Genomic DNA, 115,343 nt, shown 5'->3' with positions numbered 1-115,343 from the left:
CGATTAAAGCCGCAATTTTAATCGGTTCTTCCCGCTGCTTCAGCAACTCATAGAAAAGAGCCAACGCTTTCTCTAATCGCAAATTAGCGAGTTCCTCCACTAGCGAAAATACATTCTGCTCTGTACTACGGGCAACCAGTGACTCGATATCAGCACGCTTGATTGTCCCCCCATTACCCGCAAACAAACATAACTTGTCTACTTCAGCAGACAGGGTCTGAAGACCTGTTCCTGCATAGCTGATCAACGTTTCCGCCGCTCCCGTCTCCAAGGAAACATCCCGCTGCTTCGCCAGTTTCACTATCCAATTCAACAGCTCATCTCCACTGAGTGGAGCAAAAGCAAGAACTACTGCCTGTTTTTTGACAGCCTTCACCAGTTTCTTACGCTCATCCAGCTTATCCCCTTGGGCCAGGAAAACAATCGTACTGTAATCTGCCGGATTTTCCATATATGTAAGCAGACGATCAACCTGATGTTCAATTTTGGATTCTTTACCTGCGGTGAACAGGCTCGCGTCCCTTACAATAATTAATTTGCGTGGAACCAGAAAAGGTACCGTCTCTGCTTCTTCAATAACGACCTCCACAGCCGTTTCAGACAAATCATATGGAATAATGGCAAAATCACGATGTTCTTCTTCAATAACCTGTTCTTTTAACATATCCGTAAATTGCTGTATCTGGTACTTCTCCGTTCCGTACAGCACATAGATCGGTGCCGTTTCTCCATTACGTATTGCCTTTGTTGCACTTTTTACATCCATTCACGGCGCCTCCCTATCCCTCTTATCCTACCAGAAAAAATGCAAGACAACAAAGGGACCTTACATCCAGTTATGGATGAAGGTCCCCTGTCCTACATCTATATAAACGCAGACACCAGCCATTCTAGAAAAAGCCAGCGCGCGGTCATACGACGTCAGTTGTTTGAACTGAGATAGGACGTTTTGTTACTTCCATTATATGCTTGTCATACTGAAAATGTTCTTTCGTTTGAGGAGCGAACTTCCCAATCTTAATTATTTCGCAGAAGCTCCACCTGAAACGGCAGGTACATTAAACGAATTCTTCGCCGTTGTTCCGTCCTTGTCCGTTTCGTAATTAAATAGGGTACCATCCTTAGACCAACTCGCTGACTTCAGTGTCCCCTCTATACTGCGTTGTTCAACCAAATTTAGAACATCCGGTTCGCTCACAGGTTTGGAGTATATGCTGATTTGATCACCAATAAGCATAACTACATAAGAGCCGTCAGGGGATTTCCATTCTTTTGGTGCTGCCGTTGTTGTCATTTCCTGATCCTGTCCTGCTGCAAAACCTTTGTTTCCTCCAGAGGCGTCTGCACCTGCACTGGAATCAGGTACAGTGTTACCTTCAACCGGAACATCTTCAGTCATATTAGGTGTTGTATCCTGAGAAGTGAAGGATTGCGCATCTCCATTTTCTGTTTCTGTTACTCCACTCTCTTCCCCATCTGCAGAAGATTTAGGAGAATCTCCTGATCCCTGAATTCTCTGTTCAGAATCTTGGTTCTGAACCGGATTCTTCTGATTATCGGTCGAAGGAGTTCTGGACGAATTATCCTGCGGTCCTTTATTCGGAGCAGGCGTTGATTCGGTAGCCGGTTGTTTAGGTGTCGGATCTGACTGAACTTCAGGCTCCTGTACCCCATCTCCACCGTTCTCTTCAGGAATTGTTTCTACGTCTTGGTTATCTGGTTTAGTTGGTGAAACATTCGATTGATCCACAAACACATCGTTGCTGCTTGGTTGGGACGAAGTGGCAGGATCATAATTTTCAATATTCTTGCTTAATGGATTCTCGTCCACATTGCCGCTCTCTTGAGAAGCTCCAGAGCTCATCAGCATGGAATCGGCATTCTCAATCTGTTCAGGCGGATTTCCCCAGATGGCGAATCCCAATATAACTGCCGCAGCCGCTGCACCCATGGACATACGTCCTGCCATCGAGTTAAGCCATTTTTGCTTCGTTTTCCGCTCACTTGAACGTTGTAAATTCTCAAATGTAGCGGGGACAGGATTCATTTCCTGTATGGTGCTACTTTGTTCCTTCCGCGCTTCGTCAATGGCATCAAGTTGTGGCATAATCGCATCCACCAGACTAAATTTCGGGCTTACTTGCGGTAATTCTTCCAGTTCTCTGGAAAGAGCTCTGAGTAAACTAAAATTCTCGGCGCACTCCGGACACTTTGCCACATGCTGTAGCATCTGCGCGGTTTCCGCCTCGCCCAGATCATGATCCAGATAGCGGTGCATCCATTCCACCACCTCTTCGCATTTCATCCTGTCACACCACCTTTCTGATATTCCTGTAGTAGATTCTGTAATTGCTGCCTGGCTCTAAATAAATAAGATTTCACCGTATTCAACGGAAGATCGAGACAATCCGCAATTTCATTGTAGGATAAGTCCTGCAAATATCTTAGAACAATAACGGTACGATGATGCTCGGGAAGCTTGTTGATCGCATCCTGAATGTCTTGGGCCACATATGTAGACATGACCTCGTACTCCACATCCTGATTATCCTGAAAAACCATGTCATGTTCGTCAATGGAGACGGACGGCTTGGTTCTTCTGAATTTATCAATACAGATGTTCGTGACGATGCGTTGTACCCATGTTTTGAATTGGGCCTTTTCTTCGTATGAGTTGATTTTGGTGTAAATTCGGATCAACGCTTCCTGCGCAGCATCCAAAGCGTCCTGTTCATTATTTAGAATGTAATATGCGGTCCGATAGACATGTTGTTCAATCTCCCGCAATAGGGTAATTAGAGCGTCGCGATCGCCCGATTGAGCGGCTCTGATGAGTTCCGGCTCTACCACAAAGGATCCCCCTCTCCCTGCAACCTTACAGACGTGATCATCAATAAAATTGTTGCAAAGTTAAGTATTTTTTTAATTTGCCATAACAAAATAACGGCGTATGTATTAGGGCCGCTGAAATCTTCTCTTAGAATAACAGAAATTGCATAACGAGTCACCAAACGTATCCAAAAACGATTCCATTACTTACACGACTCAATTCAAATGCAATGGCATACATTATAGATAAGCACTTTTTTGGTTCCTAAAATAAAAAAAGTCGAAATTTGTCCAAATTTAAGCTGATTTTAATGCAATTTTCATGAAAATAGTGTATTGTAAATTTACATTCATAAACACGAGGTGATGAGCATGCCAGCTCTTGCGAAAATTCAAGCTTTAAAAGAACAAATGCCCAAAGAATACCAAAGTATTTCCCACTTTGTGGAACATGCATTGGAGTCCATTGATACTCTGGTCGAGGAACATCGGAAGTACGTAGCTGCACAGGCATTATACGGCGATAAAATCGTTGGATCGGAAGAACGCTTGTACAGAGAAACCGTACTTGATGTCAGAGCACAGCTGTTGATGACTCTTGAGAAAACCGTAGAAGATCTGTTGCACAAGGGAGATAAACACTGGAACAAACACTTTAAGGACGGCGTTGAATAGTTCTTATATCTCTTCTACAATATGAAAAAATGGCCCGTTTTCCGATATTCTCCCTCGTGGAGTGTAACGGAAAGCGGGCTTTTTTGTGCTGTGACTTGCAATCAAATGATATGATTAATTGGTATCATTTCGATCAGCATAAAATCGTTTTACTTCTTTTTTCTCAGCCTGTGTATGCTAAAATATAGTAATTCCATTAGTCTTTCTCTTGTTGAATATAGTTATTTAAGATGGAGGTTAATATTCGAATGACAAACACCTATAGAATCAATAGGCCGCGCGGAAAAATACTTGCAGCTGTATTAACTGCGGTGTTCATTTCACTTGCAATGGGGATACATCACTATGTCCCTATAGATGAAAGATTAGAGAATACTTACTATTATTCATTCGGGTATACATTTGCGGTTGGATTATTGATTAACCTCGCTATTTTAATTTTCTTAATTACGCCACTTTCCATATTGGTGGATGGATTAATTTTATACAGAAAAAAAGATAATACGCATATGAGATTGCTCGTTACTATTGCCGCATATGCTCTATCAGGGTGCATAGGTGGGATCATCTACTCGATATTTACACGTAACTTCAATACTTTTTCTCCTCAAACTATCCACATTGTTGTATGTTCTCTTGTCTTTTTAACCTTCCAGTTGGTATTAAATCGGAGTTTTCTTCACTCATCTTCACACCGATAAATAGATTGCGTACGACTTAACCAATAAGGTTTCCATTTGATAAACTTATGTTTCCAATAGTGATGGCACTTCAGTATGATCTTTGGTATCATCACAAACAAATGGATAACTCAACGAAAAATTAAGAGCAGTCTAGAAAACTAAAGACTGCTCTTAATTTTTCAACTAACGTTTCCCGTTAGCTAAATTTTACTAATTCATCATTCCAATGATTATCGGTATACCCACGGTTGTTGTTCCATTCTGCTAACATTTTTCTTTGTCTCAATTCTAAATCTCTGTAAGGGGCTGCAACAAATTCGATGTCGTGGAACAGATCATTATAAATAGGTAATTCGCTATTTAATTCCTTGAATTTTTTAAATGCACCTATATCCTTATCATTTGCAGCCCAAACTACTTTTTTAATCAAAGACAACACGATTGTACCTGTGCACATGGGACAAGGCTCACAGGTAGTATATAAGGTAAGTTCATTCTTAGGAATAAATTTCCTGCTCTCAAGATGAAGTATCACATTTCCAGCTTTTCTTATAGCATCCACTTCGGCGTGAGCTGTAGAATCACAGCTTGAAAAAACTCTATTCCTACCTCGGCTTACAACTGAACCATCTGCATCAACAATAATTGCACCGATAGGAAAAGTCCCCTCATCTCTAGCCTTTTCTGCTTCTTCAAAAGCTAACAGAAGGTTTTCGTAATGCTTGTCCATCTTATACACATCCCATCTCAGTAATTCCCAATAATAATATATTCCAGAAATATACTGCTACTCCTTCTCCCATATGCTAATTTTTTTCTTGTACCGCTACGCTAACCTGCCCATTAGTTAAATGAAAAGTCGTCATAATGGGGACAAATGGCAACTTTATGCTTCCAATTTCGACTCATGGCAAACTTATGCTTCCCAATACATTTAAATTATCACGAAACACCAAAATTCTAAGCATTTTCTGACATACTTATGGGTAAATATCTGATCCTTTTATGGGTTAAGTCTCACTAAACTAGTCTATTTTTTCCTGATACAGATTGATAAACGCCACGTCATATGCTCAATTTGAAAAAAATATATGAATGATTGGAATACGCATCCTGTCACCTTCGCTTTCGAATATTCATCCTTCCTCCCCAAATAGTTTGTACCGGATATCAATGTTCCCATCTTTCACTCTCATCTGAATCTCACCCATCTGATCTGTCCGATAAATATCTGACCCGGTAGCCTCCAGACGTTCCATCACTCCCGGATTGGGATGTCCATATGTATTATTAACACCGGCTGATATCACAGCGGTTTTGGCATTCCAGTATTGGAGCCAGGCTTCGGTGGACGACGTTTTGCTACCATGATGAGCGACCTTTAAGACGTCAATGGAGACAGATGATGATGCTGAATAATCATTTGAATTGTCCCGCAACAGGCCTGTAAGTACCCTTTGTACACCCCCCTCTGTAACTCCAATATCTGCACCTTTCTGTTCAAACTGGGCAGCCAATGAGCCATCTTGAATCATATAGAGCAGGTCCTGCTCGGCCGCAGCATCCATATCCCCGGTGAACAACATGGATGCCCCGGCCATTTCCAGCAAAAAGACAACGGAATCATGATTTTGGTGTTCAGATACAGGCACATTGCCTGATTCATTTACATCCATATGTGCCAGATCCGGAGCTATAAAATGTAAACTCGTCTGCTTGTCAGCCTTATAGGACATGCCCTGCTGAATGGCGTACAGAGGAATTTTCCGTTCCATGGCTGTGTCCAGCAACTTATCAAAGTTATCCTTACCACTGGTTGTGCCATTAAACATGAAACGTTTAACCGGAATCTGTTCCAGCACAGCCTGTAGTCCTCCGGCATGATCCTGGTCAGCATGCGTTACAATGACAGCGTCCAGTTGATGGATACCTCTCTTTTTCAATAAAGGAACAACCACCTTGGCACCTACCTCATACGGATCACGTCTTGTTTTCCACGATTGTTCGGTGTTCCCAAAACTAACCGTTCCCCCGCCATCCACCAGAATGTGTTTGCCTTCCGGGGTTGTAATCAATGTACTGTCTCCCTGACCAATATCCAAAAATTGTACGATGCCGGTTCCAGCAGGCTTGGGAGTCTGATATGCCCACCACAATCCAGCAATAAAGCTGATAGCGAGCAACCCGCACAACCATTGCTGAGTTCTACTCATTCGTTCACTTGAATAATAACCTGCACCTCGTGCGGTAAATGCACTTGTATATTCCGGCCAGGCAATGCTGGCTCCTAATGTCGTTAATGAAGATTCTTTTCCATCTACACGGTTCTTACCTTGATCCTGTACCACGGTAGACATCGAAGAGCGAATGCCCATCTTCGCCATTGAAACTGAAGGTTGTCCCCTCACAAGAGGAGCCGTCTCTTCCTCAACAAACGCTGTTTCTTGCTGCTCACCATTGCCACGATGCAACAGGTAGAGTAAGGCATACAACACAGCATAATATGCGGCGATCCATAACAAGTGCGGTGTTGCCCAGATCAATACAAAACCTGGCAGGCTGTTCATCCACTCCACGCTTACAAATGTCAGTTGATTCAATTGCATCGCTATCCATGCGAGGGGTTTCGCCAAAGGAACCCATATGAATGACAATAACATGGCGACCGTCCCCAGAGGTAATACAATAGCACTGATCAACGAAACCAGCAGAAAGTTGGCTACAAATGAGAGTAAAGAGAACTGGTTGAAGTACAGAATGGTTACTGGAAAAGAAATCAGCTGAGCGGTTACCGTTACGGATGCTGTTGCGGCAAGAGATTTCGGCCAGCTGCTGAACAGCCGGTTAATCAATGGCATGTAGATCATCAAACCTGCGGTCACAAGAAAGGATAACTGGAAACTCACGCTTAGCAAAAAGTACGGGTCCCACCACATCATCAGCAACGCTGCTGCACTGATCATCTGAAGGCCGTCTCTGGCGAGACCACGACGTGCCATATACAACCCAATCATGGACATAATGCCTGCTCGAATCACTGAAGGTGAACCACCGGATAATAGTACATATGCAGGCACCAGGATCAGAACAATTGTAAGTGCCGTCTCTCTGGTAAGCCTTAGCCAAGATAGAATAAGAAGCAAAGAAGCAACATACACAGCGACATGGGTTCCGGAGATTGCCAGGATATGGGTTAGACCGAGTTGTGAAAACTGACCATAGGTACCTGGATCGATATCAGTAGCCATCCCGATAATAAGACCCTTCATATATCCAGCATGAGGCTCTGGAAATAACTGCTCAACCGCCGAGCCCAACTTATGCCTAGTCCAATCCGTCCACCGTAGTACGTTATATTGTCCAAGTCCCTCAGGAGCAACTACTGTGACCGAACTAGCTCCCTTCACTTTGAACAACCAGTGGATATGCAGGGTGCGCAAGTAACTGCGATAATCAAACCCGCCAAAGTTCCTGGCTTCACCAGGAAGGACAAAAGAACCATTAAGCGTGATCAAATCGCCCCTCTTCCAGCTCGCTGCTACCTGTTGTTCTTCTTCCTCCAACAGTCTGACTTGTACCATCAATTGTTCGTCTATGTTGAATGCAGATGATGCTACAAGATCTGTATCTGCTGACGAATCCGATATTGGTAATATTGAAGACATCTGAATCTTAAAGTCAGCCCGATCTCCATCAATGCGTACATCTGACACCAGCTCACCCTGAATTTCAACTGACCATCCGTCCAACTCATAAGCTGCGATATGCAGGGTCTCCGGCAGACTGCTATGATTGCGTGCGTCATTCCACTCCCAATGTACAGCGCCTCCAATAAAGGCAGCGAGTAAAAATAAAACAGACCATCCACGCACATCTATAAAACGAAGTAAAAGTGGCAGACATGCCAGAGCTCCAATTAACCCCCAGATTAACGTCCAGCCTGTTAACGCACATGCTATCCCGCTCCCGCACAACCAACAAATCGCAAAACTTAATAATGGTCTGCCTTTCATTTCTACCCCTCCTTCATTTCACCCGTTGAACGCAGAAAAACCCCCGGAAAGCCAATTCAGGCTTGCCGGAGGTTCTCCCTCTCGCGTATTCGACCATATTCACATTAATTGCTCACAGTCATCATTGTTTCCCGCGGGGGCTGGTAATTCTCCAGCCTGCGGAACGTTATTCCCTTCTGTTCCATCATATTTGTAACCTTGCCGGTATCTTTAGGATAAGAACGATGAAACACGATTTCTGTTATCCCACTATTAGCCAGCATATTGGCACATGTCCAGCACGGTTCGTCAGTCACATACACGGACGAGCCTTCGCGGTCGATTCGGTCTGTGAATAAAAGCAAGTTTTGCTCCGCATGGATTGTGCGAATGCATCGTTGCTTTTTCACCATTTCTTCTTGCCCATCGGTCACGACCAACTCATACTCTTCCGATATCATACAACCTGCTTCAGAACAATCCGGGACGCCGGTGGGTGCACCATTATAGGCTGTTCCCAGCAGTTTCTTTCCCTGAACAAGAACGGCACCCACATGACGACGCGAACAGCGGGAACGGGTGGAAACCATATACGCGATGTCCATAAAATACGTATCCCAGTCCTTGCGTACCTCTGTACTCATGCTGCTTTCCTCCCGCTTAATACAATTTATATTTTAATTTTACCGGATCTGCACATACGGCGCCATCTTCTCCAGCATCTTCATCCCGATTCCTTTGACCTTTGTCAGATCACTGACTTTTGCAAAAGGACCATGTGCATTCCGATAGTCCACAATAGCCTGAGCTTTCTTCTCCCCAATTCCGGGAAGCTCCGTAAGCTTGGAGACAGATGCAGTATTCACATCAATCTTACCATTGTCGCTAGCTTCCTCATCAACTACAGGTGGATTACTGTTCGAGCCCATCTCGGAGGGAAGCGAAGGATTTGAATTCGTACTTTGCGTAACTGGTTCAATCGAAGTAGCAGCATCTGAAGGATTATCGTTCGTCTGATTTGGAGTTTGAACTCCCGAATCACCTTCAACCCCAATGCTCGAAAACTCTTTAGACTCTCCTGCCTTTGCATCATTTCCAGTCTGCAGCCCACTTACTTCCGTTCCCAAAGATGTTCCTGTATTGCCCTGAACCGAAGTAGCCGACTGTACAGCAGGGAGTTCCTGCTCTATCGTCGGCTTCTCGGTGCCGAGCTGCAAGGGTTCCCAGCCACTAGGTGGTTGTTCACTTTTGCCCGACCATAATATAAGTATACTTCCAACCACCGCAGCAGCAATGGTCATCCCTTTGTTCCATCTCATTCTTCCACACCTCTCCCTGAATTCAAAATCATTCATTTCGAACACGGGCGGTGCTTCCGAACCGTTGAACTTTCCTGATGAAACAAGTTGTGCATTTTTCATGTCATGTGAAACAGGTCCTCACGCATAGAATAGAGGGAATGAACTGCGCCAGTACCGTAAAGCATGAAAGGAGGCCTGAAACAATGAAGGTTGGATTTATCGGAACCGGCAGCATGGGCAGCCTGCTAATCTATGCCCTGATCCAATCGGGTGCACTTGAGCCCCGGCAGATCGCGGCCAGCAATCGAACCCCGTCCAAAGTACGTCAGTTATCCCTCCGTTACCCCGGTCTGCATGAATCCCAGAGCAACCGGGAAACGGTGATCCGAAGCAACATCATCTTCCTGTGCGTGAAGCCGCTTGAATTCAAACATGTTATTGACGACATCCTGCCTGTCGTGAATCCCAATCATATAATTGTCTCGATCACCAGTCCCGTGCAGCTGCGACATCTGGAATCTTCACTTCCTTGCAAAGTCTCCAAGGTAATTCCCAGCGTCACACACCAAGTCGGCAGTGGAGCATCCCTCTGCATACATGGCGAACGAATGACCAGTGAAGACCGCGCTGTGTTGGAAAGTCTGCTCAGTCATATAGGCAGGCCGTACCAAGTGGATGAAGCCTGTACACGAATTACATCCGACTTCTCCAGTTGCGGACCTGCATTCATTTCGTTCTTTTTGGAACAGTGGATCGAAAGTGCCGTGAAACTGACTGGCATCAAAAGGGCAGATGCCTGCGCTCTGGCTGGCGAAATGCTCCTGGGAACAGGCAAGCTGCTCACCGAAGGAGGATACACCCCGCAAGAGCTTCAGGCTCGTGTCGCTGTACCTGGCGGTATTACCGCTCAGGCACTGGCACTGCTGAAGGTAAGTCTCGACGGTGTTTTCGACAGCCTGATCCACACGACACATGACAAATATGATGAAGATTTGTTAAAGCTGGATGAACTATTCCGAGCCGGTGAGATTAACCGGCAACAATATTAACGAGTTTGCCTGGAACGGCAATGACCTTGCGAATGGTCTTGCCTTCCAGCGCCTGCTTAACAGGTGCCAGCTCCATCGTAAAGTCCTGCATACCCTGTGCATCCAGATCCTTCGCGATTGTAGCACGAGTTACGATTTTACCGTTTACCTGAACAACGATTTCTACTTCCGCATCTACTGTCATGGACTCATCATATTCAGGCCAAGCCACGTAAGAGATTCCACCTTCATGACCCAAACGACTCCACAGTTCCTCTGCCATATGCGGTGCCAGTGGTGACAACAGCTGCACAAAGTTCTCCATCGCTTCACGAGGCAGTGTGTCCGCTTTGTATGCATCGTTGATGAAAATCATCAGCTGGCTGATGGATGTGTTGAAGCGCAGATGTTCCAGATCTTCCGTAACTTTTTTGATCGTTTTGTGAGCAGTCCGTTTGAACTCATCCGTTCCACCGTCCACCGTAATTTTGTCATTGATGGCTCCTGTGTCTTCGTTAATGAAGAGACGCCATACACGTGAAAGGAAGCGGTGCATGCCTTCAACCCCGTTTGCATTCCACGGTTTTGTCGCTTCCAATGGTCCCATGAACATCTCGTACAGACGCAATGTATCTGCGCCGAATTCATTCACGATTTCATCCGGGTTAATGACATTACCACGGGATTTACTCATTTTCTCATTATTGGTACCCAGGATCATACCTTGGTTCACCAGTTTGTGGAAAGGTTCTTTGGTCTCCACAACACCCAGATCATACAGCACTTTGTGCCAGAAACGAGCGTAAAGCAAGTGAAGCACCGCGTGCTCTGCTCCGCCAATGTACAGATCAACTGGCAGCCACTGCTGCTGTTTCTCCTTGGAGATCAGTTCCTTGTCATTGTGCGGATCGATAAAGCGCAGGTAATACCAGCAGCTACCCGCCCATTGTGGCATGGTGTTGGTCTCACGACGTGCCTTCATTCCCGTTTCCGGATCTACCGTATTCACCCACTCCGTAACATTCGCCAGTGGTGATTCTCCTGTACCCGAAGGTTTGATCTGGTCGATATCAGGCAGCAGCAGTGGAAGTTGATCCTCCGGTACTGTCTTCATCGTTCCGTCTTCCAGATGCAGAATCGGGATTGGCTCACCCCAGTAACGCTGACGGCTGAACAGCCAATCACGCAGACGATAGGTTACTTTCCCTTGTCCTTTGCCGTTCTCTTCCAGCCAAGCAATCATCTTGGCAACCGCTTCTTCATTGTTCAGTCCGTTCAGGAAATCGGAATTCACATGCGCGCCATCACCCGAATATGCCTCTTGTGTAACGTCGCCACCTTGAATAACCTCGATGATATCCAGACCGAACTGCTTCGCAAATTCCCAGTCACGTGCATCATGACCCGGAACAGCCATAACCGCGCCTGTACCGTAACCTGCAAGAACGTAATCAGCAATCCAGATCGGCAGTTTTGCACCATTAACGGGATTGATTGCATAAGCGCCAGTGAAAACACCTGTTTTGTCTTTGGCCAAATCCGTACGTTCCAGATCACTCTTACGAGAAGCCTGCTCCTGATAAGCCTGAATCGCTTCACGTTGGTCATCAGTTGTAATTGCTTCTACCAATTCATGTTCCGGAGCAAGTACTGCAAAGCTCGCACCAAACAATGTGTCCGCACGGGTGGTGAACACCTTGATAACTTCCTCGCGACCTTCAATGGCAAATACAACTTCTGCACCTGTCGATTTACCGATCCAGTTACGCTGCATATCCTTGATGCTTTCAGACCAATCCAGCTCTTCCAGGTCTTCCAACAGACGCTCTGCATACTCGGTAATTCTCAGAACCCATTGACGCATCGGTTTGCGTACAACCGGATGACCACCACGTTCACTCTTGCCATCAATAACCTCTTCATTAGCAAGTACCGTTCCAAGGGCTTCACACCAGTTAACTGCAACTTCATCCACATAAGCCAGGCCTTTATTGTACAGCTGGATAAAGATCCATTGTGTCCATTTATAATATTCAGGGTCCGTTGTGCTGATCTCACGATCCCAGTCATAAGAGAAACCGAGCGATTTGATCTGGCGACGGAAATTGTCAATATTACGGAATGTAATATCTCGTGGATGTTCACCTGTATCCAGTGCATGCTGCTCAGCAGGCAGACCGAAAGCGTCCCAACCCATTGGGTGCAATACATTGTAACCGCGCATACGTTTGTAACGGGAAACGATATCAGTTGCCGTATATCCTTCCGGGTGACCTACGTGCAGACCTGAACCGGATGGATAAGGGAACATATCCAGTGCATAAAATTTCGGTTTAGCAGGGTCCTCACCCGTTTTAAACGTTTTATTTGCATCCCAGTATTGCTGCCAACTTTTTTCCATGACTTGTGGCTGATAGCCGTGTTTCGGCTGGTTATTCTCACTCATCTATTGTTCCTCCTTCAGGTTATTCGCTTTAGCTTTAATTGCAACAAAAAAACCTCAGCATCCCGTAGCGTTTGCAGCGCTAGGGACGAGAGGTTGAATTCCCGTGGTACCACCCTAGTTAGCGGACGAACGTGCTTCGTCATCCACTCCCTTTGGACCTGTAACGGCGGTTAACCGATGCGGATTTCCATTCCTGAACCCCAGCTTTATACAAGCAGGTTAAACAGAATGGTGTAATCACCGCATTTCTCCAAGGCGAGTTCGCAAATCACTGTCAACCGGCTTGCACCAACCGCCGGCTCTCTGTTATGTACAGGAATTACTACTGATCCTTATCATCGAAATATGTATACAATATCGGGACCATTATATAAAAAAGCAAGCCCAAAGTCAATATTACACGTTATAATCGCCATCTTGAAGTCTACGGTTCGTACCGTTCATAACGCTGGTTGCTGTTCAGGATAACCGAAAACGCTCAATGCCTTCCTCCAGATTATGAATGGTCCAATTCACATGTTCCTGATTATCATATTGACGATAAGCGCACTCAATGCGTAGCACCAGATCAAAGTACAAGTCATAGAGGCTTCTTCTTTTCAGCTCACTTTCAGTCGTAATCGCATGCCCATACCCTTTCACAAAACCAGGCGTATAGTTAAAATGACTGAAATAATGCTCCATCAGAGGATCTGCCCACAGTGAACGTTCAAAATCAATAATCGCTGTGATACGACCTGCGTCTACTAGAACATTGCCATCCCACAGATCCCAACTCACAAGCACAGGTTCTTTGACATCATCCAGCACATTCGATTTTTCTTCAATCAAACGTCTCAATTCAGGGTAATCGATCGAAAATGTAATTCCGGCTTCTTCACCATCGGTAAGAATGTCATCCATCAAATTCATAAATGCTTCTTTCCATGTGGAATAACGCTGTTTTTGCTCCGAGAAATATCCAAACTTCTCACCCTTGATTTCATTAATTCGACGATTGTACCGACCGAGTTGTTGTTCAATGGCCTCCTGCTCTTCCGCAGAATACTGATCCTTGACCTGATTATAGGGTGTTCCAGACATGTACTCCATGATAAAATAACGCGCTGAAGCCATGGTTAACGAATCATCATAAGCCAGCACTTGGGGTACGGGAACATCCTGTAGCTCCGTGATGAGGCGTAGTGCCTCAACCTCGGCAATCATGAGATCCTGCTCACAGCGCATCAGATTTGTCGAAGCCGACGGTGCAATCTTGAGTACCACTCGCTGTGCGTCACTAAGTGTAATGAGATATGCATGATTGGCCCAGCCATCTACCATTTCCTTGTAGTCCTGTATACTTGCAGAGAAATGCTGCTCTATTATGGCATTCAATTGTTCTGACGTAAGTCTTGTTTTATATGTACTTTCCATTTTTACACCTCACCTCGACTATTGAATTCCTTGGAAAACGCTTACTATCCAACCATTATCGCCTCGTTTATTATAACAGGCAATACTTTTTGTCACGTCGTTATGTCTTTTCTTGCATTCCTTTACCCTATTTAAGAATGTATTGCTATTCATTCTCCCATAAAAAATCAAACAAAAAAAACTGCCCTTATGCACCATACATAAGGACAGTTCTCATTATTCGCTCTTACTTCACAGCCACGTAGAACAAGCGCTGTGCGTTGTCTCCGGCCTCTTTCCATTCAAAATCCGCATATACCTTCACGTCTCTAAAACCTGCCTTGGACAACTCCAGCTTCATCCAGTCCGGATTATATGCACGCTGGACATGAACTTCTTCAAACCGCTGGTACATATCCTTGTTACCATCATCCACACGCGAAAAAATACTGAGATGATGCTCGATCTCACAGCGATCCTGATCCAGATCACAAGTCCAAATATACGACACGGAGCGCTCATCCAGTACAAAAGGCTGCTCCTCATCATAACGAATAAGGGTATTGGGATGATGCACATCAAACAGGAACGTTCCATCAGGCTTCAGCATCTCATATGTGCGCTGGAATGTACGAATGACATCTTCTTGTTCAAGCAAATAATTGACACAATCACAGAAGGATATCACCGAATCCACAGGTTCCGGAACTCGCCATTCCCGCATATCCTGCTGCACCCAACGGACACTGCCTTCCCGATACAAACGATGACCTTGAGGCGTAGCCTCCATCTTGCTGCGTGCAACCGACAGCATATCTGCTGAGAGATCAATGCCTGTAACTTCGAAACCGGAGTTCACGAGCGGGATCGTAATGGAGCCCGTTCCACAGCCAAGTTCAGCGACACTTTTGGGCATTCCATGCTTTTCCCATGCTGTTCTTGCAAACCTTATCCAGTCCGGATAAGGCATATCTTCCATTAATTCATCATACACATAGGCAAATTTCCGGTAAGACATGTCAGGCACCGCACTTTCAATTTCATTTTCTAATCCTGTTAACAAAAGAAAAAGCAGGGGCATCCGGTGTTTACCCAGCCTATCCCTGCCTTATCCGAGTTCCATATTACAACTATTTAATCAAGAAGATTATTTGTTTTCACTTTGATCCGCAGGAGCAGATTCGGACAGATACGTCCAGCTTTCCTTTTGGACCACCAGTCCGTCCTTCATCAATTTGCCCAAGGCACGCTTGAAAGCAGATTTACTGATGCCAAAGCGTTGCTTGATAATATCCGGCGGAGTTGCATCCGAGTAAGGCATGCCACCCATAGGGCGTTCTTTCATGAAAGCGAGCAGTTTGTCTGCATCTTCGTTACGTCCAACTTGTTTGAGTTGAGTCATGGCCAGATTCACACGTCCGTCTTCACGTACCAGTGTCACCCGACATTTAACTTTCTCACCAAGACGCAGCATATGACTGCGTTCGGATGAATGAATCATGCCAATTGCGCCAAAGCCCAGTACACCGCCTTCTACAAGTACAAAAGTACCCATCTGCAGTGGCTTGTATACCGTCGCTTCAACCCACTCGTTTAACCATGAAGTTGGCGCATGGAAAGACAATGGTGAAAGCTCACGTTCCCCGGCCAATTTGGCACGCAGACGTCCCTGCTTGTCATGTTCCATGATTACAAAGACTTCATCCCCCACTTGAGGACGCAGTTCTTCCAGTTCAGGCAATTCACGAATAGGAAGCAGCAATTGCCGTCCAAGTCCCATTTCCAGGAAACAACCCAGTCGTGGGTGAACATCAGCCACAACCAGTCGTGCCATTTCGCCGAGCATGAGATAAGGCTTCTTCATCGTTACGGCCAGACGATCTTCCGTATCAAAGAATACAAATACTTCAAGCGTCTCGCCAATCTTAATATCCCGCGTTAACTCGGTGTAGTGAAGAAGTACATCTTCCGATCCTGTCGTCAAAAAGAAGCCAAACGGAGACACTTCACGTGAAACCGGCAAAGAGACGACTGTTCCAGCAATCAAACTCATACAGTTTCCACCACTTTGGCATCAGACCATAGACGCTCAATGTTGTAGTATTCACGCTCGTCGCGGTGGAAGATATGAACAACAACATCGCCCATGTCCATCAGTACCCAACGTGCAGAATCCATACCTTCGATACCTTTGATCGTCGCTCCGGCTGCATGAGCCTGTTTGCGAATTTCAGTGGCAATGGCTTGTACCTGTGTATCGGAATTCCCGTGACAAATAACAAAATAATCCGCCACCAGGGAAACATTAATCAGATCCAATGCTACAATATTGGATGCCTTTTTGTCGTCAGCGGCAGCAACCGCCATATTCATAAGTTCTTTCGATGATACTGTCATGAACCAACCTCCATAATCTATAATTGTGTGTTCAAAAAGATCCTTCGTAATCAAAAGTGGACTTTTTGAACAACCTCTATAATTGTGCAATTAAGTCATTCCGCGACAGCATGGTCAAAGGATAAATGACACGTCGTTGCGAGATCAGCAAGCTGATCGTCGAATCGAATCCGGCAATTAAACCTTCCTCCAGACTACGTTCAGCCTGTTCGCGAATGTGATCCACTCCCGGGAAATCTCGTCCCGGTTCAATGTAATCGGCAAGACATACCACTTTGTCCAGCAAGCTCATGCCTACCCGACCCGAGGTATGCCACCGGATGGCATTAATAACTTCGGAATCCACTACACCGTAATCACGCTCGGCTACAAAAGCACCGACTTCGGAATGCCAGAGTTGCTTGTCATGCTGCAGTAGTTCCTGATTTAATCCGTTGTCACGGATGACCGATTCCATCTCCGCAACGGGCCAGTACTTCGCCACATCATGCAATATCGCTGCCAGATCTGCTTTCACAGGATCAGCACCGTATTTTTCAGCCAACATCACTGACGATTCCATTACACCCAGTGTATGCTTCCAGCGTTTTTCCGGCATTTGTCCGGATACGGCTTGAATCAGTTCATCACGGCTTAGTGCCATATAAACCGCTCCTTACAATGTATTGGTGCACTTCATCAGGAATCATGAAGCGTACCGAATGTCCTTTGGCCAGACGTCTGCGTACGGCTGTCGATGAAATATCGACCAAGGGCATCTCGGCCAGCAGGACCCGATCCTGTAACTCGTCTGGTAAATCATCCAGATGTAACTGGAAGCCCGGCCGACCAACTCCGATAAAGGTTAAGCGTTCTGCAAGCTCTTCAATCTGCTCCCATTTGGGAAGATAGTTCACCATATCCGCCCCGATAATGAAATAAAATTCATGTTCAGGATGGCGACGCCACAGTTCCTTCATCGTATCGATGGTATAAGACACTCCGCCCAATTCCATCTCGATACCCAGCACCTCATATTGCTGCACACCCTTCACAGCCGCTTCCGTCATATCGAGACGTTGCTGTCCCGAAGCTCCGGCTCCGCGTTTGTGAGGTGGAACATGGGAAGGCATGAACCAGATCTCATCCAGTGCATGTGAGTCCCTTGCCGCTTCAGCTGCCAGGAGGTGTCCCATGTGGATCGGATCAAACGTACCACCCATGATACCGATCTTCACCCGCGTCACGCTCCCTTATCTAGGTAGTTCGATTTGTTTGTTATCGCGAGATTCTTTGTACAGGATGATTGTGTTACCGATAAGTTGTACAAGCTCACTTCCCGTTTCACGGGCAACTTCTTCTGCAATCTCTTTTCTGTCCTCGTCATTGTTGTTCAACACTTGCACTTTCATCAATTCGCGCTTCTCAATCGCATCTTCGATGTGACGGAACAGGTGCTCGTTGGTTCCACCTTTACCAATCTGAAATACAGGGGTCAGGTGATGTGCCTGTGACCGCAAAAAGCGCTTTTGTTTACCGTTTAACATGAATACTCCATACTCCTTATGTTGAGCAGGCCCTGATCAACAGCGCAAAAACTGTCCGGACCTGACCATTCAATTATTATTTTTCAATGGTGAATATGATCACTGAGTACACAAGGTGACTCCGAGTGCATGTACTCTTGATATCATTTCACACTTCAAAACTGTTTAGTACAGCTCGTCTCATCGTTTCCACAGGAGCCGGGATGCCGAGCCAATGTTCAAAAGCTACGGCGCCCTGGTATACAAACATACCCAGACCACCGTGCACTGTGCATCCACGTAACCGAGACTCTCGAAGCAGACGGGTCTCCAGCGGATTGTAGATCAGATCACTCACCGCTGCTCCTTCACGGATCAGTTCAGGATCAACTGGCACGTCATCAACATGAGGATGCATTCCGGCAGCCGTTGTGTTAATCACGATATCAGCCGTAGCCAGTACCGTTGCAGCGTCTTCCATGCCACTGCCCGAGATTTCTCCCAAGCCATGGCCCCGTAAATCCGAAGCAAGTGCAACAGCCCTGTCCGCTGTACGATTCAGAATGTGGATCTGCTCAGGCTTCTCCAATGCAAGTGCGTATATAACGCCTCTCGCTGCTCCACCTGCTCCCAGAACAGCGATACGTTTGCCCGCAAGCTCAGGCACAGCCTCTTCCTTCAGCGATCGGACATAACCAATACCATCGGTATTGTACCCTGTCAGTGTTCCACCTTCATTAACGATGGTATTCACCGCACCAATCAGGCGAGCACTTTCATCGATCACATCCAGATACTGCATCACCTGCTCTTTGTGCGGGATGGTGACATTAACACCACGATAGCCCAGTGCCACAATTCCCCGAACGGCCGCTTCCAGTTGATCCGGATGAACATGCAGTGGCATATATATTCCATTCACTTCTGCAGCCTGCAGAGCCGCATTGTGCATTACCGGAGACTTGGAGTGAGCAATAGGATCACCCATGACACCAAGCAACACGGGAAGTGAAGAGTTGAACTTTTTCTGCTCAGACATAGTGTTCCGCCTCCGATCCATCTGATGTACAGCTTCTGAGATTACTAGATCAAGGATGGGCGGATCTGTACACGAATGCCTTTTGGAGCATGAACAGCAACAAGCGCTCCAATATCGCCATTGACCTTAATCCAGCCCAAGCCAGAGATGAACACATCAGATTGACTGCCGCGTTTGATGCGGAATTCATGTCTGGTCCATTCAGCCATCTCTGCTGCATCCTCACGGGTTGGCGGAGACAACAATTCTCCCAGATGGTCACGGTACAGGTCATCTGCACGCTCCAGCTTCGTCCGGTGAATATCAAGCGCAGTGCTGATAAAACAAGTGAACGACTGGCGATCACCTTCCACAAAGTCAAATCGAGCCATGCCGCCGAAGAACAGCGTCTGACCAGAGTTCAACTGATACACAGCTGGTTTAAGCGGTTTATCCGGCATGATGGCAGCGAGATCCTTACGTGAAACAATCTCGCTGAAACGCCATGGATACACGATTCCAGGCGTATCAATGATATATTTTCCATCATCCAACGGAATGTTCACCATATCCAGCGTTGTTCCCGGATAACGGGATGTGGTCAGTTCCTGCTCCAGATCGCTGTAATCACGAATCAGACGGTTAATCAGTGTGGATTTACCCACATTGGTACCGCCAACCACGTACACGTCACGATCTTCGCGATACGTTCCCACAAGCTCAAGCAGTCGGTCGAAGCCCTGATTTTGCTTTGCACTGCACAAGACTACATCCACGGTACGCAAACCCTGTTCTTTGGCTTGCTTCTGTACCCAGTTGCGAACCTTGTTCCAGTTGGTTACTTTCGGAAGCAAGTCCGTTTTGTTCACAGCAAGCAATACCGGATTGTTGCCTACAAAACGTTGCAGACCGGAGATAATGCTGCCATCAAAGTCAAACAAATCAACGATATGGATGACAAGTGCATCCTTATCCCCGATTTTGCTAAGCAGCGCCAGGAATTCGTCCTGATCCACCGTAACGGATGATGACTCATTGTAGTTTTTGATGCGGAAACAGCGCTGGCATATAACCGGTTCACGATCCAATGCCTTCTCAGGGATAAACCCTGGTAATTCCGAATTTTCTGTTTGCAGATGCACGCCGCATCCACTGCACCTTACGGCAAGATTGCCGTTATGCGGTTCTGTCATTTCTTCTTTTCCTCCTCAAGCCATAAGCCTTTCCTGCGTAAACTCGTTAGAGCAATCCGTTCCACGCGTCGATTGAAGCGGGTCATAAAACCTTCGTCCCCAATGGAGATTGGCAGTACCAGAACGGTATATAACCCCATTCGGTTCCCTCCATAAACGTCCGTAAGCATCTGATCGCCTACTACAATCGTGTTTTCAGGAGATAACTCCATCATTTTCATTGCTCTACGAAACGGTACATTCGATGGTTTGCGTGCACTATGCACAAACTGGATATCCAGCGGGGTCGCAAACAGGGATACACGATTCAAATTGTTATTGGACACAATCATCAGCTTGAAACCTGCCTCTTTCACACGTGCAAACCATTCAATCAGTTCGGGCGTAGCGTCAGGGGCTTTGGCTCCAACGAGTGTGTTATCCAGATCAGTTATAATTCCACGGTAGCCTTGAGCGTACAGCTCTTCCAGATTAATGTCAAAAACCGTGTCTACACGCAGCTTGGGCATTAACATTTTAAACAAAGAAGTCACCTCAGTTTCATACGACACACTATATCACAAATCCGTCTTTCCTGAAAATGCATACAGCGCCTGATGGCATAGGAAAAAAGGAAAAACGGGACGGGCAACAACTATGCCCGTTCCGCTTTCAGTTCCTTCCGCAGCTTCAAGGCGGTCTGATAGACGCCCTTCCAGTCGTCGGCAGTTACGGACGCCGGACTGTAACGAGTCTGTTCAAACTTCGTGAGAAGCTCATACAATGTTGCTTCTGCAGCAGGTTTTGCCTGGCTCCAGCGGGCTACCGATTCACGAAGTGTCTCGTCTCCGCTCCGGGTTAACCCTTTGCGTTTCACATACTGAATCCAACGCTCGGTCTCTGCCACTACCTTCTGTTCAGGGGTGAGCGGTCCACCTGTCCGTAGACGAAGCAGGAAGAATCGCATGGAGAAACGATTACGCCAGAACATGTATGCTACCCACATTACAATAATGGCTCCTGCAGCCCAGATAACAAAAGTCGGGATGGCAGACGATGTCTGCTCAGGTGCAGGGGTCTGCTCCTCCTCTTGTACCGGCTCCTCTTCTGGCTCTTCTTCTGGCTCATCTACAGGCTGTACATCAGGTTGTTCCGTCAGCAACGGCATATCAAAGCCCGGCGTTGCCTCAACAGGAATCCATCCATATTCACCAAAGTAAACCTCTGCCCAGGAGTGTGCATCTGCATTGGTAACGGTGTAGGTCGTCTCAATCTCCGCGCCAGGTTGACGTGGAGCCTGCATGTCCGAATTCAGGGACAATTGTCCAGGCGCATAACCTTTAACCCATCTTGCAGGAATGCCCTCCGAGCGCGCCATCATCACCAGCGCAGTGGAGAAGTAATCACAGTAGCCTTCCATAATATCGAACAGGAAACCTTCCACAAAGTCGCTGCTTACTTTTCGAGATAAATCCGGATTGTTCGTGTATTCAAAATTAGTTTGTAAATAGTTTTGCAGTAATGCCACTTTTTCATACGGAGTATTCGCAGATGCCGTTATCTCGGCTGCCAGATCCGAAACCCGGTCAGGGAAACGGGATGGTAACTGCAAGTACATATCATCTGCCGGATTACTGTTATACAGATCTTCAAATGACTTCGTACGAAGCTCATCTTCCACAATCACAGGGGCTTCAGATACGATGGTGTACGTCTTGGGATACTGTGGTTGCTGACGGTCTGTCACCACATGCAATTCAGCCTGTTCGGCATTCCACAACATCCGTTCCGTTCTGTCTTCACCATTAATCGAGCTCACTTCCGAGATCGAATAAGCACCAAAGAGAATCGGATAGACATTGTCATTCAGCATCGTTACGTTCTGAGTCACTTGTTTAGTATTCACATTTCCGGATTCTTGGTTCTCCAGAGGCTGTCCGGCTTCAACATTTTCTGTTGCACCCCGTCCACGGTCATCCCAACCTGTGCCTGTATACTCTGCACGTGTCTCACCGCGCCAGTAACTACGCTCATTGGTGGTGACAGACATAACAGGGGTATAGTCGAAGTTGAATCCTCCACCCAGCTGATTGTCTTCCCTGCTGTATCCCGATTCGGTAGCCGCGGGAATATCAAGGTTTCCGTTACCAGCCTGACTTGTGGAAGTTCCGGTATAGTTACGCCAAGCCGTGTATGGATCCGTCAAGGTGGGTGGAATCTCCGGCATATTGACGCTGGCTACAATAATTAAAGAAAAGATAATGGCAATATTGGCCAGGACTTTATAAGGATACCGGATGATTCGTTTCCAACCTTGTGGATACTGTAGCTGATAGTTACGGAAATGCTGACATACGAGCCATCCCATCCCCGCAAACATCACCCACGCGATTTCAATCCAGAGTGGAATCTGGGTGAAAGAATCGAGAATCCCCATCGAAATGATGTTAACACCCAGAAAAACAAGAATGCGACGTGTTGTGGTCACGAGTCGAAGCGCAGCTTCAAGCATCACCCATGCACACAGGGAGAACCAGATATACGGCGTCATGTGTAATATGAATTGCTCCGCTCGGTCCGTTAAAGAGCCATAAGGGATGTACACCGTATAATCAATCAGCGTTTTATGCAAAATGTAACCAACAACGACCGCCTTGATGATCGCCCGATAGATCGTTTTGAAGGGCAGAATGACCTCCAGCACACTGACCGCTGCAAGTGTCCATAACACCAGAGAAGTTGTCTCCGTGTACCACGATTCCTGCGTAAATGAAATCCACTGCATTCCAATCAGGAAAATCCAGAGCAATGACGCTGCATGATACCAGGATCGTTTTCCAGCAACACTTTCATTTCCTTTTGTACTCATACAGAACCTCCCCCCATCACCGTTGGAAGCTCCTGCAAGTGAGAAACAGTGAATGACCTCGTGCCTCTTCCACGCAACATGGCATTCCACTCGGCACTCCGGCGGGATTCACTGGTATCGATCAGAATATGACATGGAGTCATGCCCCGCGTATCGGCCCAGCGCAACAGTTCCATTATTTTTTCATCCTTCTGGGGAGAAATCACGACAAAGTAGGCCCCCTGAGGCAGTTGACGTGCGATTCTTTCCACGCCGGGTAACAGATGGGTTTCCTGACCGTTATATTGAATATCCACCAGATGATGCATCATCTTCTGTCGTTCCATCAGACTTTCACTGGGGGCCATGAAGGATGTCTGTTCTGACAATGTCAACAACCCCATCCCCATTCGTTCCCTGACACCATACTCCAGCAGAGAGGCAGCCGTGGAAACGGCCATTTCGAATGCATCCCCATGTTCATAACTTGATGCCAGCGCATCCAGAACCAGAATGGTTTTGGGCACAGACTCATGTTCAAACTCCTTGGACTTCCAGTTCCCTGTCTTTGCCGTTGCATTCCAGTGAATGCGGGAAAGTCGATCTCCGTATACGTAGTCACGTACACCATTGATCTGAGTAGTCTCCCTCCGTGAGCGGGTTAACGCCGTCTGAGGACCGGATAACCGTGATTTGCGGTCGTAGAGCTGCCAATATGGAATAAATACCGTTCTTGGCAGCACGCGAAACTCACCTTTGGCCTTAAACTTTCCTCGATGTTCAATCAGTCCAAATATGTCCTCGCTGGCACATTCCGTTTCTGAAAAAACATACTTCCCCCGCTCAAGTGGCGGTGTCTGAAAAGACAACTCGCCATTACCTCGCATATTGGGAATCAAACTTTCCTTGAACGACCACGATTCTCCATTATGCCGATGCAGCATTTCACGTACAACAACATAGGGAAGCGGGAGGAATCCCGGAATCGTCAGACTCAGCTGTACTTGAACCTGGTCACCCGCATGCAGCAATTCTTCGTGGTCCGGACCAGAAGATAACCTACGAACTCCCTGAGCACGTCTTACCCCGCTAAATCCAGCAATGGCAAGGTACACACAGAGCAAGGTCACCATCGACAGCAACATAAGGGATGTCTTCCCGCCCTGAAACAAAACATAAGCCAGACAGCACATCCACACCATTGCGATGCTCCATACGCGTGGGTGGCGTAACCCTCTATTGACTGTTCTCAAAAGCGGCTTCATGAACTATTGCCCCATGGAGACGGGCACGCGTACTTGCTGGAGTACGGCATTCAAAACAGCCTCGGAACTCATACTGTCCAGTCTCGATTCGGGACGAAGCACAATACGATGAGAGATCACATAAGGGGCCATCGTTTTCACATCATCTGGAAGCACATAATCACGTTCCTGCAAGAAAGCGAAGGCTTTTACGGCCATCATGAACGATATGGCTGCCCGTGGGCTGGCACCCAGCAATACAGATGGGTGGGAGCGGGTTTGACGAACAACATCCAGCAAATAGTCCATAACCGGATCACCGATAAAGACCTCTTTAATCTCCTGCTGGATTGCCGAGATCTGGTCCATATGAGTCACGGATTCAAGGCGATCTACAGGCTGACCGAGCTGATGCTGTTTTAATAGGATTTTCTCAATTTCTTTATCGGGATAACCTAGGCTTATTTTCAACATAAACCGGTCGAGTTGTGCTTCAGGCAAAGTATACGTACCTTCAAAATCAATCGGATTCTGAGTAGCACAGAGCATGAATGGATGTGGCAGATCATACGTATCGCCATCAACGGTTACGCTGCGCTCCTCCATAACTTCGAGCAGAGCCGATTGGGTTTTTGTTGTGGCCCGGTTAATCTCATCAGCTAGCAAAATGTTGGTCATCACAGGACCTGGCCGGAAATAAAAACGCTCATCCTTCGGATGGAACACAGATACGCCCGTAATATCACTAGGTAAAATATCAGGATTACATTGAATACGCCGATACTCACCACGCATGGATTTCGATAATGCCTTGATTAATTGCGTTTTGCCAGTTCCCGGTACGTCTTCAATCAGAACGTGCCCGCCTGCAAGCAAAGCTGTAAGTAAAAGTTGAATTTCAAAGGATTTCCCCATAATACAGGATTCCAGATTTGAACGAACTGCGGATATGATTTGGATCGACTCTTTGCGCACAGGCATGTGGTCTAACCTCCTAAAAAAGCATACAGATTTCCTTTTATTGTACATGATCCAGAGTCACGAGTACACTCGAAGGAACTCACAATTTGTTCCCAGTCCGTCAGATTCACCGCAGTTCACGCATGAATACGACAAAAAAGGCCCGGATAAAAGTTATCCGAAGCCTCTGCTGAATCGCAATATGTTCAAGGAGATTTCTCATTCTATGTTAGCCTTTTGGTCTAACGACCAATGCCGCGAGAAAAGAAAAGATGATCGCTGACGAAATCCCCGCCGCAGTCAGATCGAAAATCCCTGTAATCACACCCAGCCATCCCTCTTTTTCCAGCTCCGTCAATGCCCCGTGCACCAAGGAATTACCGAAACTTGTGATGGGGATGGTAGCACCCGCACCTGCAAATTTAACCAAGGGGTCATACACGCCAAATGCATCCGCAAGCGCACCTGTCACAACAAGTGTACTCATGGTATGAGCTGGCGTCAGTTTAACCCCATCCATTAGAAGCTGTCCGACAACACAGATCAAACCGCCAACGATAAATGCCCACAAGAACTGCATTACCTTTATCCCTCCTTTTCAATAGCTACGGCATGTGCAATACAAGGAATACTTTCACCCTGCTGATACGAAATCGGAGATAACAGCGCACCCGTAGCAACGACGAGCACCCGTTTAAGATCACCCTTCTGCATCCGGTTCAAAATGTGACCATAGGTGACGGTGGCAGAACATCCACAGCCACTTCCCCCGGCAACAACATAAGGCTGTTTCTCCCGATCATAGATCATCAGGCCACAGTCATTAAAAACCGTCTGTTCCATGGGAATGCCTTCTTTTTGCAAAAGCTCTTTCGTAATTGGCAGACCGACGGAAGCCAGATCCCCAGTCACAATGAGATCATAATAGCCGGGTTCCAATCCCGTATCCCTGAAATGAGAGATTATAGTGTCGGCTGCTGCTGGCGCCATGGCTGAACCCATATTAAAGGGATCTTTGATGCCCAAATCCATAATGCGTCCAATAGTGGCTTTGGTAACAACGGGACCATCACCAGTACGGGAGACCACACCACACCCTGATCCTGTGACGGTATATTGCGCATAAGGCGGCTTCTGGGAGCCATACTCCGTCGGATACCGAAATTGTTTTTCAACCGTACAGTTGTGGCTCACCGTTCCTGCAAGGACATAATCTCCAGCTCCGGAGTCAACAATCATGGACGCTAACGCTAACGTTTCCATGGAAGTAGAACAGGCTCCAAAGACACCCAGGTAAGGCACACCCAGTTTTCGCGCTGAAAAGGAACTGCTGATAATCTGGTTCATCAGATCTCCACCAACAAAAAATTGAAGCTCTTCCTTGGTGATATTTGCATTTACCAAAGCAAGTTGGGAGGCCTGTTCGAGCAGTTTGCGTTCTCCCTTTTCCCACGTTTTCTCGCCGATCTCGAGATTGTCGTAGACATAATCGAAATCAGATGACAGTGGACCCTCGCCTTCTTCTGGTCCTACAACTGCGGCTTTACCAATGATCCTCGGACGATTCTCAAACTGCCATGTCTGGCGACCCAATCGCTTCACAGGTGCCCACCTCCAAATCCCAAAAAGGCGTAAACAATCCCTACGACAAATGCTGCCACGACACCAAACACGATAACGGAACCAGCAAGTTTAAACATGTTGGCCCCTACACCGAGCACCAGTCCTTCAGCACGATGTTCCAGTGCAGCAGAACACATGGAATTGGCAAAGCCGGTAACCGGCACAGCAGTTCCTGCTCCTGCCCATTGAGCCATTTTATCGTAAACGCCGAGACACGTTAGAATAACCGATATGAGAATCATGACCGCCACCGTAGGACTGGAAGCTTCCTTCGATGTCATGTCGAAACCGGCCATAAAAGCCTCTTGAATGGCCTGTCCAATCAAACAGACGGTACCCCCAACCAGAAATGCTTTGAGGCAATTTTTCAGGATTGGACGAGGCGGTTCATGTTTTTTTGCGACTTTTTTGTACTCCTTTTCATCCATGGACAGGGACGACGATTTTTTTTCGCTTCCGGATGCGGATTGAGCTGGCAAGATACAAGACCTCCTCTATGTGAAATGGTTCAAAGCTACGGCTGAATGCCAATGTGTGTAATCCTATATTCATTGTTTGTTAATAATCGGAAGGTTATGTATCCGGCGACAGACAGCATATGTTTCCAACAAGATCATGTTGTGGAAGCAAGATGGGAATACGCCGGTTCTGAGGACTTTTAGATAAGCTCTATAAATAAAGAAGAACAATCACGAGCAAGATAAAAAGAACGATAAACAGTACTTTTTCCGTGCCCTCTTCTGGAGGCTTCATTGGGTATTTAGCTCCTTCCTGTAAACAGACCAATAAATATTGAACAAAAGAACATCACAAAATGATGACATCTCCTCCATATATTCATATTCATTGAAGTGGCATCAGGACTACGACTACAGCGGATAGAGTCATGAAACTTGGACACGGTGAGCGCCCAAAACATGCCTTAAATACGTGACATAAACATGGACAATCACTTGCGCAAGGTTCATACTGTAATGTGACCAGTGGTTAAATAACAAGTCCTCAGCATATTAGTATGCATGTTCAAAAAGATAAAAGACTTTTTGAACTACATCTTAAAGGACAACAGGCGGGTAGCCGTTCTACTATGACCTGAAATACATACCAACAGAGGAGTTGTTGACACATGAATGAAAAAACGATGGATATGTTTCGTACGTTGACGGAATTTCCTTCCGCATCCGGTTTTGAACGTGAGCTTCGCGGCTGGATCAAAGATAAGCTTTCTGCTTATACCGATGAGTTCGTCCAGGATCGCCTGGGGAGTCTATTTGGTGTATTACGCGGGGAGGAATCCGGTCCCAAAGTTATGGTAGCCGGACACTTTGACGAAGTAGGTTTCATGACTACTGGCATTACGGAAACAGGTATGATCAAGTTCCGTCCACTGGGTGGATGGTGGAGTCAGGCTGTACTGTCTCAACGATTGGAAATCATCACACCTGATCGTCGGATTACCGGAGTTGTAGGTTCTACACCTACACACTTGCTGGACGAGTCCCAGCGGAACAAACCTGTGGATCTGAATTCCATGTATCTCGATATTGGAGCAGACAACCGTGCGGAAGCAGAATCCTGGGGCATTCATCCTGGGATGCAGATCGTACCGATCTGTGAATTCACACCTATGGCCAATCCTAAGAAAATTATGGCTAAAGCGTGGGATAATCGTTACGGCGTAGGACTTGCACTTGAACTGGTTGAAGCGCTGCACAAGGAAAAACTGCCTAACACGCTTTATGCTGGTGCAACGGTTCAGGAAGAACTGGGGCTTCGCGGTGCACGTACGGCGGCCAATCTGATTCAGCCTGATATCTTCTTTGCACTTGACTGTAGCGCGGCGAATGATATGACAGGTGACAAACAGTCATTTGGACATATCGGAGAAGGCGCATTGCTTCGTATTTTTGACCCGGGCATGTTCACCCATCGCGGAATGGTGGAATATGTTCAAGATACGGCTTCATCCAATCAGATCAAAATGCAGTATTTCATCTCACCAGGCGGTACCGATGCAGGTCAAGTTCACCTGAGTGGCATTGGTGTGCCCTCAACAGTGATCGGTATCTGCGCACGTTATATCCATACCTCTTCTTCCATCATTCATACAGACGACTACGATGCGGCCAAAGAACTGATCGTGAAGCTGGTCAAAGGCCTTGATCGGACAACGATGAATACCATAATTAATAACGCGTAACAGTTGACAAGAGACCTCCTAACTATATCGGGAGGTCTCTTTTTTTATATCCACAACTATATCAGTTGGACACATTTACACTTGAACGCAGAGGCCAGAAATAACCTGAAGAAGCGGAGCTAAAACCTTTCTGCAAGAAAGCTGCTTCGGAAGCATTTACTTCGCCTTTATTCGGTGATCGAAAGGTTATTCTGTCATTCGGAGTGACAAGTGTAAATATTCTTTAGTTCAACATACGTAGATTAATAGGCCGAACATTATAGGGAATTACACATAAGATGTAATAACGGTAGATGAATTAAACACCAAAGCAGCGGGGGACCTGTTATGGCAGTGAGAAGGAATGGAAAATCGAATAAAGGTACCAAAAAAACAAATGCCGCAAACACCCTTCTCAATGGCAACCTTAAAGGAAGAAATCTGGAACTTATCGTTGCAGCATTACTAGTAAGTGGGAAGTTAAGAGTGGATGCGGTCACGTTGTTTCGAGAAGCTACACTGGTCGTTGAACTGGTTGGGCAGTATAAAACTTTACAAAATATTACACCATCGAATCAAGACAAACTGGTGCAATTCCTCGATGAAATCGGTGGCGATATGACGTTGAATGACGTTATACGGGCTTTCCAACAGAGAATCAATTCCTAAACGCCAAGAAATGAGGTTGAAGTGATGTCTGACTTTGACGGAAATGGGTTCGCTGAGCTACTGATTATTGTCATTCTTGTTGTTTTATTTGTATTTGGTTCTTCCGATATTGACGACCTGACTGATTCTCCTTCTCAATCCTGAATTGGCTAGGTTATTACGATCCATTCATTATGAAATGCATATCTGTAAACGCCAGCCCACAATATGCGGGCTGGCGTTTTTGGATGGCTATAGAAATAGCGGTGAGAATGCAATCCAGGCCAAAATAAGTGTAAGCATAATGCAGACATTCTCTACAACGGCCCCACGCTTGGTCCCTGTACTCATCAGATTCACCCGTATGCGCCACTTGAGCGGTGGTAACGGACGAATACCTCGATTGGTGAGTGAATCGGCCAACAGATGCATCGCATATGCAGTTCCTCCCGCTACCCAAATCTCCGGTCCCTGCTGCTGGGTCGTGCTATACAACAAGCCCGCCCATATTGCGGTTCCGTACAGGGTATGTGTCAGTCCCCTATGAGTCAGTGTGGTGCAGAGCATTAACAAACTGCCTGCAATCAAGTTCCACGGTGCAAACGCATGACCATAAAAGACCAGTCCGAGTCCAATCGCAAACATCAGCACTTTGCGAAGCGAACGTGAAGGCAGGAATGACACAAGCGCAATGAGGATCGCAAGCAACAGGTTCCATGGTTTGGCATGAACATAGAAGTACACAAATACAGCTGTGGGCAACAGAATCGTCTGTAACAACCTGATCAGACTGTTAGGCAAGGCTCTGGATACCAGCAGCGAATTTGGCTCATCAATGTCAGGCAATAACGAACCAATCAGTGCAACCGTAACTGCCGGCGCTGTCACTGGTATACCGGCCAACTGCAGAACAGAAAGCGACACACCTGTCCCGATAATAAGGTGGGATCTTCCCATCATGATGCAAAAACGTCCTTTCGAAGAAATCGGGAACAATACGGCCCAGTTCCGATTTTACAACGAAAACAAAACAAGAACAATAGTTCGCATTTCTTATTTGTATGAAAATAAATATAACTTTCTGTGATGGGGCTCACATTATTATATTTATGACTCTTTTATCTTTATTAGTGAATTAAATCACATAAAATGTCGTCAACACCTTGTATAATTTCAAATATAAACCACTAAAATTTTGAGTAATGTACAGCGTCTATTCAAGGAGGCATACACACATGAACGGAAAAAAAGAGAACCTCATTATCATTGGTAACGGTATGGCAGGAATCAGTACCGTTGAGCAAATTTTGAAATTAACTACGCGATTTGATATTACCGTTTTTGGCACAGAGCCCTACCCTAACTACAACCGCATTATGTTGTCTTATGTACTGGAAGGAAGCAAAACACTGGATGACATCGTACTGAACGACCTTCACTGGTATGAAGATTACGGCATTACGCTGCACACAGGCACAACGGTTACACGAATCGATGCCGAGACACACGAAGTTGTGACTGAAGATGGAACTCGCGTTCCTTATGACAAAATTATCATTGCAACAGGCTCCAACTCCTTCATTCTCCCCGTTCCGGGACATGACAAAGAGGGTGTTGTCGGTTTCCGCGATATCGCCGATTGCAATGTCATGCTGGAAGCTGCTAAGCAGTATAAACGAGCGGCCGTTATCGGGGGCGGACTGCTAGGCCTTGAAGCTGCCAAAGGGTTGGTACAACTTGGCATGGAAGTTACCGTAGTGCATCTGATGGAAGATCTGATGGAGCGTCAGCTTGATCCACAAGCTTCAGCCATGTTGAAGGCAGAACTCGAACGTCAGGGTATCCGGTTCAAGATGGGTGCGCAGACTTCCGAACTGCTGGGCGGCGAACGCGTTGAAGGGATACGTTTTGCAGATGATACAGTTCTGAATGTTGATTTTGTGGTCATGGCTGTAGGAATTAAACCCAATACGACTGTAGCACGCGAAAGCGGTATGGAAGTGAACCGGGGTATTGTCGTGAATGACTATATGCAGACTTCACTTGAGAATGTGTATTCGGTCGGGGAATGTACAGAGCACCGCGGGGTATGTTACGGCCTCGTTGCCCCATTGTTCGAACAAGGCATGATTCTCGCGAAACATATCTGCGGTGTAGAGACCGCTCCATATGAAGGTTCTGTAGTATCTACGAAATTGAAAATTTCGGGTGTAGACGTCTTTTCAACTGGTGAATTCATCGACAGTCCAGAGCACACCGTCATTTCGCACAAAGATGACTGGAAACGGACTTACAAAAAAATTCTGCTTCGTGATAATAAAATGGTCGGCGCTGTTCTCTTCGGTGACATTACGGATTCTGCCGAATTGCAGAAACTGATCAAACAACAGACCGAAATGACCGAGGAATTGTACGGTTCACTCATGGGTACAGGCTGCGGCGGTCATAAGAAAGCAACTTCTGTTGAAACGATGCCCGAGGACGAGATCGTCTGTGGATGTAACGGGGTAACCAAAGGAACCATTGTTGATGTAATTACAAACCAGGGCCTTACCACTGTAGATGAAATCAAAGCCTGTACCGGTGCAACACGCTCTTGCGGTGGATGTAAACCGGTTGTGGAACAGATTCTGCAATATGTACTGGGAGACAGCTTCAGCAGTGGAGCCAAACAGGGAATATGCGGATGTACTTCCATGGGACGGGATGAGATTGTAGCTGAGATTCGTGCAAAAGGATTACAAACGACCAAAGAGGTCATGAATGTACTGGGTTGGAGTCAACCTGAAGGTTGTTCCAAATGTCGTCCGGCGATCAACTACTACCTTGGCATGATTGCACCAGACACACACGAAGATGAGAAAGAATCCCGTTTTGTTAACGAACGTATGAACGCGAATATTCAAAAGGATGGAACGTATACGGTTGTACCTCGGATGTACGGCGGGGTGACTACACCAGCGGACCTCAAACGCATCGCTGACGTTTCAGTCAAATATGATGTGAAAGCAGTCAAAGTTACCGGCGGTCAGCGTCTTGACTTGATTGGTGTCAAAAAAGAAGACCTGACTAAAGTCTGGGCTGAACTGGATATGCCTTCAGGTTATGCATACGCCAAATCGCTGCGCACGGTCAAAACATGTGTCGGCTCCCAATTCTGCCGATTCGGTACACAGGATTCCATGGCTATGGGTGCTCGCATTGAACGGAAATTCGAACGTCTGGATCTGCCTGCCAAGTTCAAATACGCTGTCAATGGCTGTCCACGGAACTGTGCAGAGGCATGTACAAAAGATATCGGTATCGTTGGTAACGACGGCGGCTGGGAAATCTTTATCGGTGGTAACGGCGGTATTAAAGCAAGACTTGCTGATTCCCTGTGCAAAGTGAAAACAGATGAAGAGTTGATTGAACTGTGCGGAGCCATCATGCAATATTACCGCGAGACAGGTAACTATCTGGAGCGGACTTCCGAGTGGGTGGAACGTATGGGTCTGGAGCATATTCGTTCGGTTGTCGTGGATAACCTTGAGGAACGCAAAGCGTTGATGCAACGGATTGAATTCGCACTTGAGCATGTGGAAGAACCTTGGCAAAAAGCGATTCGCAATGAGGAAGGCCAAAGCAAAATGTTCCACGGCATCGAAGTATCGGCTCGTCCATAAGTAAGCTCGCAAGATTAATACTGCCGGAATGTTAAATATAGATAAGGAGTGGTTTTAGATGACGACAAAACAATCAGGCACCTACTTCCCTGCCGGAGTAGTTGAAGAATTCCTGCCACGAATCGGAAGAGTAGTTGAGATTAAGGACCATCAGCTTGCTATCTTTCGTGCATCGGATGGCACCATCTTCGCTGCGGATAATCACAATCCCCACCCTAAGGGTGGACCGCTGGCTGAAGGCATCGTGTCCGGGCATTATCTGTACGATCCGCTGTATGATTGGAAAATTGACCTGACTACCGGTCTTGTGCAAGCACCAGACAATGGTCAAGTACAGATGTATCCGGTGAAGGTAGAGAACGGCCAGGTCTGGATCGAAATATAGCTCCATTGAAACGTTCAAAGATTGATGCAAAATAATGGGGGAAACCGTGATGTATACACCAAGTGTTGAGGGAATTATTGAAGCTGCGGTAAAAAAACGGGATCAAATGAACGCAAGCCTGCCACGTTATATGGTTGCTGCCTTGATGGCTGGTGCCTATGTAGGGCTTGGCATCGTTCTGATCTTCAGTATTGGTGCTCCGCTCCTTGCGGCACAGTCACCACTGCAAACCATGTTGATGGGCATGTCCTTCGGACTCGCGCTCACACTGGTGATCTTTGCCGGATCGGAACTGTTCACAGGTAACAATATGTTCTTTACCATGAGTACACTGGCAGGCCGGACCACAGTTAAAGATACACTGAAAAACTGGGGACTCGTCTTCCTCGGCAACTTGTTAGGTGCGATCCTGCTCAGCCTGCTTATTGTAGGCAGCGGCCTGTTCAAAACGGCAGCGCCCGAACATCTGTTATTCGTCGCTTCTGCCAAAAAGATGGCCGCTCCCGTATCGGAGTTGTTCTTCCGCGGCATTCTCTGTAACTGGCTCGTCTGTCTGGCGATCTGGATGGCTGCTCGCACAAAAGAGGATATCGCCAAAATCGCTCTCATCTGGTGGTGTCTGTACGCCTTTATTGCAAGTGGGTATGAGCACAGTGTTGCCAATATGACTTTACTGTCCTTGTCCTGGCTGTTGCCAAACCACCCGGATACCATTACTCTGGCAGGCTGGTTTCATAACATGATCCCGGTGACGCTTGGTAATATCATCGGCGGTGCCCTCTTTGTCGGAATGGCTTACTGGTATACTTCATCAGTACGCAAAAAAGCGTAACTCTTTATCCAACTGCATTTCCGTACGATAGATAACAGAACATTTACACAACTAAAGCCACGATGGATGCCGAACTCACGTTCAGTCATACATGGTGGCTTTTTGGCTTCGTTTTACATTCAATGTATACATCGTTAATCCCAGGTTAATATAACTAGAGTATAGTCAGTGTAGGCGACTACTCAAAATTACAAAGGATGATCTCTACTATGGGAATTCATACGTACTTCCGATCATTGAATGATCTTGAACGCATTATTCGAACCCCTGGCAAATTCAAGTTCGAAGAACATTGTGTATCCGCCCATTCCTGGAAAGTAGTTCAGTACGCCAAAACCTTGGCCGATATTGAAGAGCAGCAAGGCGTGAACATAGATTGGAAGAAGCTATACGAGATCACCAGCAGCCATGATTATGGCGAAATCTTCATCGGTGATATCAAAACGCCAGTCAAGCATTCTTCACTCGAACTTCGTTCCATGCTGCAGCAAGTGGAAGAAGGTATGGTTGAACATTTTATTAACGAAAATATCCCGGAAGAGTTCAAAGAAATTTTCCGCAGACAGCTCCGAGAAGGCAAAGATCAATCTGTCGAAGGACTGATTCTGGAAGTCGCAGACAAGATGGATCAAGTGTACGAAGCCTTTGCCGAACTGCAACGGGGTAATACGGAGAAAGAATTTATCGTCATGTACCGTTACGCACTCGTCAAGATCAAAAACATCGATCTCCACTGTGTCCGCTATTTCCTCAATCACATCCTGCCTGATATCATCGAAGAAGGTATTCGATCCCCGTTCGATATTCGCAAAATAACCGAAGAAGCTTTACTACAATAAATCAGCTCAAGCCATCTGGATTCCCATTATCCATGGACAGGGCTTTTTTTCGTTCCAGTGACTGTTGGCGATACTCGCTTGGATATAGGCCTGTTTTGTTTTTGAAAATCCGGCTGAAATAGTGGGAATCACTATACCCTACCGCTCCACCAATGGTCTTGATATCCATATTCTCGTGCGTGACGAGCATACGCTTTGCTTCATTAATCCGCAAACCTGTCATATATTTCAGCGGAGTCTCCCCCGTCACCTTCTTGAAGCACTTCCCAAGATAGTCCACACTAAAATGCATCTGTCCCGCCATGTCCTGGAGTGTAATCTCATGCATATAATTCTGCTTCAAATACAACTTAACGGCCTCTGCAATATCCTCCAGCTTCACCTGCTCGTCCAGCACGGCACTGACATGGGCAAGCGAATCCACAGCACTCCCAAGCTTCAATTCCATCGCATCCAGCAGTGTGCGAAGCTGTTCTTCCGATAGTGGTTTGAGCAGATAATCCTCCACCTTATAACTGATCGCCTTCCGGGCATATTCAAACTCATGATATCCACTCAAAATGACAATTTTCACATGGGGATAAGCAAAGTACAGATGTTTGGCGAGTTCCAATCCATTCATCACCGGCATCTGTATATCCGTTATAACCAGATCAGGTACGGAATGTTCAATGAGCTGTAACGCTTCCTGACCGTTCCGCGCTTCACCAATCACCTCAAACCGGGTGTCTAGCTCTCTGAATTTGCGCGAGACATTCCTGCGAATCAGGGCTTCATCTTCCACAATAATCGTTCTGTATTTGATTGTCATGGTTCAATCATGCTCCTTTCGAATGGATCCACCTATGGTAATCTGGACACCGCCGGAAGGCTTATTCGTAATCTGCATGTGGGCTGCCGAGCCATACCATAATTTCAATCGGACCCATATATTCTTGAGTCCCATGCCGTTAATTTCAAGGTCAGGCATACGGTCCCACTCCTGTGATTGTTCGATGTAATGCATGATCTTGGCAAGTGCTTCGGGTTCCATGCCAGGCCCGTTGTCTTCCACATGGATCTGCCAGGACTGCTGTACCTCATCCATATCTCCAGTAATATTCAGTCTCCATGGAGGGGTATCACCCAGTCCATATTTCATGGCATTTTCGAGTAGTGGTTGTACCATCAGCATCGGAGCCTGGATATGCTGCATCTCTTCTGGAATATGAAACTCATAGTGCAGATCATCCTCGAACCTAATCTTCATACACTCCAGATATCGCTCACAATAATCCAGTTCTTGGGACAGGGGAACCCCATTCTTTCCCGGAGTAGAAATATAACGCAGCATAGACGCAATATTGGTGCAGAACGCGACAATCTGCTCATTCATGCCTTCTTCCGCCATGATGCTAATATTTGTGATGTTGTTATAGAGAAAATGCGGGTTCATCTGGGATTGGAGTGCCAGTAATCTCGCTTCTGTCTCCTGAGATTTCATCGCCAGCCTGTCCTGAAACGATTGCACAAGCTGTTGATTCAGCCGGATAAACGTATCATTCAGCTCATCCATCTCCCGAATAGAACCGGGATGCTCCAGCTTGAACAACTGACCCGAATCCTGACCCGATACCAGATCATTCTCACCCGTTTTCTGAATAATACGCTGCAAACGATGTAGCGGCAAAGTAACCCGTTTGGAGATCAGATACGAGAGAACCAGAATCAGCACGAGAGTAGCTAACGTGGCACCGATAAACATCACAGCCATCCGGTTGAGACTCGCGAAAAGGGACTGTTTGGACTGCATGACAACAACGGTCCATCCCGTCTCCTGTGATGTCATGTACGTCATCATTTGTCTGGAATGATTCAAAGGATCGGTGATCTCCTGCATCGTATCAGGCGGAAATGAAAGATTTTGAATCAAGTCCACATCATCGAAATGGCCTGCTTGAGAAGCACCGGCATCCGAAGAAAGTGGATACAACCGTGTATTTTGTTCATCCACTACATAGATCCGGAGATCGTTGTTATTCGCCTGCAATTCATTCAAATGCTGGAACAGGGTTCCGGCATCCTGCAAAATCTCAACGACGCCCTGGCTGACATAGTTGCCATCTTTGTATACACGGGTAAGCGAAATATAAGGTTGATCTGATTTTCCCTCGCCGGTCGGCATGGGCAAGGCTCCGCCCTCTAACAATTGGATCACTCGCCAGCCACTCCGCTCCCAGGTTTCCTTGTACCACGGTCGCTGAGTCAGGTCTACCGACAGTTGACCGTTGAATGCACCCGCTCCCAACATCTTGCCGTTCACGTCATAGATATTGGCCTGCTTGGCTGTATTGGAGCTGCTGATGATCGCGAGAATGACATCAATTAGTGTGGTTGTATCCTTATACAATGCCGGATCACTCGTCATTGTCTGCTCGCTATCCTCCGCTGGTGCCAAGTAGTGACTGAAGTGTTCTTTGACCAGATTGGAGTACACGATATTCATGGAGAAGTTGTTCATTTTCACCACTTCCTGATCCAGATTACTGACGATTGATACCCCCAGTTGTCTCTGCTGTTCTTCACTTCGCTGACGAATGTCACTTGCGAGAAAAACATACAGAAGCCCCGCCACAATCAGCGAAAAGATAATAAATACCGCAGAGTAATAGGCAAACAGACTTTGCTGAAGCGTTCCAAATCGATACCGCAATCCCCTCACACCTCGTCCTATGATGATATCTGTCACACCATTCGAAAATGTCCACCCAACAGAACGCTTTTGTCTATTGAGCGTATTCGCTGTTCACAGTAAAGTTATCCACATAAGAATACGCTTACATTAAGCGTTTCGGCAAGTGACAATTTTCTTTATATTCCGGGAGGTTCAATGATGAGAAAACGATTTCTATTTTCGCTTGCAAGTGTGCTCCTGCTCTCCACCCTGCTGCTTGCCGGGTGCAACTCAGGTAAAAGTACGGAAGGTTCGGGTAAGGTGACACTCACGTTTGGAACAAGCCAATCCGGTATTCCGCGTACAGGCATCATGCAGACGATGGCCAAGGAATATGAGCAGGAAACCGGTGTCAAAATTGACTTCCAAGTCGTCCCTGACGCACAGTGGCGTGACCTGATCAAGGTGAAGCTGGCCTCTGGCGAAGCACCTGACATTTTCAATGTCGATGTGGACCCACTGAGCATGCCGGCTAACGTAAGACCGGAGGAAAATGCCATTGACCTGACCAATGAGGAATTTACAGGTCGGATGTCTGAAGAGATTTTGCCAACCGTCAGTCACAATGACAAGGTGTACGGGGTTTCTTTTGCGCCAACGAAAATCTGGTATGTGTACTATAACAAACGTATCTTCCAAGAGCTCGGCATAGAGCCTCCTACATCCTATGCCGAATTCAAGGCAATCAGCCAGAAAATTAAGGATAAAGACATTATTCCGTTCTATCAAGCACCTGCCAGCGGATGGTATCAGGTTCTGCCTTTGTTCGAAACAGGGCCTAACTATGAGCAAACAACAGCGGGAACGTACGAGAAGCTGAACAATAATGAGATGAAAGTCGCAGATATGACGCAACTCAAGACGGTCATTGAACAGTTGAAAGAATTTGCGGATCTCGGTTATTTCGGCAAAGACTTCTTGTCCAATACGGTAGAAGCGGGAATTGAGGCGTTTGGTCAGGAGAAAGCAGCGATGTTGCTGCGGGTTCCAGGGACGGAAAAGGAAGTCTCCGAAGCGTATCCGGCAATGAAAGACAATATGGGGTTCTTCGTCATGCCGTGGGGAGATAATCAGACGATTGGTGTGAATCCCGGCGGTTCAGCTGCCATGTTTGGTAACAAAAACAGTAAACATCCCGAAGAAGTGCTGAAATTCTTCCGCTGGATTACTGAGCATGATCATCTGCAACGTGTGTTCGACGAAGGTGAAGGTAATCTGACGATCTGCTGGCCGGAAATCGAACCAAAGCTGACACAGGACTATATTGATTATGAGAAAAAACATGAAAAAGGTACGGTCATGCAGGCCGCTGTGAAATATATTGATCCACAATGGATGGATATTGGTAAAGACTTGTCGGGCATGTTCGCTGGAGCCATGACACCGGATCAAATTCTGCAAAACATTGATAAACGCCGTGCTGAACAAGCCAAAGTGCTGAAAGATGAGAAGTGGCAGTAATAGCGCATATTGTAGATAAACATAAATGCTGAACAGCGTTACATGCAGCGGGCATTTGCCCGCTCATGTATTTTGTTTTGGCAGGAAGGAAAGGTGTTACCGGTTATGAATGCGAACAAAATCTATCCCTGGTATTTCTCATCTGGAGCGATTGTATTATATCTGCTGTTCATCGTTGCTCCCGCCCTGCTGGGCATCTATTATTCCTTCACCGACTGGAACAGTTATAGTTCGGAGAAGAACTTTATCGGTCTGGAGCATTTCCGTACCATATTGGCGGGTGATCCGACTTATCTTCTTTTTATCAAAAACACAGTCCTGTTCACCCTCGTGACATCCATCGCCAAGACCGTTCTGGGCTTATTTCTGGCTCTACTCCTAGTTAGCGGTGTAAAGGCCGCCAATCTGCACCGGATGATCATTTTCTCCCCGCAGGTGCTGTCGTTCCTGATTGTTGGGCTTGTGTTCAAAAGTCTGCTTGACCCCAACAACGGGTTCGTTAACGTAACCCTGCGTTCATTAGGACTGGATGTTCTCGCCCAAAACTGGCTGGGCTCCCTAACCTGGGCCATGCCATCCATCATGGCAGTGGACACGTGGAAAGGCATGGGGTACATCATGGTGCTGTTCATCGCCGGACTGCTCGCCATCCCCCGGGATTATTACGAGGCAGCGTCCATTGACGGCGCCGGGTTTGGGCAAAAGCTGTTCCGGATCACGATTCCGATGCTGATGCCTACGATTACCATTGCCACGGTGCTCAATATTACGTATGGGCTGAGAGTATTCGATGCCGTATACGTGCTAACCAACGGTGGCCCCGGTAACGCAACAGATGTGATTAACACGGCGGTCTATTCCTCTTTTGCCAAAGGGTACTGGGGGCTAGGGAGTGCGCTATCTACCATTCTGTTTGTCATCATGGCGATCATCTCCTTTTTCATCATTCGTTTGATGAACCGAAAGGTGGAATACTGACATGCGATTGAGAAAAAGATTGGCTTCGATCGGGTTAAATGCACTCGCCTGGCTGCTCAGCCTGGTGGTCCTGATTCCTTTTGTCGTCATTGTACTGAATTCATTCAAGTCGGACGCCGAGGCCAAAGTGCTGAAGCTGACGCTCCCCGAGAAGTTTATCTTCGAAAATTACAAAATTGTCTATGAACAGGGACATTTGGGCGGTTCCTTTTTCAACAGTCTGCTGCATTCCGGGGCTTCTTCTCTGCTATTGGTGTTTGTTGTGGCCTTCTCTGCCTTCACTTTATCTCGTAACCATTCGAAGCTCAGCAAGTTTCTGTACTTCTTCCTGATTCTCGGTATCACACTGCCGCTCAACTACATTCCACTGATGGAAGTCATGAAGTCCATGGGTATGATCAATTCACATGTCGGCATGATTCTGCTCTACACGGCCATGGGGATTCCGATCTCACTGTTCATTACGTATGCGTTTGTGTCTAACATCCCGAAGGAGCTGGATGAAGCCGCGATCATGGACGGATGTAATGGGATCAAGCTGTTCCTGAGAATCATTGTACCTTTGTTAACCTCGGTGCTGGTAACGGTATTTGTTCTTAATTTCCTGAGTGTCTGGAATGAGTTTACTGCCCCACTCTATATGCTGAATACAGTGGAGATGTGGCCGATGACGCTGGCTGTATATAACTTCTTTGGACAATTCAGTGCCCAGTGGAATCTGGTCAGTGCCGATATCGTGCTCACGTCATTGCCTGTGTTGATTGTGTTCCTCATTGGGCAAAAGTATATTGTAGGAGGACTAACTTCAGGGGCGGTTAAAGGGTAAGCTCCACCGACAATCCAAATACACAAACGCATCTTTCATAAGTACATCTGCTGACTCCTCAGCACAAAAAGCCCTTGTCTGCTCATCGTGTGAATCACTTCTTCGTACACAAGAAGTATCACACGCTGCTGCGGGCAAGGGCTTACGCTGTTGGATTCGAATTAATCGTGCGCCAACCCTCCAACATCGGATGGAGCTGTTATATCTGGGCTCTGCTCCAGAGATTTGATCATTTTCAAACGGGATGTGATTATTGCGATCAGAATAACAAACAGACCCGCGATGATAAACAGAAAGGCAATACCTCTGCCTGGCCCAGTTCCAATAATTTGACCAACAGAAGAAGCCAGTGCTCCCCCCTCCATCAACAGCGGGTTAAACACATGGTCGGCCAGAAATCCAGCCAAACTGTATGCAATAATAAACCCGAGTTGTGACAGAATACCAATGATTCCCCATACCCTGCCCTGCTTTTCGTTGGCGATATTGTTTCGCACCAGCACATCTGCGCTCATGTTGACAAACGGCAGCGATGACAGGAACAGAAAACCTGCGAAGATAATAAAATAAATGTTGGTGGATATCCCCAGAAGCGAAAAGGACAAACCGCACAAAATCAGACCCATCACAAGCACACTTGCGTATCTCTTTGTTATTGTAAATATGCCGATGCACAAGCTGCTAATGAGCATGCCGATGGCACTTACAGACTGAAACGTTCCAAGTGTCTTTGCATCCGTGAATGACAGAAGCATCGGACCAATGAGTGTCTCCAGGAATCCCAGATAAAAGGTGACAAGTGAAATAATCACCACCAGCAACAGTACTCCCTTGTTGGTTACAACTTCTCTCCAGCCCTCTTGAATATCGGTGATCCAGTTTTTGCCTTCTCGATCCTCTCGCTCCACCTTCATGCTCTTCCGAATAACCAGCACAGCCAGAATGGCAACCAGGAATGTCAGAATATTAATGACCAGAATGACTTCAATGGTTGTTATACTAAGCAGAATGCCCGCAATGATGGGTGAAAACAGAAACTTCGAGGATTCAGCCAGTTGTACAAGACCGCTTCCTTTCGAGAATTGATCCTTATCCAGCAGGTCCGTAGCAGAGGCCTTGTATGCCGGGCTCTGCAACGCGGAAAACACCGAACTAAAGGCCACTCCCACATAGATATGCCATAATTGGATATCACCTGTGAGCATAATCGACAGAATGAAAATCAAACCGGCTGCCGACCCCAGGTCGCCGATAATCATCATCGTTCGACGGTCGAATCGGTCGGCCAGTACACCTCCAATAGGTCGAAGTAGGATATTCGGCAAAAACGTGAATAAGGTAATCAATGCAACACTTGTTGCTGTATTCGTTTTTTCGAAGGCATACACCCCCAGAGAGAAGGCTGTAAGTCCAATCCCAATCATGGAGATGAGCTGACCGAACCATACTACCAGAAACTTTCTAAATGATTTTTGAACGGTATGTTCCATGGATGAAACTCCTTTCTCGGCTAACCTTGATTCGGAAAATAAAGACGAGTGACGTAGGCGAAGCTTCCTTTTTCTGCTCCCAGCACACGTTCCATAATATGCGTGAATGCTTCAACCTTTTTTTGGAGTTCTTCCTCCTCCCATTGAAAGATGCCTCGATCCAGCAAAAATTGTGACGATACGAGCAGGAATTCGATGGATTCCTTTGGGTTAGGTGTATGAAATACCCCCTCCTGAATGCCCTGCTCTACCACCTCGGCCAAAATGGGACTTAATCGAATTACCGTCTCTACAAGACTCTTTTGGTGCATCTCCACATTATGAACACTGTGCAATTGCTCGATGAGATCATGTTTTCTGCCGTCAGGCTGATTCTGCGCCATCATGATGCGAAAAATTTTGTCATGGGCGTTCAGTTTGGGGTCGGACACCACGTGTCTGGCTGATGCCTCCCCGCTCAGAATAAAACGCATAACGATGGCGTTCATGACCTCTTCCTTGGACTGAAAATAATAATAAAATGTACCCTTTGCAATGTTGCACGCCTGAAGGATATCCATGACCGTAGCTTTGGTGTACCCCTTTGTTATGAACAGAATCTCGGCGGCATCCAAAATCTCGTTCCTTCGTTCTTCCGGATTTTTTATCAATCTCATATCCTGGCCTCCGATACGTTCGACCGACTGTCGGTCTATTGTAGTCATGGAGTTCTTTTTTTAGAACCCCATTTCAGTCAACCATTGCGCCAAATGGCTTTCCCTTGTTTTTAGATCCTGACGCTCTCTTGCATATTTTCCAATATTCCTGTCTGCAACCAGCTTACCGTCCATCATAAACAGTACACGTTCCGATCTGGCAGCGACTTTCACATCATGGGTCACCAGCAGAATGGTTGTACCCGTTGCATTAATATCGCCCAGAATATCCATGATCTCATACGTTGATTTGGAATTCAGCGCCCCCGTTGGTTCATCGCCGAATAAAATATCTGGATTATTGATCAGCGCACGGCAGATGGCAATCCGTTGAAGCTGTCCGCCTGAGGCTTGGGTGATGTTATGCCCAGCAAGCTCATCAATCCCCATTTTTTTCATTAATGACATTGCCCGTGTATTAATCGTTTCTCTGCTGCTATTCTTGGCCAGATACGCGGAAAGTACGATATTGTCTAATAGATTCAGATTCTTGAGCAGATGAATATTTTGAAAGATGAACCCCATCTTGGTCAAACGTAGACTTGCCAGATCCCTCTCCTCAAATGCCGATATTTTTTTGCCATTAAAATAGACACTTCCAGCACTAATCTGATCCATACCACTTATGTTGTACAGTAAGGTAGACTTGCCTGAGCCAGATGGCCCCATGATGGAAACAAATTCTCCCTTTTTTAATTGAAGGTTGATATCTTTCAAGATGTTATGTTCTTCATTCTCGCCGATCGCTACGGATTTATTCACGTCTTTAGCCTCAAGTATAGTTGTCATCGTTGATCCTCCCTATTCGACAATCATTTTGGATATGCTCGTTTCCTTGATCGATTGGATGCTAATCCATGCCGTTAGTACAATCGTGCCTGCAAGTAACAATGGACACAAAATATATGCCTGTAACGGGTTAACAACAAAAACAATATTGGAAGCACCAAACGTCGACATAATGGCACTAACCAGCAACGGACCCAACGTATTGGACAATATCGTTCCAGTAACAACCCCTAAGATTAATATGACAAGGGACATCACGACATACTTGAACTTGATTTTAGACAAGGCAAACCCGAGACTTCTTAGTACAGCAATGTCGTTGTTGTCCTTGGCTACTAACATCTGAAGGAACAGTGCTGTAATTAAAATAGATATGAAAACACCGATGACCAAGGCCAGCATCGTCACCAATTTCAATTGTTGGATGGTTCCGCCTAACGTCTGATCCAGATAACCTTGAAGATCGGTTACTTTGGCTGGCGAGAAAGCAGCCTCATATTCAGCAATTTTGGTAGCCATGTCCCCGCGATTATTCAGATCCAAACTGACCACATACCACAGCACACTATCCTTGTTGTAAGGCAATAAGGCTTTCGCCGTTTTCCCACCATTCGTAACGTCCTGGTATATTCCGCTGACCGTCATCATCTGGTCCTTGCCATTAACGAGCAAGGTAAGTTGCTCACCAGTCTTCAGGCGCAGCTCGCTACTGTTTGCATCAGATAACGCAATTTCATTCTCGGTTGTTGGCGCATTACCGCTAACATAAGACAATGGGAAAATACTGAAATCCCCAGTTTCTACACTCAGATTGTCGTAACTTCCTTCCGCATTTTTAATCTTGAACTGGCTTGTTACCAATGGGGAATACGTTTTGATGTCTTTATCATTTTGGATCTGGGCAACCAGATTGTCATAACGCTGCTCCACATCGTCTGTGTGCCTCAAGTCAATGCGAATATCACTCTGTCCAACACCCATATAAGAAATAAAACTTGGCGCCTGCAAAGTGTTCAGGAAGTTGACCGGCACAATCATGATAAATGAACTGACTACAAAGACGAACAACAATAATCGGAACATCTTGATTCGCTGTATGACTTCCTTCAGACCAAGAAAGACAGGTACAGAAGACCAGCGATTGCGGGACAAACTAAGTCGGTTTCGAATGATCTGTGTATCTCCCAGGCTCCCGGTACGGAGAGCATCCACTGCGGAGATGGAACGAAAACGTCGCAGTACCGTTCGACAGAACAGAACAACCATGGCAAATATGATCCCTGCGGCTAATAACGGAATCGCGAAATGCAACAGGGTTGCAGGTGCTTTTCCCATATACAACATGATGTTGGAAACAAATAATCTGTTAACGCCAAGTGATGCAATGTAACCAAGCACGGAGGCGAATCCGGCCATAAATACATACTTCATCAGATACAGCCTCTTAATATCCTTCTCTGCGATCCCTATCGCTTTCATAACACTAATCTCACGATAATCCTCTTCGATGGTCGCAAGCATCGTGAATCGGATGCAAAGCATCGCGATCAGAATCAGCACAAGACTGACCAAAATAATAACGGCTGCAATAACTCCGTCGGTCATGGCATTCAATACCTGGAACAGCCCATAGGTTACGACTGGACCCGCGTTTGGAAGTCCGGCATTTTGGTAGGCTTGGGTAAATTCACTCGTCAGTCCGGGATCCGTCAACCGGAATTCGATGAGATACTCCATCTCTCCGATGCTCTGCTTCAGTTCCTGCAAATTTCCTGCACTCACAATAAAACGTTTGGAGTGCACAACTGATGGATTCATCTGAGCATCACGGACAAAATCAACGATGGTGTAAGAACGCTCAAATTGACCATTATCGATCCGAACCTGGTCGCCCACGCTCAATTTTTTTTGCTGCATGTAATATACCGGAACCGCGATCTCGCCATCGTTCACCTGAATAATCTCACTGTCCAAATTCAACAAATAGTCGAAACCCTGATTCTGTGTAACAAAGTCAATGTCCATAACGCTGTTCTTTTCGGACTCTGCTCCGAGAAACAGATTAGAGCCGTCAATGTTGACCATTTCCACAATCTGATGCTGCTGGACCATGGCATTTTCTTCAGCCCATGTATTCACTTTGGCCTGATCGAGTTCTCCGGCATGCATTTGCACAAAGTGTGGTGTTTTGGACTCAGAAAATAGATATTGGATGGAACTCGTCAGTTCCATAATCATTCGTGACCCCGAAGATACCAGCAAGGCGGCGAGCAGTACAAAAATAAATAACGCAGCCGTAATCCCTTTTTTTCTCGTTATATCGTTTCTCAGCATTCGTAGCAGCATAAACGAACATGGCTCCTCTCATCTACAAGTTGTTCCTATTTATCTGGAGTCATAAAGCTTGTCAGACAATGCGCCACCGTTGAAGGTTGATGCATCATGAACATGTGAGTACCCTCTTTGATGGTTTGAAGCTTCATGGATGTGTCAAAATATCGGCCCCATCTCAACGCTGATTGAAGGGTAACGGTACGATCCCGTTCTCCCCACAGATACAACACCGGCAATGAGAGCGGCTCATATTCAAGCGTTGCTGCAGATTCCAGCATCCTGAAATCCGCCCGGATGACGGGCAGAAAATAATTCAACAATTCTTTTTCATGTATCAGTTCTTGTGGAAGAGCTTCATAGGAAAACAGATGATCAATCAGATTTCCGTCTGACATCCGATCATAATTCTGCATCCCGCATTCGTCAGGCGTGTTGCAGGCAGATAACACAAGCCGTAGCGTTTTGGCTACATCTGGACGTTCCTGACATAAGCGCTGCGCAACAAAGTAGGCTGTAATCCCTCCCAGACTATGTCCAAATAACAGACTGCCGGGCTGTATAACATCCAGCAGCTTGCTGGTATACAGTTCTACGAGTTGCTGCATATGCTCCAGAGGTGTTTCGGTGTTCAGACCATGACCCGGGGGCGTAAACGCCCAAATTTCCGTGTCAGGAAGGTACGGCACTAGGGGCTGAAAACTGTTAGAGTTCCCACCGAGATAAGGAAAACAGACTATCTGTCTGTTTCCCTCCCCCTTTTGTAGCTGCTCCAAATAGATCGGTTCCATCATTTATCCACCACCATAATCAGGCTTACTTTCTTTCCAGGACATATGCAGGGAATGTCTGAAGTGAAGTATCCACATTTTTACGCTTGAAGATGACATGGATGACAATAGCCGATATTACGAAAAAGAAGAATTGCATAATCTGAACTTGCGGATTAAAGTAGTACAAATCAATTTGACTTCCTGTAGCTACAAGCCAGAATGCAAGCAGATAAAACAGAAGTGTACCTTTGGTTGCATTGAAGATATAACTTTGGAACACGATAAATGCCATAAGCTGAACAACGTAGTATATGTAAGTGGTTGAGGTGCCAAAAGAGGAAATCAAGTACCCCGGAAGCACCCATAATCCGAACAACAGGCCGGTAAGCAGACCACTTGTTATATTACTTTTTAACTTCCCTTGCAAAAATGGAAGCAAAAATCCGATCCAGCCAAACAGCCCACCAATCAGCCCCGTCTCCTTGATCAGATTCACAATCCCCAACCAGATCATTTCAGGTACACTATATGTCAACTCAGGGACCGGTATGCCGAATAACAAGGAACCAAAGTGCATTGTTGAGGCAAAGATGATGGAAATTCCAATAATGAGCGGTATCCAGAACAGATCCTGTCTGCGCGGAACCAGCTTCATAAACATTCCTTTTAATGCTTCCGTGCCGCCCATCACATAACATGTAATTAATCCGGCAATGGAAGGTGAATACAGAGCAACGATCGCAAGTGGATGCATCAAGGTTAACTCACCTGTTATGGGTACAATAAAATCCGCAAAGAACATGAACAAACTTGCGATTCCATAACATGTGCCAAAGGAAATTCCCAAAAACAAATACATATATTTGTTGGATGGGCTGGTTGCCGGACTTGTGACTGGACGAATGGATGCCTGATTAGCTGTAATCATAGTGCCGCCTCCTTCTCAGTCAACTTTCTCTCAATAAGATCATGCAAACGGTTAATCGTGCAGAAATTAGCCAAATCCAGATCTTCATTTGCGATCTCAATCTGGAATCTACGCTCTACAAAGTCCACCAAACGCATAGCAAAGAGCGAATTGACGAACCGCTGCTCAAAATAATTGTCATTATCATTAATTTGAGTGTCCTCATGATCCATGGTGAGGTTGTTCCCGATAAACTCCCGAATTTCCTGACGATAATCCACTGCCCTTCCCCCTTGTTATCGATGTTGCCCCTCGGGCACTAAAACCTCAATGTACTCTGGAAACTCTACAGCCTGCTGCAAATCATGATAAAACAGTACTCTTCCTTCCTGATCTGCAGATTGCTGCTTGAAACCGGCAAAGCGATAGCTGATATTCATCATCCGGTTCCTTCCGGTGTCCCTGAAGTCCGCAAGCATCTGTTTGCCCTGTTTCTGAGCTTCACGCATGATATACGTTAGCAGTACACTCCCTGCTCCCCTGGACATCACTCTGCAAGACATCAGAAGCATGTTTAGCCGCCATACTTTCTGCTGCATGTGAATAAGTGCAAGCCCAATTTTGCCATACGTTCCGTATTTGTCTTCGAGTTCACACACCAATAACATATGGTCCTGCGAGGTCATCAGTTGATGCAGCTCCTCGTAACTGTAGGTAATTCCCGTTGCATTTAGCTGATTGGTACGGACAGTAAGTTCCTCTGCACGTTGAAGATCATCCTCAGTAGCCTCGTAGATGGAAAATTTCATGCCGAGCGTAGCCAGAAATTGTTCTGAAGGTCCTTCATACTGTTCCTCAGCCTGTTTACGGAGCGTATCCGCCTGATACATCTGCCTTCTGCACGCAGAGTCGGCTGTAATGAATCGAGGCATCAGCCTTGGGTCATCAAGCATGGCTTCATATTGATCCGCATGAAGTACCTGGATGTCAGCATGTACAGTTTGCACTTCTTCCAGTTCAAAAGGTTGATCATCCACAAACAGAATGGCATCCATACCGATATTAATGTTCTGCTGAATCCGCTGAACAGAGACGGACTTCGCATCCCAATGGATTTCGGGATACAGAAAATATTCAGCAATGCCCAATTCGTTTAGTTTCGCCCAAGCTAGTTCTGCATCATTTTTACTGGCAACAGAGTGCAAAATACCTCGCTGGTCCAGTTTTTCAATCACCTCCTTTAAGCCCGGCTTCAGTTGCACATCTGCGGATTCAAGCAAAACTCCATCCCATATGGTGTGGTCCAGATCCCAAACGATGCATTTGATATCCTTGAGCTTTTCCATGGTCATGCCACCCTTCATCTTAGTAGGCATAGAATCCTTGACCCGTCTTACGCCCCCACTGTCCTGCATCAACCATTTTCTGCAACATCGGACAGCATCGAAATTTGGGGTCCTGATAGCTGTCGTACAATACTTTCAATGAATGCACGACCGTATCCAGACCAATCAGATCCGCCGTCTCCAGCGGCCCCATCTGATAATTGAAACCCTTCTTCATAATGGCGTCCACCTGCTCAGGTGTAGCGATTCCATCCTGTACAATGTACGCCGCTTCATTCATTAACAAGTGCGAGAGGCGATTAGAGACAAACCCGGGCAGATCCTCTATGACAACTGGACTTTTATCAAGAGTTTTCAAAAACGCTACCATCTCATGTTCCGTACCCTGCGTTGTATGATGTCCTTTGATCACCTCCACCATGGATTTAACGGGAACCGGATTCATCAGATGCACCCCAATGACTCGACCTGGGTCAGGCAAAAATGAAGCGAGCTTTGTCACGGAAATACAGCTTGTATTTAGCGCAAATAAAGCATCCGGACGAGCAGTGTGGTATAGTCGTGCGTAAACTTCCTTTTTCAACTCCAGATTCTCAGTTACATTTTCAATAATGATACTTGCCTCTTCCACACCTTCATCTTGTGTCTGGAACAAAATTCGTTCCATGATCTGATCCAGGGGCACCTGACCATACCCTTGCTTCAGGAAGCAAGCTGAACGATATTCACGACGTATAACATCAGGAGCGTGTTCGATGACCGACGTCGAAATATCCTGCAAAATCACACGATAGCCAGCCCTCGCGACATCCAGTGCTGTGGCACATCCCATCACACCTGCGCCAATGATTGCAATGAGTCGATTATGCATACCTAATCACCTCCTTATTGAGCTACCATCAGATCAGCTCGTCGTAGAGCTCTTTCATTTCTGCAAGTGCTGCTGGGACACGCTCTCTAAACCAGGCAACATCCTGCATATCAAGCAGGATATTCGGATACATCCGCGAGAGCGTAGATACCAGAACACCGTGCTCAGCAAGCTTGCTATTTAACAAAATATCAAAAGACATCAATTCAAACGTATAATCAGCCGTATCCGTAAGCGGTTCCGTGCAACAGTGATAAGAAGCACAGCCAGACGGACCCTGAACAATTAAAGGCAGACCTACCTTCACTGCTTCCTGGCAGAGTATGTCATGCATCATCTCAGCGTGGCGGTTCATGCTGTTCATCGCCTGTCCTCCATTGCGGCCCAACATTTCCAGCGTAGCTTTTACAGCAGCTGTACCTAATGGATAGCCATTAAACGTACCCGCATGAATTACTTTTTTGTCTACAAGCAACTTCATGATGTCCGCTCGGCCAACCAGGGCTGACACCGGAACTCCGCCACCGGCGATTGCCTTCCCAAGTGTAGTCAGATCGGGTGTTACACCGAATAACTGTTGGGCACCACCGAGTCCCATACGGAATCCTGTTATAATCTCATCAAAAATGAGCACGACCTGGTACTGATCACATAACTGTCTGACTTTTTGCAGATAACCCGGAGCAGGCATGACTCCGCCTCCATTTACGCAAACCGGCTCCATGATTACTGCTGCAATGTCGTCTCCATGCTGGCGAAATAGTTCCTCCAGACGGGCTGCGTCATTCCATGGCAGGAGGTAGGATTGAGATTCCATGGCATCCCTTGCCCTCCCCTTTGTTCCTTTCATGTCACCAGGATAGTCTGAAGGTACAGGCAAACCTGTACGTGCAGTCTTGCCACCCATAATATTGTCCGCATTGCCATGATAATGGCCTTCAAAACGTACAAAGCGATTTTTACCTGTCCACGCCCGGGCAAGACGAAGTGCATTCTGGACAATCTCCGTGCCTGATAACCCAAAACGAATCATTTCTGCTGAAGGTACATATTGATGGATCAGTTCCAGAGCCTCTGCATCCAAATCGCAATGACTTACAGAAAGAACACGGTCAATGGTATCCTTCAGACACTCGTTATACTCCTCGTTGCCGTGGCCAACAATGAGGGCACCAAAGCGGGCATATAGATCCAAATACTCGTTGCCGTTCATGTCCGTCACTCTGCTTCGGGAAGCATGCTTGAAATGGAGCGGCGTCTCTTCCCAAGGAAGGTGAAAATTATAGTGGACACCGCCAGGCAGCCATTGTTTCACCCGCTGATTGTACTGCATCATCTCCGTGATCATCCCTTATCGCCTCCCCCACTTGTCTGGTTTACTGCTTCATATCGCTCCAATAACCTGAACCGATCTTGCGGATCATCCAGCGAATAGGCTGCAGGCAAGGTCTTATTCTCAGCCAGCATATTTCTTACGCTCTGGCCTGGACCGATATCGATCCATACCGTCGCTCCCAGATTTTGAACGCGTGCCAATGCCTGATTCCAGCGAATAGGTTGCAAAAGCTGGCTGCTCAGCAGCTGAGGAATGTCCTCGGGTCCGCGAATGAACTCACCATGTACTGTAGAGCATATGGGAAACACCGGTGCAGAGAAGGAAATCCCTGCAAGCATCTCTTCAAGCTCAGGCTGAATGAACTGCATCAACTCGCTATGATAAGGTGCATCTGCCTTCATTGGCATCATACGAAAAGGAATGAATTCCCCACCGTAGCCATCCACCTGATCATCCAGCAGTTGAAGACCCTTCGCAGTACCTGCGACGACAAACTGTCCCGGTGAATTATAACCGGAGATCGTCACATACTCGTTCTGACGAATATTCTCGACTAATTCTTCAAGCGTTTCTTGGGTTACATCAACAACAATACCCGCTCTTCCTTTTTGCTCCTGAATGGAGCGATGCATCAACGCACCACGCTGAGCTGTAAAACGGATTCCATCAGCAAATCGCAATGCACCCGCCGCTACTAAAGCCGAAATCTCCCCCAAACTGTGACCTACTGCATAATCTGGAGTCATTCCAGTCCGGCGAACAAATGAGTCAAATAGAACGTAGCTTGCCGTCAGTACAGCAGGCTGAGCATATTCAGAGACCGTCAATTGATCCAGGGTCCCTTCCATAACCAGTGCCTTCAAATCAAATCCGATCACCTCGCTTGCTTCCGCAAAGATCTGATTCGCCTCCGGCTCACTGTCCAACAACTCGCTGCACATTCCGATATACTGGCTTCCCTGGCCGGGAAATAGCGCACAAAACGTCATACGCCACCGCCACGCTTGTAATAGGCTTTTAATCCGTAATGCGAGATCATCTCCTGCTGCATCTGAGAAGAACCTTCAATAATCTCCAGAATTTTGGCTTCCTTATACAGCCTGGCAACAGGATATTGGTTACTAATTCCGTTCGCACCATGCACCTGTAACGCATCGCTTGCAACTTCAACAGCAACTTTGGACGTAAAATATTTGGCGATTGTTGTCTCCATGGCAGCCTGCGGGTCCTTGGCTTCTCTCAGCTCGGCTGCCCGTAAACATAATGCTCGTGCTGCATGGACTTTTGTCACCGCATCTCCAATCATGCCGCGAATCAGCTGAAAATGACTCAGCTTCTGATCAAATTGCTTCCGCTTCCTTGAGTAAGTCACCATGGCATCCAGCGCTTCCTGCGCAATCGCCAGCCCTGCCCAGGCTATGCTATATCTGCCCTGATCCAGCGCCCCGGTTACGATGTACTCAAAACCTTCATTTAGACGTCCAATAATGTGATTCTTTGGTACACGCACCTCATGGAGATCAATCTCAGCTATACCTGTCTCTCCCGCAACCATGACACCTTCAATAGGTTTGGTCTGTACACCCTCGAACTGGCGTTCGACCCAAAAAGCAGTGCTTCGTCCCTGATTCGAGGCAATAATGATAAATACATCTGCCAAATGTCCAAACGTGATCCATTTCTTTTTTCCATTCAAAACATAACAGTCCGATTCTTCTCTCCACTCGGACTTTACACTTTTGGCATCCGAACCAACTTCCGGTTCAGTCAGGCCAAAGGCAGCAATCCATTCTCCCTTCACCAACTTGGGCAGCCAGGACGATTTTTGCTCAGGCGTTCCGAAACGTACCAAAGTTTCACTTACAAGTGAAGTATGCACCGTTAACAAGCTGCGAACGGCTGGAAGAGCCTTGCCAAATACTTCAGTCAACAGCCCGTACGCCCTAGGGCCGAGACCCATGCCGCCATATTCAGCCGGGATCGAGGCAGCCAAGTAACCTTTTTCAGCCATGGCACGGATCAATGTTCTGGGAATGGCTTGCTGCTCTTGAATGTGTAGAGCATAAGGACGAATTTCACGGGCAGCAAACAATTCAGCTTCATGAATGATCTCTTGCTCTATATCCACTTCAATCATTCGGCAACCCCCTCTTGAAGAAGAGATTCATTCAGATAGGCGGCGAACTCGGCAATTGTTTTGTATTCAAACAACGCAACCGGACTGATGTCAACTTGAAGATGCTTACGCGCACGGTTAATGATCTTGAGCGCCTGCACAGATGAGACACCAATTTTCAAAAAATTCATCTCTTCATCAATGTCCTCTGGCTCCTGATTCAACGCTGATGCAATCTCGCTTTTGATAAAAAGCTCAATTTCTTCTTTTGTCATATCATGACCTCCGTTCCCTGATTCACATCTATCCAATGTACATACGGCTCGAATGGATGTGCTGGCAGATGTACAATCTGGCCAGAGCCATTCGGATGTAACTGTTCCCAATCCAGCGCAGCACCACGTACATAAAGCTGTCCCAGTAATAAAGCAAGCTGATCCTCCATAGTAAGTATTGGCTCGGCAGACAGGCGGATGAGGCTCTCCTTGCCACTGTATTCAAGCTGCTGCACTGTCTGATCTGCAGCAATCATAATTACAATGTCGGCGCTTGCCATCTTGCCAGGTGTGTCTTGCAGACTGTCTAACGTCACTCTGTTGTTCACTGGAATGGATTGGCTTGCATGAGCGCTGTGATGTTCCTCGCCATCCAGATGTAAACTGGATACAAGCTCCTCTCCTGCAGCTATTCCTCGAATCTCCTGAATGGAAGGGACCAGACGTACAAGTGTCTCAAGCAATGTCACCCAATAGTTCAAGGTAGATACCTTATCTTCATTAGAATCGTCTGGCCGGATTACTTGACGAGCTTGAGCCTCATCTTCTCCGCGAATCTCATGCCCCCCAACCACAATATTGACACGAGCAGCTCGGTTTCTAGGCTTGAAGCCATACTCCATCTCTTCGATGTTCCACTCTCCGGTTGAGCTGACAGCTACTGCTGCACGATACCGATAATGTTTTCTATATCTGTTTCGGGTAAAACAAAGATCCTCTGGTGCCAGGTCAACATGTTTCTTCACATACTGCTCCGTGTTATCAATCAGCTTTTTTAAAGCATGCTCTGATTTGGCAGAGAACGTTAACAACTGGCCTCGTGCCGGAGCAACTGCACGGACAGGGGCTTTCCATTCCTCCAGCACAATGTGGGCATTCGTACCTCCCAGGCCAAATGAACTGATGCCTGCCTTCCGTGTTTTTCCTTCAGGTACATCCCACGTTTTATGCTCGCTAACAATATGGAACGGCGATTGGTCCAGTCGGAGGGCCGGATTCGGATTATCCATATGCAGACTTGGTGCCAGTTCCCCATGCTGCATACTGAGTAGAACCTTGGCAAGACTGGCTCCACTGGAGGCTGCAAATAAATGACCAATATTGGTTTTAACTGAACCTAATCCAATCGAATTGTCGCTTGTGCATCCCTTTTCCCGGAACAGTCGGAGCAAGGCATTCACCTCAATTGGATCTCCAATCCTTGTCCCCGATCCATGTGCTTCAATATAAGAAATCTCGCTCGGGTTTAGGTTGGCATCGCGATAAGCGGCACGGAGTACCTCATATTGTCCCTGAGGGTTGGGTGCCATAATGCCCAGGGAATATCCGTCGTTATTCACCGCTGTCCCGCGAATCACACCATAAACATGCTTATTGTTGCGAACTGCCTCTGTTAGCGGCTCCAGATATACAACAACAGCACCTTCTCCCAAGACTGAACCATCTGCTTCCCGGTCAAATACCTTCGTATGTTGAGTGGAAGAACAGATTCCAGCATTGCGCGATAGTTGATGAACATGCGGTGTAGCCAAAATGTTCGCTCCACCTACAACTGCTCCAGAGATACGCTTGTCCTGAATGGCCGCCACAGCTTGTGTCAGTGCTACCAGAAAAGAAGAACATGCTGTATCTATGGACAGTGCCGGCCCTGTAAAATTGTACATGTGTGAAATGGAGGCGGCTGCAATATTGGACATATTGCCTACCATAGCGTGAGAATGAACAGCCTTTCCAAGACTCCGGTTCATATAATCAACAACCAGATCGAAGTATGTGCTTGGGTTAATCCCTACATACACACCCACATCACGCTTCTCCTCATGATCCACGAGCATACCTGCATCCTCCAGCGCCTCATGAGCAACTTCCAGCAGCTTGCGATGCTGCGGATCCATAAATGCAGCTTGTTCAGACGGGATTTCAAAGAACTCATGATCAAACGTATCCGGTTGCTTCAGTTCCCCAATCCAGTCATCCCAACTGGGTTGCTTGGAACGTGTTGCACGCTCTAAGCTAACCCGGTCAACACTATCTAACCCGTTAACCAGATTGCTCCAGAACTGCTCTTGGGTGTCGGCATCAGGCAGACGCAGAGACAACCCGGTAATAGCAATAGCACGATGTACATTCAGGTGATTATCTGTTGTTTCAGCTTGTTCAAAGTCCTTCTTTTCTGCTGGAAGTTCCTGCAGATATTCCACCATCTCACGTACTGTACTGCAAAAAACAAGTAGTTCTTGTCCTAATTCACGCCCCATATGTGCAGACAGCTTGTCAAGTAATTGATAGGAGAGAATGGAATTGCCCCCAAGTGCGAGAAAAGAAGTATCCATCTCAATCTTTCCTGCGGGCAATTGAAGAATTTCGGCCCAGGCTTTACGTACGGTATGCTCCAAAGACGATGCGGAAACCGTCTCGTGTTGTTGTTGTGTGTTTTCGCGAATCAGCTCTTCAATGGCCTCGATGTCCTTGGTAAATACTCCACGCTCATATTCGTTTCTCAGCATGAAGCGCTGAACCTTGCCACTCGTCGTTTTGGGAATAACCTTGATTGGGAGAACATGGGTGATCTCAATGCCCAATCCAGCCCTCATACGTTGGATCAGATCCTGACGTACATCCAGAAACTGTGGAGTGCCCGATTTGTATTTAACAAATACAAGCAGCTCCTCTACTTGTTTGAGGCTGTTAAAGTGCCCGACTACCGTCAGATTCCCTCTAGGAATGCTGCTATTCTGGTACAAAATTTCTTCAAGATCATGCGCATAATGGTTCTGTCCCCGAATAAACACAATGTCCTTGATTCGTCCGCTTACAACCAGGGAGCCATCAGCCATATAACCCAGGTCTCCAGTGCGAAGCCACCCATCCATATACATTTCACGATTGACCTCCGGGAGACTGTAATATCCAGAGGTTACCGATTCCCCACGGATCTGGATTTCGCCAACGACCCGCTCATCCAGCACTTCACCCTGTTCATCCGCAATCCGGATTTGAATCCCTGTCATGGGATATCCTTCATGGACAAATTCGATCACATCCGAAGTATGGCTATCACTGCTAGGCAGCTGGACTGGCACAGCCCGCCCATCCTGCACCAGCCGTGAACGCGAAATACGTTCAATTCGCGGCTCTTCTCCCAGTCTGGAGGTACATACACCTACTGTCGCTTCGGCCATGCCATACGCAGGAAACATCATATTGGGACGATAGCCACAAGAGCTGAATTTTTTGACAAATCGCTCGATAACAGACGTTGATATAGGCTCTGCACCATTCAAGGTCATACGCAGTGAAGACAGATCCAGCGTTGAGAGCTTGGAATCCGGGATCTTCTGAACCATCCATTCGAAACCGAAATTGGTACAGCAAAACCATTTTCCCTGATGCTCCGTAATCTTGCGCAAGAACAGATAAGGCGACCGTACGAAGGTATAAGGTGACATCACCATGATGTTGGCTCCACTCAGGACGGGTGTCAGATGCTGTCCAAATATCCCCATATCATGCGTATGCGGCAACCAGGTAAACACATTATCTCCTTCTTCAGCTCCAAGAAAAGTCTTGCATGCAATACTGTTAGCGATAATATTGTGATTTGTTAACTGCACACCTTTGGGAACTCCCGTGCTTCCTGATGAGAATTGCAGGAACACGATGTCGTCAGGAGAGGTTGGGCATAGATCAGCCATCTGCTGGCCTGCTTGAAGCTGGTTCACGCTAATCAACATAAGATCTTTGAATACCGGACTTTTCGCAAGCTGCCTATACTTGGGTATGTAGGCTTCCTCGACGATCACAACCGGACGCCCGAGTACCTCCCACACTTTCGTGAATTTCTCCAGACCGGCTGAGCCTGGTTCCCAGGCGGCTGGAGGACTAACCGGGGCGACAATAATGCCCCCCAGCATACAAGCCCAAAATGTACGGTAAAATTCCTGTGACTGGTCAATTTCCAAAATAACGACCTGTCCTTGTTGAATGCCTTGCTCCTGAAGAGACTGCAGGTACTTGCGCGCCTGCATCAGTAATTCAGGATATGATTCAAACTGTTCGTCACCTGAAGAGCTGATATAGGTCATTCCCTTTTCTGGATGAGTATCTGCAATGTAGATTAACATCTCAGCCACTGTTGAATAATGCTCTGGCACAATCAGCTCGGGTCCTCGCTGTATGGATTTACTGGACATGTTGCACCTCCATTGCCTCATTTGTGAACTACCACTTTCACATCGCTACCAAGCTTGTCATCAATCAGCTGTTTCAAACGTTTGATGTTCAGACCAGCCTGACAGGCCAGATGTACGTACAGACACTCTTCGTCGTAGCGAATTACCCATTCGAATTGGGCGAGTCCCGAATTCGAATCTTGGTCATCCGACGACTGAGACGACATTGGGATCGCTTCGCTGCTGGAGATGAAGCCTTGATAATTGAACAGAATCATCTGACGCGGCTCCTGTTCTGCTTGCCTGTAGGCAGTTCCCAATTGTTCCTGTATGCCATCATATTGTGCCGAGAGGGAAGAATCATGTGTAAGTGCCATAAAGTTAATGCTGTGTCGCTTCGTAAATTCCAGACGTTCCAACAGATCTTCCTGTGTGAATTCACTGTCTACCAGCACTGGAATCAGATCAAGGAATTCTCCCACATAATCGTAGTAGGATTCTTCGCCATACTCCCTTCCGTAATGCACTAGGGCTATTGGCAATTGGCTTATGTTCAGATAAGCCGCAATGATGTTGGCAAAAGTTTCAAAGCATGTCCACCAAACATCTGCAGGCTCCTTCCCTGCAAGGGACAACTCGACAGTCATCGCTGAAGGCGACAATGTTTCTGTTTCCTTCAACTTGTTCATGACGATGGTGTTACATCTATGCCATGCCTGAAGTGAAAATTGTTTCTTCATTTCATCTTCTGATACCCCTATGGGGCCTTGAGACAGAAAATTTACATAATCCTCATAATTTCGATCACTCTCGAGCTCTACACCTTGCGGTCTATATAATGCCTTCGACTCAAGTTGTTGTTTGATGATTTGGGCACTCATACCATCAAACGCAAGGTGATCAAAACTCCAAATCAGCTTATGCTCTGTGGCTCCTGTACGCAAAATACATAGACGCCATGGTAGTTCCTTCAACGTATACGTTTTGTGTAACAGAGACTGAACCAGTCTGTACTCCAGCTGCTCCATTGTAGCCGAAGCATAATGACGAATATCAAGATATGGGATAAGCTGTTGCAGCATGTCCGCCGCTAACGACATATCACATGGATGCCAATACAATCGTTCTTCCTCATATATCATGCTGTGCAGTAACTGATGCCGGGATATAACCCCAAGTATCAGGTGTTTTACAGCTTGTTCATTCAATTCGCCTTCCAGCGTTGTTGTAAATCCGCTTGCTCGTGAAGTCGTAGAAGCATGTGCTTGTTGTATTGGAGATAGTGGGAATTGACTCATAGGGGTCATGCCCGCCATAAAAGATGAAACCTGATTGCAGCTGTTTAAGACATGCAGGACCAGGCTGTCCAGTTGTTTCTCATGAAGTGTTATGTCCTGTGGTGTGACTATCGGGGACTGAATATGCAGGCTATCTTCGGACCAAACTGACGCCGGAGGATTAATGTCTACCAATTTGGCAAGCCCTCTAACTGTCGGATATTGGAATAATTCGTTCACATTGATGGCAATTCCTTCTTTTGACAAAATTTGAGTGAATGCAATCGCTTTGAGCGAATGCCCCCCATTTTGAAAGAAGTGATCTTCCACACCAATGCTTCGATTACCGAGTATCTGTCGCATGGCGGCAAGAATGACACGCTCTGTTTTTGTCCGAGGTGAATTCACTTCCAGAGACCTCTGCTGTTCTTCAACCAAATGCTCGGACAATGCTCTTCGGTCCACTTTGCCATTGGCATTAATCGGAAGATGATCCCTTCGAATAATTCGTGCAGGCACCATGTACTCTGGCAGTTGCTGGTGAAGTTCTCTTCGAATATACTCAACATCTGCCCCAGTGTCGCTTGTATAAAAAGCGGCAATGTAAAGACTTCCTGATGGTTCTGTAACTGTCATGACAAAGGCATCACGAACTCCCGAAAGACGCTCCATGCAATTGCCTATCTCCGATAACTCAATGCGAAAACCTCTAATTTTGACCTGGAAATCCGAACGTTCAATAAAAATCAGACTGCCGTCAGCCAGACGTTTGACGATATCACCTGTCCGATACATTCGTTCTCCCTTGCGAAAGGGATCATCAAGAAAGTGTTTTCGGGTAAGATCCTCACGGTTAAGATATCCAATACCCACCGCATCCCCACTGATATACAGTTCACCTGGAACGTTGGGTGGCACAGGCTTCAGCTCATCATCCAGAACATACAAAGCTGTGTTAGACAGGGGGTAACCAATGGGCAGTGAGCCAGTATAAGGCTCTGTTTGCTGTAATAAGTGGTAAGAGGCAAAAAAGGTTGCTTCCGTTGGCCCATATCCATTTAACAGCCTGCCAGGTCCCACACATGCAAGCGCTTTGTTGGCATGGCTCATCGATGCAGCTTCACCACCAAACATCACTCTACGCACATTCTTCAAACATTCAGCATCCCAATCCACCAGCATATTAAACAAGGATGTCGGAATATAAAATACTGAAATCCGTTGCTGTCGGATGACATCCGCCAAACGAGCCATATCCAAAATGGTCTCTTTTGAGATTAATACAAGAGTAGCGCCATTTATTAATGAAGCAAAAATATCGAAAATGGAACCGTCAAACGCATAGTTAGAAATTTGCAGGATACGATCCTCTGGCACGACGGTGACAAAATTGCTATTTTTCATGACTTTGGTGACATTGCGATGACTCATCACAGTCCCTTTCGGGGTTCCTGTAGACCCTGATGTATAAATGATATAAGCCGGGTCAAGAGCGGTCGTGTTCATATCTTCAACGGGCTCCTGCATGTCTCCTGAATCAAATGCTGCCAGTTCATCTGCCGGCACGATACAAGGAACTACAGATTGCCATGTGGAGGCATAAGCCGTTTCAGTCAATAACACAGCCGCATCGCAATCTTGCAAAATAAATTCAATTCTCGATGGCGGCGAAGCCGGGTCGATCGGAACATAACTGCAACCGAGTTTGAGTGTAGCAAGAATACTGATCATCTGGATCGGTCCACGGTCCAGAATGAGAGCAATACTGGAGCCTGATTTTATCCCTTGTCCAAGCAACCTGAACGCCAGCCACTGAACACGTTCATTCAGATCCGCATAGCTCCATTCACTGTCTTCCCAGACCAATGCTGTCTTCTGTGCATGCACATGAACTTGTTCCTCGAATAATTGGGAAATGGTCGCATCTCGCGGATACTGAGCGGCATTATCGTTGACTCCGTACAGCAGCCATTCCTCTTCCTCCGGTGTAGTGAGCTTAATCTGACCAATTCGTTCATTATGCCCTGTTGTGATCTGAGACAGGATATACCGGAATTTATCCAGCATCAGTTCCATGGACTCCGCTTTAAACAAATCCGAGCGATAGTCAAGTTCAACCGTGTACCATTGCTTGTGCTCGACCAGTGTCCAAGTCAGATCAAATTTGGCATCCACCTTACCTTCGACCCATGGTTCAAGCATTAGTTCCCCGGCTTCAGGATCATCGGTTCCCATATTAATGTAATTTAACACCACATCAAATAGGGGGTTGCGGCTTAAATCACCGAATAGACCAAGTTGTTCCACCAGTGCTTCATAAGGATAATGTTGATGCTCATAACAGGATAACAGCTTGCCACGCATCTCATTCAAATACGTCTCTGTGGACCATTCTCTGTCCATGCTGGTGCGAATGGCAAGCATGTTCACGAACATACCCATAACGTTGTTGAGTTCTGGCTTCTCACGCCCCGCAACCGCTGTACCAACGACCAAGTCGTCTTGACCCGTATACTTCCAGATTAATAGATTCAAAGTTGCCATAAACAACATATAAGGTGTAAGCCCTTGTTGAGTACAGAAGTCATTGACCTGTGTGCTTAACGACTCACCAAGTTCAATGGAACGTCTGTCTCCGCTGTAAGATGACGCGCCATGTCTTGGGAAGTCTGTAAGCAATTCAACCGGTGCAGGCTTGTCCTCAAATTCCCGTATCCAAAACTTGGCGTCTTCAACAGATTGTCCGTGTGACGCATCTTCATCACGCCATTCCGCATAATCCTTATACTGAATGTCAAGAGATTGTAATGTTTCTCCTCTGTACATGCGAGCAAAATCCTGCATCAGGATCGCAATGGAACTCTGATCCGAAATGATATGATGCATGTCGATGAATAAGATGTGTTCCTCTTGAGAAAGGCGAATGAGCTTAACACGAACCAATGGTGCGCTGGTCAGATCAAAAGGCTTTATCCATTCCATGACCTGTTCTAACCCTGCTGTTTCTAATTCCAGCAACTCCACCACGCTTGGAACCTGCTCCTCGACAATTTGGAAAAGCTCACCGTCAATCATTTCAAACCTGGTACGGAATGCTTCATGTCTCTCTACCAGTGCATCCATGATTACTCTGAATTGGGCAGGGTCAAGTTTTCCTCTTACCATATAAGAGCTGGCGAGATTGTACGCCGTACTCTCACCTTTCATCCACTCATGTACCACATACAGTCTTCGCTGTGCAGAAGTGGTCTTGTATTTCTCTTTCTTAGTAACTGGCAAGATTGGGTCCACTGAATTGGAGTCACTTGTAGCCTGGTGTTCAGCAATCCATTGAACCATGTGTTCAAACACAGAATGATCAAAAACCTCTTCCAGCCCCAAATTTAGTCCAAACGTTTCTTTAATCCTCGACGCCAAGGAAATCGCTTTTAATGAATGACCCCCGAGCTCAAAGAAATCATCTTCAAGGCCGACTTCTCCATTACCAAGCAACTCCTGCCACAATTGCGACAATACATGCCTTATCTCATCATCCGTCCGTTGAACCCTGACTTTCCCAGATGGAGATTGGTCTAATGCTGCGATAGAACCCGCTGCAACCTGCGACATACCTGCAAGCTGATACAACGCAACATCATGTTGATGAACAATGGGATCAAAGGAATACGTCGGCAGGGAGATTTTTTGCCTACGCCCCGTTCCGTTTAACTGTTCCCAATCCAACTCCATGCCAGAGCACCAGCAAAAAGCAAGTACTTTCATTAAATACACGTCTGCCTCAAGCAAGCTCTGACGATCTCCAGTAAGAGCAATGATGTTTGGCTCTGATAATGAATCCGGGGCTATTTGTTCTGTATCCTGCAGCTGATTCGAAACGATCCACAGCGTATGCCCTGCAGATTCAGAAAGCGTCTTGCGATTTAGCAGCGTGAACAGGAAATTTGGAGATAACAGTGGTGCAATACTCGACGCAAGGTCTGTTACAGTTGCATCTGTCATCCTTCCTGTCAAAGCATCTGACAATGCTCCTTCTTGTAGTGACCAATGCTCCAGATTGTATAGAAGCCCAACGGCATGTACTGGATCAAGTGCATCACTAATAACCAATCCCACCAGTTCGCCAACGCCTTGTCCACAGAGAGCATCCGGCTTGATACCAAGCTGCATCACGGTTTTATAAAGAGCATATTGCACAACAAAGCACTGCATGCGCTCAAGCCTTGAATCGGCTAACGATCGCCCTATACCCTGGCGAATGGCATACTGTTCCTTGGACTCAAAGAGATTCAGTATCTCTTCAAAGTGCTGCTTGAATATCTCTGAGACCTGGCTGCGATACACAGAAGCATATAGTTCCCGAATCTTGCGCGCTTCCCAACTTGCATTTCCGCTGAGATAAAACATGACTTTAGGCTTTCCATTCATCACACTTGCCTGTGTCTCAAACTCTACAGACTGCTCGCTTGGCGGAATATAACCGTCTACAACGATTAGTGCTCTACGATGAATGAATCTGCTTCTTCCCTTCTGTAGTGTCCATGCAGCATTGGGCAACTGCTCCGGCAATGCATGGATCGCCTGTAGAACCGAATCGTACGTGCGTTCCAGCGCAGATTCACTTTTGGCCGAGAAGGGCAGCAGAAGCAATGATTCATAATTGGCTTGGCTCTCTTGGACGGGCGGTTGCTCCAGAATGACGTGAGCATTAGTACCCCCGATCCCAAACGAACTGACACCTGCTCGCAGGACATGCTTCGCGTCTTCTAATGACTGTGGCTCCTTGTTGATATAGAAGGGACTATGCTCCAGTTCCAACATCGGATTCGTCCGATTCATATGAATCTGTGGCGGAACCACCCGGTGATAAAGCGTCAGTACGGTTTTAATAAAACCGGCGACACCTGCTGCCGCATCAAGATGCCCAATATTGGCTTTCACAGAACCTAGAGCACAATAATTTCTACGATCTGTTCCCCATGACTGCCTGAGTGCTTCGATTTCAATCGGGTCACCCAGTTTGGTTCCTGTTCCATGCGCCTCCAGATAGGAGATCTCTTTTGGAGACACTCCCGAACGATGAAGAGCTGATTGAATAACCTTGACCTGCCCGGCCACACTCGGTGCTGTATATCCAATTTTGTCCATGCCATCATTATTAATCGCTGAACCTTTAATGACTGCATAGATATGATCTCCATCTCTCTGCGCGTCGCGGAGTGACTTGAGCACAACCATTCCACATCCATTACCAGACACAGTACCAGATGCCTGCTCATCAAACGGTCTGCAATGACCATCCTTTGAATAAATCATGCCTTCATGCCAGCGATAACCTTCTTTGAGCGGATAGGAGATAGAGACACCTCCCGCAAGTGCCACATCACACTCCCCACGAATCAGCGATTCAGCAGCTTGGTGGATAGCGACCAAGGAAGTTGAACATGCGGTCTGTACGGCCATACTCGGCCCTCTCAGATTTAATTTGTGAGATACTCGGGTTGTAATATAGTCCTTTTCATTTAAAGTCATGGCTTCAAAAGCCTGTAGCAAATTACCGGAACGACCTAGAAATTGCACCATCCATGGTAAGCTCAGTCCACTTCCGGCAAACAATCCTATAGATCCCTCATAACTGTAAGGATCACACCCGGCATGCTCAAGCGCCTCCCATGAGCACTGATGCAGCAGCCGTATTTGCGGATCCATCATGTTGGATTCCTGATGTGGATATTCGAAAAATCCGGAGTCGAAATACTCAGTATCTTGCAGTACACCTTTGGCCCATACATAATCGGGATGTTTGAAGTCTTCCGGTCGTACACCCGCAGCGGTTAGATCCTCCTCATTCAGACGGGTGATACCGTCCTTACCTGCCATTAGGTTATCCCAGAACTCCTCAATATTTCTTGAGCCGGGAAAATGCCCTGCCATGCCAATGACTGCGATATCCGACAAAGAAGAATCTCTGCTACTGTGTTCTGAAGCAAACGAGATACTCTGTTTTGGTCTGCTCAGTGCCGGTCTGCTCTGCTCCACTTTGCTGTGTTCAACTGTGCTCATCACATCATCTTTGGGAGCTGTTGTCGAGTCCGGGTTCGTAACAGGATATCCAGCCGTAGCGATATGCCCGCTCTCCTCTCGCACCTGTTGTGTAACTGTCGGCAGCATCTGCTCAGCCACCAGATGATTGACCAGTGATGCAATGGAGGAATGCTCAAACAATTGCACCAGCGGAACGCTTTTATCCAGATAGGCATTCAGCCGATTATTGATCAAGATAAGCCCCAGCGAGTTGCCTCCGATGTCAAAAAAGTGATCATGGATATTAACCGTATCCAGATTCAATATTTCCTTCCACGTTGCAATGAGCATCTGCTCCAAATCAACTTTTGCCCGCTCCATTCCTTGAATCGATGAGCCATAAACCAGAGCAGGGTTATTCCTCTCTCCCGTTTCAAAATCAGCCAGACGAAGGGCATTGCGATTCAGTTTGCCATTAGGCAGCACAGGCAGATTTTCCAGACAAATCAAGCGAGAAGGCATCATGTACTGTGGAAGCCGCTGCTTTAACCAGGTCCGAAGCTGTACGTCTTCATCTTCCATAACGGAAGGCCCAATCCCGGGCTTCAGACTGTAGAAAAGGATTAATTGCAACGAATGTTGCTCGGCCCCTTCTACCTTAACGACAGCTTCTCTTACACGTTCATAATTCATCGCTGCCTGCTCAATCTCGTTCAGTTCAATCCGGTAGCCACGAATCTTCACCTGCTGATCCAACCGTCCCATTAACTCAACATCCCCATCCGGCAGTATACGGGCCAGATCGCCAGTTCGGTACAAACGGCCTCCCAAAACATATGGGTTTGCAATGAATCGGGCATCGGTCTCAGCTGCATTGTGCAGATAACCGCGGGATAATCCTTTTCCTGCAATGCACAGCTCTCCATAACTGCCAGGTGGCAGTATTTCACCTTCATCATTCAGAATATAAATCTCTGTATTGGTAATGGGCTTGCCAATGGTAATCGCGGCTGTGTCATTCAATTCTTTGGTCGTTGACCAGATCGTAGTTTCCGTTGGTCCATACATGTTAAAGACACGAGCGGGCGTAAGCCGCTTCAGATCGGTGAGGAGTCCCACAGGGACATTTTCCCCTCCGGTAAGAACACACCGCAGATTGCCCAGCGCCTGAGCGAATTCCGGATTTTCGACAAATGCCTTAATGCGTGAGACAGTGCTAAGTATGTGCGTAACACCATGTTCACGTATTCGACGTGAAGCAAGAGCCGGGTCAAGCTGTTCCTGCTCATTGGCCAGATACAGCGAATATCCGGTGCATAGTGGTGCCCACACTTCAAATCCGAAAATATCAAAAGATATGGTCGTTACACTGATGATGCGATCTGTCTCATGTGCAAAAATATGTCGGTGCCTGATGTCCTCAACAAAATTGACCATCGCCTCATGAGTAATCATGACCCCTTTGGGACGACCCGTCGATCCTGAGGTGAAAATCACACAGGACAGGTCCGAAGACAGGAAGTTTACGTCCGGGTTAACGGATGAGCGCACATCCTGGGCAGTTGGATCATACACGAATCGCTCTCCGCTAAAAGTCACTGTGCCTTCTTCATCAGGCGTACACAGCAATACGTTCATTCGGCTGTCTTCAATCATATTCACGATACGCTGCGGCGGAAAAGCAGGGTCCAGAGGCACATAAGCCGCCCCAGCTTTCAGCACTGCCAATAGCATAATGATCAACGATTCTTCTCGTCTGGATAATATGCCCACAGGTTCATCCCGGCGTACACCTTGATCAATAAGCTTCCAAGCCAGCGTATTAGCTTTTTCATTAAGCTCCCTGTAGGTAAAAGAGGCTCCGGATGATACAAGGAGAGCTTTCTTGTCTGGTGTGTGTTCTGCCTGCAGCTCGAACAGCCGATGCAGACCCACCGCAGGAGTGTAATCCCGACGTGGTCCAGCAAGCAGATGGACTGGGTGCTCATGAGAACCAGTGTTTCTCTCAAACAGTTCGCTCAGAGACAGATTGGGCTGTTGTATAACCTCTTGGCAGAGTCCAATAAACTCCTGCATCATACCTTCAACTGTGTCCCGGCGGAACAGATCCATCGAGTATTCGATATATCCTTCAATCACCTGCTTCTCCCTGTTTTCTTGACAGGTCATTAACAGATCATAAGTAGACGTACCCGTCTCCACCGGAAAAGAACTGAATTGCAAACCATGAAGTTCAAGTCCATGCAAATCCATGTTCTGATAATCAAAACAAACATCAAATACCGGATTTCGGTTCAACTCACGTGTCACGCCCAGTTGTGCCACAAGCTCATTAAACGGATACTCCTGATACGCAAAAGCATCCAGTGTATGTTGTTTAAGTTCGCGTAAAAAATCAGTGTACGTACGATCAAACGTTGGAAAATTCCGCATCGCAATCATATTGACAAACATGCCTACCGTCTCTTTCCACTCCTCTTGTATCCTTCCTGCAACAGGCGTTCCTACCACAATGTCCTGCTGACCTGAGCGGTGTGCAAGAAGAAGATTCCACACACTTAGCATTACCATATACATGGATGCTTCCGATGAGGAAGCCAGCTCGTGCAAGTTTTGCGTTAACGAACGATTCAACGTGAAATGGAGACGTCCCCCTTGCATGGATCGCTGTGATGGACGCTCATGGTCAAGTGGAAGCTCCAGCACAGGTAAAGAAGGGCCAAGATGGTCCAGCCAGTATGTTTGATGTGAAATGTATTCATTTGAAGCGAGACGCTGCTGCTGCCATACCGCGTAATCTTTGTACTGCAATCGGACTGCATGCTCTTTGCCAAAATATAAATCATTGAAGTCACGAGTAATGATTTCGACAGATGTACCATCTGCGATAATATGGTGAATATCAAAGAATAGCAGGTGCTTGCGCTCGCCCATCTTAATCAGTTCAACCCGCATAAGCGGAGCACTCCCCAGATCAAAAGGACGAATCAATGTCTCGATCATCGCAGGCAACTCTTGGTCATCTGCCACATGCTGCTCTGCATAGCCCATACTTAAGCGAACCGAAGGTTGGATGATCTGAACGATCTCAACGCCCCGTATCTCAAACGATGTTCTGAGCGCCTCATGATGCTGCATCAACTTCTGCAAAGCAGACTCAACTCTTATACGGTCCAATTCACCTTCAATAATGGTTGCAGACGGTAGGTTGTATGCCGTATTGCCTGGATCAAGCATCGCTTGTGTGAACATACGCATCTGTGCAGAAGAGATTGGATACGCATCCATAGTGGGTGCAGATTGAATTGTCTGTTGGTCCACTTTTGGTTTCGCAATGACATAGAGATGCTCCGCCAATTGAATAGGCGTTGAATGATTGAAAATATCTGCTACCTCAGGCTGAATTCCTAAATGAGACCGGATCCATGCAGACAAGCTGACTGCTTTGAGAGAATCTCCTCCAACCGCAAAGAAATTAACCTCTTCATCTAGATCATCGATGCCAAAAATCGTTCGATATGCATCCAGAACAATCTGTTTCAATTGGTCTGAACCACCAGTATAAACTGTCCCTTTTATTAGAGCAGAGCTACTTCCCTTACCCTGCTCTGCATGCTGCCTATTATCCCCGGTACCCATTCCTTCCGCTGCTGATGAGCCAGAAAGAGAAACACTGACAGGATAGGATTGTTTGTTGAAAACATAAGTAGGCAGAGAGCATTTGCGTCGTACCGTCTGCCCTTTGAGCACCTTCCAGTCCGGTTCAATGCCTTCGCACCATAACTCCGCAAGTCTGCGGTTCACATAGATACTGTCCTGCTCTGTTTCCCTTACGTGACGCAGCATATTCAGTACCGTCTGAGAATCTCTTGATTGACTGTGCTGTCTGGCAAAGGAGCTTAGCGTTCGTCCTGCACCTACTTCAATTAATACAGCCCGCTCATCCTTCAACACTTCAGCCAGGTTTGATTCAAACAACACCGGCTGTAAAATATGACGGGACCAATAGTCAGGTTTTGTGATTTCATCTCCAAGCGCCCATGTTCCACTGGTGTTGGACAGTAATGGGATCTGTGGTGTATGAAGTGAATGCTCTGCTAGATAACGTCTAAATTCCTCGGCAGCCTGATTCATCATTGGCGTATGGAATGCATGGGAAGTCTTTACACGAATGCACTTCCAGCCCATTCCTTCAGCCTTGGCTTCCATCCGTGAAATGGCTTCAGCTGTCCCACCAATCACACTGGAACCTGTAGTATTCACCAGGGCAAGCCACATGTCTTCCTCCAGTTGTGACTTCACCTGCTGTACATCCGCCATAACGGCAAGCATGACCCCGGGTTGTTGTTGCTGCATTAGACGTCCGCGAAGCCGAACTAACTTGACAGCATCTCCGAGTTCGAACACACCCGCTACCGCAGCGGCAGCCAATTCACCAATGCTGTGTCCGATCATGCCATCTGGCTTGATGCCCAGATCCAGTAGCGACTTGGCCAGCGCATAACTGGTCATGAACAGTGCGAATTGGCTGTACTCCGTCTGGTTTATTCGCTCAGGCTGCTGATCCCCGTATACAACGGACAGCATATCTTCTCGTTCTTCCGCAGGCAGAAGGTCCAATATTTCCTGAATATAACTTCTGAAGATTGGAGCTAGGCCTGCTTGCTCTGTAGATCTGTATAGTTCTGCACCCATTCCCTGATACTGACTGCCTTGTCCGGGGAACATAAAGTATACGGGACGGGTGCCTTGAGCTGAATGGTATACGCGTGCTTTCCCCAGCTGCTGTATCAGCTTGTCCGGATTATCCTTCCATGTCTTATCCAGAATGAGTGCCTTACGATACGCAAAAACAGATCTACCTGACTGCAAGGTCCACGCTGCGTTCGACACAGATTGATCCGGATGTTGAGTCAGATGTTCCATAATCCGTTCAGCGGTGCGGTTCAGTGAGTACTCTGTTTTGGCGGAAAAAAGCAATATATTTACGTCATCATCCGGACTGCACTTCTCCATCTCGGGAGCCTCCTCCAATACCATGTGAGCATTCGTGCCCCCCACACCAAATGAATTGATTCCTGCGCGCATGACTCCAACATTGCCCTGTTTCCAGTCCACACCTTGTGCAATAACTTTAAAAGGCGTATTCAAAAAATCAATCTTGGGATTAGGCTGCTCATAATTCGCTGTTCCAGGGATATAACCTTGTCCAAGACTGAGCGCTACCTTGATTAAACCAACCACACCTGCGGCTGTATCCATATGTCCCACATTGCCCTTGACCGAACCCAGATAACAAAATTGCTTTTGGTCGGAAGCAAAGGCCCGAGTTAACGAGTTTACTTCAATTGGATCACCAAGCAACGTTCCCGTACCATGTGCTTCGATATAACTCACCGTTTCCGGGTCTACTCCGGCTACCTTATAAGCATCCTGAATGACTTCAGCCTGTCCGTTTACGCTTGGAGCAAGGAAACTGAGTTTCTCTTGTCCGTCATTGTTAATTGCTGAGCCTTTGATGACCCCGTAGATATGATCTCCGTCCCGCAGAGCATCGGTTACCCGCTTCAGCACCACAATTCCCATACCATTGGAGAAGACGGTTCCACTGGCTGCCGCATCAAATGGACGACAGTGTCCATCTGTGGAGAACATCATGCCATCCTCAAATATGTAACCCCCTTCATTGGGCAACTCCACGGTGACCCCACCAGCCACGGCCACATCACATTCTCCAACGATCAAAGATTGACATGCCAGATGAGGTGTAACCAATGAAGTAGAACATCCCGTCAGAGCGGTATAGGCCGGCCCTTTTAAGTTAAGCTTATAAGCCATTCGGGTAGCGAGAAAATGATTGGTGCTGAGGGTAAATGCTTCGTATTTACTGCTATAGTTAGCATCGTTAAAAAGCACTTGACGGTACCATTCGAAGTCATCGGACCCGCCAAGGAACACACCCACCTTACCCGCTTCATCCGGTCTGCAGCCTGCATCCTCCAGCGCTTCCCATATTCCCTGATACAGAAGTCTGAATTGGGGAGACATCATTTTGGCTTCACCGGGAGTATAGTCAAAGAACCCTGCGTCAAACTCATCGATGCCGTTGGCACGTCCTTTTGCCTTGACGTAACGAGGTGAACGCAGCAGCGCTTCCTCCACACCAAGCTCCCTCAATTCATCATCACTATAAAAGTGAATGCTTTCCCGCCGTTCAACCAGGTTACTCCAGAACTCCCTTATATCCTCAGCGCCCGGCACATTCACCGCCATGCCCACAATTGCAATGTCCTCACGCATAATGCCGTCTTTTCGTTGAAACAATTGTTCCCTTTCAGTCGGTACCCGAACTGCCTCATCCTTCGGACCCAGCGCGGCAAATTGACGCAATGTCGGGCATTCGAAAAAACGAGGAACAGGGAACTCGACATCGGTATAATGTTTTAGTTTATTGTGAGCCTGAATGACAGAAAATGAATTTCCGCCCAATTCAAAGAAATGGTCATCGCGCCCTACTCTCTCAACACCGAGCACTTCGGCCCACACTTCGGCTATCACCCTCTCAAGTTCGGAAGACGGGGCGGTATAGAACGTACTGGAAGTGTGAGCATGCGTGATATCTGCCATGAGTGCCTTCCGGTCAATCTTCCCACTGCTATTCAATGGAAATTCGGATTTATGTACAAAAACGGATGGTATCATATATGCCGGCAACGAACGAGACAGATACTCTCTCAATTCGACAGAAGGCAGCTCCTGCTCTGACAGATAGTAGGCATACAGCAAGCCGGACCTACCTTCAAATGATTTCATGACTACCACGGTCTGGATGACACCCGGATAGGATGACAGCGTATTCTCAATTTCGCCTGTCTCCAGTCTGGCTCCCTGAATTTTAACCTGGAAATCAATGCGTCCCAGATATTCGATCGTACCGCTTGGGAGTGAACGTACCAGATCACCTGTGCGGTACATGTACCTGAAATGCGCTGCGTCCTGTCCTTCTTGAAAGAAAGGATTAGGGACAAACCTCTCTCGGGTCATCTGTTCCAGATTCAGATATCCACGTGCAAGCCCAACACCGCTAAGACAAAGCTCACCTGGAATACCTAACGGCTGAAGCTCATCATGATTTCCGACGACATACCATCTGGACTCATTGAGCGGGTAGCCAATCGGTACATTGCCCAAGCCTTCGTAATGGCTTAACGGATAATGAGAAACCCATATGGTGCATTCGGTTGGACCATATACATTTTCAAGACTTGCTCTAATGCCTAACCTGTTAAACTTCTCAATGATGTCTGGCGTGACTGCCTCTCCGCCAACAAACATCCATTTCAACGTTTCCAATGCTGACAGATCGGAGCGAAGCTCCATCGTTTCCAGAAAAAGACGAAATAAAGTTGGAACAAAGTTGATGTGGGTCACCTTATGTGATGCCACCGTAGACAAAATACGAGAAGGGTCTTTTTCTGCTCCAGGCTCAAGAATACTTAGTGCGCCTTCACCCATGAACCAGCCGAAAAGTTCCGTGGCCGATACATCAAAGGTATATGCTGTTTTCAGCAAGTAAACATCCTGCGCCTGCATTGGAAAACGACGCTCCAGATCAAGCAGTGTATTGACTACGCTATGATTTTCAATCATGACTCCTTTTGGCTTGCCTGTTGAACCGGATGTGTACATGATATAGGCAAGGCTATGCGGATTCAGCGCCTCTTCGAGATTTGAGGTATCCCCCGTATAGGCCTGATCTCCCTCAACGTAGATGTACTGGACATCCAGAGTCTCGTCATCTTTTTCGGGCTGTATAGCCAGCACTATGGATATGTCTGCATCCGATATAATATAGGCCTTTCTGGACAAAGGATAGGAAGGGTCTACAGGCACAAAAGCACATCCGGCTTTTAATACAGCCAATAGGGCAATGACCATATCCGAGGAACGCGGCATCTGCACGCCAACTGCCGCGTTATCACTTTTTTTACTCGCAACGATCTGCCTAGCCAATTGGTTCGCTTTTGCGTTGACCTGCGCATAGGTCTGATGCTGCTTCCCTTCCATTAGAGCTACCCGCTCCGGGAAACGTGCTACTTTATCGTGAAATATATCCATAATATGTTGTGGAGTGTAGGGAAAATAAGAAGTTTGATTGAATCGGTACAGTAGGTTTTCTTTCTCATCCTGCATCAGGAGGCTGAACTCACTGATTTTTTGATCAGAATTGGTTACTAGTTGATTCAGCAAGTATAGAAATCGTTGGCCCATTCGCTCCATTGAATCTTCACGGAACAAGCTCGGTTTGTATTGCAGCTTCAACTGAGCACCTTGCGGTAAACGACTCAACACCACCATTAGATCTCCTGGAAACGTAACCTTATCCTGATCCAGAATACGAGTTCCGAGCATATCTTCCTCATAGGAATCATAAACAAAGGAGATATCAAACAACGATGGTGATCCGGGATGAGCCTGTAACATGCTGTCTCTGACAATGAGGTTATTGGGATATCCGATGTTCCTGTACGTATCCATCCAGGTTGTGGCTACTTGTTGCAGCAGAGGTTTTAGAGTTGATTCGAGGTCAATATTGAATCGCATAGGCAACATATGGACAAAACATCCAATCGTTTCTTCCAAGTCCATACCGGGACGATGAGAATATGGGGAGGCAAAGGTGATATCGTCTGTACCCACATATTTACTCATAAGAATGCCAAAGGCACCCATAAAGAACATAAAAACGGTTACTTCATTATCTTTGGACATCTGTGTAATATCAGCCATTAACGATTCCGAAATATCAAATCGCAGTTCATGACCAATTCCTTCTTGTAAAGAACCTGCTGGAAAGTCGTGCTTTAGAGAAAGAGGTTCCGCTCCCTTCATTTTGTTTAACCAGTATTCACGCTCTTTGGAGTACTTGTTTTCGTGCAGTTTCTTGTTCTCTGCCTCAACATAAGAGATGAATCCTTCATCCAGCTTGACATCCACAGGCTGATCTTCAAGAAGACACGTATAGGACTGAATAAGTTTGTTTTTCATCAGTTCAAGCGACATGCCATCACATATTAAATGATGAATACATAAGGTCAGAATATATCGGCTTTTATCCATCTGAACAATCATTATACGGAACAGAGGACCTTTCTCCAGATCAAAAGGTGTCCCGATGCATTCATCCACCAGTGCTTCTAACTGTTGTTCCTTTGGATTCTCCTGATTCTCGCTACTTAGGTCCCACAAGACAAGTGAATAATCCATATCTTCATGAACGGATAACACGGGTACATCATTTTGAATCTCAATCCGAGTACGCAGCACCACTTGCTCATACATAAGCAATTCGATGGCCCGGCGAAATATCTCCATTTGAAGATGATCAAATTGCATTGAAGCTGAGATGTTATACGAAGTGGGATCATTCACCTGACAATCAAAATAGATTCCCTTTTGTGTTTCGGAAAGTTCAACGTTTTTTTGTACCATCACGACCACACCTCATCGTTTAATTGAGATTCAAGCTGTGTAAGGCAAAAAATCAATTACAGCTTAGTGCATTACCCAGATTCCGCCAGCCAATACGGAGAGAACCGTGATAAACGTTTGATACACCACATCCATAATGAGATTCCCGATACTGTCTCCATCTGCCTTGCGATTTTTAATCATGACATAAGTATGTGACCAAAGACCACTTAACCCGTATATGTACATCGTTACCAATACACCAACCCAAAAGTTCCCCTGGAACCATATGGCCATAATCCCCATAACTCCAAGCCCTACCTGGGAAAACCCGTATTTAACCTGAAACGGTCCACCAGGCCATCCTAACATTTTGGCTGTCTGATCCGCTCTGGCAATGTTAACAACATAACCAATCACTCCAACCAATCCAAAGGTAACCACAAACTGATGAAGCAGCAATACTCTGCTAATCTCGCTCATTTCCCCGGGAAAACCTAACACATACAGGTGTACTCCCCCTGAAATTAGACCTAACAACCATAGAACCAAAAACCACATGCCTGTCCCACTCCCGCCGTTTGTTATTTGGAATCATTTGTAACTAAATGTACAATCTTGTAGATACACACATTATATAATCGCTTTTACATTTGTCAATTCATACATAATTTTCTATTTTGTCGAAGCTTTTGTCATTTTTCTTCTACTGTACGCAAACAAGAAAACCATATAGTTCCATTTAACTTGAAAATAATAGGAATTTAGCCCTGTTATTACATTAAAAGGTTTGAAACCTGTTTCTTTTTTAACGCTTCAAAAGAACCACAACTCATTTATTTGATATAGGTGATAGTTCAATTATCATCTGTTTGATCATCTACGATTACAGGATAACAGCAACTATCAATTAACATATGATATAAAAGAATTGACAACCAATCACTTTGTAACTATTATAGTTACAACGGTGGTGATTATCCCATGAGACAAATCAGCAGTCGCTTTTCCATTGCGGTTCATACCCTGTCCCTGATCGCTGTTATGCCCAATGAATGCACCGGAGATGTGATCGCGCAGAGTGTGAATACCAATCCCGTGATTATTCGGCGGATTATGTCCAAGCTGAAACAGGCTGGTCTAATTGACGTCAGACCCGGTGTGGGCGGTGCTTCCTTGTTGAAAGATCCGGCCGAAATTACCCTTCTCGATGTATATCGAGCGCTAGAGGTCGTGGAGGATGGGGAATTGTTTAACTTTCACAAACATCCGAATCCGAAATGTCCGGTCGGCAACATGATTGAACACACCTTGCGTGCCGAACTCATTGAGGCTCAGACAGCCATGGAACAGCGCTTGAATCGTGTAACCATACAGCAGATGATGGATCAGATTCATGTCTCTGAATAAAAAAGCTCATTATGAGCTTTTTTTGACCCTTTCGTTGTAATCACACCTGTTATAACATTTTTGATTACAACCATATGCAAACAAAACACATATCCTAGGAGGAAAAGAAGATGAAAATTTTGGTCACTGGCGCAACAGGTCAATTGGGTTCACTGGTTGTAGAGGCATTGTTAAAAACGGATTCTGCCAAAGATGTGGCAGTAAGTGTACGTAATCCGGAGAAAGCGGAAGCACTCCGCGCTCAAGGCGTTGACGTGCGTCACGGTGATTTCGATCAACCGGAGACATTGGAGAAAGCTTTTGCCGGTGTAGACCGTCTGTTGCTCATCTCCACCGATGGTGACAATGAAACGCGAATTCGCCAACATCAGACTGCCGTGGACGCTGCCAAGAAAGCAGGCGTGGGCTTCATCGCTTATACAAGCGTTGTGAATGCAGAGAAAAATACCCTTTCCCTGGCGGAAGTTCACCGCGCTACAGAAAAAGCGATTCGTGAATCCGGCATTCCGTATTCCTTCCTGCGCAACAACTGGTACCTGGAAAATGAAGCAGGCAGTGTGCAAGCAGCTACACAAGGTGCACCTTGGGTTCATGCCACCAACAACAGCCAAGTAGGCTGGGCTACCCGCAGTGACTATGCCCATGCTGCTGCAGCTGTACTCGCAGGAGAAGGACATGGAAACTCCGTATATGAATTGTCCGGCAAACTACGCACACAAGCTGAACTGGCTGCCATTGTTGGTGAAGTGCTTGGACAAGAAATTAACGTGCAAAACGTGGACGATGCCGCTTACGCTGACATCATGAAAGGCGCAGGTCTACCGGACTTTGTCGTATCGATGCTCGTTGATATGCAAAGTGCCATCCGTGGAGGCGCATTGGCTGTAGAGAGTGATACTTTAGAGAAATTGCTTGGCCGTCCGGCTCAGCCACTTAGCGAAGGTATTCAAGCAATTTTAGGCAAGTAAGTTTTGGATATGAGAAAGGGACACACCAACCAATGTTGGATGTGTCCCTTTTTGGTGTAGCTAACGATCAATACAACGATATCCCCGTTGAACGGATGACTGTACACTCACCCGTTGATTGCGACTGCTGCAATTCGAGTAGGTATTTATATGTTTTCACAACAGTTCATCACTCATTGGTCACTGCTCAAGAATATAACGTGCGGGAATGTGATCGGCCAGCCAGATATTTTCGTTTCCATGATAAAACAGGATTCCATCTGCGGCCGCTTGAGCAGCATTGATTTTCAAAATGACAGGCTGATCATCCCGTCTTCGTCCCACTTGATTGGCCGTATCGATATCTGCGGATAAATGTACATATTGCCTTTGCCGCGGCTGTAAGCCATGTTCCACAATAGAATTCACTGCGCGTGCCGGGGTCCCATGGTACAGGGTTTCCGGTGGCTCAGCAGATATTTTCGATATCTTATGAGGTGTCGAATGTCCGTACAATGCCCGAATGCGGCCAGAACGGATTTCATGTCTCTTTTTCTCCGAGGCTTGAATCATCTGCTCCAGATCGGCTTGCGTGACATCCTTCCACTGCGGACTTTCATGTAAAGCCATCAGCAATTGTGAGATTTCCACCCAACCCTCTTCGTCCAGTTCCAGCTCATACTCCCATGGTGCATGTCGCAGAGCGTATGAGAGTTCCTTGCTTAATTTCATCAAATCCAATGCAATCATCTCCCACATCTAATAACACCGTCTAATTTTGCGATTGAACCGCTGTTAAAATCTCCTGTATGTTACGTTGTAATCCTTCATCGTCTTCCTGATTAAACTGGCGGTGTCCATCAATCCCACGTTGGATAATCGTATTCATCACCGGATGAACCTCACGATCAGAAGCCACCCGAATCAGATCATCGGCAAAATCAACCGCCTGCTGTTCACTGTAATTAAACGGCTTAATCAGCATCCGAATGCTCAAGGCATGGGCCTGCGGTTCCGCCAGCTGATCCCGATGGGTGATGCCATACACCGCGCCAAAACCAAAAGCAGCCATTACCTGACGCTCCAGTTCTGTCGTCTGTTCCAATGGCGTACCAATCAGCTCACACATTTTGTCCACCATCTGCTCCAGCTCGTTTGCTGCCGCACCCAGAATTACGTCATTAATATCGTCAGCGTTGATAAATTCAGTCATATTGGTTTTCTCCATTTCTGCACCGTATTTGATCCATTCTCGTAGACTCTATGAAAACATTGTATCGGAGGTGGGGTATTCATTTCAAATTATCCTTAGGAAGAGGTACAATTCCGTATAACATAATAAATAATAAAAAAAACCAATCTCCTCTTTTACAAGTCGGCTTGGTTTAATTTATTGTACGAATATGCTTATCTAATATACCATTCTACAAAAGAGGTTTTATAATTCAAGCCGTCTCATGTTGCTTTTTCGACTCCACTTCATAGACCTGGGTATGTTCATTCTCGGCTAAAGACCATTCCACTGTACCTGGTTTGCGCACTTTCCATACCCAGGCTTGAACTCGCAGCGAGCTTCTGACCCAAGCTAAGGAAGCACAGCGTTTCTCAGAACGAACCGTCAACCCCCAATGAATAACACGAGCGAGCCAAGGATTCACATACTCATTATGTGAGCGAACAGATGGCAATTCATCCTGGAACAACCGCTGCTTCACGTCCATAGGGGGTTGCCCGCATGTCCAATAATGGAGCAGAGCTGCCAAACTATAGATGTCCGACATCGGTCCCTGACTGGATTTCTCCGAATAGAACTCCAGCGGAGAATAACCTGTCGATGTAAATATCACCTGTTTCTCTCCGGATTGCATAGGCCAACGGGTAGCTGAGCCAAAGTCCAGAAGTTTGGGTGTACCATCTTCCATAACCATAATGTTGGAAGGTTTCACATCCCTGTGAAGAATGCCTTGCTTATGTATGTAATCCAATGTATCAACCAGTGGAAGCAGCGTCTCCGTTATGAAGGCAGCATCAAGCGCATGGTTATGTTCATTCAAATACTCGGTCAATGTGATTCCCGTGCAGTATTCCATAACGAGATACCCCGTATCATTCGCTTCAAAATGATCCAAATACGAAACAATATGAGGATGATCCAGTTTCGATAACAGTTCACCTTCGAGCAAAAATGCAGCCAGTAACTCCTGATATTGCCCACCATATCCTCGTGAAGAACAGAACACTCTCCGCTTGTCTGCCTGACGTTCAGCCAGTCTCTGTGGGAAGAATTCCTTAATGGCTACCTTGGCACCCGTGTTACGATCTCGCCCTGCATATACAATAGCCAACTCACTGCTGGCTAATACCTGTCTTACCTGATATGTATCATTTATAATTACATTGCGCTGCAATGCCATTTTGCAATTGTCTTTTCTCATAACAGACCTCTTTTCAACCTTGTCGATCGGAAGACTTTCCGCGTAAATGCATCATTTGGTTCAACCAGTCAGCAATTCATCGCCAACCATACATATAAACCAAATGATGCAATTTGAAACACCTTAACGCGAAATATTTAAATATTAATGAGTTCAAGCCTTCTACGATCTACTGCTAATCCCTATCCACACTATTCTATAGAAGAAAAGCATTCTCTTATATAGAGTATCGACAGATGGATGTAATTACTTTATTAAACTGGAGAAAAACATTTTTAATCCTTCATTTGCAGCTTTTATTAATAATTATTCTGTAAAAAACGTCCTATTTCCTCGTTCATCTGAACCAATACGTCCTGTGAAGGAAAATGTCCTGTATCATATTTGATGGCTTTTACATTCGTAATAATCTTTTGAGCTCGCTCAATACACTTATCCGCAGGGAAAAAGACATCCTTCTCCCCTACCAATAACAAGGTTGGTGACGTATAATTCACCAGTTCTTCCCGCTCCGTAAGCTTGGGCAGATCCTGATCTATGCTGACGTATTTAAAAAGTTTACCGATAATGTTTTTATCCATTTCTTTCATGCAGTTGCACGACATGGTGTCCGTAATTTTTTGCAAGGAAGATGGTGAAGACGTCATACGATACTTGACGAGCGGCAGCGTAATATCCTGAGCTGTTTTAATTTTGGAGTTGACCGCAAGACCTGCGGGAGCAACCAATACGGCGCACGAGATGCGTTCCGGAATATAGGTAGCCAATCTGAGAATGATGCCCCCTCCGAACGATGGGCCGATAAACGCACTCTTTTCAATCTCATAGTGATCAAGCAGATCCGACACCCATAATGCCAAACTATCAAACCGTGTTGAGATGCTGGCTTCTTCGCTGTAACCGGGATGACCAATCGTATCCGGAGCAATAATTCGGTATTCTTTAAATAAAGAAGAGAACCATGACAATGTCATCGGGTTCACACAATTACCGCCCTGGAGAATAAATAACGGCTTGCCATCTAAAGGACCGGTTAGTAGAACATGCGTCTTTCCAAAACGTGTCTCTACGTACTCCCGAGTAAATTCCTCACCCAACTCGTTCAAATAAATCTCATACTCTTCAAGTATGCTGCTCTTGCCTTCTTCACTTCTATAAATGGAACCCATGTCTGCCTCCTGCAATATATACTCAAATACCCCATTCTATTGAATGGACTTGCTAATCGATGGACCAAAAAGATAAAGAGGGCCTGCAGATGACAGGCTCCTCCATATGTTTAACTAATCATATTCAGATGATTATAGAGCGGAAACTGGAAATTGTAAATAACGATTCTAATAGACCAGAAATAAAGGGCTCATCTAAAAAAAATATACTTATTTTCGGCCGTAATCCGCCTTGATTTCGCCCCACTGCTTGGTCTGCCATTTTAGCACTTTATTGCTGTACGTATTCGTCTGGAGCCACTGCTCCGCACGATCAATCATCAGCCAGATTTCTTCCGTGGAGTTGTCTCTTGGTAACGTTGTAGCTACTTTTTTCTGCTTTAGCCATTTCATGGCATTGACCGAGTCCGTATACACCGTTTTGCTGCTGCCTTCTTTTTTCAGATGTGCGAGGGCATGTACAATGGCCAGGAATTCGCCCAGATTGTTCGTGCCTTTGGAGATCGGTCCAACGGAGAAAATAATCTCACCAGTGCGGGTGTCTACCCCTTTGTATTCTACAGGTCCGGGGTTACCACGTGTGCCCACATCAACAGAGATGCTGTCATAATCCACTTCCTCCGACGTTTCCATGCCTGCGCTTCTTCCGCTACCAGCCGACTTTGTCTTCGACGCTCCGCCTGCACTTGAACCCCAGTTCCCTTTCCATCCAGCACGATACGCTTCTTCTGCGGCTGCTTTGGACTCATAGGATTTATATTTTGCTCCAGTATAATGATCCGTCTGCGCTTTGCAATCCGCCCATGTGTTATACACACCCGGCTTCTTGCCTTCCCAGACAACATAGTATTTCTGTTTTGCCACTGTGACCCGCTCCTTTGTTCACTTCATCAATACCCTATTGTAAACGATCCGGTGGGGGGAATGAAAGCTATCGATTTAGCCATCTGCATAATTCCTCCAACTCCAGAACAGCCTAAGAAGCAAAGCGCATACTGGAATAGAAAGGAATATACGTATGGACTGGATATGGAAATCTGTTTTACTTGTACTTATCGGCATGATTCTGCTGCGAATTGCAGGACGCAAGTCGATCTCGCAGATGAGTGTTGCCACAACGGTCATCATGATCTCCATCGGAACAACGATAGTGCAGCCTATTGCGAATCATGAGCTTGGTAAAGCAATTGGATCGGCGGCGGTATTTATCGCGACATTGCTTGTGGTGGAACAACTGCAATTGAAATTTAATATTTTTGAACGGTTAGTGAGTGGCAGTTCAAAAATCGTGGTAGAAAACGGAAAGGTCATTATCCCTAATCTGAAACGCATGCGTTATACGATAGATCAGCTCGAGATGCATATGCGGCAAAACGGAATTACAAGTGTAGATGATCTGGAGACGGCAACCGTGGAGTCCAATGGTCAACTCGGTTATGTCCTGAAACGACATGCTCGTCCCGTGACGATTGGAGATCTGGAGGAGATCCTGCGAAGTTATGCGATTACAGGTAGTAGTCCAGCAACGGGAGAACGCCCCCAACAAAACAACAGTAGCAAGTCTTCAACGCCTAGCGATAACTCCACAGATATTTTCCAAGAAGTCAGCAAAGGTGCTCATGTTCATCCCGTTGACCCTAAGCTTCAATAGTTGATCCCTACCCCACCTAAAAAAACAAAAGACCGGCCCTGCGAGCACCAACAACATCGCTCCAACAGGCACGGTCTATTTTCACTTTAGATTGATACTTCCAAGGCTCACATAAAACCCAGGGATTTGGTACCCAATTTTGCCGTCCGAATCAACGTGTACTCAGGTACGCAATGCCCAGGCCACCCGTAACCGGATTCTTATAGATTTCACAATCGACATCAAATACCTCACCAATCATCTCGCGAGTCAGAATATCAGCCGGTTTGCCATGGACCACAATCTGGCCCTTTTTCACCACATAGAGATAATCGCAATATTCTGCGGCGAGTTCGAGATCATGCAGCGCTGCCAATATGCCAATGCCGAGTCCACGGACAATATTTAGAATCTGAAGTTGGTATTTGATGTCCAGATGGTTCGTCGGCTCGTCCAGGATCAGGAATTGAGGTTGCTGTGCCAAGACACGCGCCAATACGACACGCTGTTTCTCTCCACCAGACAGAGACACGTAATTGCGGTCTGCATGTCCAGTCAGATGTACTTTTTCCAAAGCCTGTTCCACAATTTCGTGGTCCCGTTCATTATCCGTCTCCAGCATTTTTTTGTGCGGGGTACGCCCCATCATGACCATCTCGCGCACCGTAAAATCAAAGCTCAATTCATTAAACTGGCCAACAACGCCCATATGTCTGGAAACAACCTTCGGACTGGATTTGAGAATATCGGTATGGTCCAGAAAAACCTTGCCTTGCTGCGGTTTGATCACTTTATAGATACTCTTGAGCAGCGTTGACTTGCCACAACCATTCGGTCCAATCAGTCCAACGAACTGTTTACCGTTCACCTGTAATGAAATATCCTTGATGATGTCCGTGTTCAGCACAGAGATGGATACATTTTCTACGTTCAGCTTCATGTTTAATTTCCTCCAAAACCGTAGCCTTTTTTGACCAGCATATACATAAACATGGGTGCACCAATCATGGCCGTAATAATACCGATCGGCAACTCCACGCTGGATATGAGGGATCGTGCAATAACATCCGTCCAGATGAGGAAAATGGCTCCAAACAGCACGGATACAGGCATAACCTTACGATGGTCGGAACCTACCAGACCTCTTACGATATGCGGAATAATGAGTCCGACAAAACCAATCATGCCACAGCTCGCCACCATAACACCTGTCACCAAAGCGGTTAACAGCATGTACACCCTGCGGTATACACTCAGATTAATGCCCAGTGTAACGGCCGCTTCATCTCCCAATAACATCGTATTAAGAACTCTGGACTGTAAAACGAAGAATAAAATCGCAACCAGCACAACGATACCTACGAGTGGAAGCTTATTCCATCCGGAAGCCGCCAAGCTACCCATGGTCCAGAATGTCACCGTTTTGATGCCTTCAGCATTGTTGGCAAAATAAATAATAAAGTTCGAAAAAGCGCTGCATAACGCGTTAATCACCATTCCGGCAAGCACCAGCTTGACCGACGTCATTTTTCCCCGAATTCCTGCCAAAGTCAGGACCAGTAAGGACGCACCCATCGCACCGGCAAAGGCCCAGAAAGCCACCCCCGTCTGACCAAGCCACCCAATCGCACCGAATCCAATGAGAATGGCAAAGGTTGCTCCAAGTGAAGCGCCTGAGGATATACCCAGTATGTAAGGATCAGCGAGCGGATTCTGCACAGCAGCCTGCATAACAGCACCGCACAAGGCCAAGCCTGCACCGATAAACATCGCCATCAGCACACGCGGGAAACGAATCTGCCAAATGATATCGGTAAAGGAACCTGCCTCAATGGGTGTTGCCCCCCACTGAAATCCCGTTAATTTGTATAAAAGAATACGATATGACTCCGCCAGTGGAATTTGTACCTGTCCAATGGAAACTGCAATACCTACGGATATAAGCGTAATCATGATTAAAGCTGCAATCAGTAAAGCAAACCCGGATTTACTATGAATCAGAGACTCTCTTTTTCCCATACGCTGTGTCTGAACCTGAACCGTCTGTGCCATCTCTTCCCCCATCAATTCGCGTAAAATGTAGAACTAATTAAATTTAGCTATTTACAACTTGTTTTCTCGGATTATAATTGAGAATGATTATCTTTGTCAATTTAAAACACATCGAAAAGGGGTTCATCATTTCATGAAATTTACATCCAGAACGATTGGCATTGCTGCTCTAAGTCTCCTGTTGCTGCTGCTTGCAGCCTGTTCGAATGCTTCAACTTCCTCCACTGCCGAAGAAACAACTTCAACCACGAACACGACAGAAACTTCAACTTCTGCTCAGAATACAAATAAAACGACATACCCGCTCACCATTGAGAATTTCACGATCTCGGGTGAGGGTGGTGAATGGAAACCAAAAGTGCAAGTATTCGATAAAGCACCGGAACGTGTGGTTGCGAATACTCAATCTGCGGCCGAGATGCTCATCAAATTGGGTCTGACCGATAAAATGGTCGGTGTTGCTGCTCTATACGGTTCCGTTACACCGGATGTGGCTGATGATTTCGCCAAAATTCCGGTATTGTCCAAGGATTATGTAGGTAAAGAGCTGGTTGTAGGTGCAAGCCCGGATCTGGTACTCGGACGGGGCGACCTGTTCGCTGATGCAGACTGGGGCGTGGGTACCGTCGATGGATTGAATGACATGAATATCCGCACGTTCCTGCAAACGACGAATCACAAAGGCTCACTTGATAGCCTGTATAGTGATATTGCACAACTTGGGCAGATCTTTGACGTTCAAGATAATGCCGCAACATTCACGGAAAGTCTGAAGACTCGTGTTGAAGCCATTAAGGCAAGTATAGCCGATCAGCCTGAGCATACTTTTGCCTACATCGTACCTGCTACGGAAGACACCATTACAGTAAGCAGCATGCAGAACGATACGTATCAGCTTGATGCACTGGGCCTCTTGAAGCTGAAAAATACGTTTGATGGTGTACAAGGTGAGGTTAGTGTTGAGCAATTGATCACAGCGGACCCGGACTATCTTCTCTTGTCTGCATATGCCGGTTCACCAGATATCGACAAGCTGATTCAAAATCTGTATGCCAATCCTGCCCTGCAAAGTATGAATGCAATCAAGAATAAACAGATCTATGTCACAGATTTCAGCCAGTTCTGGGGTTATGGATATCAGATTCTGGATGGTATAGAGAAAATGGGACAAGAAATGCAAGCTAATCCAATCAAGTAGTGACTGGAGTACAGGAGCAGGAGAAGAAATTCTCACTGCTCCTTTACTATACTGCGCATGCAATAATTCCTTGATCAAAGCTTGACATTAGTTTGATAACAAACTATATTACACATATGAAAACAAGAGACGCTATTTCACTCATATCCAAAATTAAAGAGAAGGTCAACCGCTTCATCCTGGCCGAGATGGCTGAACAAGGAATCCAGGATCTCGCCACGTCCCATGGGGATATTATCTATGCTCTGTACAACAATCACAGGATGACCATGGCTGAAATCGCCAAAAAAATTGGCAAGGATAAATCCACGGTGACTGCACTTGTGGACAAATTGGTGCGGACAGGATACGTCGTTAAGGAGCGTGATGCAACAGATTCACGAGTTGTTCATGTGGCGTTGACTACAAAAGGAGAAGAATTAAAGCCTGTCTTTGAAGAGATATCGCAGCGCATGCTGGACGCGTTCTATGCGGACGTTACGGAAGTGGAGAAAAAAGAACTGCTTCGAATTTTAATGAAAATTCATGGTAACTTTTAATTTTTTTTGGAGTAATAGTTTGATATCAAACAAATATCTTGGAGGAGGTTTTTAGTTTGACAGATTACACAAAATTATTACCGATTCATGAGGTCAAGAAGATCGGAGAACATGATTTACACTTGGAAATATTCAAAGGACCCCCGATTTATGATGCCGAAACAGTGACCAAGAAGCCCCCACTGCTGTTTCTTCACGGTGCCTATACAGGCAGCTGGATGTGGAGCAAATACATCCTCCACTTTGTCCAGCAGGGTTGGACCTGTTATGTCATGAACCTGAGAAGCCATTACAAGAGTCGGGTCATGGATATGACCAGGATTACGTTTGACGATTATTTGGAGGATGTTCGGGAAGTATTAGCCGGGATCAACGAACCTCCCATTCTTATTGGCTTCAGCATGGGTGGGATTCTCAGTCAAAAGATTGCAGAAACCTCTACTCTCGCAGGCCTTGTTGTCATTGATGCCAGTATAAGCAAAGAGGTCCATGACACCGTGCCTTATCCTGAAAAAGATCGTGAAACCGTATCGGAAATCATCATGCCTGCACCTGTTCGGCAGGAATTTGCAAGCATCGATGAGACGGCAGAAGACATTGCTTTTCAGCGTAAATATCTGCAAACGGAGTCTGCGAAGGCATTTGCTACCTTTTCAGTCCTGCGAGGAGCCGATGGCGTATCTATTAATGGCGATCTGATCCATTGTCCCAGCTTGGTGATCAAGGCTGTTTCCTGTGAAGACGAAGATCAGAGAGGCCAATTAACTGCCAAGCAGCTGGGCGCTGCATATGCCGGACTTTGGGATACAACCCATACGGGTTTACTGGTAGGCCAACGGTACGTGGAACCTGTCAAACTCATTCTTGAATGGTTGAACAGACAGCACCCTTTTGAATTAACGGAAAAACTCACAAAATAAAATAAATACCATGTTAAGACCTCCTTCTTACCTTTAATCCTGTATGCAAAAGTTTGTTTTTTTTAGATAAGCTTATATGCATAGTTCTGAATAGGATTAAATGATAAGAAAAGAGGTTTTTATTCATGTCCATTAACACATCCCTCCCCAAGCAAAGGGAGCTGCCTTCCATATCTTCAGAACGCCTTCCGTGGGCGGGGCTACTTGCTTTAGCCATGGCTGGATTCATTTGCATCCTCACTGAAAGTCTGCCTGCGGGACTGCTGCCGCAAATTGCAAAAGACTTGGGGGTCACAGAAGCCCTCACCGGACAGTTGGTGACTCTTTATGCCATTGGATCACTTATTGCTGCCATTCCCTTGACTGCTGCTACACGTGGATGGAGACGCAGACCTCTTCTGCTGGCATGCATTAGCGGCTTTCTTGTCTTTAACACCGTTACCGCAATATCCTCAGATTATATCCTGACACTTGCTGCTCGTTTCATGGCCGGGGTCTCTGCCGGTGTGTTATGGGGAATGACAGCAGGTTATGCTCGTCGGATGGTCCCGGATTCGTTAAAAGGCAAGGCCATGGCCGTGGCTATGGTCGGCACATCGGTGGCGTTAGCCCTTGGTGTCCCAATTGGCAGTTTTCTCAGTTCTTATCTCGGCTGGCGCCTCATCTTCGGGATGGTATCTCTTCTGACCGCAGCTTTAATCCTATGGGTTCTCTGGAAAATGCCGGATTTTGCAGGAGAACCGGCTGGGGAACGTCTTCCACTGCATAAGGTGTTTTTAATTCCGGGGGTAAGGCCCATTCTGTTTGTTGTTCTGGCCTGGATGCTTGCCCATAATATCCTTTACACCTATATTTCTCCCTACCTTGCCCAGACCGTATTTGCTAACAGAGTAGATTTGATTTTGCTCATGTTCGGTATCACTTCCATTATGGGAATCTGGTTAACCGGAATGCTCATTGACCGATTTTTGAGAAGATTAGTGATCATCAGTCTGGCAGCATTCGCTCTCGCGTCTGTCGTGATGGGAATCGGTACTGATCAACCTGTGATGATTATCCTTGGCATCATGATCTGGGGACTTACGTTTGGCGGGGCCGCGACACTGTTACAGACTGCCATCGCTCAAGCTGGAGGCAAAAGCACAGATGTCGCCCAATCGATGCTGGTTACAGCATGGAATCTGGCGATTGGCGGAGGAGGCATCATCGGGGGCATCCTTCTTGAAGTATTTGGAGCAGGATACCTTTCTGGGGCGCTGTTTATCTTGCTCATTCCTGCGTTGCTTGTAGCTATGAGGGCTTATAAATATGGATTCCCCAAAGCTAAATAACAGGAAGGCATTTTTGCATGTGTTACACCATGAGTTACACGTAGAACCAAAGAGGAGTTCACTTGATGTGAACTCCTCTTCTGCATTTCATTTTAAAGTTATATAGACTGCGGTCTTATTCTGTCTGTGCCAGCAAATTCGGTCCTTGCATCAGATTTTTATGTGCAATCGGAGAAGACATCGTAATCAAGGTCATGTAAGTCCCGTATGGGTCACACTTGTTCTGGAACTCTTCAAGTCCCTGGATCGTGTCTGTAAGGATTTTCAGCAAGTAGTTATACTCCCCGCTTATCCGATAACATTCCACAACTTCAGGTGACGCACGACAGAAATCCAGGAAAGGATAACAATCCCGCGTACGAAAGAGAACATATGCTGTGCTCTGCTTGCCCAATTTGGATGGGGAGATTACGGTTCGATATTCCTCGATAACCCCCTTTTCTTCCATTCGTTTGACTCGCTCAGTAACAGCTGGTTGAGATAATCCTACTAATTTGCCTAGTTCGGTCATGGATAATCTCGCCTGATTCTCCAAGTGATACAGAATATGCTGATCTATTTCGTCCATGTGATACACCCCTTTAAATACATAAGATATAGGCTGGAATAACCTTAAGTATATCCGATAAATCACTATAATACCTTTAGTAATCCATGTAATACAACATTAATCATTTATATAATAAGCACAGTCACAATAATGAATCAATCACATCCGTGGAGGAGAGGAAGATCAGAATGGGAAAAGAACACATAACCACATTGCATAATTATGTGGATGAAGCCATTGACCGCGCTCTAAGCGAAAAAAGAATCGTAGGAACAGTTGTACAGATTGCATTAGGAGGAGAACTGATATACAGCCGGGCTGCTGGTTTCGCAGACAGGGAGCAAAAGCGCACCATGTCGGAAAACGCTCTGTTTCGACTTGCTTCCGTAACCAAACCCATTGTATCCACAGCTGCTCTGGCATTGGTCTCGCAAGGAAAGCTGAGTCTGCATGATCCGGTAACACGCTGGCTTCCTGCATTCCGTCCCAAACTTGCTAATGGTCAGGATACTTTAATAACAGTACATCAGTTGATGACGCACACCGCAGGCTTGACATACCGTTTCTTCCAAGAAGATCAGGGAACCTATGAGTGTGCAGGAGTATCGGACGGAATGGATTGGTCTGAAATGAGTCTGGAGGAGAATCTGCAGAGGCTGGCTTCTGCTCCTCTTTTGTATGAGCCAGGCAACATGTGGAGATATTCCATTGCGACAGATGTACTTGGTGCCGTTATCGAAAAAGTAACTGGGATGTCACTACGAGAAGCTGTCCAAACGCTGGTTACTCATCCACTCCACATGACCGACACTGACTTTGTTGCGGTGGATTCGGAACGATTGACAGCCGCATACGCTAATGGTTCTGAAGAACCGTGTCTTCTTCATAAGGAGTTGGAGCTGATTCCTTTTATTGAGGGTACTGCTGGCTTCCGACTGTCACCCAATCGTGCGAACCATACTTCTGCTTACTTTTCGGGCGGAGCGGGTATGGTTGGAAGTACCGGAGATTTTCTTACTTTACTTGAAACATTGCGACAAGGGGGACAGCCTCTCCTTACAGAAGCCGTTGCGGCTGAGATGTCTACCAATCAAATCGGTGATCTCGTGATGCCATACTGGCCAGGCAGAGGGTTTGGCCTTGGTTTTACCGTACTTAAAGATCCTGTCGCAGCTGGTACACCGGAATCAGCGGGTACGTGGCGAATGGGTGGAACTTACGGCCATTCCTGGTTTGTTGATCCAAAAGAAGAACTTAGTGTTGCAGCATTCACCAACACGGCACTTGAAGGGATGTCGGGCCAGTATACAACCGATATCTGTGATGCCATCTACGCAGGCATTCGTGAAAGCAAAGGGGCTGCAAGAATTTAAATACGAATAACCGCCCAATATCATTGGGCGGCTTTATTTGGCGACAATGGTAAGACCTACTATCTGTTACTGCTCAAATTTCTCTTTTTGAGAAGGTAGATCCCGGCAACCAGGATAAACCACACCGGCGTGACAAACAGTGCCACACGCGTATCCTCGGCCAATGCCAATACCACCAGCACAAACGCCAGAAACGCCAGGATCAAGTAGTTCGAGAACGGATATAGTGGCAGTTTGAAGCGGCTACGACTCGCCAGTTCCGGCTGAGTACGACGATATCTGAGATGACAGATCACCATGATACCCCAGACAAAGATGAAACACACGGTCGACACGCTCGTGATCAGCGTAAATACGCCTTCTGGCATGATATAGTTCAGAACAATCGCGATCAAAATAACAATCGTGGAGAAAAACAGCGCATTGGCAGGAACCTTCCTGTTATTCAAACGTGCAAATGACTCGGGTGCGTTGCGATCCTTTGCCATGGAGAACACCATACGGCTTGTACTGAAAATGGCACTGTTACAAGCCGATGCTGCGGAAGTCAGTACCACGAAGTTCACAATTCCGGCAGCAGCCGCAATTCCCACAGCAGCAAACACCTGTACAAATGGACTTTCAGTCGGCACAATGGCGTTCCACGGGTAGATACTCATAATAATCAGCAGTGCGCCAACATAGAAGAGGAGTACCCGGATCGGGATCTGGTTAATTGCTCTCGGAATAACCTTCTCCGGGTTCTCCGTTTCCCCTGCTGTGAGTCCCACCAGTTCCATGCCTACAAAGGCGAACATTACCATCTGGAACGATATGATGAACCCATGCAGTCCATTCGGGAACCATCCCCCATGACTCCACAGATTGGTGAAGCTCGCTGGACCCTGATCCGTTGTAAAACCTTTGAAGATCATATATAAACCTACAACAATAAGTGCCAGAATGGCCACGACTTTAATCAGGGCAAACCAGAATTCCATCTCCCCAAACAACTTGACCGTTGCCAAGTTCATGATTAGCAAAATGACTAACGCAATTAACCCTGGCATCCACTGAGGTACATTCGGAAACCAAAACTGCGTATATAAACCAACTGCCGTAATATCAGCCATGGCAATGGAAATCCAACAGAACCAGTAGGTCCAGCCTGTAATAAATGCCGCCATATTTCCCAGGTAATCACGCACAAAATCGACAAAGGAATGATACTGCAAGTTGCTTAACAGCAGCTCCCCCAATGCACGCATGATCAGGAACAACACAACACCCGTAATGATGTAGGCCAGCAAGATGGATGGCCCTGTCAGCTGGATCGTTTTGCCTGCTCCGAGGAACAGACCTGTACCGATCGCACCTCCGATCGCCATCAACTGCACATGTCGGTTCTTTAATCCCCTTGTTAACGTTTCTTGCTGCATGATCAACCACCACTCTCTTTCTGCAAATGCTCTCTACGATGCAAAATAATATTAATCATCATATAATAATCTGCCCAGAATACATATCCCTCTTTATATTTTTTTTGCACAGCAAATAGGCCACCTTTGTAAGAGGTGACCTATTGATACGCTCGTATTTCATGTCCCTGGCTTTTATAATCTTGAGTTGCATCCGATCCATATTATCATCAGCCTATGTACATTCCTTTGTTATTCCCATGCCATGTCATGCTGATAGTACGTATCTATAGAGATATTTTAAAATAAAAGCCAAACATAGAGCGGCAACGACTAAAAAGGTAATTGCTAATGAACGTTCGGTTCTCCAAATTCGAATAGCATTAGCAACATTAATTATGAATAATGCAAGCAAGTTAATGGTACCCGAGTTTGATTGAAACGAGTTGAACACAATCATCATAAATCCTACAATCCAGATTAACAAAAACCACAGTGGAGTTTTCTGAAAAAGCTGCTTCATTATGATTTACTCCTTATATATTAAATTGGTCTGTGTACAAGATATTCTTCAACGGGAATAGAAATTCCTTTATTTAGGTCATAACCCCAAATAATTAATACTATTTAGATCCAATTTAAGTATCTTCACAGTAAAAAGGGCTCCCGATAAAGGCGCCCTCTAATCTGTTCCAGCTATTCCTCGCTACAAATACGATAGGTTCAGAAAGCACCATCGTTTTAATGAACAGCGCTATCTAAACAGCAACTATTTTTGCTTATAAAACTCATGATACAGCTTCATTAACGCCCGCTTCTCAATCCGTGATACATAAGAACGTGAGATACCCAGTTCCTTTGCGATTTCGCGTTGAGTTCGTTCTTCCCCGCCTGCTTCCAGACCAAATCGACCGATGACAACTTCCTTCTCCCGATCATCCAGGATATCTAGATTGCGATAAATTTTGCTTTTTTCAATCTTGAGCTGTACCCGATCTACGACATCATCGGCTTCTGTGCCAAGGATATCGATTAATGTAATTTCATTGCCTTCTTTGTCTGTACCAATGGGGTCATGCAGGGATACGTCTTTGCGTGTTTTCTTCAGGGAACGAAGGTGCATAAGTATCTCGTTTTCAATACATCTCGCTGCAAATGTGGCAAGCTTTGTACCTTTGCCTTGTTGAAAACTTTCGATCGCCTTGATCAAACCAATGGTTCCGATGGAAATCAGGTCTTCCTGATCTTCACCCGTATTGTCGAACTTCTTGACGATATGCGCGACGAGGCGCAGATTGTGTTCAATGAGCAGATTGCGAGAGTGAGCATTGCCTTCAGCCATAAGGCGTAAATGTTTGGCTTCATCATCCTCAGCCAGTGGCTGGGGGAACGCATTATTTTTGACATACGAGACGAGTAACGTTAACTCTTTAATGAATAGAGCAATTGCGGTAAACAATCCGGGCACAGATGACACCTCCTGCAGTTTTACAACGATCTGGCCTGAGCACATGTGGGAACAGGGTCGATCTATTGTATGTAGGCAGAGGCCCATAAGTGCACGTACACGTGAAAAAGGGAATGATCTTGCGAAGATTTCACAGGCTCACAGAGACAATGGAACCCACCCGCTGAAGCAGGAGAAATTCTTTTTCCACACTTTCGATAAAATACTTCTTTTCTCCAAATAGGACAACATCATTCTGGGCTAATGAAACATCGCTTTTAAAATAGATCACATTGTCCGTTTCCCGAAACGCACCTTTGTAATAAAACATCAGATCCCTCTCCTTCATAACACTACCTATGTAATAAATTAAACCATTACTTACACTTTCATTAACCCCATCCCCAAAATTAAAAATACCCATGTGCTCCTTTTAGATGACTTGATTCATAACAAAAACCCCAGTTCTATAAGAAACAGAACTGAGGCTGCGGCTCATCCAATATGAATTCCGGTTATTCACTTGAAGATTCGTTGTGAGAACTGATACAGGCCGCTGTTCCAAACAGATGGTTCGTGTCCACCTACATCCTGATACCAGGTATGCGGAATGTTCATGCTGCTCAAGCCGTTTTTGAAGTTCTGGCTGACCCATAACAGGCCATCACTCGATCCACAGGAGATCCACAACAATTTGAGTTGGCTAGCGACTTGTCCAGGATTGGAAACCAGTTGGGATACAGATTGCGTATTCGGTGCGGCCGAGAAGGCCCCTACCCAGGCGAAGGTATTCAGATTTTTCAATCCGAAGTTAAGTGACTGCCCACCACCCATGGACAGACCGGCCAACGCACGACTATTGCGGTCTTTGTACACCGGATAATTGGCCTCGATATGAGGAATCAGATCCTTGAGCAGGTCTTGCTCAAACCGTTCAAACGCAGCCACTTTGTCCGGAGCAAAGATGTCACCGACCGGACGATCGTCCTTCATGGCACGACCATTCGGCATGACAACGATCATATCTGACAGCTTGCCTTCCGAATACAGGTTATCCAGAATGTTCTTTGGTTTCATGGCGTTAACCCACTCATGCTCATCCCCGCCGATGCCGTGCAGGAGATACAGGACGTTATACTTTTTATTCGGAGAATATCCTGGCGGTGTATATACCGTCGCTTTCCGTGTATTGCCTACCGTTGTGGAATAATAGGAGATCAGATTGGTATTTCCGTGCGGAATATTGTTTCGATAGCCATCATAACCCGGCGGTGCAGGCACCACCGGAGTGTTAGCCAGCGCATTTTGCCCGGTATTATCCATGGTGCCGGTCGCTCCCTGATCTACAACCGCCTGATTTGGGGTTGGAGCTGCAGTTTCCTGCATATCGGCTGCAGACGTCATCGTTGGTACAAGGAGTGCTGCTGTGATGGAGAGACTAAGAATTTTGGACAGACGTTTTTTCATTAATATCAATCTCCTTTGGAATATGATTTTAAACCGTGTACGAACCTCATAACAGGTCTTTCAGATACACATAAACCCCAATTGAAAGCCCTTACATTTTAAAGCGAAGTTCCTCCTTTCCACGCATGAACACGGACCGCTATCCTTCACCTTTCCCAATACGGAAGTAAACATCCGCGATCCATAATTTACAATGAATTCCAATTACATCTTTATTATATCACCTCACAAGGCCTGTACATCATCAAAAAAACTTAAATAACTATATCTTATAGTTTGAAAAGTATACTTCTTCACACCACCAGGCCGTCTATTCACTCCCCTACTCCGGATCTCATCATGATATAAAAAAACCTCAACTCTCCGTGTTCAACGGAAGAATTGAGGCGAACCGATTCCATTTTCAACTTGCCGACGCTGCCTCTGCAACCTGGGCAACCTCTGGCCCATGATGTTTACGCTCCATGAACAGACTGAAGAGCAGTCCTAGCAAGCCTAATCCGGCAATAACTGCGGCATACAAAGGTACGGATATAAGACCCGTGTGGGTAATTGCATACCCACCCAGATAGGCACCACCTGCATTCCCCAGGTTAAATGCGGAGTGACTTGATGTTGTCGCCAGCAGCGGCGCTTCGCGGGTCATATTCATGATTCGAATCTGCAATCCTGGCATAATACCAAAAGCCGCTACACCCCAGAAGAATATCGTGATCACCGCAAGATATGGATTCTCCAGGGTAAGCGTTAGTGTAGCCAGAAGAACAGCCAGGATTCCAAAGTTGACGATCAACGAAGGCATCAGCTTCCAATCCGCGAGACGACCGCCAACCATGTTGCCCAACGTAACACCGAACCCGAACAGCACCAGAATCCAGGTCACATTTTGCTCGGCAAAACCGCTAATGTCCACAAGCATCGGCGTGATATACGTGAATACGGCAAACAGGCTTCCACAGCCCATCGCGCCAACAAGCAGAACCAATAATACTTGGGGACGAACCAGATTCCGGAATTGCTGTCCGAGATTCGCTGGTGCTCCATGCGGGAGGACGGGGATGAAACGAATGATACCAATCAACGAAATGATGCCCAAGATCGTAATCGCCCCGAAAGATGACCGCCATCCGAGCTGTTGCCCAATAAACGTACCAAACGGAACGCCAATAATGTTGGCAATCGTTAGCCCCGCGAGAACAACCGATACCGCTCCTGCCCTTCTCTCGGGCGCAACAAGCCGCGTAGCCATGATTGAACCTACACCAAGGAACGTACCATGAGCAAATGCCGTTAATATCCGTGCCGAGATTAACAACCCGTATGTCGGAGCAATGACAGACAATGCGTTCCCGATAATGAAAATGCACATGAGCAATACCAGCAGTTTCTTCTGTGGAATCTTGTGCGTAAATACGGTTAAGATTGGCGCACCTACTGCTACACCAAGCGCATATCCCGTGATGAGTTGTCCTGCCTGCGGAATGCTTACATTCAAGTCTGTTGCCACATTGGGCAGCAGGCCCATAATGATAAATTCAGTCATACCAATCGCAAAAGCTCCAATCGTCAGACATAACAGGGACAATGGAAATGCCCCTCGTTTACCAGACTGCGAAGCCTCTAATTCTGTTTTGTGTCCAGTCGTGCTCATAGATGTTCTCTTCTCCTGTCTCTTAATCAACGATTTTCTGTCGCCTTCAACCACAAGGCATCTGTTAGTTGTTTGAACGTTTCACGCATGGCCAGCTTGTCCCGCCAGTGTGCCGGAATACCACTCAGTCCATAATAAGCACCTGCGATCTGCCCATACACAGCACCTGTAGTGTCCGCATCATCACCCAGATTAACAGCTAACAACGCGCCTTCTTCAAAGCTTGACGACTTATGGAACGCCCATAGTGCTGCCTCAAGTGAACGAACCACATAACCACTGCCCTTAATTTCCGGCGGTTCTTTGCTCTGATAGGAACCCATAACAACCTCTTCAATAGCGGGTGAAAAAGTAGGTTCTTCCCTCCACTGTCTGCATGTCTCCGGCATCAGCATGACGTTTTTGTCCGCTCCGCGCAGACCAGCAACAATTATGGCGGCTAGCACTTCACATGCTTCCACACTTTCCGTTGCAGCATGTGTTGTCCGGGAGCTCAACCCGGCATAGTGGACTGCCTCGTTTGGTTGATTGGCGTAAGCCATCGCGACAGGAGCAAGCCTCATAATAGAGCCATTGCCCGCCGTCATTGGGTCAGTTGATCCGCTGTAGGCTTCCCCGGTTATCTCAAATCTCTCCAAGGCACTTCGCGTGGCCCCGCCGATATCAAAGCAGTCGCCTGTACTGCTCATATATCCGACCCTGTACCAATTCGTATATCTGCGCATCTGATCCGCAGGATCGAAGTTTTCATTACGTACCAGACTTTCTGCCAGACATAGTGCCATGGACGTATCATCTGTCCACTGCCCTGCCTCCAGCCCGAATACGCCACCACCCACGATATCCGTTACAGGTTCAAATGTGCCCGGGCTGCTGAATTCAACGGTAGTTCCGAGTGCATCACCCGCTGCAAGCCCGATGAAGCAGCCATTGAAACGGTCCTTTTGCAACATGCTTGTCTTCCTCCCTTACTCCATATACTTTCAGAATCTTTCTTCCATTCTCCCACAGGGCCTGATCTGGCGTAAAGCTAATAAAATCCAATAAATTAATCTCCATTTCTTCTATTATAAAAGTGTCGAAAGCTGTAGAACGGCCAAAATAGCAAATTTTCATAAAAAAAGTTTTATTTTTTTGAGCTGAAAATACAGTTTATTCAGTACACCGCTTACATGCAAAAGGGTTAAAGGTTTGCAAGGTTCATCACTTTCTGAAAACAAATCATACATATGAAAACTTTCAATGTAAACAATCATGACGCGCTTGACCCCTCGGTTTGTCCTATGTTACGGTTTTATTAGCTTCAAACGCATATTTTTTCCCAAATTAATATTATTTTTCAGTTTATTGCGTTAACTAATATCCCGCAGGTTAATAATACAGGGAAAAAATTTGCAGGAAATTTTCATTTTTGTTTTATCCCCAAACTAATTCTGAAACAGGAGGAACAAATTTATGATCAAGGCACTGGTGTTTGATTTCGACGGAACGATTATTGATACAGAGACAGCATGGTATATTGCTTTTCGTGATGCTTACAAGGAACACGGCGTGGATCTAACCCTGGAGATGTATTCACAATGCATCGGTACCAGTTTGAAAACATTTAATCCGTATGAGTACCTCATCACAGATTTGAATCTTCCGATCGATCGGGAAGCGTTCAGGGAATCCGTTCAGTTGCAGCACGCTGCATTGATGAACAAAGAAAAGGTACGTCCTGGTATTCAGGAATACCTTGAACAAGCACGTGAAGCCGGACTGAAACTGGCTGTAGCATCCAGCTCCAAACGGGAGTGGGTTGAACAGCATCTGGAACAACTGAAACTGAAAGATTATTTTGAAGTCATTCGTACGGCAGATGATGTTGCAAATGTGAAGCCTGACCCGGAACTCTACACTCAAGCGCTTGAAGCCCTTGGAGTAACTGCAGACGAAGCCGTAGCGATTGAGGATTCACCTAACGGCGCGCGTGCAGCTGCTGCGGCTGGTATGCACTGCGTAGTCATCTCGAATACCATTACAGGAACACTGGAATTCGATATGCCTCACCAACGGCTGTCTTGCTTGACTGACCTTACATTTAACGATTTGATTTCGAAGCCACTCGTCACTACCGTCTAAGGTCTGCACGAATTTCGCGATTTAATCATTAAAGGGGGAGTTCACACATGAAAGCTGTACATTTTGGTGCGGGCAATATAGGCCGCGGTTTTATCGGTCATATGTTGTCCGCTTCCGACTACGAAGTCTGCTTTGTCGCACGTAACCCGAAGAAAATCTCCATGCTTCAAGAGAGACAGGAATATCCGATTACACTTGCCAATAACGATCAGGACACTACGATTGTCAACAACGTGACGGCGATCAATGTGAATGAGCAAAATCTGGTTGCTAAAGAGATCGCTTCAGCCGATGTGATCACAACCGCGGTGGGTGTATCTGCACTCGGAGATATCGCCGAGCCGATCGCCAAAGGCATTCAACTTCGCATGAAAAACAATAATCTGGCTCCACTGCATATTATCGCTTGCGAAAATGCCATCGGTGGCAGCACCAGGCTGAAGAAACGCATCTATCCATTTCTGGATGAACAAACTCGCAAAAAAGCCGAACGTTATGTTTCTTTCCCCAATGCAGCTGTGGACCGGATTGTTCCGGCTCAAAACCACAAAGACCCGCTGCAGGTCACTGTTGAACCTTTTTACGAATGGGTCGTTCATCGTCCAGCACTTCTGGATGGATTTAAGAAAATAGATGGCGTCCACTATGTGGATTCGCTTGAACCTTATATTGAGCGTAAAATGTTTACGGTCAATACAGGCCACTGTGTCGCCGCATACTTCGGCTATCTCGAAGGATTCAATACGATTAGACAGGTCATGAGTAATTCCACCCTTCGGGCCAAGGTACGCCATGTTATGGAAGAGACGGGTCAGATGCTCATCCAGAAGCATGGATTCAACGCACAGAAGCATAACAAATATATCGACACCATACTGGAACGCTTCGCCAATCCCAACCTGACAGATCAGGTCACCCGGGTTGGGCGTTCCCCCCTTCGCAAGCTTTCGCCTCATGATCGGCTTGTTCGCCCAGCGCTGCAGGCCAGTGAATTCGGAATTGAAATTCCTCATTTAACTTCTGCTATGGCGGCCGCAATGCTGTTCAATGACAATCGCGACGAGGAAGCCATGAAGCTACAACACATGATTCGCGAAGATGGCGTCTCCGCCTTCATCCGTGAACGCATGGGAATTCCCGACGAACATCCCGTTCATCAGAATGTAATCGCCCGTTATCAAGAACTTAGAGGGTGCAAGGAATCGACTATACTGACCTGAGTAACTCTGATCAGGGCATGGGTTTGATCCTGCAAACTGAATAGAAGCACGGCTAAGAAGCCGGGAGGAACCTATGCAGCCGCATCGCTCCTTCCGGCTCTTTGTCTATGCACGGCGTGGCACGGCACATTCTATCTGTATTGCAGTAACGTTAATAAAACAGCGCATCTCCTTTCCCAAGGAAACACGCTGTTTAGGAAATCTTTTTAATTTACTACATCTTTTGGCTCAGCCTTGTGGCTCATCCCTGTTCTACTCATTCATAATGGAATTGAGGGATGCATATGCCATTGGCAGGAAACCTTCCGAAGGTTCACCAATAGGTGCTTGGATGTGGAAAATGAAACCATTGCCGTCCAGTTCTTTCACAATAAAATACTCTGTCTTCTTATCATTCTGGGACATCATGTACAATCTTGCATCCTTCATTGGCCCATTACTGAGTTGTTCAGCCGTTAATTGCTTCACTTCTCCGGTCTCGGACAGCTCTTCCTTTGCATCCATTTTCAACACATCCAGATTGTAATCCGCCGGCAGTTTCTCAATCTCCACCTCATAATCGGGATCAATCTTCATGGTTAATTCCTGGTCTTCCGCGTCAAAAGCCATCGGTTCAAATACATAAAGTGAATAACCTTTCGCTTGTGCCAGTGTCACTGGTCGCTTCTCAGTCATGCCTTCTACCGTCACTTCCAGCTCTGATGTCTTCGGACGATCGGAGGTTACAGTACCGCCTGCATTGGAACCGTTATTATCATCACTAGATTCCATCTTTGCAATCTCTGTAAGTACCAACTGTTTTGTTGTTGCATCAATTTTTTTCTCTACATATTTGAAACGAACGGAATCTTCGTCATCGATATCATCCAGAGACTTCTGCAGATCTTCGCTTACCTGGAATGACATCGGCTTCTCATTCACTCGAATCTCAACGGTATGCGGATCAGCCCAGCCGGTCAGAATACCTTCTGCTTCTATTGCAGCACTTTCATTTGGTTGTTGCTCCGGTGCTGGTGACTGTTCTTCCGTATTATTCACCGGTGGCTGTGCAGCAGGATTACTGTTCCCACAGGCCACAAGTGCGAATCCCATAAGTAAAACCAGGAATGATGCACTGACTTTCATTGTATTTCCTTTTCGCATATGAACACCTCCGTTAGCTTATACGCAATGATGCTTGTCCATGTTGCTTCTCATCCATTGGCTTGGCTGTATACTAATACTTACACGGGAGACAGGCAGCTCAATCATGCAAAATGTCTGAACAGGTACTGAGTTTCTCGACTTAGCTGGCCTGATCCATCTGTACCAGCTTGGCATTGGCTCCGTTAAATGCTTTGGTCTGGAGGTTAAATTGCTTTCGGAATTCAGCAAGCTTCGCATATTCCCTATTCCGTACCCGAATGGCTCGCTTAATCTTAACCAGATTAGGTTCTGCATTTTCTCTCATCAGATCATACAACTGCTCATCGGCACTCAGACTCAACTGATACGAGGCAATAAAATTTTCCAATACACGTGCTCTTGCTTCATATTGATCCAGTACCTTTTCAGCCTGTGCCAACGTTTCTTCTTTTTCAAATGATAGTTCTTTCAATGAACTGCGAAGGGCTTCCGTCTTTTCGTTGGTCTGTTCCATGGCCTCTTCCGCCTGCTTCAACAACGTTCTTCGTTCATGAATATGACCTGCTGCCTGATCCAGCAGTGCTTCGAGATCACTGTTTTTGTTCTTACCTTTGTCCAAAATAGACTTGTATAACTTCATATCTTCCTGCTCATGACTGGTCAGCGTCTTCAAACTCTGATCGATCTCCTGACCACTGAGCACCAATTGGTTTATCTGATTTGCCGCAGGCTCCTGCGGATCTCCACAACCACTTACCAGCAGAATTAGCAATACACTAACTGCCGCAAGCGCCACTTTTTTACTCGTTAGCACCCAAGTCCTTCCTCTCTTGCATCATCTTGTTGTTATATTACAAACGGCTATCTCCGCTAAAATTGGCTACCCAGTGTGCATCCGGATCGTATACTTCGAACTCGTAACCCCGATCCTCGAGTAGCTTCAGAATACGCGGTAAAGCCTGAACGGTCTGCTCGCGCTCGTGCATCAGAATCACTTCCTTATCCCGATGTACACTTTTGCTCACGCGGGCCACAATCTTATCCGGCTGACCGGGGAGATTCCAATCCAGTGAATCTGTCGTCCAGTCCCACATTTTGAACCCGGCCGCAGCAATGTCACCTCTGAACTTTTCACCGATCTGTGGACTGCTGCCATAAGGTGCACGAATCAGATGAGGCGTAAAACCAATCAGGTCCTGCACCATCTTCTGCTCTTTCTTGAATTCTTTCACAAAGTTTGCCGAGTTGCCGCTCTTATACAGCTTTTTATAGTTATGCGTCATGCTGTGGAGTCCAGGATAACTGCCTTCTTTCAACAGCCGTTTTACTGCTTCCGGATGCTGATTCAACTGACGTCCGATCATGAAAAAGGTAGCCTTTGCCTCATGCTGCTTCAAAATATCCAGCAGTTGTTCTGTATATTCAGTTGGCCCATCATCAAACGTTATGTATGCCAATTTGCGAACCTGGCCCTGGAACCGGGCCGGCTCCTCTTTCGCATCCGGAGTAACTTGTATCATGCCGAGCTTGGCGGGCTGTTCTATTACAGTCATCGGAGGCGGCGCCACAACGCTTTTGATCCAATGCGTCATGCCAAGGAATACATATGTAATACCGGTAACGAACAGAACCAGAAGCATTAGAGCTATGCTTACCCTTCCATACCGGATTTTTCTTCGTTTATGTGTTTTCGTGCGACTTGTGCTAGGCGGAATACTGCCACGTTCTCCCGCTCTCTCTTGTTGAACTCTCACTGTCATGCCACTTCCTTACTTTCATTTTTTCCCGATTATTGGTATATTATCTCGTTTCATGTCTCTATATAGAAGATTAATAGAAAAATGGATCGGGAGAATGACAGAATAGTTACAAGCCCGGTTACAATCTACTTATCTCTCCGTTCTCTTTATCTTTCCTACGGTTACCTTCTCCTGTATAATGAAGTGATTTACGCTATCAGACTCAAGAAGGAGCTACACCCATGACAAGCTTGAACCGTGCCGGCAGATCCATCTATCTGTTATTCTTTGTCGGCATTATTGCCATTTCTTTTTCTTCGATCTTTGTACGCTGGTCTACCGCAGATGTTGCGGTCATTGCCATGTACCGTCTATTTCTGACCAATCTGCTGATGCTCCCGTTTGTCTGGAAATACAGACATGAGATGATGCGGCTGAGCCTACGGCAGTGGGGCTTGCTGCTTGCATCCGGTGTGATGCTGGCCCTTCATTTCCTGCTCTGGATGGGTTCGCTGCGGCTCACCAGTGTTGCCAGTTCCACAGTTATTCTCGCGCTGGAGCCTATACTGATTCTTGCCGGTTCGGTATGGCTGTTCAAAGCCAAAATTAACCGCATGATGATCATCGGCATGGGCATCGCCCTGCTTGGATCAATCGTCATTGGCGCAGGAGATTTCCAGTTGGCAGGTACTGCTCTGCAAGGTGATATCCTGTCTTTACTTGGCACAATTGCAGTCGCTGTCCATATGTTGCTGGGTCAATTTTTGCGAGCGGGACTTAGCGCATTCTCGTATAACTTCTGGGTGTTCTTCGTGGCAGCTTGTACGCTGGCGGTATATAATCTGATCATGGGCCATCCGTTTGGAGGTTACGCTGCGTCAGAGTGGGGGATCTTCCTGCTACTCGCCATTGTGCCAACGATCTTTGGACATTATCTCTTCAACTGGCTGCTTCAATATATGAATGCCACGACGGTATCCATGGGCGTACTTGGGGAACCCGTATTTTCTTCATTATTGGCTTGGATGCTGCTCGGTGAATCCCTCAGTGCATTACAGATGTCTGCCGGGGTCGTCATTATATTCGGGGTATGGATCTTCATTCGATATGGTAAAACCAAACCTCAGATTGCTTCAACAGAAGCCTCTGTTGCGGGAAAAGGGCCTATTGAACCTACAACGGTATAACGTATTTTTTCGTAAATCATAGTAATAAAAGACTCTACCACTCTCATAAGGCGGTGTATTTTGATGAAAAATATTGTATCCATGCGCTGGCTGCTCGCCAGAATGTATGAACCGGATGTCGTCATTGCAGATTGCCGATTCTTGCTCGGGCAGCCGGAGGCTGGAAGACAAGCCTATGAAGCTGGACATATTCCAGGAGCTGTCTATCTCGATTTGGAAAAAGATCTGTCTTCTCCTGTATCTGCGCACGGAGGACGTCACCCGCTTCCTGATCCGGCTGTTCTCGCAAGTCGACTCTCCAAAGCTGGCATCGGCTCCAATAGTCGCATTGTTGCTTATGATGATCAAGGCGGGATGAATGCATCTCGGCTATGGTGGCTGCTTCGCTATATCGGTCATGAACAGGTGTATATCATGGACGAAGGTTTCTCCGCTTGGAAAAACGCCAAATTCCCGGTGACCGCAGATGTGCCCGTTCAGATACCGTCTTCCTTTGAGGTGAATTTGCAGCCAGCCATGCTGGCAAGTGTTGAGGATGTTCAGCAGGCTTCGGCAAGTGGCAGTGTCGTGCTAATTGACTCCCGTGATGCTCGCCGCTATGCGGGTCTGGAGGAACCCATTGATGCCAAGGCCGGACATATTCCGGGTGCGATGAATTATTTTTGGAAAGATGTGTTGGATTGGGATGGACGTTGGACAGGTACTGAGGTGTTAGAAGAGCGTTTCAGTAAGCTGGACAAGGATGGTTCGGTCATCGTGTATTGCGGCTCCGGCGTCTCTGCTTGCCCGAACGTGATTGCGCTGGAAGAAGCCGGATTCTCGAATGTGAAGTTGTATTCCGGAAGTTGGAGCGACTGGATCAGTTATGAGGAGAATCCGGTGGCTACAGGTAATGCGGAAGCACACAAAGACGTATAGCAGTGTATTGACGTTGAATACATCGCCAGGTGGCTTATCTGCCCCGGCGATGTATTTTTCTATGTTCGGAGTCAACATCGAGTTAACAACACCACCCTGTAAGTATTTACAAGCGCACAGAAGTAGACATCAAGGGGTAGCTTTTTTTTGATTCATGATAACAGAAAAACCGTGATGGACATCTGTCCACCACGGTCGAATAATGAAATCTATTATTGCTTTTTACTTAACGATACATTTGCTGTTAACATCTTGTCGATCGTCGTCCAGTTTACATAAGCACCTAGTATTTCATTAATAACAGCAACCGGAACGACAGTTTCGCCATTCAAAAGCTTTGGTACGTTACTATTGAACACCAGTTTATCGTTAATTGAATACACATCTGAACCAATTTGAACACTTATATCTTTCGTACCTAATTTGATTTGCGTTGTACGCGTCTTATGATCCCACACTACTGTACCGCCCAATAGCTCCGAAATGGTTCGAATCGGTACGTAGAACTCATCATTATGAACAACCGGTTTGATTGACGTACCACCTACATTCATGGCAACGTCAACATATTCAAGGAAATCGGTCTTTCGAATGAGTCCATGAACGCCTTTTGTTCGGTCCACGACCTGAGATACTTCGTAATCCGTTGCCGCCGATAGGTACGCATAAGCTACACTTCTATCCATATCAAGCTTATCGGATAAGAATTGGATCGATTCACGTACTGATTCTTTCATAGCTTCATCCAAATCAGGGTCCAGTCCAATTGGAATCCAATAATCCTCTGTTTCAGCAAAGGGTTGCGTGAATTCTCCACTATGCGGTAGTGATGGATCACCTTTCTTCAACACCGTTAACCGAACTGTTCCCCTCAAGGAAGCTTCCAATGCAGTTAACGCCACTTCTCCATCTCCTTGAGCAAAGTGCGGATCTCCAGTATAGAATAGCCCGCCTTTAACTTGGATCGGATAATAAATAGTTGCACCCACACCCAACTCATTAATATCCATATTCCCTCCTGTTTCAATAGGTGGGATCGAACTCACAACTTCACTGGTATTTGGTGCAACCCCCATAACACCTAGAAACGGGTTAATTGGGAAACGTACATTTTTGCCAGCTTTTGTTGGTAATACTCCATACCAATTGCCGTTGATTTCTTCAATAGGCGTAAATATAGATACATTATTATATAATTCCGGTTTTGTTGCGCTAGCTCCCTCTTGTGGGCCTGTATTTTCTGGAAATTCGTTAGGAAGGGCCCCTTTACCATGGCGGTTAGAAATGACACCATACGGAACTCGAGTCTGCAACGAAAGGACTTCTACTTTAAGAACATCTCCTGGCTCCGCTCCCTCAACCGCTACTGGCCCAGTGATAATATGAGGTCCGTCTTTTACATAATCATGCTTAATCTCAGAAGCCGCAATCACCTTCGCATCATCCAGCACTCCATCGGGTGAGATCCCGAATTTGCCGAAGTACTCCACTGGATTTCTCCCTTGATCCTCGATCAGTCCCTCATGCGATACCGTATCAAATGTTACAGCACTTCCTGATGGTACAGTAAGAATCGGAGAGCTATCTCGATTAGGCAGTGATCCCCAGCGAATGTTCTCAATCGCAGACGTTACATAATAATCACCTTCTACCTTATCAAGGGTTGTTGGTTGCAGTGGCATACTAAAGCCCACTGAAGGTAGAGCAAATGTAAACATACTTATAATTCCTACTGAAACCCCAAATTTCCTAATCGCTCGGTTAATAAACATTACGTCCCCCCTCTATACTATGTAATATTTCCTAACACAAATATACACTAACATATAAATACATTAACAACAATATTTTTTTGTCAATAAACATAACACAAGTGAGCTGCGCATTAAGAATAAACTTATAAAAATAAACGATATGTCAATATACTTACCATATACAAGGCGATTCACGAATGTGAAATTGTATTCCGGAAGGTGGATTGACTGGATTAGTTATGAAGAAAATTCGGTGGCTACCGGGGAAGAGATAGATACGGAGCACAAGTCTACAGGATCTCAACGGCAAATACACCGCCATGCAGGCTGATGCCTGGGGCGGTGTATTTGCCGTGCCTTAGCATAACCCCGGGAATACAGGAGAGATAGAGGCAACGTTGCACAGGAAGACTGATCCAACCAGATCCTTTCCCGCTTAATGAAACAAAATCTGTAAAAGAAAATGAGGAGAAGCATTCATGAGTCCATGAATCAGGATAATCACCCATATTTTACGATAGCGGGCCCACATATAACCAAGAAACAGACCCGTAACCCCATGATTTGCAATCACTGTTGCCACATCTATATCCCACTGACCATTTCCTTGAATGGCGATATGCCATATGGACCATAGTATTGAAACTAGTAATATGGCGGGCCATCTTCCAAGCAACGCCTCCAATCGGGTTTGCAGCCATACCCGATAAAAAACTTCTTCCAATACGCTATTGATCATAAAACCAATCAACATCAAGAGAAGTAATTCTGTCGTATCGGTTCCTACAATTGCTCCTTCTGGTTGTGCAATGGGGGAATAAAACTTTAGATAACCCCAGACCACAATGACTATTAGTGGGGCGATGACGTGTCTGCGGGAGCGTGAATTTACCGAAATACTGTCTTGTTGTCCGGCAGTCATTTTACGATAAATCAGCAATAGAATCAACGGAATGAACAATAGTGTCGTCAACTTGAACGCCAAATAATATAGTTGGAAATGTAATCCTTGTTGGTCTATCGTTATCAGAGAAACCGCAAATAAAATGCCTGACAGCAATAATACAATCGATTGAACGACCACGTGCTGTTTCTCCATTTGTTGGAAAGACGGGGGATATTGACTTTTATAAGGAATCATACGGATTAGAAAAATGCCAAGGAATGCCGGCAACATACTATGCCATATTGGGATTACTTCCTCACGATTAGCCGTGTACCTTATATTCAAGTTTCCAGTCCACACTAACCACAATACGGCAGCAAATATAATTATCATGCATAATAGGCCGATTGCCTTTCCCCTTCCTGGAAACATTACTTTGGATTGCTGATTCATTCCAATTCCCCTCCTTTGAGTGCTATGTCGCCTTTGTCTCTTTTTTTAATTCAGTTGAGTTAAATAAACTCTAACACATTCCATCTTGATCGTCTATTTATTTCAGTTGAGTTAAATAATATGATATTCTGTGTGTATGCCAAAAATCGTGGACCATGAGAAGATGAAGAATATTATCGCTGAAGCTACTTGGAAAATCATTAGTGAGAAAGGCATTCATCATGCAACGTCAAGAACAATTGCGAAGGAGGCCGGATTATCACAAGGCGCTCTAAGACATTATTTTTCCAAACAAGAGAGCCTGCTAGCATTTGCAATGGAGTTAGTTAAAGAAAAGGTACTTACTCGGCTGAGCAATCTGAATGCAAGAGAACTGGCACCTCAAGAAAGAATTGTTGAATACTTGCTCGAGCTAGTGCCGACTGATGAACAAACATTATTGGAAATGGAGGTTTGGTTTGCATTTGTAAGCTATGGAAAAACGAAAAAAGGGTTCGATGCCAACTATGAGGACCTGCAAAACGCAATAAGGAACTGCATTACGTACTTGAAAAATGAAGGTCTTCTACGCACTACCGATGAAGAGAAGGAACAGGAAAAGCTGTATGCCTTTATGAATGGGATGGCTCTCAATTTGTATCTCGAGCCGGATAAAATAAATCGAACACGAAGCAAAGAAATGATACAAGACTACATCCATTGGATTATCCGTTGAAGGAAAGCATGACACATAGATCGAGGAGTAAAGTTAGCTTGCCGAAGCGTATCAGAATCCAATCTGCAGCAGGAGCGGCTGAATAAGTTATGAGGAGAATCCGGGGGCTACCGGGGAAAAATAAAGATTAAGAACCCGCCTCTAACGCGGGCTTCTTTGTGCTTTCTATGCATTGATGTCCATGCATTTCAGGAGCTTACCTCTCCGACTTCTGTAACGTTTAGATTCAGCTTATGTTTTCGGCATACTTCGTAAAAATCTTTTGAAACAATGGGTTTGAAGATATTGATATAATCCAGCATAAAAAATTCATGTTCACCAATTCGCTCTTCATGAAAGCAGATTCGAGATACAACTTTGACGATCTTACGTGGAGGCTGTTCTACAGATGCAGCAATGACTGCTTTGCGCCCATATTCGGAACGTTCATAATCGAAAACATCCAAACGATCCAGCTGATGTGCAGTCCAATAGGTTTCTTCCACCATACGACCGTCGTGGTAACATACCGTTGTCGGAATAAACTGTGCGTTTGTATTGGCTTCCTCCAACAGCTTTTTAAAACGATCTGATACGTGTCTTGTTCCTGTGATTGTCTCAAAATAATCTACATTCAGGTTGCGCACCGAAGATAGTAACTCAACCTCTGCGGTTGTCCCCTCTGGCAACGGGTTCTCTACCGCCAGATAATTCATATCTAATTGGGGAGTGAAAATCGTTCCACCACTAATAAACCCTCTACGTGGATATTGAGATTCCAGAAAATAATAGTTCAAAGAATGATGTCTCCTTTCCGGATGAAGTGCTTTTCATCCATTTTACATCTTAAGAGGTTTGAGTTTCGATTAGTAGGGAATACAACATAACCGAAGTGTCTGACTTGATGTCAATAGAGAGTCAACTTGCATGCAAAATAGGGGCCAGTCACTCACTAACGTGAGTACCTAGCCCCTTGCTTTGATATACATATAAATATACAGACCTTAATCAACACTCTAACAGATCGAAAAGAAACAGTCTATATTTTTGGGAAAATGTTCTATATATTTAGGTTGCTGGCCGGCAAAATACAGATGAAACGGAGCATAGATCAATGACTTCCAACAACCATCTTACTCGTGAAGAATTACAGGATTATCTGTACAATGTATTTGGTGCCGGTTACCACATAACGCAGAGCGCAAGAATTCATGGAGGCGCACAAAAAGTCATTTACAAAATTGATTGCACGAATGGTTTCACTTGTATGTTGTACGTTTGGGATATTTCCAGCAACTATTTTCAGGAAGAGATCTTGAATGACTCCACTTTCCACAGTTCCTATGGCAGCGAACTTTTCTCTTTGAATACTCGCTTTCTCGCTCAACATGGAATTCGAACACCAATCTTGTATGATCTAAATAACGATAGAGACCGGCACTCTTATGATTTTGCTCTTGTTGAGTATGTGGATGGACAAAAAGCCGAAGCCTATTTCCAGCATAAAAACCACAAAGATCGGGATGAGTTGTTTCACCGGATCAGGGATATGTTGTCTAATATGCATAACATCCAAAGAAACGTTTATGGAAACGCCAACGATAACAACAAAAAGGCTGGGCCTTGCTACCAAGTTCAGCGGTTAGATGCCGAAGCAGCCTTATCCTATGCATCCAAGCACATGACAGATATAAGGAATAATGACGAAAGGCTGCTTGAGAAACTTTACGAATTGGAAGCAGCAATTCAACCCAGAGACCTCTATAGTTTCATTCATGGAGAGCTAGGTCCGGATCATATATGGATAGATCATGCTATGCAACCATGCCTTATTGATATTGAGGGCGCAGGATTCTTCGATCTCGAACATGAGCATAGCTTTCTGGAGTTTCGATTGGGAGACTTTTATCACTACTTAAACAATAATGATCTCGACCCGGAGCGGATGACATTTTATCGATTTTGCCATCATTTGTCCTTGATATCAGGAGGATTGAAACTGCTTCACAGACAATTCCCCGATCAGCAATTCGCTAGAGGTCTCGCGGAGTATCATGCCAGATGCGCAGTTCAGATGCTTGACCAATAAACCCGAATATGAGTATAAGCCTGAAAGGAGGTTTGAGCATGGAATTTATTCACGAAGATGAAAAACTTGCAGTGAACGTTATTCAAGCCATTCACACTGGAGATATTCCAAGATTAGAGCAACTGCTGGCAGAGAATCCGGGATTGGCAAAGATAAGAATATTGGAAAGAAAGCCTGACAACGTAGATGGAGATTCCAGTATCTCTCGAACGCTGCTGCACGTGGTGACGGATTGGCCGGGGCACTTCCCTAATGGAGCGGATACCGTGCGAGTGTTGACCAAGTTCGGTGCAGAAGTGAACGCTCCTTTTGTCGGTCCAAACATCGAGACACCTTTGCATTGGGCTGCAAGCTCCAATGATGTTCAAGTGCTCGATGCCCTTCTTGATGCTGGCGCAGACATTGAAGCGCCTGGCGCGGTGATCGCCGGTGGCACGCCGCTGGACGATGCTATTGCTTTTGCACAATGGGATGCAGCACGGCGCTTGGTTGAGCGTGGTGCGATCTTTGCCCTTTGGCATGCGGCCGCACTTGGAGATATTCACGCCATACAAGAATATTTTAACGGAGCCAAACTCCCGGAACGTTATCCTTGGGGAACAAGCACCTCCCCTTCTCCTCCCGATGCAGTAACCGTTGCCTTCTGGTGTGCTTCCCATGGAGGTCAAAGAGAAACAGCCGAATACCTGCTTGACCGAGGCGCCGAACTGAACTGGATAGCCAGCTGGGATGGAATGACTCCACTGGACACAGCAAAACGTAATTTTTCATCCGAACTGATCCCGTGGCTTGAAAGTCAAGGTGCCAAGTCTGCTAGCGAGATTCACAGGTAGATAAACGGCTAGCATGGAATTGCCAATCGCCAGCGGCTGCGAACATGAAAAGATGCAAAAAAAGCTAAAGCGAATGGATTAGTTCTGAGGAAAATCCGGTGGCTGCTGGGGAAGTGTAGAAGACTCCAACAAATATACACAACGAAAAGTACATCGCGACTTGAGCGATGTACTTTTCGTTGTGGAGTGATCCTAAAACCGGGAGAGGCGACAAGGGTCTAATTCAACTCTTGATTTGCCATCAATAATTTCGCTTGCAGCCAGATGCGCAACCAGCGGCGCCAGCGTAATTGCAGAATGCATTAGCGTCAGATAAAGTCCATTCATGTGATCATGGAAGCCCACAATCGGATAACCGTCTTCAGGCATGGGTCTCCATCCAACTTTTATGCTTTCCAGTTCCAGTTGATTTCCGTGCTTGAGACTGCGACGCAATGTGTCGTAAGCTCGCTTACCGACCGCCTGTGGTCCGTTTGCCTCCGACTCGTCGATATAATCTTCCGCAGCCAGCAGCGTATAATCTGTCAGTTGACGCACTTCAAATTGCGCATTTGAGATTAATGTGTGTATCAGTTTATTAGCAGTTTTCATCCGAATCAGAATCGAAGGTGACGACGTTACCGGCACGTGACAACCTAACGGGTTACAAAGTTCGGGTGCACCTGTTCCTGCGGCCAATATCACAACATCCGAATCCACAAAACCCTTGGACGTATAAACACCAACCAGACGGGAACCCTCTTGCTTCAGCTGTGTAACGTTGGTGTCGAACTGAATCTTTGCTCCGTACTCTTTCGCTTTGCTCAACAACAGCTCCGTTACCGCTATAGGGTCCACCGCACCTTCTTCGCTGACAAACATGGCTTCATCCGGATATTCCTTCAGATTGGGCTCCAATGCCTCAAGTTGCTCCCGGTTTAATTTTTGAGAGTGGTGTTGCTCCCTTAGAGGCGGAGTGTCCCACGTTAGCGCTCCATGCCAATGAATTTTCAGTTCGGACAACTCTTGCTGAAGTGTGTGATATGCTTCCACAGCTGCATCGTACAAATGCCAGTATTCAGGAGCCACTCTATGCGTCGTATGTATCCAGGCAAATGATTTTTCCGTGACTTCACGTGCCGCGGCTGAGTGCCGTTCAATAACGGTTACATCTTGATTTCGTTTGGCTAGGTGATAGGCCATACACGCCCCAACAATGCCTGCACCAATGATCACAATTTTTTGTTTATTCAATACTAACTCTCCCTTGTTACCCTATCACCCCAAGGAATCAATTTTCCGAAGTTCGGTGGTTTGCTCCTTTTTCGTTTTCTTCGCCGTACAGCTTCTCCATATGCTGCATATGGCCGGCTCCCCAGTCGCTCATTGTCTGGAGCACAGGTTTCATGAGCTGTCCGTACTCTGTAATCGAATACTCGACCTTAGGCGGAATTTGGGCATAGACTTCCCGATGCACAATATCGTGATACTCCAGTTCTTTTAATTGCTGGGTCAGCATCTTTTTCGAAATATCCGGAATGGCTTTTTGTAATTCGCTGAACCGCATTGTACCGTTGCTCAGCAGGCTTAGAAGAATCAAAGATTTCCATTTACCTGTGAGGGTATCCAAGGCAGTTCCGAATTTGCAATATACCGTCATTCTTATTCCTCGCTCTCTAATCATGCCAAGGTTTACTTTTGGTTACCTGGTTAAGTTTAAGTGCCTTCTTCCTGGCTGTGCTAACTCACTTTAGTATAGAGGCAGAGGCAGATATTAAAACCGAACAAGTGAGGGGATAAGAAAAATGAATGTAACGTTATGGATCGTACAAATCATATTGGCGTCAGGCTTTGTATATTCGGGATGGATGAAAACCATTCGTATCGAGTCATCAAAAAAGACCTGGGCCTGGGTTAATGATGTGCCAAAAAGTCTAGTTGTTCTGATCGGTATCGCGGAGCTACTAGGAGCTCTTGGCCTGGTTTTTCCTTGGGCGCTGAACATAGCTACGGTGCTTACGCCCATCGCTGCAATCGCTTTGGTTGTTGTCACACTGCTTGGAATGCTGTTTCATATTCGGCGTAAATATCTTTTTTATAGTTCTTGCGTTGATCGTAGCATTTGGAAGACTATAAAGGAAACGGTGAACCGAACCGATGCGCTGTGCATTACGAACCCCATGTTTCGGGTGCCTGGTTTCCGGTGAACGAACCGCTATCGGCCTGGTGCCACATCCCGCCATAATAAAGACCATGCACATGGAGAATTCGGCGATTTGCTTTAGATCATGGAGAGGTCATGACATCAAACATTTTTCGTCTTTATACTCGAAAGTTATGAGAAGAATCCGGTACTATTATATAATAACCTCCCCACATAACAGGCTGGTTTCAACAACTCATAGAAGGAAGACCACTCTCTATTGAAAGAAACCTTGAATGTACAAGAGCACACACTCATCTGGAATGGTGCAGTAGACAGCCTAAAAAAACGAAGTCAAATTTAGTAGACCATGAAATGTACGAGGCGAGTGAAGAAACATGGACAGAATACATACCTGTTTACCGACGAAGCCTGCGATCTGATCCAGCTCTCCTAGTTGTGCACACACATAGACAGGGACCTCTCGCCATATTGGCAAGGGTCCCTGTCTAGATATATATAATTTTCGTTAAGTGATGGTAAGGCCGCCGCTTGCATATCCGCCTACGGTTGTAGCCACATCAATTCCGGCTGTTACTGATGCTGAGAACACCATAAGCAGGCGGTCACCGGCAGATACCGGAATACTCAGTCCTGTAGTCACTCCGCTGGATATTGTCCCCAGTGCCAAAACCCCGGTCAGTGGAGGGGCCAAGGTTACCAATGCTCCCGGTACAGCTGTAAAGGAGTTATTAGGTGTAGTGGAACGGAATAATTGTGCAGTTATGGTTACTGTAGATCCAACCAAGCTAAGTCCGGCAGTTGTGCTGAAATAAGCAGCCAGTGAAGTAATCGTTCCTGTACGCGATGCGGAGAAGGCAAAGTTAAGCAAGGTACCAGCAGCTCCTGTGAGATCAATAATTCCTCCATTAACACTTACCCCTGTAGCATTGTTACCAAAACCAACTAAACTGGAGGTATTCAGAAGGCCGCCTAATACCGTAGTCAACGCAACTGGAAGTCCTGATGCGTAAGGTATGATTGATCCAGCTCCTGCCGTTCCCGTAGCCCCGGTTACACCTGCTGTGCCTGTTGCTCCTGTAACTCCGGTTACACCTGCGGTCCCTGTTGCTCCCGTAGCCCCGGTTACACCTGCGGTGCCTGTTGCTCC

At 46.2% G+C, this 115,343-nt stretch carries 94 protein-coding genes and 1 other annotated feature (1 of these 95 running past the window's edge); of the genes, 28 read left to right on the top strand and 66 right to left on the bottom strand.

Annotated features, from left to right (window positions below; all coding sequences use genetic code 11):
• The 3 genes from holA to FE296_RS05605 form a co-directional block, all read right to left on the bottom strand.
• A protein-coding gene (gene holA, locus FE296_RS05615) for a DNA polymerase III subunit delta (RefSeq protein ID WP_091028363.1) crosses the window boundary here: on the bottom strand, positions 1-766 show its 5' portion. 251 nt of this gene lie to the left of the window's left edge; the window shows 766 of its 1,017 coding nt (coding positions 1-766); its start codon is at positions 764-766; its stop codon lies beyond the left edge, outside the window.
• 255 nt (positions 767-1,021) lie between these two features.
• A complete protein-coding gene (locus FE296_RS05610) occupies positions 1,022-2,305 on the bottom strand; it encodes a zf-HC2 domain-containing protein (protein WP_124115961.1) in 1,284 nt (427 codons plus the stop codon).
• Positions 2,302-2,850, bottom strand: coding sequence for an RNA polymerase sigma factor (locus FE296_RS05605; RefSeq protein WP_017687205.1), 549 nt, complete (start codon positions 2,848-2,850; stop codon positions 2,302-2,304). The genes FE296_RS05610 and FE296_RS05605 overlap by 4 nt, the downstream gene beginning before the upstream one ends.
• Positions 2,851-3,201: 351 nt before the next feature.
• On the opposite strand from FE296_RS05605, the gene FE296_RS05600 reads away from it, so the two are divergent.
• Together FE296_RS05600 and FE296_RS05595 are read left to right on the top strand one after the other, a co-directional pair.
• Positions 3,202-3,504, top strand: a complete 303-nt coding sequence (locus tag FE296_RS05600; protein WP_062835531.1) for a hypothetical protein — start codon at positions 3,202-3,204, stop codon at positions 3,502-3,504.
• A 248-nt stretch (positions 3,505-3,752) separates the two neighbouring features.
• Positions 3,753-4,205 carry a hypothetical protein gene (locus FE296_RS05595; protein ID WP_150364448.1) on the top strand — a complete coding sequence of 151 codons (453 nt, stop codon included), beginning with the start codon at positions 3,753-3,755 and terminating at the stop codon, positions 4,203-4,205.
• Positions 4,206-4,383: 178 nt separating this feature from the next.
• On the opposite strand, the gene FE296_RS05590 is transcribed toward FE296_RS05595, so the two are convergent.
• The 4 genes from FE296_RS05590 to FE296_RS05575 all read right to left on the bottom strand — a co-directional run bounded on the left by FE296_RS05590 (position 4,384) and on the right by FE296_RS05575 (position 9,498).
• Positions 4,384-4,917, bottom strand: coding sequence for a nucleoside deaminase (locus tag FE296_RS05590; RefSeq protein WP_150364447.1), 534 nt, complete (start codon positions 4,915-4,917; stop codon positions 4,384-4,386).
• Between the two features lie 406 nt (positions 4,918-5,323).
• Entirely contained in the window at positions 5,324-8,200 is a 2,877-nt protein-coding gene (locus tag FE296_RS05585; RefSeq protein ID WP_150364446.1) for a ComEC/Rec2 family competence protein, read from the bottom strand.
• Between the two features lie 104 nt (positions 8,201-8,304).
• Entirely contained in the window at positions 8,305-8,823 is a 519-nt protein-coding gene (locus FE296_RS05580) for a deoxycytidylate deaminase (protein WP_017687196.1), read from the bottom strand.
• A gap of 39 nt (positions 8,824-8,862) precedes the next feature.
• Positions 8,863-9,498, bottom strand: a complete 636-nt coding sequence (locus FE296_RS05575; protein ID WP_167483678.1) for a ComEA family DNA-binding protein — start codon at positions 9,496-9,498, stop codon at positions 8,863-8,865.
• Between the two features lie 185 nt (positions 9,499-9,683).
• Between FE296_RS05575 and comER the strand changes: the two genes are divergently transcribed.
• Positions 9,684-10,529 (top strand): late competence protein ComER, encoded by an 846-nt coding sequence (gene comER / locus FE296_RS05570; protein ID WP_036615122.1) that lies wholly within the window; start codon positions 9,684-9,686, stop codon positions 10,527-10,529.
• Here the strand turns inward: comER and leuS are convergent.
• The 17 genes from leuS to spoVAC all read right to left on the bottom strand — a co-directional run bounded on the left by leuS (position 10,510) and on the right by spoVAC (position 27,595).
• Positions 10,510-12,954, bottom strand: a complete 2,445-nt coding sequence (gene leuS, locus FE296_RS05565; RefSeq protein WP_124115957.1) for a leucine--tRNA ligase — start codon at positions 12,952-12,954, stop codon at positions 10,510-10,512. The genes comER and leuS overlap by 20 nt on opposite strands.
• Before the next feature lie 78 nt (positions 12,955-13,032).
• Positions 13,033-13,302: a binding site (T-box leader), on the bottom strand.
• A 111-nt stretch (positions 13,303-13,413) separates the two neighbouring features.
• A complete protein-coding gene (locus FE296_RS05560; protein ID WP_150364445.1) occupies positions 13,414-14,370 on the bottom strand; it encodes a phosphotransferase family protein in 957 nt (318 codons plus the stop codon).
• A gap of 226 nt (positions 14,371-14,596) precedes the next feature.
• Positions 14,597-15,367, bottom strand: coding sequence for a class I SAM-dependent DNA methyltransferase (locus FE296_RS05555; RefSeq protein ID WP_150364444.1), 771 nt, complete (start codon positions 15,365-15,367; stop codon positions 14,597-14,599).
• 129 nt (positions 15,368-15,496) lie between these two features.
• Entirely contained in the window at positions 15,497-16,402 is a 906-nt protein-coding gene (locus tag FE296_RS05550) for a CvfB family protein (protein ID WP_036668546.1), read from the bottom strand.
• Positions 16,399-16,746 carry a ribosome silencing factor gene (gene rsfS / locus FE296_RS05545; RefSeq protein WP_036615136.1) on the bottom strand — a complete coding sequence of 116 codons (348 nt, stop codon included), beginning with the start codon at positions 16,744-16,746 and terminating at the stop codon, positions 16,399-16,401. Before rsfS ends, FE296_RS05550 begins: the two co-directional genes overlap by 4 nt.
• Before the next feature lie 76 nt (positions 16,747-16,822).
• Positions 16,823-17,389, bottom strand: coding sequence for a bis(5'-nucleosyl)-tetraphosphatase (symmetrical) YqeK (gene yqeK, locus FE296_RS05540; RefSeq protein WP_150364443.1), 567 nt, complete (start codon positions 17,387-17,389; stop codon positions 16,823-16,825).
• Positions 17,373-17,963, bottom strand: coding sequence for a nicotinate-nucleotide adenylyltransferase (locus FE296_RS05535; protein WP_074095918.1), 591 nt, complete (start codon positions 17,961-17,963; stop codon positions 17,373-17,375). Before FE296_RS05535 ends, yqeK begins: the two co-directional genes overlap by 17 nt.
• A gap of 15 nt (positions 17,964-17,978) precedes the next feature.
• Positions 17,979-18,272 carry a ribosome assembly RNA-binding protein YhbY gene (gene yhbY, locus FE296_RS05530; RefSeq protein ID WP_150364442.1) on the bottom strand — a complete coding sequence of 98 codons (294 nt, stop codon included), beginning with the start codon at positions 18,270-18,272 and terminating at the stop codon, positions 17,979-17,981.
• 148 nt (positions 18,273-18,420) lie between these two features.
• Positions 18,421-19,290: a shikimate dehydrogenase gene (gene aroE / locus FE296_RS05525; protein WP_124115952.1), complete on the bottom strand. Its 870-nt coding sequence runs from the start codon at positions 19,288-19,290 to the stop codon at positions 18,421-18,423.
• Between the two features lie 44 nt (positions 19,291-19,334).
• Positions 19,335-20,462 carry a ribosome biogenesis GTPase YqeH gene (gene yqeH / locus FE296_RS05520; RefSeq protein ID WP_150364441.1) on the bottom strand — a complete coding sequence of 376 codons (1,128 nt, stop codon included), beginning with the start codon at positions 20,460-20,462 and terminating at the stop codon, positions 19,335-19,337.
• Positions 20,459-20,986 carry a YqeG family HAD IIIA-type phosphatase gene (locus tag FE296_RS05515; protein ID WP_036615148.1) on the bottom strand — a complete coding sequence of 176 codons (528 nt, stop codon included), beginning with the start codon at positions 20,984-20,986 and terminating at the stop codon, positions 20,459-20,461. Before FE296_RS05515 ends, yqeH begins: the two co-directional genes overlap by 4 nt.
• A 110-nt stretch (positions 20,987-21,096) precedes the next feature.
• Positions 21,097-23,310 (bottom strand): DUF4129 domain-containing transglutaminase family protein, encoded by a 2,214-nt coding sequence (locus tag FE296_RS05510; protein ID WP_124115951.1) that lies wholly within the window; start codon positions 23,308-23,310, stop codon positions 21,097-21,099.
• Positions 23,307-24,554 (bottom strand): DUF58 domain-containing protein, encoded by a 1,248-nt coding sequence (locus FE296_RS05505; protein ID WP_190945039.1) that lies wholly within the window; start codon positions 24,552-24,554, stop codon positions 23,307-23,309. Before FE296_RS05505 ends, FE296_RS05510 begins: the two co-directional genes overlap by 4 nt.
• 3 nt (positions 24,555-24,557) lie before the next feature.
• Positions 24,558-25,514 (bottom strand): AAA family ATPase, encoded by a 957-nt coding sequence (locus FE296_RS05500; RefSeq protein WP_036615157.1) that lies wholly within the window; start codon positions 25,512-25,514, stop codon positions 24,558-24,560.
• 208 nt (positions 25,515-25,722) lie between these two features.
• The gene (gene spoVAE / locus FE296_RS05495) at positions 25,723-26,073 is read right to left on the bottom strand and encodes a stage V sporulation protein AE (RefSeq protein ID WP_047843814.1); all 351 of its coding nucleotides are present in this window, start codon (positions 26,071-26,073) and stop codon (positions 25,723-25,725) included.
• Positions 26,074-26,078: 5 nt separating this feature from the next.
• Positions 26,079-27,095 (bottom strand): stage V sporulation protein AD, encoded by a 1,017-nt coding sequence (gene spoVAD / locus FE296_RS05490; RefSeq protein WP_076214289.1) that lies wholly within the window; start codon positions 27,093-27,095, stop codon positions 26,079-26,081.
• Positions 27,092-27,595 carry a stage V sporulation protein AC gene (gene spoVAC / locus FE296_RS05485; protein WP_036615164.1) on the bottom strand — a complete coding sequence of 168 codons (504 nt, stop codon included), beginning with the start codon at positions 27,593-27,595 and terminating at the stop codon, positions 27,092-27,094. Before spoVAC ends, spoVAD begins: the two co-directional genes overlap by 4 nt.
• 647 nt (positions 27,596-28,242) lie before the next feature.
• On the opposite strand from spoVAC, the gene FE296_RS05480 reads away from it, so the two are divergent.
• Positions 28,243-29,316 (top strand): M42 family metallopeptidase, encoded by a 1,074-nt coding sequence (locus tag FE296_RS05480; RefSeq protein ID WP_150364440.1) that lies wholly within the window; start codon positions 28,243-28,245, stop codon positions 29,314-29,316.
• A gap of 327 nt (positions 29,317-29,643) precedes the next feature.
• Positions 29,644-29,964 carry a hypothetical protein gene (locus FE296_RS05475; protein WP_124115949.1) on the top strand — a complete coding sequence of 107 codons (321 nt, stop codon included), beginning with the start codon at positions 29,644-29,646 and terminating at the stop codon, positions 29,962-29,964.
• A 231-nt stretch (positions 29,965-30,195) separates the two neighbouring features.
• Here the strand turns inward: FE296_RS05475 and FE296_RS05470 are convergent, their stop codons facing one another.
• Positions 30,196-30,903 carry a metal-dependent hydrolase gene (locus FE296_RS05470; RefSeq protein ID WP_150364439.1) on the bottom strand — a complete coding sequence of 236 codons (708 nt, stop codon included), beginning with the start codon at positions 30,901-30,903 and terminating at the stop codon, positions 30,196-30,198.
• A 275-nt stretch (positions 30,904-31,178) separates the two neighbouring features.
• On the opposite strand from FE296_RS05470, the gene nirB reads away from it, so the two are divergent.
• The 4 genes from nirB to FE296_RS05450 all read left to right on the top strand — a co-directional run bounded on the left by nirB (position 31,179) and on the right by FE296_RS05450 (position 35,664).
• Positions 31,179-33,608, top strand: a complete 2,430-nt coding sequence (gene nirB / locus FE296_RS05465) for a nitrite reductase large subunit NirB (protein ID WP_150364438.1) — start codon at positions 31,179-31,181, stop codon at positions 33,606-33,608.
• A gap of 58 nt (positions 33,609-33,666) precedes the next feature.
• The gene (nirD, locus tag FE296_RS05460) at positions 33,667-33,993 is read left to right on the top strand and encodes a nitrite reductase small subunit NirD (protein WP_150364437.1); all 327 of its coding nucleotides are present in this window, start codon (positions 33,667-33,669) and stop codon (positions 33,991-33,993) included.
• Between the two features lie 49 nt (positions 33,994-34,042).
• On the top strand, positions 34,043-34,825 hold the full coding sequence (locus FE296_RS05455) for a formate/nitrite transporter family protein (protein ID WP_124115946.1): 783 nt from the start codon (positions 34,043-34,045) through the stop codon (positions 34,823-34,825).
• A gap of 209 nt (positions 34,826-35,034) precedes the next feature.
• Complete coding sequence (locus FE296_RS05450; protein ID WP_124115945.1) at positions 35,035-35,664, top strand: YfbR-like 5'-deoxynucleotidase; 630 nt, start codon at positions 35,035-35,037, stop codon at positions 35,662-35,664.
• A 1-nt stretch (position 35,665) separates the two neighbouring features.
• On the opposite strand, the gene FE296_RS05445 is transcribed toward FE296_RS05450, so the two are convergent.
• Positions 35,666-36,475, bottom strand: coding sequence for a response regulator transcription factor (locus FE296_RS05445; protein ID WP_150364436.1), 810 nt, complete (start codon positions 36,473-36,475; stop codon positions 35,666-35,668).
• A 3-nt stretch (positions 36,476-36,478) separates the two neighbouring features.
• Positions 36,479-38,365 (bottom strand): cache domain-containing sensor histidine kinase, encoded by a 1,887-nt coding sequence (locus FE296_RS05440; RefSeq protein WP_223868780.1) that lies wholly within the window; start codon positions 38,363-38,365, stop codon positions 36,479-36,481.
• A gap of 171 nt (positions 38,366-38,536) precedes the next feature.
• Here FE296_RS05440 and FE296_RS05435 point away from each other — a divergent pair, with 171 nt between their 5' ends.
• The 3 genes from FE296_RS05435 (at position 38,537) to FE296_RS05425 (ending at position 41,642) form a co-directional block, all read left to right on the top strand.
• Entirely contained in the window at positions 38,537-39,838 is a 1,302-nt protein-coding gene (locus tag FE296_RS05435; RefSeq protein WP_124115942.1) for an ABC transporter substrate-binding protein, read from the top strand.
• A 105-nt stretch (positions 39,839-39,943) separates the two neighbouring features.
• Entirely contained in the window at positions 39,944-40,816 is an 873-nt protein-coding gene (locus tag FE296_RS05430; protein ID WP_091028318.1) for a carbohydrate ABC transporter permease, read from the top strand.
• A 1-nt stretch (position 40,817) separates the two neighbouring features.
• Entirely contained in the window at positions 40,818-41,642 is an 825-nt protein-coding gene (locus FE296_RS05425; protein WP_133385583.1) for a carbohydrate ABC transporter permease, read from the top strand.
• A 161-nt stretch (positions 41,643-41,803) separates the two neighbouring features.
• Here FE296_RS05425 and FE296_RS05420 read toward each other — a convergent pair whose 3' ends face one another.
• The 16 genes from FE296_RS05420 to FE296_RS05345 form a co-directional block, all read right to left on the bottom strand.
• The gene (locus FE296_RS05420; protein WP_124115940.1) at positions 41,804-43,132 is read right to left on the bottom strand and encodes an MFS transporter; all 1,329 of its coding nucleotides are present in this window, start codon (positions 43,130-43,132) and stop codon (positions 41,804-41,806) included.
• Positions 43,133-43,152: 20 nt separating this feature from the next.
• Positions 43,153-43,788 (bottom strand): TetR/AcrR family transcriptional regulator, encoded by a 636-nt coding sequence (locus FE296_RS05415; protein ID WP_124115939.1) that lies wholly within the window; start codon positions 43,786-43,788, stop codon positions 43,153-43,155.
• Between the two features lie 60 nt (positions 43,789-43,848).
• Positions 43,849-44,616 carry an ABC transporter ATP-binding protein gene (locus tag FE296_RS05410; protein ID WP_047843824.1) on the bottom strand — a complete coding sequence of 256 codons (768 nt, stop codon included), beginning with the start codon at positions 44,614-44,616 and terminating at the stop codon, positions 43,849-43,851.
• 12 nt (positions 44,617-44,628) lie between these two features.
• Positions 44,629-46,962 carry an ABC transporter permease gene (locus tag FE296_RS05405; RefSeq protein WP_150364434.1) on the bottom strand — a complete coding sequence of 778 codons (2,334 nt, stop codon included), beginning with the start codon at positions 46,960-46,962 and terminating at the stop codon, positions 44,629-44,631.
• A 35-nt stretch (positions 46,963-46,997) separates the two neighbouring features.
• Positions 46,998-47,741, bottom strand: a complete 744-nt coding sequence (locus FE296_RS05400) for a thioesterase II family protein (protein WP_124115937.1) — start codon at positions 47,739-47,741, stop codon at positions 46,998-47,000.
• A gap of 22 nt (positions 47,742-47,763) precedes the next feature.
• The gene (locus FE296_RS32640; RefSeq protein WP_190945037.1) at positions 47,764-48,648 is read right to left on the bottom strand and encodes a hypothetical protein; all 885 of its coding nucleotides are present in this window, start codon (positions 48,646-48,648) and stop codon (positions 47,764-47,766) included.
• Positions 48,645-48,908: an acyl carrier protein gene (locus FE296_RS05390; protein ID WP_017687156.1), complete on the bottom strand. Its 264-nt coding sequence runs from the start codon at positions 48,906-48,908 to the stop codon at positions 48,645-48,647. Before FE296_RS05390 ends, FE296_RS32640 begins: the two co-directional genes overlap by 4 nt.
• 15 nt (positions 48,909-48,923) lie before the next feature.
• Complete coding sequence (locus FE296_RS05385; RefSeq protein WP_150364433.1) at positions 48,924-49,973, bottom strand: HAD-IIIC family phosphatase; 1,050 nt, start codon at positions 49,971-49,973, stop codon at positions 48,924-48,926.
• 19 nt (positions 49,974-49,992) lie between these two features.
• Positions 49,993-50,844 (bottom strand): 3-hydroxyacyl-CoA dehydrogenase family protein, encoded by an 852-nt coding sequence (locus FE296_RS05380; RefSeq protein WP_150364432.1) that lies wholly within the window; start codon positions 50,842-50,844, stop codon positions 49,993-49,995.
• A 28-nt stretch (positions 50,845-50,872) separates the two neighbouring features.
• The gene (locus tag FE296_RS05375; RefSeq protein WP_150364431.1) at positions 50,873-52,192 is read right to left on the bottom strand and encodes an aspartate aminotransferase family protein; all 1,320 of its coding nucleotides are present in this window, start codon (positions 52,190-52,192) and stop codon (positions 50,873-50,875) included.
• On the bottom strand, positions 52,189-53,169 hold the full coding sequence (locus FE296_RS05370) for an ACP S-malonyltransferase (protein ID WP_150364430.1): 981 nt from the start codon (positions 53,167-53,169) through the stop codon (positions 52,189-52,191). The genes FE296_RS05375 and FE296_RS05370 overlap by 4 nt, the downstream gene beginning before the upstream one ends.
• A complete protein-coding gene (locus FE296_RS05365; RefSeq protein WP_150364429.1) occupies positions 53,166-54,317 on the bottom strand; it encodes an acyl-CoA dehydrogenase family protein in 1,152 nt (383 codons plus the stop codon). The genes FE296_RS05370 and FE296_RS05365 overlap by 4 nt, the downstream gene beginning before the upstream one ends.
• A complete protein-coding gene (locus FE296_RS05360; protein ID WP_124115931.1) occupies positions 54,314-54,571 on the bottom strand; it encodes an acyl carrier protein in 258 nt (85 codons plus the stop codon). Before FE296_RS05360 ends, FE296_RS05365 begins: the two co-directional genes overlap by 4 nt.
• Positions 54,568-58,764 carry a beta-ketoacyl synthase N-terminal-like domain-containing protein gene (locus FE296_RS05355; RefSeq protein WP_190945034.1) on the bottom strand — a complete coding sequence of 1,399 codons (4,197 nt, stop codon included), beginning with the start codon at positions 58,762-58,764 and terminating at the stop codon, positions 54,568-54,570. Before FE296_RS05355 ends, FE296_RS05360 begins: the two co-directional genes overlap by 4 nt.
• A 17-nt stretch (positions 58,765-58,781) precedes the next feature.
• Complete coding sequence (locus FE296_RS05350) at positions 58,782-75,533, bottom strand: non-ribosomal peptide synthetase/type I polyketide synthase (RefSeq protein ID WP_223868781.1); 16,752 nt, start codon at positions 75,531-75,533, stop codon at positions 58,782-58,784.
• Between the two features lie 63 nt (positions 75,534-75,596).
• A complete protein-coding gene (locus tag FE296_RS05345) occupies positions 75,597-76,073 on the bottom strand; it encodes a DUF6790 family protein (RefSeq protein ID WP_026080959.1) in 477 nt (158 codons plus the stop codon).
• A gap of 423 nt (positions 76,074-76,496) precedes the next feature.
• On the opposite strand from FE296_RS05345, the gene FE296_RS05340 reads away from it, so the two are divergent.
• Positions 76,497-76,922: an Rrf2 family transcriptional regulator gene (locus FE296_RS05340; protein ID WP_150364426.1), complete on the top strand. Its 426-nt coding sequence runs from the start codon at positions 76,497-76,499 to the stop codon at positions 76,920-76,922.
• A 110-nt stretch (positions 76,923-77,032) separates the two neighbouring features.
• On the top strand, positions 77,033-77,890 hold the full coding sequence (locus FE296_RS05335) for an SDR family oxidoreductase (protein WP_150364425.1): 858 nt from the start codon (positions 77,033-77,035) through the stop codon (positions 77,888-77,890).
• 180 nt (positions 77,891-78,070) lie between these two features.
• On the opposite strand, the gene FE296_RS05330 is transcribed toward FE296_RS05335, so the two are convergent.
• The 5 genes from FE296_RS05330 to rnhA all read right to left on the bottom strand — a co-directional run bounded on the left by FE296_RS05330 (position 78,071) and on the right by rnhA (position 82,337).
• Positions 78,071-78,619 (bottom strand): RNA 2'-phosphotransferase, encoded by a 549-nt coding sequence (locus FE296_RS05330; protein ID WP_411860561.1) that lies wholly within the window; start codon positions 78,617-78,619, stop codon positions 78,071-78,073.
• Positions 78,620-78,641: 22 nt separating this feature from the next.
• Complete coding sequence (imm48, locus tag FE296_RS05325; protein ID WP_150364423.1) at positions 78,642-79,082, bottom strand: Imm48 family immunity protein; 441 nt, start codon at positions 79,080-79,082, stop codon at positions 78,642-78,644.
• A 232-nt stretch (positions 79,083-79,314) separates the two neighbouring features.
• Positions 79,315-80,304 (bottom strand): serine/threonine protein kinase, encoded by a 990-nt coding sequence (locus FE296_RS05320; RefSeq protein WP_124115926.1) that lies wholly within the window; start codon positions 80,302-80,304, stop codon positions 79,315-79,317.
• 299 nt (positions 80,305-80,603) lie between these two features.
• Positions 80,604-81,473 carry an alpha/beta fold hydrolase gene (locus FE296_RS05315; protein WP_124115925.1) on the bottom strand — a complete coding sequence of 290 codons (870 nt, stop codon included), beginning with the start codon at positions 81,471-81,473 and terminating at the stop codon, positions 80,604-80,606.
• Positions 81,474-81,683: 210 nt separating this feature from the next.
• On the bottom strand, positions 81,684-82,337 hold the full coding sequence (gene rnhA, locus FE296_RS05310; RefSeq protein WP_105599793.1) for a ribonuclease H: 654 nt from the start codon (positions 82,335-82,337) through the stop codon (positions 81,684-81,686).
• Between the two features lie 154 nt (positions 82,338-82,491).
• On the opposite strand from rnhA, the gene FE296_RS05305 reads away from it, so the two are divergent.
• On the top strand, positions 82,492-83,124 hold the full coding sequence (locus FE296_RS05305; RefSeq protein WP_223868779.1) for a DUF421 domain-containing protein: 633 nt from the start codon (positions 82,492-82,494) through the stop codon (positions 83,122-83,124).
• Between the two features lie 151 nt (positions 83,125-83,275).
• Here the strand turns inward: FE296_RS05305 and FE296_RS05300 are convergent, their stop codons facing one another.
• Both FE296_RS05300 and FE296_RS05295 read right to left on the bottom strand, forming a co-directional pair.
• On the bottom strand, positions 83,276-84,043 hold the full coding sequence (locus FE296_RS05300; RefSeq protein ID WP_150364421.1) for an ABC transporter ATP-binding protein: 768 nt from the start codon (positions 84,041-84,043) through the stop codon (positions 83,276-83,278).
• Between the two features lie 2 nt (positions 84,044-84,045).
• Positions 84,046-85,122 carry a FecCD family ABC transporter permease gene (locus FE296_RS05295; protein WP_190945041.1) on the bottom strand — a complete coding sequence of 359 codons (1,077 nt, stop codon included), beginning with the start codon at positions 85,120-85,122 and terminating at the stop codon, positions 84,046-84,048.
• A gap of 166 nt (positions 85,123-85,288) precedes the next feature.
• Here FE296_RS05295 and FE296_RS05290 point away from each other — a divergent pair, with 166 nt between their 5' ends.
• The 4 genes from FE296_RS05290 (at position 85,289) to FE296_RS05275 (ending at position 89,143) form a co-directional block, all read left to right on the top strand.
• Entirely contained in the window at positions 85,289-86,353 is a 1,065-nt protein-coding gene (locus FE296_RS05290; protein WP_150364419.1) for an ABC transporter substrate-binding protein, read from the top strand.
• Between the two features lie 116 nt (positions 86,354-86,469).
• Entirely contained in the window at positions 86,470-86,892 is a 423-nt protein-coding gene (locus FE296_RS05285; protein ID WP_150364451.1) for a MarR family winged helix-turn-helix transcriptional regulator, read from the top strand.
• A gap of 56 nt (positions 86,893-86,948) precedes the next feature.
• Positions 86,949-87,812, top strand: coding sequence for an alpha/beta hydrolase family protein (locus FE296_RS05280; protein ID WP_150364418.1), 864 nt, complete (start codon positions 86,949-86,951; stop codon positions 87,810-87,812).
• Positions 87,813-87,937: 125 nt separating this feature from the next.
• Positions 87,938-89,143: an MFS transporter gene (locus FE296_RS05275; RefSeq protein WP_150364417.1), complete on the top strand. Its 1,206-nt coding sequence runs from the start codon at positions 87,938-87,940 to the stop codon at positions 89,141-89,143.
• A gap of 115 nt (positions 89,144-89,258) precedes the next feature.
• Here FE296_RS05275 and FE296_RS05270 read toward each other — a convergent pair whose 3' ends face one another.
• Positions 89,259-89,711, bottom strand: a complete 453-nt coding sequence (locus FE296_RS05270; protein ID WP_124115917.1) for an Lrp/AsnC family transcriptional regulator — start codon at positions 89,709-89,711, stop codon at positions 89,259-89,261.
• A 170-nt stretch (positions 89,712-89,881) separates the two neighbouring features.
• Here FE296_RS05270 and FE296_RS05265 point away from each other — a divergent pair, with 170 nt between their 5' ends.
• The gene (locus FE296_RS05265; protein ID WP_124115916.1) at positions 89,882-91,066 is read left to right on the top strand and encodes a serine hydrolase domain-containing protein; all 1,185 of its coding nucleotides are present in this window, start codon (positions 89,882-89,884) and stop codon (positions 91,064-91,066) included.
• Between the two features lie 59 nt (positions 91,067-91,125).
• On the opposite strand, the gene FE296_RS05260 is transcribed toward FE296_RS05265, so the two are convergent.
• The 6 genes from FE296_RS05260 to FE296_RS05235 all read right to left on the bottom strand — a co-directional run bounded on the left by FE296_RS05260 (position 91,126) and on the right by FE296_RS05235 (position 97,981).
• Complete coding sequence (locus FE296_RS05260) at positions 91,126-92,484, bottom strand: amino acid permease (protein ID WP_150364416.1); 1,359 nt, start codon at positions 92,482-92,484, stop codon at positions 91,126-91,128.
• Positions 92,485-93,232: 748 nt separating this feature from the next.
• The gene (sigK, locus tag FE296_RS05255; RefSeq protein ID WP_090915017.1) at positions 93,233-93,931 is read right to left on the bottom strand and encodes an RNA polymerase sporulation sigma factor SigK; all 699 of its coding nucleotides are present in this window, start codon (positions 93,929-93,931) and stop codon (positions 93,233-93,235) included.
• A gap of 130 nt (positions 93,932-94,061) precedes the next feature.
• The gene (locus FE296_RS05250) at positions 94,062-94,334 is read right to left on the bottom strand and encodes a hypothetical protein (RefSeq protein ID WP_223868778.1); all 273 of its coding nucleotides are present in this window, start codon (positions 94,332-94,334) and stop codon (positions 94,062-94,064) included.
• A 95-nt stretch (positions 94,335-94,429) separates the two neighbouring features.
• The gene (locus tag FE296_RS05245) at positions 94,430-95,377 is read right to left on the bottom strand and encodes an alpha/beta hydrolase (RefSeq protein ID WP_150364415.1); all 948 of its coding nucleotides are present in this window, start codon (positions 95,375-95,377) and stop codon (positions 94,430-94,432) included.
• A gap of 403 nt (positions 95,378-95,780) precedes the next feature.
• Positions 95,781-97,028: an MFS transporter gene (locus tag FE296_RS05240; RefSeq protein ID WP_150364414.1), complete on the bottom strand. Its 1,248-nt coding sequence runs from the start codon at positions 97,026-97,028 to the stop codon at positions 95,781-95,783.
• A 26-nt stretch (positions 97,029-97,054) separates the two neighbouring features.
• Positions 97,055-97,981 carry an ADP-ribosylglycohydrolase family protein gene (locus FE296_RS05235; RefSeq protein ID WP_150364413.1) on the bottom strand — a complete coding sequence of 309 codons (927 nt, stop codon included), beginning with the start codon at positions 97,979-97,981 and terminating at the stop codon, positions 97,055-97,057.
• A gap of 502 nt (positions 97,982-98,483) precedes the next feature.
• Between FE296_RS05235 and FE296_RS05230 the strand changes: the two genes are divergently transcribed.
• A complete protein-coding gene (locus FE296_RS05230) occupies positions 98,484-99,152 on the top strand; it encodes an HAD family hydrolase (protein ID WP_047843848.1) in 669 nt (222 codons plus the stop codon).
• A gap of 47 nt (positions 99,153-99,199) precedes the next feature.
• The gene (locus FE296_RS05225; protein ID WP_150364412.1) at positions 99,200-100,372 is read left to right on the top strand and encodes a mannitol-1-phosphate 5-dehydrogenase; all 1,173 of its coding nucleotides are present in this window, start codon (positions 99,200-99,202) and stop codon (positions 100,370-100,372) included.
• Between the two features lie 252 nt (positions 100,373-100,624).
• On the opposite strand, the gene FE296_RS05220 is transcribed toward FE296_RS05225, so the two are convergent.
• The 3 genes from FE296_RS05220 to FE296_RS05210 all read right to left on the bottom strand — a co-directional run bounded on the left by FE296_RS05220 (position 100,625) and on the right by FE296_RS05210 (position 103,251).
• Entirely contained in the window at positions 100,625-101,515 is an 891-nt protein-coding gene (locus tag FE296_RS05220; protein WP_124115909.1) for a hypothetical protein, read from the bottom strand.
• A 142-nt stretch (positions 101,516-101,657) separates the two neighbouring features.
• Positions 101,658-102,311 carry a YkyA family protein gene (locus tag FE296_RS05215; RefSeq protein ID WP_150364411.1) on the bottom strand — a complete coding sequence of 218 codons (654 nt, stop codon included), beginning with the start codon at positions 102,309-102,311 and terminating at the stop codon, positions 101,658-101,660.
• A 37-nt stretch (positions 102,312-102,348) separates the two neighbouring features.
• A complete protein-coding gene (locus FE296_RS05210; protein WP_223868777.1) occupies positions 102,349-103,251 on the bottom strand; it encodes a polysaccharide deacetylase family protein in 903 nt (300 codons plus the stop codon).
• Positions 103,252-103,478: 227 nt separating this feature from the next.
• Between FE296_RS05210 and FE296_RS05205 the strand changes: the two genes are divergently transcribed.
• Positions 103,479-104,423, top strand: a complete 945-nt coding sequence (locus tag FE296_RS05205; protein WP_150364410.1) for a DMT family transporter — start codon at positions 103,479-103,481, stop codon at positions 104,421-104,423.
• 63 nt (positions 104,424-104,486) lie between these two features.
• A complete protein-coding gene (locus tag FE296_RS05200; RefSeq protein ID WP_150364409.1) occupies positions 104,487-105,341 on the top strand; it encodes a sulfurtransferase in 855 nt (284 codons plus the stop codon).
• Positions 105,342-105,553: 212 nt separating this feature from the next.
• Here FE296_RS05200 and FE296_RS05195 read toward each other — a convergent pair whose 3' ends face one another.
• Both FE296_RS05195 and FE296_RS05190 read right to left on the bottom strand, forming a co-directional pair.
• Positions 105,554-107,059 (bottom strand): acetamidase/formamidase family protein, encoded by a 1,506-nt coding sequence (locus FE296_RS05195; protein ID WP_223868776.1) that lies wholly within the window; start codon positions 107,057-107,059, stop codon positions 105,554-105,556.
• Positions 107,060-107,531: 472 nt separating this feature from the next.
• Positions 107,532-108,374, bottom strand: a complete 843-nt coding sequence (locus tag FE296_RS05190; RefSeq protein ID WP_223868775.1) for a CPBP family intramembrane glutamic endopeptidase — start codon at positions 108,372-108,374, stop codon at positions 107,532-107,534.
• A gap of 208 nt (positions 108,375-108,582) precedes the next feature.
• On the opposite strand from FE296_RS05190, the gene FE296_RS05185 reads away from it, so the two are divergent.
• Positions 108,583-109,149, top strand: a complete 567-nt coding sequence (locus FE296_RS05185) for a TetR/AcrR family transcriptional regulator (RefSeq protein ID WP_411860560.1) — start codon at positions 108,583-108,585, stop codon at positions 109,147-109,149.
• A 188-nt stretch (positions 109,150-109,337) separates the two neighbouring features.
• Here the strand turns inward: FE296_RS05185 and FE296_RS05180 are convergent, their stop codons facing one another.
• Entirely contained in the window at positions 109,338-109,925 is a 588-nt protein-coding gene (locus FE296_RS05180; protein WP_150364407.1) for an imm11 family protein, read from the bottom strand.
• A 317-nt stretch (positions 109,926-110,242) separates the two neighbouring features.
• Here FE296_RS05180 and FE296_RS05175 point away from each other — a divergent pair, with 317 nt between their 5' ends.
• Both FE296_RS05175 and FE296_RS05170 read left to right on the top strand, forming a co-directional pair.
• Positions 110,243-111,217, top strand: coding sequence for a phosphotransferase (locus FE296_RS05175; protein WP_150364406.1), 975 nt, complete (start codon positions 110,243-110,245; stop codon positions 111,215-111,217).
• 38 nt (positions 111,218-111,255) lie between these two features.
• A complete protein-coding gene (locus FE296_RS05170) occupies positions 111,256-112,050 on the top strand; it encodes an ankyrin repeat domain-containing protein (protein WP_150364405.1) in 795 nt (264 codons plus the stop codon).
• A 192-nt stretch (positions 112,051-112,242) separates the two neighbouring features.
• Here the strand turns inward: FE296_RS05170 and FE296_RS05165 are convergent, their stop codons facing one another.
• Together FE296_RS05165 and FE296_RS05160 are read right to left on the bottom strand one after the other, a co-directional pair.
• Positions 112,243-113,283: an NAD(P)/FAD-dependent oxidoreductase gene (locus FE296_RS05165; RefSeq protein WP_150364404.1), complete on the bottom strand. Its 1,041-nt coding sequence runs from the start codon at positions 113,281-113,283 to the stop codon at positions 112,243-112,245.
• Positions 113,284-113,320: 37 nt separating this feature from the next.
• Complete coding sequence (locus FE296_RS05160) at positions 113,321-113,689, bottom strand: winged helix-turn-helix transcriptional regulator (protein WP_124115899.1); 369 nt, start codon at positions 113,687-113,689, stop codon at positions 113,321-113,323.
• A 145-nt stretch (positions 113,690-113,834) separates the two neighbouring features.
• Between FE296_RS05160 and FE296_RS05155 the strand changes: the two genes are divergently transcribed.
• Complete coding sequence (locus FE296_RS05155) at positions 113,835-114,236, top strand: DoxX family protein (protein WP_223868774.1); 402 nt, start codon at positions 113,835-113,837, stop codon at positions 114,234-114,236.
• A gap of 465 nt (positions 114,237-114,701) precedes the next feature.
• On the opposite strand, the gene FE296_RS05150 is transcribed toward FE296_RS05155, so the two are convergent.
• The coding region (locus tag FE296_RS05150; protein WP_317889399.1) for an exosporium glycoprotein BclB-related protein at positions 114,702-115,343 on the bottom strand (642 nt) is incomplete at its 5' end.

Source organism: Paenibacillus sp. UASWS1643 (assembly GCF_008693195.1).
GTDB classification, from domain to species: domain Bacteria; phylum Bacillota; class Bacilli; order Paenibacillales; family Paenibacillaceae; genus Paenibacillus; species Paenibacillus amylolyticus_B.
This window is presented reverse-complemented; position numbering and strand designations above follow the sequence as displayed.

Bases quoted from the DNA above. Each gene is read 5' to 3' on its own strand.
- FE296_RS05365 (WP_150364429.1), bottom strand. From the start codon at position 54,317: ATGATTGAAGTGGATATAGAGCAAGAGATCATTCATGAAGCTGAATTG.
- FE296_RS05575 (WP_167483678.1), bottom strand. From the start codon at position 9,498: ATGAGATGGAACAAAGGGATGACCATTGCTGCTGCGGTGGTTGGAAGT.
- FE296_RS05475 (WP_124115949.1), top strand. From the start codon at position 29,644: ATGGCAGTGAGAAGGAATGGAAAATCGAATAAAGGTACCAAAAAAACA.
- yhbY (WP_150364442.1), bottom strand. From the start codon at position 18,272: ATGTTAAACGGTAAACAAAAGCGCTTTTTGCGGTCACAGGCACATCAC.
- FE296_RS05340 (WP_150364426.1), top strand. From the start codon at position 76,497: ATGAGACAAATCAGCAGTCGCTTTTCCATTGCGGTTCATACCCTGTCC.
- aroE (WP_124115952.1), bottom strand. From the start codon at position 19,290: ATGTCTGAGCAGAAAAAGTTCAACTCTTCACTTCCCGTGTTGCTTGGT.
- FE296_RS05230 (WP_047843848.1), top strand. From the start codon at position 98,484: ATGATCAAGGCACTGGTGTTTGATTTCGACGGAACGATTATTGATACA.
- FE296_RS05320 (WP_124115926.1), bottom strand. From the start codon at position 80,304: ATGAGAAAAGACAATTGCAAAATGGCATTGCAGCGCAATGTAATTATA.
- FE296_RS05455 (WP_124115946.1), top strand. From the start codon at position 34,043: ATGTATACACCAAGTGTTGAGGGAATTATTGAAGCTGCGGTAAAAAAA.
- FE296_RS05400 (WP_124115937.1), bottom strand. From the start codon at position 47,741: ATGATGGAACCGATCTATTTGGAGCAGCTACAAAAGGGGGAGGGAAAC.
- FE296_RS05550 (WP_036668546.1), bottom strand. From the start codon at position 16,402: ATGAGTTTGATTGCTGGAACAGTCGTCTCTTTGCCGGTTTCACGTGAA.
- FE296_RS05250 (WP_223868778.1), bottom strand. From the start codon at position 94,334: ATGGGTATTTTTAATTTTGGGGATGGGGTTAATGAAAGTGTAAGTAAT.
- FE296_RS05285 (WP_150364451.1), top strand. From the start codon at position 86,470: ATGAAAACAAGAGACGCTATTTCACTCATATCCAAAATTAAAGAGAAG.
- FE296_RS05155 (WP_223868774.1), top strand. From the start codon at position 113,835: ATGAATGTAACGTTATGGATCGTACAAATCATATTGGCGTCAGGCTTT.
- FE296_RS05190 (WP_223868775.1), bottom strand. From the start codon at position 108,374: ATGATAATTATATTTGCTGCCGTATTGTGGTTAGTGTGGACTGGAAAC.
- FE296_RS05370 (WP_150364430.1), bottom strand. From the start codon at position 53,169: ATGACGTTTTGTGCGCTATTTCCCGGCCAGGGAAGCCAGTATATCGGA.
- FE296_RS05270 (WP_124115917.1), bottom strand. From the start codon at position 89,711: ATGGACGAAATAGATCAGCATATTCTGTATCACTTGGAGAATCAGGCG.
- yqeH (WP_150364441.1), bottom strand. From the start codon at position 20,462: ATGACAGAACCGCATAACGGCAATCTTGCCGTAAGGTGCAGTGGATGC.
- FE296_RS05290 (WP_150364419.1), top strand. From the start codon at position 85,289: ATGAAATTTACATCCAGAACGATTGGCATTGCTGCTCTAAGTCTCCTG.
- FE296_RS05555 (WP_150364444.1), bottom strand. From the start codon at position 15,367: ATGTCTTACCGGAAATTTGCCTATGTGTATGATGAATTAATGGAAGAT.
- FE296_RS05245 (WP_150364415.1), bottom strand. From the start codon at position 95,377: ATGAAAAAACGTCTGTCCAAAATTCTTAGTCTCTCCATCACAGCAGCA.
- FE296_RS05425 (WP_133385583.1), top strand. From the start codon at position 40,818: ATGCGATTGAGAAAAAGATTGGCTTCGATCGGGTTAAATGCACTCGCC.
- FE296_RS05445 (WP_150364436.1), bottom strand. From the start codon at position 36,475: ATGACAATCAAATACAGAACGATTATTGTGGAAGATGAAGCCCTGATT.
- FE296_RS05585 (WP_150364446.1), bottom strand. From the start codon at position 8,200: ATGAAAGGCAGACCATTATTAAGTTTTGCGATTTGTTGGTTGTGCGGG.
- FE296_RS05435 (WP_124115942.1), top strand. From the start codon at position 38,537: ATGAGAAAACGATTTCTATTTTCGCTTGCAAGTGTGCTCCTGCTCTCC.
- comER (WP_036615122.1), top strand. From the start codon at position 9,684: ATGAAGGTTGGATTTATCGGAACCGGCAGCATGGGCAGCCTGCTAATC.
- FE296_RS05315 (WP_124115925.1), bottom strand. From the start codon at position 81,473: ATGGGTTCCATTTATAGAAGTGAAGAAGGCAAGAGCAGCATACTTGAA.
- FE296_RS05450 (WP_124115945.1), top strand. From the start codon at position 35,035: ATGGGAATTCATACGTACTTCCGATCATTGAATGATCTTGAACGCATT.
- FE296_RS05225 (WP_150364412.1), top strand. From the start codon at position 99,200: ATGAAAGCTGTACATTTTGGTGCGGGCAATATAGGCCGCGGTTTTATC.
- FE296_RS05275 (WP_150364417.1), top strand. From the start codon at position 87,938: ATGTCCATTAACACATCCCTCCCCAAGCAAAGGGAGCTGCCTTCCATA.
- FE296_RS05195 (WP_223868776.1), bottom strand. From the start codon at position 107,059: ATGTTTACATTTGCTCTACCTTCAGTGGGCTTTAGTATGCCACTGCAA.
- FE296_RS05580 (WP_017687196.1), bottom strand. From the start codon at position 8,823: ATGAGTACAGAGGTACGCAAGGACTGGGATACGTATTTTATGGACATC.
- FE296_RS05235 (WP_150364413.1), bottom strand. From the start codon at position 97,981: ATGTTGCAAAAGGACCGTTTCAATGGCTGCTTCATCGGGCTTGCAGCG.
- FE296_RS05260 (WP_150364416.1), bottom strand. From the start codon at position 92,484: ATGCAGCAAGAAACGTTAACAAGGGGATTAAAGAACCGACATGTGCAG.
- FE296_RS05410 (WP_047843824.1), bottom strand. From the start codon at position 44,616: ATGACAACTATACTTGAGGCTAAAGACGTGAATAAATCCGTAGCGATC.
- FE296_RS05380 (WP_150364432.1), bottom strand. From the start codon at position 50,844: ATGCATAATCGACTCATTGCAATCATTGGCGCAGGTGTGATGGGATGT.
- FE296_RS05360 (WP_124115931.1), bottom strand. From the start codon at position 54,571: ATGACAAAAGAAGAAATTGAGCTTTTTATCAAAAGCGAGATTGCATCA.
- FE296_RS05375 (WP_150364431.1), bottom strand. From the start codon at position 52,192: ATGATCACGGAGATGATGCAGTACAATCAGCGGGTGAAACAATGGCTG.
- FE296_RS05610 (WP_124115961.1), bottom strand. From the start codon at position 2,305: ATGAAATGCGAAGAGGTGGTGGAATGGATGCACCGCTATCTGGATCAT.
- imm48 (WP_150364423.1), bottom strand. From the start codon at position 79,082: ATGACTGAATTTATCAACGCTGACGATATTAATGACGTAATTCTGGGT.
- FE296_RS05350 (WP_223868781.1), bottom strand. From the start codon at position 75,533: ATGGTACAAAAAAACGTTGAACTTTCCGAAACACAAAAGGGAATCTAT.
- FE296_RS05175 (WP_150364406.1), top strand. From the start codon at position 110,243: ATGACTTCCAACAACCATCTTACTCGTGAAGAATTACAGGATTATCTG.
- FE296_RS05355 (WP_190945034.1), bottom strand. From the start codon at position 58,764: ATGTCCAGTAAATCCATACAGCGAGGACCCGAGCTGATTGTGCCAGAG.
- leuS (WP_124115957.1), bottom strand. From the start codon at position 12,954: ATGAGTGAGAATAACCAGCCGAAACACGGCTATCAGCCACAAGTCATG.
- FE296_RS05470 (WP_150364439.1), bottom strand. From the start codon at position 30,903: ATGATGGGAAGATCCCACCTTATTATCGGGACAGGTGTGTCGCTTTCT.
- FE296_RS05420 (WP_124115940.1), bottom strand. From the start codon at position 43,132: ATGGAACATACCGTTCAAAAATCATTTAGAAAGTTTCTGGTAGTATGG.
- FE296_RS05430 (WP_091028318.1), top strand. From the start codon at position 39,944: ATGAATGCGAACAAAATCTATCCCTGGTATTTCTCATCTGGAGCGATT.
- FE296_RS05220 (WP_124115909.1), bottom strand. From the start codon at position 101,515: ATGCGAAAAGGAAATACAATGAAAGTCAGTGCATCATTCCTGGTTTTA.
- FE296_RS05505 (WP_190945039.1), bottom strand. From the start codon at position 24,554: ATGAAGCCGCTTTTGAGAACAGTCAATAGAGGGTTACGCCACCCACGC.
- FE296_RS05345 (WP_026080959.1), bottom strand. From the start codon at position 76,073: ATGTGGTTTTTGGTTCTATGGTTGTTAGGTCTAATTTCAGGGGGAGTA.
- FE296_RS05600 (WP_062835531.1), top strand. From the start codon at position 3,202: ATGCCAGCTCTTGCGAAAATTCAAGCTTTAAAAGAACAAATGCCCAAA.
- FE296_RS05305 (WP_223868779.1), top strand. From the start codon at position 82,492: ATGGACTGGATATGGAAATCTGTTTTACTTGTACTTATCGGCATGATT.
- FE296_RS05240 (WP_150364414.1), bottom strand. From the start codon at position 97,028: ATGAGCACGACTGGACACAAAACAGAATTAGAGGCTTCGCAGTCTGGT.
- FE296_RS05595 (WP_150364448.1), top strand. From the start codon at position 3,753: ATGACAAACACCTATAGAATCAATAGGCCGCGCGGAAAAATACTTGCA.
- FE296_RS05500 (WP_036615157.1), bottom strand. From the start codon at position 25,514: ATGCCTGTGCGCAAAGAGTCGATCCAAATCATATCCGCAGTTCGTTCA.
- FE296_RS05590 (WP_150364447.1), bottom strand. From the start codon at position 4,917: ATGGACAAGCATTACGAAAACCTTCTGTTAGCTTTTGAAGAAGCAGAA.
- nirD (WP_150364437.1), top strand. From the start codon at position 33,667: ATGACGACAAAACAATCAGGCACCTACTTCCCTGCCGGAGTAGTTGAA.
- yqeK (WP_150364443.1), bottom strand. From the start codon at position 17,389: ATGGCACTAAGCCGTGATGAACTGATTCAAGCCGTATCCGGACAAATG.
- FE296_RS32640 (WP_190945037.1), bottom strand. From the start codon at position 48,648: ATGATTACAGCTAATCAGGCATCCATTCGTCCAGTCACAAGTCCGGCA.
- FE296_RS05265 (WP_124115916.1), top strand. From the start codon at position 89,882: ATGGGAAAAGAACACATAACCACATTGCATAATTATGTGGATGAAGCC.
- FE296_RS05205 (WP_150364410.1), top strand. From the start codon at position 103,479: ATGACAAGCTTGAACCGTGCCGGCAGATCCATCTATCTGTTATTCTTT.
- FE296_RS05480 (WP_150364440.1), top strand. From the start codon at position 28,243: ATGAATGAAAAAACGATGGATATGTTTCGTACGTTGACGGAATTTCCT.
- FE296_RS05170 (WP_150364405.1), top strand. From the start codon at position 111,256: ATGGAATTTATTCACGAAGATGAAAAACTTGCAGTGAACGTTATTCAA.
- FE296_RS05560 (WP_150364445.1), bottom strand. From the start codon at position 14,370: ATGGAAAGTACATATAAAACAAGACTTACGTCAGAACAATTGAATGCC.
- FE296_RS05200 (WP_150364409.1), top strand. From the start codon at position 104,487: ATGAAAAATATTGTATCCATGCGCTGGCTGCTCGCCAGAATGTATGAA.
- spoVAE (WP_047843814.1), bottom strand. From the start codon at position 26,073: ATGCAGTTCTTGTGGGCATTTATCGTTGGCGGTTTGATCTGTGTTGTC.
- FE296_RS05300 (WP_150364421.1), bottom strand. From the start codon at position 84,043: ATGAAGCTGAACGTAGAAAATGTATCCATCTCTGTGCTGAACACGGAC.
- FE296_RS05160 (WP_124115899.1), bottom strand. From the start codon at position 113,689: ATGACGGTATATTGCAAATTCGGAACTGCCTTGGATACCCTCACAGGT.
- nirB (WP_150364438.1), top strand. From the start codon at position 31,179: ATGAACGGAAAAAAAGAGAACCTCATTATCATTGGTAACGGTATGGCA.
- rsfS (WP_036615136.1), bottom strand. From the start codon at position 16,746: ATGACAGTATCATCGAAAGAACTTATGAATATGGCGGTTGCTGCCGCT.
- FE296_RS05510 (WP_124115951.1), bottom strand. From the start codon at position 23,310: ATGAGTACAAAAGGAAATGAAAGTGTTGCTGGAAAACGATCCTGGTAT.
- FE296_RS05335 (WP_150364425.1), top strand. From the start codon at position 77,033: ATGAAAATTTTGGTCACTGGCGCAACAGGTCAATTGGGTTCACTGGTT.
- FE296_RS05405 (WP_150364434.1), bottom strand. From the start codon at position 46,962: ATGCTGCTACGAATGCTGAGAAACGATATAACGAGAAAAAAAGGGATT.
- FE296_RS05295 (WP_190945041.1), bottom strand. From the start codon at position 85,122: ATGGGAAAAAGAGAGTCTCTGATTCATAGTAAATCCGGGTTTGCTTTA.
- FE296_RS05330 (WP_411860561.1), bottom strand. From the start codon at position 78,619: ATGATTGCATTGGATTTGATGAAATTAAGCAAGGAACTCTCATACGCT.
- FE296_RS05415 (WP_124115939.1), bottom strand. From the start codon at position 43,788: ATGAGATTGATAAAAAATCCGGAAGAACGAAGGAACGAGATTTTGGAT.
- FE296_RS05385 (WP_150364433.1), bottom strand. From the start codon at position 49,973: ATGGAAAAGCTCAAGGATATCAAATGCATCGTTTGGGATCTGGACCAC.